Here is a 112,167-nt window from a genome sequence, read left to right on the forward strand (position 1 = left end):
CCGAGGGGCGCGACGCTCCAGTCGTCGCCTTCGCGCCGCCAGACCTCGACCCGCGCCTCGTCGGAATAGACGATCAAGAGCACGGCGAGGCTCGGCACCGTCCGGTAGAAGTCGATCTTCCGGCCACGGTCGAGACTCATCGTCGAGGGCGAGAGCACCGCGGCGACGAGGAGCGGGTCGGCCGCGTAGCCCTCCGGCAGGGGCGGCCCGCACCGCACCACCACGTCGGGGATCGGGGCGAAATCGTCCATCGCGGCGCTGAGGATCGCGAGGCCCGGCATGGCGCGGCAGCCCTTGGCATCCGCGAAGTCGCCGATTCGGCGGATCAGGTTCGCGACGATTGCCTGATGCCGCTCCCGCGGCGGCGCCATGAGCACGGGCTCGCCGTCGAGCAGCTCCCAGCGCTCGTGCGCGGGCCGGCCCTCCACCCAGAGCCTGAACTCGGACACATCCATCCGCGCGTCGCGCTTCGCGGCCAGAGCCATCGCCGATCCCCCGCTCGGCCGGATCGTAGCACCGGGCCGGCCGCCCGCAACAGTTCCGGCTCGGCAGGCCCCCCGCGCGGGCGTCGCGCGCCGGCAGCGCGCCCTGGAGCGCGCGCGTCACGGCTGATGCCGGGGCGGCCTCCGATCGCGACTCGGCGGCCCGCACATGGCGGCCACCGCGACGACTCAGTCGGCGCCGAGCCCGGCCGCCGCGACGGTGGCGCCGGCCTCCAGGAAACGCTGCGGATCCACCGGCTCGCCGTCGATGCGGGTCTCGTAGTGGAGGTGCGCCCCGGTGGAGCGCCCCGTCGAGCCGACGGCGCCGATTACGTCGCCCGCGGCCACGCGCTGCCCGGGGCGGACCGCGATGCGGGCGAGGTGGCCGAACCGGGTGGTGAGGCCGTGGCCGTGATCGATCTCGACCATGTTGCCGTAGCCGCCGACGGCCTCGGCGGCGACCACCCGGCCCGGCGCGGTGGCGCGGGCGGGCTCGCCGTACTCCGCCTTCAGGTCCAGCCCGGTATGCAGGGCGAGGCCGCGGGTGAAGGGGTCGACGCGCGTGCCGAACGGGCTCGACACGGCCGAGTGCCCTCGGATCGGGCGGGCCAGGGGCAGGGTGGCGGCGAGCCGGCGCAGCCGCTCGCCATCATCGAGGGTCCGCCGGGCCAGCGCCAGCCCCTCGGTAAAGCCGGCGCCGTCCAGGGCGCGGCCGTCCAGAGGGACCAGAGGACCGCCGAGGCCCGCGGCCGGCACCGCCGCGCCGAAGCGGTCCGGGTCGAGGCCGGTGCGGCCGATCAGGCTGCGTAACCGCCGCACTGCGTTCCCGGCCCGGACGGCCAGGCCGGCGAGGCGCTCGCCCTGGGCGGCCTGCAGGCCGTCGAGCCGGGCCTCCAGCCGGATCAGCCCGGTTTCCGCCTCGCGCGCGCCGCGGCCGGGCAGGGGATCGAGGGCAGATCGCGGCGCCGGAGCCGGGCCCTCAGTCGGGCGCAGGAAGAGATCGTCGTAATCCTCGCTGTGCCCCCCATCGGACCGCCCGGTCAGGGCGCCGGTGGTGATGGGCTCGGACAGCGCCTGCCGCTCGAGGTCGGCGAGGGCCGCGGTGCGCCGCTCCAGCTCGGCTTGGCGCTCCAGGGCGGCCGCGACGCGGTCGGCCAACCCCGCCTCGCTGCCGACCCTGTCGCGCCGATCGCCGTCGAGGCGGTCCTGAAGCGCGCCGATGCGTGCCTCGTAGGCGTCGCGCAGGGCGGCCTGCCGGGCCACGAAGCCGGCGAGCACGTCGTCGTGGAACACGATCAGGTAGGTGGCGCCGAGCGCCCAGACCAGCGCCAGGGCGAGGCCAACGGCAAGCCAAGGAGCCGGCCGGTGCAGCATGAGACGCGCGAGGAACTTCGGAGGATGCATCGGGACGGCCCCGGGAGAGCCGCCACTCAGACCTCAGTAGGGTTAAGGATCCGTCGCGCGCCGGGTCGTCCGGCCGGTCAAGGGAAGACGCGTCAAGGCAGCGCGCGAGCAGCCGCCAGCACAGCCTCGGCATGTCCCGGCACCTTCACCTTCGGCCAGATCCTGGCAATGCGCCCCTCGCGGTCGACCAGCACGGTGGTGCGCTCCACGCCCATGTATTTGCGCCCGTACATGCTCTTCTCGACCCAAACACCGTAGGCTTCGAGTACGGTCTTGTCCTCGTCGGCAGCGAGCGGGAAGGTGAGCCCGTACTTTCCGCAGAATTTGTCATGGCTCTTCACCGGGTCCGGCGAAAGGCCGATGACCTTGGCGCCCGACTCCGCGAAGGCCGGCAGCAGACCGTTGAAGTCCTGCGCCTCAAGCGTGCATCCGCTCGTGTCGTCCTTCGGGTAGAAGTAGAGCACGACTTTGTGACCTTTGAGCGCGGACAATCCGACGCGCCCTCCGCCCGAGGCGGGAAGGTCGAAATCAGGGGCGAGATCCCCCTCTGACAGCGGCATCGTGCCTTCCTTTCGGCCGATTGATGATGTGCAACCGATCTCGTGCGCGGCCTCGAGCGATTGCGCCGCGCACGTCCGAGCCAAGCCCGGAGTCGCGGTCGCTGTAAAGCGCGGGCGCGCTTCGATCCACCGGCCGCGGAGCCCGACGGCACCGTGTGCAGAGCCCCCGGAACAAAGGTCCCGATGGCGGACGAGACAACGTCGGCAGGCAGGCCTCGGGGGCGGGCGCGACGCGTGGGTGGCGTCTGCTTCGTCAGCGCCCTCGCGCTGGTGCTGCTCCTCGGCGCCGGTGTCGGTCTCGTGGCCCTGCGCCTGTCGAACGGCCCGCTGCAGATCGACGGCCTGTCGCGCCGCGTCGCGGCCGCGGTGGCCGAGCGGATCGGACCCGGCTGGAGCATCGGGCTGCGCGGTAGCAGCCTGGAACTCGACCGCGAGAACGCCCTGAGCCTCCGCTTCTCCGGCCTCGACATCCGCAATCCGCAGGGCGACCTCGTGGTGCGCGCGCCCCTGGCACTCGTCAGCCTCGACCCCTGGGGGCTCCTGCGGCTCAACCTCCAGCCGCGCTCGATCGAGTTCCGCGAGACGCAGACCACCGCGCTGCTGCACCGGGACGGCTCCATCGCCTTCGCGGCCTCGGAGGCCAACCATCCGGCCGACGTCGCGCCGCACACACCGCCGAGCGTGGAAGGGGTGCGGGGCAGCGTATCGCCCCTCTCCGCAGCGATCGCGTCGATCTTCGGGATCGTCCTCGATCCGAGCGGCGTCGTCGGCGCCCTCGACCGCGCCCGCGTCACCGATGCGCGGCTGCGGCTGATCGACGAGGACGGCCACGAGCGCGCGGTGTTCGCGCGGGTCAACGGCCTGTTCGGGCGCGATCCGGTCAACGGGACCCGGAACTTCGAATTGCGGCTCGACGGGCCGCACGGCGAGTGGCGCTTCGGCGGCACGCTGCGCGACGGCGCGGACGGGCAAGAGCGCTCGGGCGTCATCACCCTCGACGACCTGCCGGTCACCGATCTCCTGCTGCTCTCCGGCCACTCCGGTCTGCCGCTGACCACGGACCTGAAGCTCTCGGCCCGCGCCGATGTGAGCCTGACGGCCGGCCGCATCCGGACCATGAACGCCAAGCTCCACACCGGCGACGGCACGTTCCTGATCGAGGAGAAGGACTTCAATCCCGTCACGGTCGAGAGCCTCGACGCGTCCCTGGACTGGGACGAGGCCGGACGTGTGATGTCGCTCACCGGCCTGGATTATCGCGGGGCCGGCAACGCCGTGCACCTCACCGGGGCGTGGAAGGGCAGTCCTCCGGACGCGAGCACGACCTGGACCGCGAGTTTCGCGGGTCGCGACGCCACCCTGCGCGGGGCGACCCCGCAGGACGCGCCGGTGAAGATCGACGCCCTGGACGCACAGCTCTCCGGCCGCGACGGCGGCATCGCCATCGACGCGCTCACCCTGTCGGGTCCCGGCGTAAAGGGCGCGATCACCGGCACAATCGGCACCAGTGCCGACGACGGCGGCCTGACCCTCCACCTCGCCGGCCACGACGGCGAGGTCCGCACCGGGCTCCGGCTCTGGCCCGAGCACATCGCGCCGCCGGCCCGCGCCTACCTGGTGGACCAGCTCCGCCGCGGCCGGATCGATTCCGTCGACATCAAGGTGAAGATGTCGGGCTCGGTCCTGGCCGCCGCGACTCGGGGCGACCCGGCCCCGGACGACGCGGTCCATATCGACTTCCACGTCTCGGACGCGGCCATCGACGTCACCGCGGACGCCCCGCCGGTGACCAAGGGCAACGTGGTCGGCGTGATCACCGGGCGCTCGACTACGGTGCGCAACGTGACCGCCGAGGTCCACGGGCCGGACGGGCGGGGGCTCGCCATCTCGGACGGTAGCTTCGTCATCCCGCAGATCACCCCGGACCGGGTCGTGGCGCAGATCGGGATGCGGCTCTCGGGCGGCGCCGACGGCATGGCCTCGGTTCTGCAGGCCAAGCTGTTCAAGAGCGTGATGAGCGTCGACCTCGAGCCGGCCACGATCAAGGGCAGCGCCGACCTGCGCGTCGACTTCCCCCTCGACCTCAAGCACATCCCCGACCTGCCGGACCTGCCGGTGACGCTGACCGGCTCGCTGGCCGACCTCTCGGTCGACAAGGTGATGGGCCGGGACCGGCTCGAATCGGGCCGGTTCAACCTCGTCTACGACCGGGGCGCCTTCGCGCTGAAGGGCGACGGCCGGGTCGCGGGCGCGCCGATGTCGGTCGACCTGCGCCAGCCGAAGGTCGGGCAGCCCGGCGAGGCGGTGATCAACGTGTCGCTCGACGAGGCGGTCCGCGGCCGGAAGGGCCTGCCGACCGCGCCGCAGCTCACCGGCACGATCCCGGTCCGCGCGGTGGTGCAGATCGGCCGGCCGGGGTCCGGCAAGCCGCCGATCCGGGTCGAGGCGGATCTGGCGAAGGCCGGGATCGACGGGCTGATCCCGGGGCTGACGAAGCCCCCGGGCAAGCCGGGGCGGCTCACCTTCACCCTCGTCGACAGTGGCCAGAGCTTAGACCTGCGCGACTTCGCCCTCGACGCGGCCCCGGCCAGCGCGCGCGGCACCGTCACGATCACGCCCGAGGGCGGCCTGGAACGGGCGGACCTGACCAGCGTCAAGCTCTCCCCCGGCGACGACCTGCGCGTGAGCCTGGATCGGACCAACAGCGGCTACAAGGTCGTGGTCCGGGGCGCGGTGGTCGATGCCCGGCCCTTCCTGAAATCGCTGGGCGCCTCCGATCCGAAGGGGGGCAGAGAATCGAAGGACGCGAACCCGAAGGATATCGACGCGGACATCCAGGTGCCCATCGTCGCCGGCTTCAACGAGGAGGCGCTGACCGGCGCCAATCTGAAGCTCTCCCTGCACGGGAAGACCCTGCGGGCCGCCAACATCACCGGGCGCTTCCGCGCGGCACCCTTCGCCGCCACGGTCACCCGCGGCGAGCGCGGCGTGCCGACCCTGGCGGTGGAGACGGCCGATGCCGGCGCGACACTGCGGTTCGTCGATGTCTACCGGCGGATGTATGGCGGCCGGCTCTCGGCCGGGATCGGCCTCAATGACGGGCCGCAATCGGGCGTCGTGCAGATCCGCGACTTCATCCTGCGCAACGAGCCGGCGCTGTCGAGCATCATGGCGCAGGGCCCGGAGCCGACCGACGCGGAGACGGCGCGCAGCCGCCGGGTCGCCCCGGGCCGGGGGGCGGGCGACGTCACCTTCGACCGCATGCGCGCCAACTTCGTTCGGACCGGCACCCGCGTCGATTTCAGCGACGCCGCGATCTCGAACGCCGCCATGGGCTTCACCCTGTCGGGCTGGCTCGATACCGGCCGCGAGCGCACCGACATGACCGGCACCTTCGTGCCGCTCTACGGCCTGAACAACGTGGCCTCGCAGCTGCCGCTGCTCGGGCCGCTCCTCGGGGGCGGACACAACGAGGGCCTGTTCGCGGTCAATTTCCGCGTCTCCGGCAAGCTCGCCTCGCCGGACGTGAGCGTGAACCCGCTCTCGGCGATCGCCCCGGGCTTCCTGCGCAAGCTGTTCAGCGCCGGCGGCGGGCCCTTCGCGGACGGGCTGCCGGGGCTGCCGCAGTAATAGGGCGGGCAGCCCGGAAGAGCCGCCCGACCCTGTCTCACGCGTGGATGAAATCCGTGATCACGGCCGGTGCCGCCGCGTCGAAGCCGACCACGTCGAGCATGCCGGGATCCTCCGGGTCGGCGACGCTGAAGCCGTTGGAGACCAGCCCCACGACCACCAGCTTCGCCGGAATCCCGGTCTTCTCCCGGTACGCCCGCAGCGCCTGGACCGGGTGGACCGGCCCCGCCCAGGTCTCCGAGTCCGTGTAGACCACGAACGCGTCGGCCTTGACGCCCCGCTCCAGCGCCCAGCGCATCGGCAGGCCGCAGTCGGTGGCGCCGAACGGCAGGTCGGCAGTCGCCCGCACCGCCTGATCGAGCCGCGTCGACGGCCCGATCGGCAGCGGCGTCAGCGCAGCCCCCTGGCTGCAGGCCCGGCCGCCCTCGGCGGTGAAGCCGAGCACCTGCCAGTGCTCCTCGGTCGCCGCGGTGACGAGCGCCATCGCGGCGGCCGCCTCCCGGGCCGTGAGCGTCGAGCCCGCGACCGTGCTGGCGCCCATCGAGCCCGAGACGTCCAGCGCCAGCACGAGGCGCCGGCCTGTGGGCTCGACCGCGGCGAACGCCGTGTAGAACGCGGCGTTCAGCGCCTCGACGATCGCCGCCACCGGCTCCCAGGTGAGCGTGCCCCGCTGACCACGTCCGGAGACGTAGGTCTTGAGGGCCAGCAGCAGCGCCATCGGGTGGAGGCGCGCCCGGAGGACGCGCTCCCGGTCCGACAGGGCCGACCGGACGTGCTCGGTGCCCTCCGAGAAGGGCGCGAGCACCCCCGCGGCCGTCAGGCGGCCGAGCTGGCGCACGAGGGCTCCGACCGGCATCCGCTCGATCAGGGCCTCGTTCACCGCGCGGCTGCCCATCAGCCTGGTCGGCAGCGCCTCCCACGGCAGGCCGTGCGAGCGCACCAGGGCGGCGGCCACCGCCCCGTCGACGCCCTCCGCGTGCACCCGCGCGAAGGCGTGGACGATCCCGGGGGCGGCCTCGGTCACGGTGCCGCGGCAGATCCAGTCGAACAGCGCCTTCCGGGCGGGCTCCTCCGTCTCCGGGTGGGCCAGCCGCAGCAGGTCGCGGTGCGACCAGCCCTGACGGGCCCGGTACTTCACCGCCTGGAAGGCCAGGGCTTCCACGGGCTTGTCGGCGTACCAGCCGCCGACCGCCCGGCGCAGGCCCCGGCCCCAGCCCCGCATCGCCTCGACCGACTCGGCGAACCGGAACAGGTGCGTGCCGGTGCGGCAGACCCGGGGCAGGGCCGCGAGCGCCGCGCGCCGGGTCGCGAGGTCCGCCGAGGCGGCGGCCAGCGCCAGGGCGAAGATCGCCGGATCCTGCTTCGGAGCCCGGCCCGCCTCGCTCACCGCCACGATGGCGGCGACCGCGCGGGCACCGTCCTGCGCGATGCACCGCTGCACCGCCGCCGCGTTCGCGGCAGTCAGAGCGCGCGGGCTCGCGTAGTACGAGCCGCCCTCGGAGCCGAGCACCAGGAAGCGGTCGAGCCGCGCCCAGTCGCCGACCACGAAGGCGTGGCCTCCGGCGGCGTTCGGCATCGTGCCGGGGATCGGCTCCGACTGCGGCGTGGCGCGGAGCCGGAACATCTTTGCGAGCTTCGTCATGGCGGGCTCCTCTCTGTCTCTCCTCTCTCCATCGCGGCCGATCGCCGGCCGGTGGCGCGTTCCGGCGCGCGGTCGGGCGGGGACGCGGCCGCGGCGCGTCGTCCACCGCCGCTCGCGCGCGGCCGGTCTCTCGTGTGGTCGGTGGCGGGGTTTCGTCCGGGCGTGGCGGCGACGAAGGGCTTGTCCGATGCTCTGCTTGAGCGACGGGCCTGACGGCCCGGCGGGACTCGCACCCGCACCCATCGGATCCCGATAACCTTCGTCTTCCGGCCCGCGTCCGGGCGATACGGGCGTGGCGTGAGGAACGGTGTCTGGGCGCTCTATCCGGGCTGAGCTACGGGCCTCCCGGCCCGGCGGGATTCGAACCCGCGACCTCCCTGACGTGAGGATAACCGGTCCTCTCCGGCCCGCATCGTCGGCCGGGATCCGCGCAGGGTCGGCGCTCCGGTCGTCTCGCGGGCCCCGCGGTCGTGGTGTCGGGGACGGGCATGAGCTCCGGCGACCGCGCGGCCCCCGGCGGGGATCGAACCCGCAACCTCCGCGGGACAAGCCCGCGGCGCTCTACCGATGATAACCGTCCCCTGCCGGCCCGCAGGGTCCTCGAGACGCGCTCAGCCTCTCGGGCCGAGAGCCCCGCGATACGACCGTAACGGTCGCATCAACCCGGGACGGGCGAACGCCGCGACGTCGATGCCGTCGTGCTGTTTCATGCCAGGCTCCGTCCGAACGGGGCTTCGGGTGACGCGGGCGTGTCGATGAGGCTCGGGGGGATCCGTGACAGGGATAACCGAGCGTCTCCGGCCCGCGCCGGTGAACTGCGATTGTCTGCCAGTGGCGACCGACGCGAAGGGAACCGGACTCTCCCGCCGCGGCGCGCAGGCCGCGGATACCCGGAGAGTGCGGTCACTTCAGATCATCGTCCCGGCAGGCCGATGGCGCGGTGGATACGGTCGCGCTCGGCCTGCGTCAACCGGAAACTTGATAATTCTTTCAGTTCGGGCGATCTCCGGCCCATGATCACTGCCGCCCAGATCCGCGCCGGCCGCGGACTTCTCAAATGGACGCAAGGGGTTCTCGCGAGCCGCGCCGCGGTCTCGGTCGTCACCCTGAACATGATTGAGAGCGAGCAGGTCCAGCCCCGCACGCGGACCCTCGCGGCGATCCGCACGGTCCTCGAAGGGGCGGGCATCCGCTTCGTCGGCGACCCGCAGGAGGGCTACGGGGCGATCCTGCGCCCCGCCCCCGCGACCGGGTCCGCGCCGGCACAGAAAAGCCCGGCGCGGCGGACCGCACCGGGCTGAAACCGAACCGGCCTGCGCGTCTGCGCTACTTCTCGACGAAGGCCTTCTCGATGACGTAGTGGGCGGCCTCGCCGTGGTTGCCCTCCTCGTAGCCGCGCGACGTCAGGAGCTCGCGGGTGTCGCGGATCATGTCGGGGCTGCCGCAGAGCATGAAGCGGTCGTTCTCGATCGACATCGGCGGCAGGCCGATATCCTCGAACAGCTTGCCCGAGACCATCAGGTCGGTGATCCGGCCGCGGTTGCGGAATGGCTCGCGGGTGACGGTCGGGTAGTAGATCAGCTGGTTCGAGATCATCTCGCCCAGGAACTCGTGGCGCGGCAGCGTCTCGGTGATGGTCTCGCCGTAGGCGAGCTCCTGCACCTGCCGGCAGCCGTGGACCAGCACCACCTTCTCGAACCGGTCGTAGGCCTCGGGATCCTTGATGATCGACAGGAACGGCGCCAGCCCGGTGCCGGTGCCCAGCAGGTACAGGTTCCGGCCCGGCAGCAGGTTGTCGAGCACCAGTGTGCCGGTGGGCTTCTTGCCGACGATGATCGGGTCGCCGACCTTCAGGTGCTGCAGCTTCGAGGTCAGCGGGCCGTCCTGGACCTTGATCGAGAAGAACTCCAGCTCCTCCTCGTAGTTGGCCGAGACCACCGAGTAGGCGCGCAGCAGCGGCCGGCCCTCGACCTCCAGGCCGATCATGGTGAACTCGCCGTTGCGGAACCGGAACGCCGGATCCCGCGTCGTGCGGAACGAGAACAGGTTGTCGGTCCAGTGGTGGACCGACAGAACGCGCTCCTCGTAGAACTTGCTCATCGACGGATCAGTCCTCGAATCCTCTGACGCTCGGCTCACGGTCCCGACGATCCGGGGCCCGTGGTGCGGGGGATCCCCGCCGCCCCGCTCGGGCGGGGTGGATCCTCGGCAGGGAACCCGCCCGGATCCGGATACAAACACACGCGCGTTGCTTCTTTCGCAGTTGCAGCACGCCCGTCAAGGCGTGCCGGGATCACACTGGCGAAAGAAGTGAACGGCCTGGAATCGTTCGAATATTTAGCGTCGTTGCGGACGGTCCGCAGCGCCGCTCCGGACATGGGAGGGTTGCCGCAGGCCACCCCCCCGCGGCGCGATCAGCCGACGGGTCCGGGCCGGAGGGGCGTCAGCCCGGCCTCGATCTCGGCCCGGCGCGACTCCAGGAACGGCGGCAGGGCGAGGCGCTCGCCCAGACTCTCCAGGGGCTCGTCCGCGGTGAAGCCCGGCCCGTCGGTGGCGATCTCGAACAGGATGCCGTTGGGCTCGCGGAAGTAGAGGCTGCGGAAGTAGTAGCGGTCCACCGGCCCGCTGCTTGGCACCCGCGCCGCCCCGAGCCTGTCGGCCCAGGCCTCGTAATCCCCGTCCGGGATGCGGAAGGCGACGTGGTGGACCGCGCCCGCGCCCTGGCGGGCCGGCGCGGACCGGTCGGTCAGCAGCTGGAGTTCCGCGGCCGGGCCGCCGGAGCCCATCGCGTAGACCTCCACCGGGCCGTCCCCCGTCTCGAAGGCGCGGTCCCGGCGCATGCCGAGAACCTCGGTCAGCACGGCGGCGGTGCGGGCCGGGTCCGGCACCGAGAGCCGGATCGGGCCGAGGCCGCGGATCTGGTAGGCGGGCGGCACCGGGGACCCGTCCCAGGGATGCTCCGGCCCGGTCCCGCCATCGTCCACCAGGGCGAGGCGCTGGCCCTCCAGATCCTCGAAGTCGAGGGTGAGGCGCCCGTCGCGCGCGACGGGCTCGGCCTCGACGAGGCCGGCCTCGCGCAGGCGCGCGTGCCACCACGCCACCGCGCCCTCGCCCGGGACGCGCAGATGCGTGCGGGTGATGCTGCTGGAGCCCCGCCGCTCCCGGGGGGCGGGCCAGTCGAAGAAGGTGATGTCGGTGCCGGGGCTCGCCAGGCCGTCGGCGTAGAACAGGTGGTAGGCCGAGACGTCGTCCTGGTTCACCGTCTTCTTCACGAGCCGCAGGCCGAGCGTGCCCGTGTAGAAGGCGACGTTCTCCGCCGCGCGGGCGGTCACCGCGGTGAGGTGGTGGATGCCGGTGAGCTGCATGTCGGTCCCGGGGTTCGCCGCGTCGCGCCTCAGGTGGGGAGCGTCGGCGGCTTTGCGAGCGCCCCGCGGATCAGGAGGCCGGCACCAGTTCCTCTGGTGCAGCTCCGCGGTCGGCCTGCACCGGTCGTCGTCCGAGAGGCGCCACGCCCGTCCAGGCCGCGCCCCGGAACGACGGCGCGGCCGCTACGCGACGATCGACACCCGGACGCGGTGGATTCCGGTGAATGGCGTTTCCGCGCCCTGCCCCTCAGAGCCCGACGGGCCTGCCGGCGGCGACCACCAGCATCTTGCCGTCCGCGAAGGTGCGGGCGGCGGCCCGGCGGATATCCGCCTGGGTCACGGCCGAGACCATGGCGTTGCGGCGGGCGATGTAGTCCATGCCCAGCTCCTCGAAGGCGATCTGCACCAGCTGGTGGGCGATCTTGGTGGAGGTGTCGAAGCCGAGCGCGTAGGAGCCGGTCAGGTAATCCTTCGCCTTCTGCAGCTCCTCGTCGTCCGGACCGTCCGTGATCAGCCGGCCGATCTCGTCGCCGATCACCGACAGGGCCTCGCCGACGCGCTCGTTCTTGGTGGCGGTGTAGCCCCAGGTCATCGCGGCCGACCGGTGGCTGACCAGCGAGGTCCCGACCGAGTAGGCCAGCCCGCGCTTCTCGCGCACCTCCTGGAACAGGCGGGAGGTGAAGGCGCCGCCGCCGAGGATGTGGTTCAGCACGTAGGCCGGGATGAAGTCCGGGTCGCGCCAGGGCACACCCGCCATGCCGAAGCGGATGACCGACTGGGGCACGTCGAGGTCGACGACGACGCGCTTGCCGAGTTCGTGCACCTCGGTGCGCGGCACCGCCTTCAGCTCCCCGGCCTCCGGCAGGGCCCCGAAGGCGCGGTTCAGGCCCTCGGCGAGCTGCTCGGCGCCGATGGCGCCGACCGCCGCCACCTTCACCCGGCCCCGGCCGATGATGCGGGCATGCATGGCCAGCAGGTCGTCCCGGGTGATCGCCGTCACGCTCTCCACGGTGCCGGAGGACGGGCGGGCGTAGGGATGGCCGGCGAACGCCTCCTTGAAGAAGCGGCGGGAGGCGAGCACGCCCGGATCGTTCTGCTGGTAGCGCAGGCCGGCGATGATCTGTCCGCGGACGCGCTCGATCGCGTCGGGGTCGAGGCGGGGCTTGGCGAGCGCCAGGGCGAGGAGCGCGATACCCTCGTCGGCATGCTTGACCAGCATCTTCAGCGAGCCGCCGACCGCGTCGGCGCCCGCGTGGAACGACAGCTCGATCGCCCGGGCGGCGAGCCGCTCCTGGAACAGGTCGGAGGTGAGGTCGCCGGCGCCCTCGTCGAGGAGCCGCGCCAGCATCTGCGCGCAGCCGGCCTTGCCGGCCGGATCCTGGGCGGCGCCGCCCTCGAAGGTGAAGGCCAGGGCGATCATCGGCACCACCGGCGACTCGACGTGCCACGCCTCGATGCCGGGGGCGGTCGTCACCGGCAGCGCCGTGGTGGGGGAGCTGACGGTTTGGGCGGTGGTCTCGACCAGAGTCTCGGCCAAGCTCATGGGAACCTCGTGTCTCTTTCTCGGGCGACGGCGGAGCGGGCCAAGGCTCCCGTTCGGCACACGCCCCGCCCGGACCCGTCACGGGCCCGGAGGGACGCACCCGGGGTTACTCGGCGGCCATCGCAACCGGGGCGTCGGGATCCTGCGCCTTGGTCAGGTAGCCGGTGACCGAGCGGGCCGGCGTCAGCCAGCGCTCGGCGGCGCTCTTGAGGCGATCCTGCGACACCGCCTCGATGTCGGTCGGCCAGCGGCGGACCTCCTCGATCGTCTCGCCGATCGCCAGCGCCGAGCCGTAGATCCGGGCGAGGGACGACTGGCTGTCGGAGGAGTAGACGGTCTCGGCCACGAGGCGGGTCTTGGCCCGCTCGATCGCCTCGGCGTCCAGCGCCTCCGCGGGCGCGCGGCGCAGTACCTTGTCGACGGCCTCCTCCAGCTTCTCCAGCGGCACGCCCTCGGCGGGCACCGCATAGACGGAGAAGCGGGTGTCGTCGATCGCCGAGCCCATGTACCAGGCGCCGGCATTGACCGCGAGGCCAGTCTCCATGACCAACTTGCGGTAGAGGTAGGAGGTCGAGCCGCCGCCCAGCACCTCGGCCAGCAGCTCGAGGTCGTGGCAGCCGCCGTCCCGGGCGGTGATGCAGGAGGGGGTCAGGTAGAGCCGCTGCAGGGTCGGCTGCTCGACCTTCGGATCGGCGACGGCGACGCGGCGCAGCGCCTTCGGCTCCGGCTCCCGGGCCCGCACGCGCTCGGGCCGGGCGCCCTGGGGCGTCACGCGGCCATAGGTGGCCTCGGCCAGCCGCCGGACCTCGTCCGGGGTCACGTCGCCGGCCACGACCAGGATGGCGTTCTCGGGGGTGTAGAAGCGCTTGTAGTAGGCCAGCGCGTGCTCGCGGTTCAGCCCCTCGATCTCGTGCATCCAGCCGATGATCGGGATTCCGTAGGGGTGATGCACGAACAGGCCGGCGGCCATCGCCTCGGAGAGCTGGGCGGAGGGGTCGGTCTCGACCCGCATGCGGCGCTCCTCCAGCACGACGTCGCGCTCGGGCGCCACGACGGCGTCGTCGAGGACGAGGCCGCTCATGCGGTCGGCCTCGAATTCCATCATGGTGCCGAGATGGTCGCGGGCGACCCGCTGGAAATAAGCGGTGTAATCGTAGCTGGTGAAGGCGTTCTCCTGGCCGCCCAGGCCCGACACCGCCTTCGAGAAGGCCCCGACCGGGTGCTTCTCGGTGCCCTTGAACATCAGGTGCTCGAGGAAGTGGGCGATGCCAGACTGGCCGAGCGGATCATCGGCCGAACCGTTGCGGTACCAGATCATGTGGGTGGCGACGGGGGCCCGGTGATCGGGGACGACCACCACGTCGAGGCCGTTGTCGAGGGTGAAGGCCGTCACCTCCGGTCCGCCCGCCTCGGAACGCCCGAACGGCGCGGCCTCGCCCCGGCCGGCGCTGCCGCCGTAGGACGAGCCCGGACGCAGCGGGAAGAGGGGGGGCGTCGCCTTCCTGAACAGGTGCATTCCGCTTTCCTTCTGCCGGCCCCGATCCATGGAAGCGTCCCGCGTCGGGACGCTTCCATGGATCGGGGCCGTCCTGGTCGCCGGCGCGCAAGAACCGCACCGGGACGATCATCTCATGTTGCCATGCCGTGTCGTCGTTGCAACGGCGACACGGCGCCCCCGTTTACTGCTGCGCGCGCTGACGGAGATACGCGCCGGGATCCGCCTCTTCGCGTTCGCGGCTGGCGTTGTTGATCGGGTCGCTCGACGGCGGACGGACCAGCTGCTTGGGCGACTGCCGGTATCCGGTCGGCGGATCCGTGAGCGTATCGCGGCTCGGCTCGATGTCGGAGGGCTCGGCATTGGCGCTCTTGCCCTTGAGCAATTCGAAGGGGCTGAGCAGGCTGTCGTCGCGGTTGTTGTCGCCGGGCTTGCGCTCGGCGGTGGTCGTGAGGCCCGCTCCGGCGCGGCGGCCGCCCCGCATCTCGTCCACGGAGAGCGTCGCATTGTTGTCGTCGTAGCGACCCTGAGCTTGGGAGCCCTTCGGGTTGCGCCGTTCAACGGCGGCGCGCTCGCGATTCACGATCTCGGGATCCTTCGGCCAGGCGGAGCTGCTGGAGCGGGCCCGCGGCTGGGGCAGGGCCTTGCCGTCGATCTTGGGCGGCATCACCAGCGGCGGCCGCTCGTGATAGTCGATCGGATCTTGGCGCTTCTCCAGGAGGCCGATGCCCGACAGGGCGTCGCGCATGAACTCGCCGCGCTCCTGCGCGTGCGCGGGCCCGACGACGCAGAGCGGAGCCAGGGCCACCGCGGCGGAGAGGAGGGGACGAAGCCTGCGATGCCCAGTCATGCTGCCTCACGGGTTCCGGACGGAGCGTCCGGCTCTGGGACGGCCGCGGCGCGGCCTGATCCGACGGGTCCCGGCCTGAGACCGGTTTCCGGCGATCGTATGGCGCCTTGACTGCGTCGCGCCAGGAGGGGGATGCGGCTGGACCTGTGTGTTGCAGGGATCACAGGCGCGGCGCCGGATCGCCCTGCGGCGGAGAAGTCCGTGCCTTGCGGCTGTCCGGGGACAGGCTGTCGAGGATCAGGCCGATCACGCCCGCCACGATCGCCGCATCGGCGACGTTGAACACGTACCACGACCAGCCGCCGGCATGCAGGTGGACGAAGTCGAAGACGGCGCCGTAGGCGGCGCGGTCGATGGCGTTGCCCAGGGCGCCCCCGACGATGAGCCCGAGGGCGACGGAAAGGAGCCGCGAGGAGGCCCGGCGCATCCAGATGCCGAGGCCGATGGCGGCGACGAGCGACAGGGCGACGAGGAGCCAGCGGCCGAGGCCGCCCTCCTGCTGGAACAGGCCGTAGGAGACGCCCCGGTTCCAGACCACGACGAGGTCGGCGAACGGCGCCAGCCGCCAGGGCTGCGTCAGCACGAGGTCGGTGCCGAAATAGAGGCCGAGCTTGGTGGCTTGGTCGAGGACCAGGGTGAGGACGAGGGCCGTGAGGCCGGCGCGGAAGGGGGTCATGGCCGGCGACCCAGTGACCCGCGCCGCGCGGGCGTCCCTCTCCGCAGGCTACGATGGTCACGCATCTCTGTTGAGCACCGCCGCTGGCGATGGAGCGCGCCCTGCTCCCTCTCGCGTGCGGGAGAGGGAGCAGGGCGCGCTCGATCCTGAGCCGGTGTGGTCGGAGCCGATGTGTGATTCCGCGAGCCCGCTCGGGGGAGGGTGCCCTGAGCAGCGGGGGGGAGAGGGGGGCGACGGTGCAGAAAATGGCTGTGGGCTTCAAAACGGTCGCGCCGCATCCGGAAGCCGGGCTCCCCCCTTGCGGGACTACGTCCCGACCCGACCCTCGCTGGCGCGAGAGCCACGCCCCCCCGAAGAGGGGGGGGAGAGAGCACCGTCGCGACCCTCCTCACGCCGCGCTCGCCTCCGGATGCGCCCTGTCCCACTCGCGCAGGGCCTGGGCGTCGCGGGGCGTCACCTCCGGATAGTCCGGATCGCTGCCCACGCTCGGGCTGACCCGCCAGGAGCGAGCGCATTTGCGGCCCTCGGCCGGGCTCGGCACCACGGCGACGCCGCGCACCTCGTCGAGGCGGAAGGCCTCGGCCGGTCCGGCGCCCGCCACCACGGAGATGTCCGAAGTGATGCAGGTATCGGCAAAGTCGCAGCCCTCGAGCGCCGCGAGCAGCTCGGGATCCGCAATGTAGACTTGCGGCGCCGCCTCCAGACTCGCGCCGATGCGCTTGGCCGCGCGCTCGATCTCCAGGGCGCCGGTGACGACACGCCGGACCCGCCGGATCTTGTGCCAGCGCTCCGCGAGGGGGGCGTCGAGCCAGTCCGCCGGGGTCTCCGGCAGGGTCTGAAGATGCACCGAGCCGTCCTCGGACGGGTAGCGGTCGAGCCACGCCTCCTCGGCCGTGAAGGCGAGCACCGGGGCGAGCCAGACCGTCACCCGCCGGAAGGCCTCGTCGATCACCTGCAGCGCCGCCCGGCGACGCACCGACGAGATCGGGTCGCAGTACAGGGCGTCCTTGCGCACGTCGAAGTAGAACGACGACAGGTCGCCGGTCATGAAGCCGTTGAGCAGCGCCACCACCCGCTTGGTATCGAAGGTCGCGTAGGCCTCGCGGATCTCACCGTCGAGCTCGGCCAGCCGGTGCAGGATCAGCCGCTCCAGCTCCGGCATGTTTTCGTACGCCACATCGTCGCCCGGCACCCGGTGCGCCAGGGAGCCGAGCATCCAGCGCAGGGAGTTGCGCAGCTTCCGGTAGGTCTCGGCAAACGTCTTGATGATCTCCGGGCCGATGCGCAGGTCGTCGGTGTAGTCGGAGGCGGCGACCCACAGGCGCAGGATGTCAGCGCCGGAATCCTTGATGATGCTCTGCGGCGCGACGACGTTGCCCTTCGACTTCGACATCTTCAGGCCCTTGCCGTCGAGCACGAAGCCGTGGGTCAGGACGACGTCGTAGGGGGCCCGGCCGCGCGTGCCGGCCGATTCGAGAAGCGAGGACTGGAACCAGCCGCGGTGCTGGTCGGACCCCTCTAGGTACATCACCCGGTCCTGCCCGCCGTCGCGGACGCGCGTGACACCGGCCAGGCCCGGGAAGGCCTCGGGATCGTCCAGCACGAAGGCGTGGGTTGAGCCCGAATCGAACCAGACGTCGAGGACGTCGGTGACCTTCTCGTAGGCAGCGGGGTCGTGGTCCGGCGCCAGAAACCGCTTCGCGGCGTCGTCCCGGAACCACGCGTCGGCGCCCTCCGCCGCGAAGGCGTCGCGGATGCGGGCGTTGACCCGCTCATCCTTCAGGATCTCGGTCGTCTCGCGGTGGACGAACACGGTGATCGGCACGCCCCAGGCGCGCTGGCGCGAGACCACCCAGTCCGGCCGGTTGGCGACCATGCCGGTGATGCGGTTCTTGCCCTGAGTCGGCACCCATTGGGTGTCGTCGATGCCCTGGAGCGACACCTCGCGGAGCGTCCGGTTGCCGAGCGAATCCACCGGCCGGTCCATGGCGATGAACCATTGCGGGGTGTTGCGGAAGATCACCGGCTTCTTGGAGCGCCAGGAATGCGGGTACTGGTGGCGCAGCACCCCGCGGGCGATCAGCGCTCCGGCCTCCGTCAGCGCGGCGATGACCGCCTTGTTGGCGTCGCCCTTCTCGCCCTTGGCGGTGAGCACGCGGGTGCCGGTGAAGCCCGGGGCGGCCTCCGTGAGCACGCTGTCGGCATCGACCGTGTAGGGGATGGTCGCGTCGATGCCGCGCTCGCGCAGCAGCCGGCCATTGGCCATCCAGAGCTCGAAATCCTCGCGGCCGTGGCTCGGCGCCGTGTGGACGAAGCCCGTGCCGGATTCATCCGTGACGTGGTCGCCGTCGAGCATCGGCACGGCGAAGCCGTAGCCGCGCTCGGCCAGAGGATGGTCCAGGGTCAGGCCGGCGAGCGCCTCGGGGCGCACGTCGCCGACGCGCGCAAACGCGTCGACCCGGGCAGCCTTGAACACGGTCGCGGCCAGGCTGTCGGCGAGCACGTAGGTCTGGCCGGGGGTCGCCCAGTTGTCGGCCGGCGCCTCCGTGACCCGGTACAGGCCGTAGGCGATCTTCTTCGAGAACGCGACGGCGCGGTTGCCGGGGATCGTCCAGGGCGTGGTCGTCCAGATCACCACCCGGGCCGCCGCCAGGTCGCCCTCGGCGCCGGAGCGGATCGGGAAGGCCACGAACACCGTGTCGCTGACGTGCTCCTCGTACTCGACCTCTGCCTCGGCGAGCGCGGTCTTCTCGACCACCGACCACATCACCGGCTTGGAGCCGCGATAGAGCTGGCCGCTCATCGAGAACTTCATGAGCTCGTCGGCGATCACCGCCTCGGCCGGGAAGGCCATGGTGGCGTAGGGATGGTCCCAGTCGCCGGTGACGCCGAGGCGCTTGAACTCCTCGCGCTGCACGTCGAGCCATTGGGCCGCGAAGGTCCGGCATTCCTGCCGGAACTCGATCACCGGCACGTCGTCCTTGTTGCGGCCCTTGGCGCGGTACTGCTCCTCGATCTTCCACTCGATCGGCAGGCCGTGACAGTCCCAGCCCGGGACGTAGTTGGCATCGAAGCCGAGGGCGGTCTGCGAACGGACCACCACGTCCTTGAGGATCTTGTTGAGCGCCGTGCCGATGTGGATGTTGCCGTTGGCGTAGGGCGGACCGTCGTGGAGCACGAATTTTGGCCGGCCCTGACCGCGGGCGCGCAGCTTGCCGTAGAGGTCCATCTGCTTCCAGCGCTCGATGAAGAGCGGCTCGCGGACCGGCAGGCCGGCGCGCATCGGGAACTCGGTCTGCGGCAGGAACAGGGTCTTGGAATAGTCGCGGGCGGGCGCAGTCTCGGGGGTGGTCATCGGGTCTCGCATCGGCGGTCGGGCCGGCCGCAGGCCGGCGGAATCGGGTCAGGCGGCAGGAGGATCCCGGACCTCCGCGCGGCCGCGCCGAAGCGGGCCCTCAGGCGGAGGCCGGGCCGGTAATTCGGATCGGGCGGCCGGGGCCGCGCAGGGCGCGCGAAGCGTGCATGACGCGTTCTCTACCAGCCGCCCCGGCCCGAGGCCAGCGGCAGCGCGGATCACGCGCCCGTCAGATCGCATGAGACCTTTCGGCGCCTGAACCGTTGATGGTCACACCCTCCGCCCGGGCAACGGGGGCGGAGCAGACCCAGACCGACTCACAGGAGTACACCCATGAAGAAGCTTCTGATCGCGACCCTCGCCCTCGCGCCGATCGCCTTCGCGGGTGCCGCGCAGGCCCAGGGCACGGCCCGCGGCGCACAGCGCGGCGTCGAGGACGGCTCGGCCGCGGCCGGCCCGGTGGGCGGGGTCGTCGGCGGCGCGGTGGGCGCGGCCACCGGCACGGTCGGCGGCGTGCTTGGCACCGATCCGGATCCGGCCCGGCGTGCCCGCGAGAACCGCCGCGAGGAGCGGATGGAGCGCCAGGAGCGCCTCGGCCGCTAAGCTGATTTGAGCCGGCCGCCTCAGGCGGCCGGCCGCGCCTCCCGGCGAATCGTCTCCTGCGCCAGGAGGTAGAGGCCAGAGCCGACGACGATCATGGCCCCCGCCACGGTCCAGCGGCTCGGGACGTCGCCGAACAGCAGGAAGCCCAACGTCACCGACCAGAGCAGCTGCGTGTAGATGAACGGCGCCAGCACGTTCGCAGGGGCCCGGGCATGGGCCATCACCAGCAGCCAGTGGCCCAGCGTCCCGAAGAGCGCCACCCCGAACAGCAGCGCCCAGTGGGTCAGGCTCGCCGGGCTCGTCCAGATCCAGGGCAGGAGCGGGGCCATCAGCGCGAGGCCCGCGAGGCCCGTGTAGAACATGGTCGTGGCGGTCGAGTCGTAGGCGGCGAGCTTGCGCGTGATGATCGCGTAGAAGGCGTAGACCACAACGTTGGCCACGCAGAGCAAAGCGGCGGGATGCATCCCGCCGATGCCGGGCCGCACGATCACCAGCACCCCCAGAAAGCCGACACCGATCGCAGCCAGCCGCGCACGGGAGGACCATTCGCCGAGCAGCGGCCCGGCGAGCAGCGCCACGGTGAGCGGCGCAGCGAACTGGATCGAGATCGTCTCGGCGAGTTGCAGATAGCGCAGGGCCAGGAAGTTCAGCGCCGTGGAGGCAAAGAGCAACAGGGAGCGCGCGATCTGCAGCGGCAGGCGCCGGCTCTTCACGACGCCCGGCGTGCGCACCGGGTTGATGAACAGCGAGATCATGGCGACGCTCGCCGCGTAGCGCATGAAGGTGGTGACCAGCGGGTCGACGCCGGCCCGCGCCAGGGTCTTGCCGCAGGCATCGAGGCTGGCGAAGAAGGCGACAGCACCGCACATCAGGGCGATGCCGATGATCCGCCGGCGGCCGGCGAGGTCGGCCTCCGGAGCAGCGCGCGCGGAAGCGCTGTCATCGGGGACGGAGGTCGCGACCTGCGTGCTCATGCCTGACCAATCTCGGTAGAGGCCGGCTTCCTGCCACGCCCTGCGCCGCGCCGGTATCCGCCGCCGCGCAGGGGAACCATGCAGCCGGCACCGTCGCCCGGGTCGGCGCTGACCTCAGCGCCTCACCGCGGCCTTCTCGGCAGAGGGCGTCTTCTCGGCGGATGCGGTCTTGGTCGCGGTCTTGGCAAGCTTCGGCTTGGACGGCGTCGCGCCGGCGATCAGGGCGGCCAGATGCGACTGGTCGAGCCCCGCAGGCGCGCGCGCGGCCACCGGAACCGGCGCCGACACGGAGGCCGGCGCGGAAGTGGGAGCCGGCGCGGCGGCACGCTCGACGCGGCGCGGCTCGATGGAACCGGTCGCGGCCGGGTCGGCCAAGCTCGCCGTCGCGACGGGCACCGCGGATTCGCGCTGCACGCGCAAAGTCCAGTGGGCGGCGGTGGAGAGCGCGGCGATGCCGAGGATCGCCTTGATGCCGCTGGTGAGCAGGGCTCGCATGGTCGTCAGGCCCGAAAGAACGCGGTTACGCGGAACCGGATCCCCGGCCCCGACACATCATCGCGCAGGAGCGTGAACGAAGCCGCAACAGCCGCAGCAGACACTGTCCCGGAACGGGGCAGGCCGTGACCTGTTCAGGCCGGATTGCGCGCTCGACCGGGACTTGTGTGGGCCATGCGCCGGACCCGCGGTTCCTGTTCCCCGCGTTCCCGACACTCCTGCAGCAACTCGGCCCACTGAGCCTCACAGGAACGGCCCAGAGAACTGGTCCGGACCGCCCCGTCACTGCCGACCCCGCCGCCATGCAGGCCCGAGCGGGCTCGCGAAACCTTCAGGCGCATCGGCCGCTGGGGACAGCCCGTGTAGAGGGTGACAGCCGAGCCGGCAACAGAGGCGGAGCCGTTTCGGCGGCCCCCGCGGCGATCAGCGCTCCGCCGCGGCCGCGGCGAAGCGTATCAGCGCGGCGATCTCGGCCGCGCCGTCCTCCGCGGCGAGGCGACGGTAGAGCTCGGCATAGCCGGCGAAGACCTGCCGCCCGGCCGCGTCGGGCCCGAGGAACCCGGCGATCTCCTCCATCTCGGGCGCCCAGCGATAGGCCTTCGGCGCCATGTCGGGCAGGCCCTTGGCGAACCGGGCGAGGAGCGCCGGCTCGTTCTCGGCGAGTTCGGCCAGCAGCGCCGCGCCGGCGCCGGCGCGCTCGGCGGCGAGGATCATGAGCGCGGCCAGCGCCGTGAGACCCTTGTTGAGGCCGGCATAGCTCATCTTGAGGCTGGAGGCCGCGCCGACGTCGCCGGGGCAGACGCGCAGGTCGAGGCCGAGGTGGCGCAGGACCAGGGCCGGGGCCGTGTCAGGCCCCGAGACGTAGACGCGCGGTCCCTTGGCGCCGGGCTTCGGCGGCAGGCCCAGGATCGCGCCGTCGAGGAACGGCGCGCCGGTGGCCGCGACGATCCCGGCGATGCGCCCGACCGTTTCCGGGCTGACGGCGTTGGCGTCGATATAGACCGGCTTGCGCGGGGCCGCCGCGAGGGCGGGCGCGAGTCGACGGGCCAGCGCCTCCGCGTCGGCGGGCGGCACGATCGCGAGCAGGAGATCCGCGGCGGCGAGGTCCGCTTCGGCGGCGTGCACCATGCCGGCCGCCTCGGCGCGGGCCCGGCTCGCAGGCCCGCGCCCGTCGAGGGAGGTCAGCACCCGGGCCCCGTGCTCGGCGAGCCGGGCCCCGAGGGCGCTGCCCATGGCGCCCGGGGCGATCACCGCGACGGTGGGCACGGGACGCCTCCGGGCTTTCGGTTGCTACCGCAGCGAGCCGCAGAAGCGCTGGATGCGCCGGCAGGCTTCCTCCAGCACCGCGTTCGACGTCGCGTAGGAGATGCGCAGGTTCGGCCCGAGCCCGAAGGCCGAGCCGTGGACCGCGGCCACGCCCTCGGCCTGGAGCAGCTCCATGACGAAGTCCTCGTCGGTCTCGATGGTCTTGCCGGCCTCGGTCTTCTTGCCGATCAACGCCGCGCAGGACGGGTAGACGTAGAACGCGCCCTCGGGCGTCGGGCAGGTCAGGCCGTTGGTCTGATTGAGCATCGACACGACGAGATCGCGCCGCCCCTGGAAGGCCGCCCGGAACGTGGCGAGGTGATCCTGGGGACCGTCGAGGGCGGCGACCGCGGCCCATTGCGCGATCGTGCTGGCGCCGGAGGTCTGCTGGCCCTGGACGAAATCCATCGCCTTGATGAGCTTCTCCGGCCCGGCCGCGTAGCCGATGCGCCAGCCGGTCATGGCGTAGCCCTTCGAGACGCCGTTCATGGTCAGCGTCCGCTCGAGGAGCTGCGGCTCGACCTGGGCCGGGGTGACGAACGCGAAATCGCCGTAGGTTAGGTGCTCGTAGATGTCGTCGGTGAGGATGTGCACGTCCGGATAGCGGAGCAGCACGTCGGTCAGCGCCTTCATCTCGTCACGGGAATAGGCGGCGCCCGACGGGTTCGAGGGCGAGTTGAGGACGATCCACTTGGTCTTCGGGGTCAGGACCCGGTCGAGCTCCTCGGGCTGGAGCTTGAAGCCGTGCGCCATGTCGGTATCGGCGAAGACCGGCGTGCCGCCGCACAGGCCGACCATCTCCGGGTAGGACACCCAGTAGGGGCGGGGGATCACCACCTCGTCGCCGGGGTTCAGGGTGGCGAGGAACGCGTTGTACAGCACCTGCTTGCCGCCGGTGCCCACGATCGTCTGCGAGACCTTGAAGTCGAGCCCGTTCTCGCGCTTGAACTTGCGCACGATCGCCTCGCGCAGGGGCACGATGCCGGAGACCGGCGGGTAGCGGGTCTCGTTGCGGTGGATCGCGTCGATCGCCGCCTGCTTGATGTGCTCGGGCGTGTCGAAATCCGGCTCGCCCACCGACAGGCTGATGACGTCGACGCCGGAGGCCTTCAGGTCCCGGGCCTTCTGGGTCATCACGATGGTCGCGGACGGCTTCACCCGCGAGAGGACGTCGGCGAGGAGAGCCATGGCGTGCGGTGCTCCGGATTTTTGAGGTTGGGCGCCGCCTCTCCGCGGCGCGGCGGACCCTAGGCCCGGGACGCTGAGCCGGCAAGGCGGTGCGCGGCACGAAGCCGAAGCTCGCACCCGGCGCGCCGCGCAGGTCTCTCCCGCGCGGCCGCCCTCGCTTTGCGGGATCGTCGTTACCAGATCCTGCCCATGACCCCGCTCTCCGTCCTCGACCTCTCCTTCGTCAGCGCCGATTCGACCCCGGCGCAGGCGCTGCACGACACCCTGGCGCTCGCCCGCCACGTCGACGGCCTCGGCTACCGGCGCTACTGGCTTGCCGAGCACCACGCGCTCCCCAACGTGGCGAGCCCGGCGCCCGAGATCATGATCGGCCAGATCGCCGCCGCGACCCGCAATCTCCGGGTCGGCTCGGGCGGGATCATGCTGCCGAACCACGCGCCGCTGATGGTGGCCGAGCGCTTCCGGGTGCTGGAGGCCCTGTTCCCGGGCCGGATCGACCTGGGTCTCGGGCGCGCGCCGGGCACCGACGGTCTCACCGCCCGGGCTCTGCGCCGCCGCGAGGCACCGGGGGAGGGCGGGGGCGACGACTTCCTCGACCGCCTGCAGGAATTGCTGTTCTGGGACGGCGGCTTCCCGGAGGGTCACCCGTTCGCGCGGATCGAGGCGAGCCCCGCGGGGGTGCCGCTGCCGCCGATCTTCCTGCTCGGCTCCTCCGATTACAGCGCCCGGCTCGCCGGCGAGATCGGCTGCGGCTTCGGCTTCGCGCAGCACTTCTCCGGGATGCCCGCGGAGCCGCCGATGCTGGATTACCGGAACCGGTTCCGACCGACGCGGCTCGGCGCGAAGCCCCACGCGATCCTGGCGGTGGCGGCAATCTGCGCCCCCACGGACGCGGAGGCCGAGCGGCTGGCCGCCAGCGCGCGGCTGGCGACCCTGCGCCGGGAACGGGGCGAGTACCGGCCGCTGCCGAGTCTCGCCGAGGCGCTGGACTACCCGTATTCCGACGGCGAGCGGATGCAGATCGAGCGGGGCCGCGACCGCCTGCACGTGGGCGGCCCGGAGACCCTGCGGACCCGGCTCGCCGACATGGTCGCGCGCACGCAGGCCGACGAGCTGATGATCGTCTCGGCGATCCCCGACCAGGCGGCGCGGCACGAATCCTACGCGCTGCTGGCGCGGGCCTGGGGGCTCGGCGCCGCCTCACAGGCGGCCTGAGCCGTCACCCGGCGCCCGCGGCGGGTCCTGGCGCCGCCGCCGCCGGCCGTGCAGGCTCCCGTTCGGATCACGCCCGCGAACAGACGGGCCGACCGGAGGAGAGCCAAGCATGGGCAACCGACGCGAATTCCTGGCCACCACGGCCGCGGGCCTCGCCGCCGCGGCGGCGGCGCCGGCCCGGGCCGCCGAGGAGCGGAATGCGGCGCCCAAGACCACGCCGGCGGGGGCGCCGGCCGTCGGCATGCCTCGGGACATGGTCCTCCTCAACATGCGCCGCGGCGACGGCTACGCCCTGGGCGTGAAGACGGAGGACGGTGTGCTCGACGTCGCCGCCGCGGGCCGGGCCCTCGGGATGCCGGTTCCCGCCGACATGGACGACCTGCTGCAGAACGGGCGCGGCCCGGCTCTGCGGGCGCTGATCGACGCGGTCGAGGCCGCCCCTGACGGGCGCTTCGTGCTGGCGGGATCCGGCATCGCCTACGCGCCGGTGGTCACGCGGCCCGAGAAGATCATCATGATGGGCTTCAACTACCGCCACCACGCGGAGGAGACCGGCACGCCGATCCCCAAGGACCCGCCGCTGTTCAACAAGTACAACAACGCCCTGAACCACCACGGCGGCACGATCGCGCTGCCGACCCAGGCGGCGCGGGAATTCGACTATGAGACCGAACTGGTGATGGTGTTCGGCCGCGAGTGCCGGAACGTCTCCGAGGCGGATGCCCTCGATTATCTCGCCGGCTACTGCACGGGCAACGATTTCAGCGCCCGGGATCTCCAGACGCTGACCTCGCAGTTCATGATCGGGAAGACCTCCGACGGGTTCGCCCCGCTCGGCCCCTACCTCGTCACCGCCGACCGGGTGAAGGACCCGAACAACCTCAAGCTGAAGACGCTGGTCAACGGCCAGGTGCGCCAGGACTGGAACACCAGCGACATGATCTTCAACTGCCGCCAGCTCATCAGCTTCGCGTCGAAGATGATGACGATCCGGCCAGGGGACATTTTCTACACGGGCACGCCGCAGGGGGTGATCTTCGGCGAGAAGATCCCGCGCAAGGACCGGGCGTGGCTGAAGCCCGGCGACGAGATCGTGTCGGAACTGGAAGGGCTCGGCGAACTGCGCTTCAGGCTGGTCTGATCCGCCGTCCGTGCGATGCGCCTCGCACCGTCATCACGAGCGCAGCGAAGTGACCCAGGGCGGCGCGGCGGCGGGAGTCGTCGCGCCGGCTGGATTGCTTCGCTCCGCTCGCAAGGACGGCACTGTCGCAGCCATCGCCTGAGAACGGCCAGGGTGCTCAGGTCGTCCTCAGCGCCCGAACAGGCGACTGAGGCGGGCGAGGAACCCGGCCCCTTCCGCGGGCTTCGCACCGGGCGCCGTGGCCGGCGCAGCCTCCGCCGTAGGCGCCAGGACCAGCCCGAGGGCCGCCGTGTCGGTGGTCTCGCGGTCGATCAGGATCAGGCTGCCGGTCTCGCGGTTCTCCGCGTAGGCGTCGATCGCCACGGGGCGATCGAGGCGCAGGGACACGTCGGCGATGTCGTTCGCCGACAGGCGCTCCGCCGGGCCGGGCTTGCCGGTCTCAGGATCGATGCGCGAGACGATCCGCTCCACGGTCGCGGTGACCGTAGCGGTGCCGATCTTGGCGAACAGGCTGGCACCCGGGCTCAAATCGGTCTCGGCCGCCCAGAACAGGCGGGCGTCGAGGGTCTCGGCGACCCGCATCGGCGCGTCGGTGGCCACGATCACCTGGCCGCGCGAGGCGTCGATCTGATCGGCGAGCACCAGCGTCACCGACTCGTCCTCGCCGGCCTCGGGCAGGTCGCCGTCGGCGGTGTAGATCCGCGCCACCGTGGAGGTCCGGCCGGAGGGCTGGACCGTGACCGAGTCGCCCGGCCGCACCCGGCCGCTGGCGATCCGGCCGCTGTAGCCGCGGAACTCGGAATTGGGCCGGTTGACCCACTGCACCGCCATCCGGAACGGCGCGTTGAGCGCCTCCGCGTGGACCGGCACGGTCTCGAGGTAGTGGAGCAGGGTGCCGCCCGTGTACCAGGGCGCCGCGACGCCCGCGTCCACGACGTTGTCGCCGTTCTTGGCCGAGAGCGGGATCGCCTTGACCTCGGCGAAGTTCAGCCCGCGGGCGAAGTCCGAGAACCCCGACACGATGCCGTCGAAGGTGCCCTGCGCCCAGCCGGCGAGGTCCATCTTGTTCACCGCCAGCACGACCCGGCGGATCCCGAGATTGGAGACCAGCAGCGCGTGGCGCCGCGTCTGGCGGGTCAGGCCCTGGCGGGCGTCCACCAGGATCACCGCCACGTCGGCCGTCGAGGCGCCGGTGGCCATGTTGCGGGTGTACTGCTCGTGGCCGGGGGTATCGGCCACGATGAAGGAGCGCTTGTCGGTGGAGAAGAACCGGTAGGCGACGTCGATGGTGATGCCCTGCTCGCGCTCGGCCTGGAGTCCGTCCACCAGCAGCGCGAGGTCCATCTCCTGCCCCTGCGTCCCGTGCTTGCGCGAGTCGCGCTGGAGCGCCGAGATCTGGTCGTCGAAGATCTGCTTGGTGTCGTGCAGGAGCCGCCCGATCAGGGTCGACTTGCCGTCATCCACCGAGCCGCAGGCGATGAAGCGCAGCACCGCCTTGTTGCGATGGGCGGTCAGGAACGCCGCGTAGCCGGAGGCCCGGTCGGTGAAGGCCGTGGGAGCCTGGTGGAGCGTCATCAGAAATAGCCCTCCTGCTTCTTGCGCTCCATGGCGCCGGCCCCGTCCTTGTCGATCACCCTGCCCTGCCGCTCCGAGGTGCGGGCGGCGAGCGTCTCGCCGATGATCTCGGGCAGCGTCGCGGCGTCGCTCTCCACCGCGCCGGTGAGCGGGTAGCAGCCGAGCGTGCGGAAGCGGACGAGGCGCTGCTGCGGGGTCTCGCCGGGCGCGAGCGGCAGGCGCTCGTCGTCGACCATGATGAGCTGGCCGTCCCGCTCGACCACCGGCCGCTCCTTGGCGAAGTAGAGCGGCACGATTGGAATGTTTTCCTGTTCGATATAGAGCCAGATATCGAGTTCGGTCCAGTTCGACAACGGGAAGACCCGCAGGGACTCGCCGCGCTTCTTCTTGAGATTGTAGAGGTGCCAGGGCTCGGCGCGCTGGCGCTTCGGGTCCCAGCGGTGCTGCGCGGTGCGCAGGGAGATGATCCGCTCCTTGGCGCGGCTCGCCTCCTCGTCGCGGCGGGCGCCCCCGAAGGCGGCATCGAACTTGTGCTTGTCCAGCGCCTGCCGCAGGGCCTGCGTCTTCATCACGTCAGTGTGGACCTCCGAGCCGTGGCTCACCGGCCCGACGCCGCGGGCGAGCCCGTCCGGGTTGGTGTGGATCAGCAGGTCGAGGCCCAGTTCCTTCGCGCGGGCGTCGCGGAAGGCGATCATCTCGCGGAACTTCCACGTCGTGTCGACGTGCAGCAGCGGGAACGGCAGCCGCCCGGGCGCGAAGGCCTTGAGGGCGAGGTGCAGCAGCACCGAGGAATCCTTGCCGATCGAGTAGAGCATCACCGGGTTCTCGGTCTCGGCGACCGTCTCCCGGAAGATGTGGATGCTCTCGGCCTCCAGCCGCTTGAGGTGGCTGAGGCGGTCGGTGGGGGCAGGGGCGCTCGGCTGCACGGCAGCGGCGAGGGCGGCGCTCATCGGGCGAACTCCGGCTGGCGGGCTGTCTGATTCGAGGTGGTCTCGAAGGCGGCGGGCTCCTGGCCCGGCTGCACCGACGCGATCGGGCGTCCGACGTGCAGGCCGCACTCCTTCTTCTCTTCCTGCTCCCACCACCAGCGGCCGGCCCGCTCAGGCTCGCCGAGCCTCACGGCCCGGGTGCAGGGGGCGCAGCCGATCGACGGGAAGCCGCGATCGTGCAGGACGTTGTAGGGCACGAAATTGTCGCGCACGAAGCTGTCGACCTGGGCCCGCGACCAGTCTGCCAGCGGGTTCAGCTTGATCAGGCCGCGGCCGGAATCGAACTCGGCGAGCGGCGTCTCGGCTCGGTTGGCCGACTGGCCGGCCCGCAGCCCGGTGAGCCAGCCGCTTGCACCTTCAAGCGCGCGGCCTAGCGGCTCGACCTTGCGGAAGCCGCAGCAGGCCTGCCGGGCGGCCACCGAGCGCCGGAAGCCGTTGATGCCTTCGTCGCGCACGAAATCCTCCGCGGCCGCGCGGTCGGGTGCATAGGCGGTGATTCGGATGCCGTAGGCCGATTCGGTCTCGGTCCACACGTCGTAGGTCTCGGCGAAGAGGCGGCCCGTATCGAGGGTCACGATCTCGACGCGGCCCTTGGCGAGCCCCTTGGCGAGCTTAGCCATGGCCAGCGCGTGGGTCAGTGCCTGATCCTCGACCCCGAGGCTCGTCGTGAAGACGAGGCGGCCGGGGATCTCGGCGGCAATCAGGTTGAGACGGCCTGCAAGGTCGAGCCCGGACAGCCGTTCCGCCAGGGATTCGGCCGTCTGTCGGTCCGGACGGGTCATCGTGCCATGTCCCGCGATTCGCGTGGTGGAAAGGCCACGGCCCGCGCCGTGCCTGTTGTCGAACGGTCGAAATGTTCGCTATACCGAACGAAGTCAAGGCGCTTCGGCGCGCTCGCGGGGCCCAGCTCCGGGGTTCGGTGTGCGGCTGCGCACAGCGACCCGTGCCGGCAGCCTGGGCTCAAGGTAAAAGATTCTTCTCAACGGTACCGGTAGCCTCGTATATGCGCCCGCGCCTCCCGCGCGGCGGAAGTGCACGGAGACAGCTTTGGACGCGATCGATCTGAAGATTCTCGCCCTGCTGCAGACGGACGCCACGCTCTCCATCGCGGCGATCGGCGAGCGCGTGGGCCTGTCACAGACCCCGTGCTGGAAGCGCATCCAGAAGTTGGAGGCCGACGGGGTCATCGACCGCCGGGTAGCGGTGCTCGATCCGGTGAAGCTCGGCCTCGGGCTGACCGTGTTCGTCTCCATCGAGACGGCCGACCATTCCCAGGAGTGGCTGCAGCGCTTCGCCGCAACCGTCTCGGCCATGCCGGAGGTGCTCGAGTTCTACCGGATGGCCGGCGACGTGGACTACATGCTGCGCGTCGTCGTCGCCGACATGCAGGCCTATGACAGCTTCTACAAGCACCTCATCGCGGTGCTGCCGCTCAAGAACGTCACCTCCCGCTTCGCCATGGAGAAGGTGAAATCCACCACGGCCCTACCGCTGCCGGCGCCTCCCAAGAACGGACGGCACCTGCCGGGAACGGCGCCCGTCCTCGCCGTGGTCGGAGAATGATGTTCTCTTTTTTCGCAGCGCAGCGAATGCGATGTCCTAAACTCCGCCCGTTCTGCAAAACGAACGTTTCCTGATTGACACCGGCCGCGCCGGCCCCGACATGGTCCCGTAATGTCCCGCCAGAATCTCCTCCCGCGCACCGCCCCGTTCGGGGACGGCGAGCGCGCCAGCCTCGACGCGGTGCTCGGCGCCGCGAGTCCCACGCAGCGCGCGTGGCTCGCCGGCTTCCTGGCGGGCCTCGACGCCGCGGGCGGTCACCAGGCCGCGGTCCCGGCCGCCCCGCCCAAGGCCGCCGCGCCGCTGACGGTGATCTACGCCAGCGAATCGGGGAACTCGGAGGCGCTCGCCGGCAACGTCGCGAAGCTCGCGCGCAAGCAGGGCTTCAAGCCGAAGGTCGTCGATTTCGCCGACCTCGACCTCACGACCCTGCCCAAGGCCGGCAAGCTCATCGCCATCGCGGCCACCTGGGGCGAGGGCGAGCCGCCGGCCCGGGCCGTGCGGGCCTATGGCGAGCTGATGGGGGAGAGCGCCCCGCGCCTCGACGGCGTCGAGTTCGCGGTCCTGGCCCTCGGCGACACGTCCTACGCGGAGTTCTGCGCCATCGGGAAGGCGCTCGACGCGCGCTTCGAGGCGCTGGGCGGCAAGCGCGCCGCCGAGCGGGCCGACCTCGACCTCGACTTCGAGAAGCCCGCCGCCGACTGGATCAAGGGCGCGCTGAAGGCGCTCGCCCCGGCGGAGCAGCCCGACAACGTCGTGGCGGTGGACTTCGCCCGCGCCGGCGCCGGCGAGGAAGACGAATCTGAGCCGAGCCGCGAGCCCGTGGTGGCCGAGGTCGTCGAGCACGTGAACCTCAACTCCTCGCGCTCCGACAAGGAGACGATCCACCTCGCGCTCGCCTTCGAGGACGGCGCCCCGGCCTACGAGCCGGGCGATTCGCTGGAGCTCTTCCCCGAGAACGACCCGCAGCTGGTGGACGAGATCCTCAAGGCCGCGGGGCTCTCGGGCGACGAGGCGCTGCGCACGGCTTTGCTCGCCGAGCGGGACATCACCACGCTCTCGGCCGCCACGATCGAGCGCTTCGTGAAGGCCACCGGCCACGCGGACGCGCAGACGCTCATCGACAGCGGCGAGGCCAGGGCCTGGATCGAGGGCCGGCACCTGATCGACCTGCTGGAGACCTACCCGGCGAAGCTCACGGCCGAGCATCTCGGCACCATCACCCGGCCGCTGCCGCCGCGCGCCTACTCGATTGCCTCCTCGCGCAAGGAGGTGGGCGACGAGGTCCACCTCGCCATCGCGGCGGTGCGCTACGAGACCCACGGCCGCGCCCGCTCAGGCGTCGCCTCGGTCCACGTCGCGGACCGGATCCGCGACGGCGCCAAGCTGCGGGTGCGGCTGAAGCCGAACCGCCATTTCCGCCTGCCGCAGGATCCGGCCACCGACATCATCATGGTCGGCCCCGGCACCGGCGTCGCGCCGTTCCGCGCCTTCGTGCAGGAGCGCCGGGCCGTGGAAGCCCCCGGGCGGTCATGGCTGTTCTTCGGCGACCGGCACTTCATCCACGACTTCCTGTACCAGCTCGAGTGGCAGGACGCCCTGGAGGACGGGTCGCTCACCAAGATCGACGTGGCCTTCTCGCGGGACCAGCCGGAGAAGGTCTACGTGCAGGACCGGATCACCCAGCACGCGCAGGAGTTGGTCTCCTGGCTGGACGGGGGCGCCTACTTCTACGTCTGCGGCGACGCGAAGAACATGGCCAAGGACGTGCGCGCCGCCGTGGTGGGAGCGTACCAGACCGTGAAGAACCTGAGTCCGGCCGACGCGGAGGCCCAGGTCGCGGCGCTGGAGCGCGGCCATCGCTATCAGCAGGACGTTTACTAAGGACACACCGGTCCCCGCACTGCGGGGGCCTTCGACGAGATGCGGCAGAGACAGGCGGGACGCAGGTCCCCTCTCCCGGCCGGGAGAGGGGCAGGGTGAGGGATCAGGGCTTTCCGGCGAGGGCGCACCCCTCACCCCAACGCTCTCCCGCACGGGAGAGGGGGCCGGTCGCGGATCCGGTTCCAGTCCTGCACCGGCTTCGCTCCGCTCGCCACCTCCCCATCGGGGAGGAAGACGCGTTCAGACAGACGGATTCACCCCATGGACGACCACAGCCCCCGCGACGCCGCCGAGACCCCGACCTCCGCCCCGGCCAAGCGCGTCTACGAGACCCCGCCGACCACGCGCCCAATCACGGACGCCGAGGCCGCGCGCGCGGAAAAACTCGCGGCGAACGAGCACATCAAGATCGCCAGCGGCTATCTCCGCGGCACGCTGGCGGACGGCCTCCTGAAGCACGCCACCGGGGCGATCTCGGAGGATGACGGGCAGCTCGTGAAGTTCCACGGGATGTACCTGCAGGACGACCGCGACCTGCGCCCCGAGCGGACCAAAAAGAAGCTCGACAAGGCCTACAGCTTCATGATCCGCCTGCGCATCGCCGGCGGCGTCATCACCCCGAAGCAGTGGCTGATCCTCGACGACATCGCCCGGACCTACGCGGGCGGGGCGCTGCGCGCGACGACGCGCCAGACCTTCCAGTATCACGGCGTGATCAAGTCGAACCTGAAGCGCACGATGGCCGCCATCGACGGCGCGCTCCTCGACACGATCGCGGCCTGCGGCGACGTCAACCGCAACGTCATGGCGGCGACGAACCCGGCCCAGACCGGCGCCCACAAGGCCGCCTACCAGCTCGCCAAGGAGATCTCCGACTCGCTGCTGCCGAAGACCAGTGCGTGGCGCGAGATCTGGCTCGACGGCGAGCGCGTGGTCGGCGGCGAGGACGCGGCCGAGGTCGAGCCGGTCTACGGCCGGACCTACCTGCCGCGGAAGTTCAAGACCGTCGTGGCGGTGCCGCCCTCCAACGAGGTCGACATCTTCGCCCACGACCTCGGCTTCATCGCGATCCTCGACAAGAAGAACCAGGTCACCGGCTGGAACGTCACGGTGGGCGGCGGCATGGGCATGACCCACGGCGAGCCCGACACCTTCCCGCGCACCGCCGACGTGATGGGCTTCGTGAAGCCCGAGGATGCCCTGAAGGTCGCCGAGGCGGTGATGACAGTCCAGCGCGACTGGGGCAACCGCAAGAACCGCAAGAACGCCCGGCTCAAGTACACGATCGAGCGCTACGGGCTCGACGCCTTCCGGGCCGAGGTCGAGAAGCGCGTCGGCAAGACGCTCGGCGCGCCCAAGCCCTTCACCTTCACGGGCAACGGCGACCGCTACGGCTGGGTCGAGGGCGACGACGGCCGCCACCACCTGACGCTCTACGTGCCCGCGGGGCGGATCAAGGACATCGAGGGCGGCGCGCAGTTCCTCTCGGGCCTGCGCCGCATCGCCGAGGTGCATCAGGGCGATTTCCGCCTCACCGGCAACCAGAACGTCATCATCGCCAACGTCCCGGCCGAGAAGCGCGCCGAGATCGACGCGCTGGTCGACGAGTACGGCCTGACCCGCGGCGCGAGCGCGCTCCGGCGCAGCTCGCTCGCCTGCGTCGCCCTGCCGACCTGCGGCCTCGCGCTGGCCGAGAGCGAGCGCTACCTGCCGGACCTGATGACCGAGCTGGAGGAGAGCCTCGCGTCCCACGGGCTCGCCGAGGAGGAGATCACGATCCGCTCCACCGGCTGCCCGAATGGCTGCGCCCGGCCGTTCATCTCGGAGATCGGCCTCGTGGGCCGCGGCCCTGAGCGCTACCACCTCTATCTCGGCGCCGCCCATGACGGCTCGCGGCTGAGCAAGCTCTACAAGGAGGACGTGGCGGCCTCCGAGATCCGCGACACCCTCGACCCGCTGTTTGCCGACTACGCGAAGGGCCGGCAGCCCGGCGAGCATTTCGGCGACTACCTGATCCGCGCGGGCCACGTGGCCCGGACGACCAACGGCCCGGACTTCCACGACCGGACCGGCGCCCTGAGGCCGGCCCTGCAGGGCTGAGGCCGTCAGCTACGCGCGTCCCGGGGCAGGCTCCCGAATGCGCGAGGCTCCCAATGCTGCGGCGGCGATGTGCCGGGGGCGGGCTGGCCCCCGGACGGCCTGGTCCCGGTTTGTGCCATCCACCTCCTCATCCTGATGGCCAAAGCGTAGCGGAGGACGCGAAGGGAGAGCTCAAGCCGGCGGCACAATCCCTGGGGCGCTCGTTCGAGGCATGCTGCGCAGCACCTCAGGCTGAGGAGGGGGCTGGGTGGCCTGGGCAGCTCCGCCTCATCATCCGCCCAGTGCGGGTGGCTGCCGCCGACGGGCCCTGCCCCGAACCATGCAGCTCGACGACGCCGAAGCCTGTTTCACGCGCAACGGATTCCATCGCACCACCATGCAGGACCTCGCCCGCGAGGCCGCGATGAGCCCGGAAACGTCTACCGCTACGTTGAATCCAAGGAGGTCCTGGTTCCGGGGCTGGTGGAGCGCGAGCGCGCGGAACCCAGCTCGTGGCCGAGATGGAGGGCAGCGGCGACCGGCGCGGGGCGCTGATCGAGATCATCGCGCGCTACTTCGTGTCGATCACCCGTGAAGCCGCGACCTTGCGTGTTGAGATCTGGTCGGAATCCACGCGCAATCCGGACATCGCCGCCATGACGGCGCGGACGGAGGCCGAGACCCGAGACTGGTTCGTCACGACCCTCACGGCGCTCGCCACCGGGCCGGATTGCGATCCGGAAGCGCTCTACGCGCTCCTCGCGCCGCTGATGCGCGGGATCGTGGTCGGCCGCGCCGCACTGCCCGATGACGACGTCACCGCGGCCGTGGCCCAGCTCCACGCGCTTCTGGATGCGGGGCTCGACGGCCGCCTGCCGCTCCCTGGAAATTCGGATCGTGCCGCGTCCCACGGATCCTGACCTCGATGCAACGCGCGTACGTCGGTCGACAACGCCGCCATTCTCGATCGCGCGCCGAACCCGGCGCGCGGTACGCCGGCCGGTCCGCGATCCCCCTCACGCGGACCGGCCGTGACCGACAATCCCGAGCCGCTTCTTGAAGGATGGGGTGACGCGGATCGGTCGCGTCCCGGCGAAGGCCACTGGACGCAGCAGATTGAAATCTGCTCGTCCCGGCACACGCCGGAGCCGCTTGATTTGAATCGTTTCAAAGCATTGCTCCAGGATGCGTGCCTTCTGCGCCACATCCGCGGAATAGGTCTCGCACTCCACCGACCTTTTTCGCAATCGGCATTGAGACCGGACCAAATTTAGACCCAAGGAATACCGCATCCGGCCGATGCGGCGCTCTTGAGAACGATTTTAAACTATGGGCTTTGAACGGGTCGACGTCGTCGATCGTCACAGGGACTTTCGACAGGGCCGGAATTTGTGCGGCGCCGGACTTGCACTATCGCTCGTGGTCATTCCGCCAGCAGACGTTCGAGCGCAATCCGCGCCGGTGCCCGACGAGGTCATCCTCTCCGAACTCAGCGTCACCGGCACGGGCCCGGCCAGCGAGCGGGCGGATGGCCCCGTCGCCGGCTACCGAGCGACGCGCTCGGCGACAGCCACGCGCACCGACACCCCCGTGCGCGACGCGCCGCAATCGATCAACATCGTGCCCCGCGCGGTGATCACCGACCAGCAGGATTTGCGCCTGACCGATGCCGTGACCAACGTCAGCAACGTGACGCCCGGCAGCACGGTGCAGGGACGGTCTCAGAACTACCTGATCCGCGGCTTCGCCACGCAAGTCTTCGCCGTGGACGGAATCCTGGTCAATCCGGCGATCAATTTCTATCCCGTCGAGCGTGATCTCGTGAACGCCGAGCGCGTCGAGGTCATCAAGGGACCAGCCTCCGTGTTGTTCGGCCGCGGCGATCCGGGCGGCGTCATCAACATCGTGACCCGTAGGCCGACCCTGGAGCCGACGGCGGATGCCAGCGTGCAGGGTGGCAGCTTCGGCTTCCGGCGCTTCCAAGGCTCGGTCTCGAGCGCGATCCCGGCCCTCGACGGGCTCGCAGCACGCCTCAGCTTCGCCGCGCAGGAGGATCCGACCTTCCGCAACATCGGCGACAACACGAACCGGCGCGTCTTCGTCGCCCCAGCTCTCAGTTGGACGCCGAGCGCCGACACGCGGGTCTACATCAATTCGGAATTTACCAATCAACGCACGCAGTATGACGAGGGTCTTGTCGCCGTCCGCGGTAGCGTCCCGCTGGACAACATCCGGCGATACTACGGCGAGCCGTTCTCACGGTACTATGGCGAGATCAACGGGATCACCCTGCGTGCCGAGCACGACGTGAATGAGAACCTGACGCTTCGGCAGGTTATCAACGGCCAATGGGGAGCCTTCAACCTGTTCACGGCCCGCGCCACCGGCGTCAACGCCGCCGGCACGCAGGTCACGCGCCGTGACGCCTCGGTCGATTCCCGTTTCGCGGCCGTGGACACGCAGACCGAAGCGGTGCTGCGGTTCGACACGTTCGGCTTCGCCCACACGGCCCTGGCGGGCTTCGAGTACACCAACGGCTTCCGGCATCCCTATTCGCAGCAGGGCAGCCTCGCACCGGTAAGCCTGCTCAACCCGGTGTTCGGCGCCATCCCCGGGGCGCTCGGCTTCCAGGCCGACCTGAAGCAGAAGCTCGAGCTGTTCGGATTCTACGTGCAGGATCAGATCGTCCTGGCGCCCGGCCTTCAGCTGGTGCTCGGCGCCCGGTTCGATCTCGGCACCCAGTACTACTTCAACCGCGTGCCGACATCGAAGACACAGCCGCCTGAGCAGAGCCTGTTCGGCGCCTCACCCCGGGTCGGCCTGATCTACCGCCCGATCGAGGCACTCACCTTCTACGCGAGCTACGCGACCTCCTTCGCTCCGCAGAACGCGAACCTGCTGAATGTCGTTAGCCCGCCCCCAGAAACGGGCGAGCAGGTGGAGGTCGGAACCCGCATCGACATCAATCCCGACCTGACCTTGAGCGCAGCCGCATTCCGGATCACCCGGGACAACGTAGCCGCCAACGATCCGGTCAATACCGGCTACTCGATCATCACCGGGCAGCAGCGCTCGGAGGGAGTCGAGGCCGACCTGACCGGCGAGATCGCGCCGGGATGGAAGGTCATCGGCGGGGTCGGCTACCTCGACGCCCGGATCACGAAGGACAGGATCTACCCGGTCGGCAACCGCCTCGTCGGCGTGCCGGCCTTCAGCGGCAGCGTGTGGACGACCTACGATGTCCAGGCGGGACCGCTGCGCGGCCTGGGCCTCGGCATCGGCGTCACCCATGTCGGCCAGCGCACCGGGGACCTCAACAACAGCTACAGAGTCGGAGCCTACAACCGGGTCGACGCGGCCGTGTATTACGACTTCGACGCGCACTATCGCCTCTCGATCAACGTCCGAAATCTGACGAACGCGCGCTACATCGAACAGCCGTTCAATCAGTTCAACAACACGCCCGGTGCCCCGTTCTCGGTGCTGGCGACGATCACCGCCCGGCTCTGAGCCGGGCGGGCCGCATCGCGCGTGGCGGCGGGCCCGTCCCATCGCGTCGCCGCGCAGTCGCGTTGCCGCGGTCCTTGCGAGCAGAAGGAAGTCACCCGGACAGGGCGACGACGGCCGGGCGATACTCTGAGTCCCGTTGCTCCGCTCGCAATGACCGAGCGGGCTGCGGCAACCAGAGGCTCCACAGGACGCCGCCGTCAGGGATTCGCTGTGCGGACGGCCCCGGCCGGCGCCTTGGGCTCGACGGCCCTGCGGCGGGCACTGGCGCGGCGGCGCAAGACGTAGAGCGTCAGGCCGGTCGCCGCGAAACCCGGCATGGCCAAAGCCGCGAGGCAGAACAGCAGCGCGACGAGGTCGCCGAAGAAGCGGCCGCGATGCACCTCCAGGATGTTGTCCAGGAGACGCCGGCCCAGGGGCGCGTCGGCGGCGCGCTCGGAGGCCAGCAGGGCTCCCGTGGCGGGATCGTAGCGGGCCTCGTTGCGGGCGCTCGGCGCGTCGACGCCCTTCGGCAGCCAGCGGATGCGGATCGCCTTCGTGTCGGCGCCCGGCAGGGTCAGGACCGCCGTGCCGGCCTCCTCGCCGGTCCGCGCGCGGAAATCCGCCCAGGCACGGTCGACGGCCGCACCGCCGGCCGCGGCGTCGCCGGCGCTCTCGGCCCGCCGCCCGGCCGCCTTTCCGCCCCCCGGGGATGCGGGCTTCGCCGCCTCCGGCGCGCCCACGAGCAGCCGCGCGGCGCCGTCCTTGAACCACGGGTAGGACCACGTCAGGCCGCTGAGCGCGACGACCAGGTAGACCGGCAGGAGCCACGTCCCGACGACGGCGTGCAGCGACCACCAGCGCGGCCGGCCGGGGCGCGACAGGGCGGGCCTCAGCCAGATCCGCCAGCGATGGATCCGGGGCCAGCGCAGGTAGAGGCCGGTCGCCAGGAAGGCCAGCAGCGCCAGGGTGCAGGCGCCCGTGATCGTGCGGCCCCAGCCCTTGGACCCGCCGGGGAGCAGCAGCCAGCGGTGCAGGTCCCGCACCGTGGTGAAGGCCTCCTCCAGCCGCACCGGGCCGAGCAGCGTGCCGTCGTAGGGGTCGGCGTAGGCGGCGGGCGGCCGCGCGCGGGTCTCGGGATCGCGGGCGAAGCGGACATGGACGCTCGCGCGCGGGTTGTCCGACAGGGTCAGCACGTTGGCGACGCGGCCGCCCGCCTGCGCGTCGATCCGCGCCGCCAGCGCCGCGGGGGCCAGCGCCGTCCGCCCGCCGGGCGCGACCTCCAGCCGGTCGCGGTTGGCGAAGGCGGTGACCGCCTCCTCGTAGCTCATCAGCGCCCCGGTCAGGCCCATCAGGGCGAGGACGAGACCGGCGGTGAGGCCCAGCGCCCAGTGCAGGCGGAAGAGCAGGGTCCGGAGGGAGGGAATCGGCAGCGTCATGGCAGTGCCGGCTGCCTAGCAGAGTCCGGCCACGCTGACGACGCGGCGGGACGCATGCCCCGCCCGTCTGTCCGGCCGTCCGCCGGTCTCAGGTGATCGGCGCGGGGTTGAACAGCGTCAGGTCGTTGAACAGTCCCCACCGGTCCGACCAGGGGCGCTTGCGCCCGCTCGCCACGTCGAGGATCAGGTGGAACAGCTCCCAGCCGACCTCCTCGATCGTGGCCGCGCCGGTGGCGATGCGGCCGGCATCGAGGTCGATCAGGTCGGACCAGCGCTCGGCCAGCTCCGTGCGGGTGGCGACCTTGATCACGGGCGCCTGACTGAGCCCGTAGGGCGTGCCGCGGCCGGTAGAGAACACCTGCAGGGTGATGCCCGAGGCGAGCTGCAGCGTGCCGCAGACGAAGTCGCTCGCCGGCGTCGCGGCGAAGATCAGGCCCCTCTCGCGCACGCGCTCGCCCGGCGCCAGGACCCCCGAGATCGCGCTCGTGCCCGACTTGGCGACCGAGCCCAGCGCCTTCTCGACGATGTTGTTGAGACCGCCCTTCTTGTTGCCGGGCGAGGGGTTGGCGCGGCGGTCGGCCTCGCCCTTGGCGAGGTAGGCGTCGTACCACGCCATCTCGCGGACCAGCGCCGCGGCGACCTCCGGGGACTTGGCACGCGGGGTGAGCAGGTGGATCGCGTCGCGCACCTCGGTCACCTCCGAGAACATCACGGTGGCGCCGCAGCGGACCAGCAGGTCGGCCGCGAAGCCCAGCGCCGGGTTGGCGGTGACGCCCGAGAAGGCGTCGCTGCCGCCGCATTGCAGGCCGACCACCAGCTCGGAGGCCGGGCAGGTCTCGCGGGTCCGGCGGTTCAGCACCTCCAGGCGGGCCTCCGCCATCGCCAGGATGCTGTCGATCATGGCCGAGAAGCCGTGGTGGCGCTCGTCCTGCAGCCGCACCACCCCGTCGCCGGCGGCGCCGTTGTCGGGCAGGAGCCGCTCCGAGACGAGCTTCTCGCAGCCGAGTCCGACGACCATGACTTCGCCGCCGAAATTCGGGTTCTGCGCGAGGCTCTGCAGCGTCCGGATCGGCACCACCGCCTCGGGGGCGTTGATGGCGACGCCGCAGCCGTAGGCGTGGGTCAGGCCGACCACGTCGTCGACGTTGGGGTAGCGCGGCAGCAGCTCCTGCTTGATCCGCCGGATCGCCACGTCGAGGGTGCCGGCGACGCACTGCACGCTGATCGAGATCGCCAGGATGTTCTTGGTGCCCACCGACCCGTCCGGGTTGCGGTAGCCCTCGAAGGTGTAGCCCTCGAGCGGGGGCAGGGGGGCCGGCGCGCGGGTGGCCATCTCCAAGGCATCGAGGGCGGGGGCGACCGGCGTCGCGACGCGGGATTCCTCCACCCAGGCGCCCCGCGGGATCGGTTGCGTCGCGATGCCCACCACCTCGCCGTAGCGGCGGACCTCCCCGCCCTCCGGGATGTCGGCGAGGGCGACCTTGTGGCCCTGCGGCACGAACTCGACGAGTTCCAGCCCGTCCGGGAACACCGTGCCGGCCGGCAGCCCGAAGGCGTTGACCACGATCGCGACGTTGTCGCTGTCGCTCAGGCGGATCGTGCGCGGCAGATCTCCGGGCCCCGCGCCGGCCGGGTGCGGGCGGGTCGGGGCGTCGATCTCGGCCTGCATCGGATGCTCCTTCCATCTCGCGCCCGTCCGGGCTTCTGTCGGGCTCAGGCGGCGTCGCCGACCGCGTGGTTCGCCAGGGCCTCCAGAGCCTTAACCATGGCGGAGTGATCCCAGGCCGCACCGCCCTGGGCCACGCAGGCCGAGAACAGCTGCTGCGCCAGCGCCGTGGCGGGCAGGCTGAGGCCCAGCGTCCGGGCGTTGTCCAGGGCGAGGTTCAGGTCCTTCTGGTGCAGGGCGATGCGGAAGCCCGGGTCGAAGGTCCGCTCGATCATCCGCGCGCCGTGCAACTCCAGGATCCGCGAGGTGGCCAGCCCGCCGGTGATCGCCTGCCGCACCTTGGCGGGGTCGGCGCCGGCCTTCGAGGCGAAGAGCAGCCCCTCGGCCACCGCCTCGATGGTCAGGGCGACGATGATCTGGTTGGCGACCTTGGCCACCTGTCCGGACCCGACCGGGCCGACATGCGTGACCGTCTTGCCCATCGCGGCGAACAGGGGCTCGGCGCGCGCGAAGGTCTCGGCCTCGCCGCCGACCATGATCGAGAGCGCGGCGTTCTTCGCCCCGACCTCGCCGCCCGAGACCGGCGCGTCGAGATAGGCGCCACCCCGCGCGGCGACCCGGACGGCGAAATCCTTGGTGGCGAGCGGCGCGATCGAGCTCATGTCGATCAGGGTCTTGCCCGGCGACAGGCCCTCGGCGACGCCCCCGGGCCCGAACAGGACCTGCTCGACGTCCGGGGTGTCGGGCAGCATCAGGATGATCGTGTCGGACCGCTTCGCGACCTCGGCGGCGGTGGCACAGGCCGTGCCACCCGCGGCCAGCAGCGCGTCCGGGACGCTCCGCCGGCTCTTGAGGAACAGGCTGTGGCCCGCCGCGATCAGGTGACCCGCCATGGGCGCGCCCATGATGCCGAGGCCGATGAATCCGATGTTCATGGGTAGCGATCCCGGTTGCGGAACTCAGGCGCGGAAGCGGGCGGCGAGCGCCTCGGAGCTGCGGGCGAGCAGTCCCATGTCGGAGCCCACCGCGGTGAAGCGGGTGCCGGCCGCGATGTAGCGGCGGGCGAGCTCCTCGCTCGGCGTGAGGATGCCGGCCTGCTTGCCGGCCCGGACGATCCGGGCGACCGCCGCCTCGATGGTGGAGACCACCTCCGGGTGGCCCTGCTGGCCGACGTAGCCGAGGCTGGTGGACAGGTCGCCGGGCCCGATGAACACGCCGTCGACGCCCTCCACGGCGGCGATCGCGTCCAGATTGTCGAGGGCGCGCCGGGACTCGACCTGCACCGCCACGAAGATCTCGGCCTCGCAGCGGGTGTGGTAGTCCTTGATCCGGCCGAACCGGGCGGCGCGGGGCGCCTGCGAGAAGCCGCGGATGCCGCGGGGCGCGTAGCGCGTCGCCGCGACCACCCGGGCGGCCTGCGCGGCATCGTCGATGTTGGGGATCATCAGCGACTGCGCGCCGGCGTCGAGGATGCGCTTGATCGTGATCGGGTCGTCGCTCGGCACCCGCACCATCGGGTGCGTGTCGCCCTCCATCATCGCCTGGAGCTGGGCGTAGATGTCCCGGAGGTCGTTGGCCGAGTGCTCCATGTCGAGGAGCAGCCAGTCGAACCCGGCCCCGGCGACCACCTCGGTGGAGATGGGACTCGCGAGGCTGCACCACAGGCCGATCTGCTGGCGCCCCTCGGCGAGGGCCGCCTTGAAGCGGTTGGTGAGGCTGTCCATCACGATCCTCCCTGGGGGCGTCGCGGCGTCTGCGCGCCGTCCGCCCCATCACGCGCAGCCTTCCGCCGCGAGGTCAAAGCCAAACACTGGATCGATCGATGCGGATCGCGCATCGATCAGCCGCGCAGGCTCACGCGGGCGGCATCTCCGCCACGATCGAGACCAGCTGGGCGATGAGCGGGTCGTCCGCGTCGCGCCGCCATGCGAGGAGGAGTTCCACGGGGCGCGGCGCCGGCAGGACGAGGGGGCGGAACACCACGCCCTCGAAGCGCAGGCGCTCGGCGGCGGCCGGCACTAGGGCGATGCCGAGCGCCGCGCGGACGAGGGCCAGGATCGAGTGGATCTGCGTGAGCTGCTGGACCATCGGCGGCTGGATCTCGGCCTCCGCGATGAGGCCGAGGACGAGGTCGTGGAAGTAGCGCGCCTCGTTGGGCGCGTAGCCGATGAGCGGCTCGCGCCCGAGATCGACGGGGGTGAGCCCGTCGCGCAGGGCCAGGGGGTTCCCGGCCGGCAGGGCCACCACCAGGGGCTCGGCGAGCGCCCGGACGGCGATCAGGTCCGGATGCGTCACCGGCGGGCGCACCAGCGCGGCGTCGATCCGGCCGGCGAGGAGTTCCTCGATCTGGTCCTTGCTGACCATCTCGCGCAGCGCGAGCGTCACGTCCGGCAGCGCCCGCCGGAACGCGGTGACGAGGCGCGGCAGGAAGTCGTAGGCCGAGGCCGCCGTGAAGCCGAACTTGAGGACGCCCGCCCGCCCCGCCGCCACCTGCCGGGTGACGTGGGTCGCGGTTTCGGCGAGCCGCAGGATGCGCTGGGCCTCGGGCAGGAAGCTGCGGCCGGCGGCGGTCAGCCGGACGGTGCGGCTGGTACGCTCCAGGAGCTGCACGTCGAGAACGCGCTCCAGGACCTGGATCTGCCGCGACAGCGGCGGCTGCGTCATGTTCAGCCGGGCGGCCGCACGCCCGAAATGCAGCTCCTCCGCCACGGCGGCGAAGCACCGGAGCTGGCTGAAGTCGAACATGAAGGCCCCCTCTCCCGGACCGCGGCGCGGTCCGGGGAGCATAATGCCTTCAGCGGTCACGTTCAGAGGGCCGCCCTCATCCAATTAGGTGAGGCGGCGGCCTTCGGGCCCCGCCGGCCTACGGGGTTACCTCGTGCCCGGCGTAGTCGATCCGGCCGTCCGGCCCCTTGGTCCACTCGTAGATGACGTAGTCGGGCCGGGTGATGTCGCCCTTCTTGTCGTAGGCGATGGGTCCGACCACCGTGTCGACCGGCTTGCCCTGGTGCAGCCAGTCGGCCAGCTTCTTGCCATCGCTGGAGCCCGTCTCGGCCATCGCCTTCGCCAGGACCTGCACGGCCGCGTAGGCGTAGAGCGTGTAGGCCTCGGGATCGATGCCCCGGGCGTTGAACGCCGCCACCACGCCCCTGGCGTTCGGGTTCTTGCGGGCGTCCGGCGCGAAGGTCATCAGGGTCCCCGCCGCGCCCGGGCCGGCGATCTGGACAAATTCCTTGTCGGGGATGGCGTCGCCGCTCATCATGCGGGCAGTCAGGCCCTGGTCGCGCATCTGCCGGATGATCAGCCCGGCCTCGGTGTGCACGCCACCGAAATAGACGACGTCGACGTTGGCGGACTTCATCTTGGAAACGAGCGCCGCGTAGTCCTTCTCGCCCGGGTTGATGCCCTCGAACAGCACCTCCTTGCCACCCTTGGCCCTGAACGCCTTCAGGGTCTCGTCGGCCAGCCCCTTGCCGTAGGGCGTCTTGTCGTGGACGAAGGCGATCTTCTTGCCCGGGAAGTGCGCGGCCAGGTAGCTGCCCGCCACCGCGCCCTGCTGGTCGTCGCGGCTGCAGGTGCGGAACGTGTTCCACATCCCGCGCTCGGTGAACTTCACGCTCGTGGAGGCCGGCGTGACCTGGATGATGCCGGCATCGAGGTAGACGTCGGAGGCCGGGATCGTGACGCCGGAATTGTAGTCGCCGACGACCATCTTCACGCCGTCGCTGGCGAACTTGTTGGCCACCGAGACGCCCTGCTTCGGGTCGGAGGCGTCGTCGCCGACCGTGACGGTCAGCGTCATGCCCTTGAGGGTGCCGGCCTTGTTGAGGTCCTCGACCGCCTGGCTCGCGCCGTTCCGGATCTGGGCGCCGAAGGCCGCGTTCGGCCCGGTCATGGGCGCGGCGACACCGATCTTCACCGGCGCGCCGCCCTCCTGACCTTGCGCCGCGGTCATGAACAGTAGCCCGGCCAAGCCGGCCATCAGTAATTGCGTCATCTCTCCCCCAAGATGTGGCCGGTCAGATCGCCGACGAACGCTGCATTCGGACAGACAAAAGCGGATCGCCGCGCGTCGCGTCGCAGATCACGAGGCGTGATCCTGTCGCTCACCTTCACCAGGGTCAAGGTTTCCGGGGCGGCCCCGGTTGTTCACCGACGCGGGCGCGCCGCTCGGCCGGCGGCTCCGCGAGGACCCGCCAGGCCGGGATGGCGTCAATGATGCATCGGGCCGGCGCATCCGCAGCAACCCGCCGTGACCGATGGCCGCCTTCTGTCCCCGCCGCGCCCCCAGCCCCAGCCGACCGAGCCCGCGTCCGGGACGCGGCTGATGGGGCCGCGCGGGAACGAGGATCGTGACGAGGAGCGTGACGAAGTCCGGGACGCGTCGGTGGACTGGGCCGAGCGCCGCCGGATCGCCGAGCAGGGCCGGGGCGACCGGGCGTGGTCGCTCTGGGGGCCCTATCTCAGCGAGCGGCAATGGGGGACCGTGCGGGAGGATTACAGCCCCTGCGGCAACGCCTGGGCCGCCCTGACGCACGAGGACGCCCGCTCGCGCGCCTATCGCTGGGGCGAGGACGGGCTGGCGGGGATCTGCGACGAGCGCGGCGGCCTCTGCCTGGCCCTCGCCCTCTGGAACGGGCGCGACCGCATCCTCAAGGAGCGGCTGTTCGGCCTGACCAATCAGGAGGGCAACCACGGCGAGGACGTGAAGGAGGTCTACCACTACCTCGACGCGGTCCCGAGCCACGCCTACCTGAAGATGCTCTACCGCTACCCGCAGGCGGCCTTTCCCTACGCGGACCTCGTCGCCGAGAACCTGCGGCGCGGGAGGGAGCAGCCCGAGTACGAGATCGAGGAGACGGGCGTCTTCGACGGGGACCGGTTCTTCGACGTCACCGTGGAGTACGCCAAGGCCGACGCCGACGACATCCACGCGGTGATCACCGCGCTGAACCGGGGGCCCGAGCCCGCCGACCTCCACCTCGTCCCGCAGCTCTGGTTCCGCAACACGTGGTCCTGGGAGGCCGGCCAGGCCGGGCAGGCACGCCCGCGGATCGCCCGCGCGCCCGACGGGGGCGCGATCTGCACCCACGAAAGGCTCGGGCCGTACCGGCTCGCCTTCGACGGGGCGCCGGACCTCCTGTTCTGCGAGAACGACACCAACCTGCGGCTGCACGGCGGGCAGCCGGACGCCGCCGGGCCGTTCAAGGACGGCCTCCACGCGGCGATCGTCGACGGCGATCCCGCTTCGGTGCGGCGGGACGCGGGCACCAAGCTCGGCCTGCACTACGCGCTGCGGCTGGGGCCCGGGGAGACCGTCCGGATCCGCCTGCGGCTGTCGGCGGGCCTGCGCGCCCGGGCCGTCGACGACGGGTCCCTGGTGCGGCGCCGGGTGGCCGAGGCGGACGCGTTCTACGAGGAATTGCAGGACGGCATCGCGAGCCCGGATTCCCGCGCCATCTTCCGCCAGGCCGCCGCCGGCCTGATCTGGTCAAAGCAGCTCTACCGCTACGACGTGCGGCGCTGGCTGGAGGGCGACCCGCTCCAGCCAGCGCCCCCACGGGGGCGCGCGGGCGGCCGCAACGGCCAGTGGCGCCATTTCGCGGCGGCCGACGTGCTGTCGATGCCCGACACCTGGGAATATCCCTGGTTCGCCGCCTGGGACCTCGCCTTCCACTGCCTGCCGCTGGCCCTGCTGGACCCGGACTTCGCCAAGAAGCAGCTCCTGCTGCTCACCCGCGAATGGTACATGCACCCGAACGGCCAGCTCCCGGCCTACGAGTGGGAGTTCGGCGACGCCAACCCGCCGGTCCATGCCTGGGCCACCTACCGGGTGTTCGAGATCGACCGGGACCGGCGGGGCGGCCGCGGCGACCTCGCCTTCCTGGAAGGGGTGTTCCACAAGCTCCTGATCAACTTCTCCTGGTGGGTGAACCGCAAGGACGCGCAGGGGCGCAACGTCTTCCAGGGGGGCTTCCTGGGGCTCGACAATGTCGGCGTGTTCGACCGGTCGCGCCCGCCGCCGGGCTTCGGGGTGGTGCACCAGGCCGACGGCACCGCCTGGATGGCGATGTACGCGCTCAACATGATGCGCATCGCCCTGGAGCTCGCCCTCCACAACGACGTCTACGAGAGCACCGCCTCCAAGTTCTTCGAGCATTTCCTGCTCATCGCCGAGGCCATGACCGACATGGGCGGGTCAGGTGGGGACGGGCAGGGCTTCGGCCTGTGGGACGAGATCGACGCGTTCTACTACGACGAGGTCGACATCCCCGGCGGCGGGATGCTGCCGCTGCGGGTCCGCTCCATGGTCGGTCTGGTCCCGCTCTTCGCCGTCGAGGTGATCGAGCCCTCCGTGCTCCAGCGGCTGCCGGACTTCGCCCGGCGCCTGAACTGGGTGCTGGAGAACCGGCCACACCTCGCCCGGCTGGTCTCCCGCTGGACCGAGGGCGGCGTGAAGGACCGCAAGCTGCTGTCGCTGCTGCGCGGCCACCGGATGAAGGCGCTGCTGCGCCGCATGCTCGACGAGGCCGAGTTCCTCTCGCCCTACGGCGTGCGCTCCCTGTCGAAGGTGCACCGCGACGCGCCCTACGTGCTCAACGAGCTCGGCGCCTCCTTCACGGTCCGGTACGACCCGGCCGATTCCACCTCGAACATGTTCGGCGGCAACTCGAACTGGCGCGGCCCGGTGTGGATGCCGATGAACTACCTCATCGTCGAGGCGCTGCGGCGCTTCCACACCTATTACGGCGACGACTTCCGGGTGGAGTACCCGACGGGCTCGGGCGCGATGCTGACACTCAGCGCCATCGCGGACGCCCTCGAGGACCGTCTGATCGCCCTGTTCGCCAAGGACGAGACCGGCCGCCGGCCGACCTTCGGAACCCGGCCGCCGATCGCCCCGGCGCCGGGCGCCGAGGAGCCGCTGCTGTTCCACGAGTTCTTCGACGGCGATACCGGCCGGGGGCTCGGCGCCGCGCACCAGACCGGCTGGACGGCCCTCATCATCAACCTGCTGCGCGACCGGGCGCGCGCGCGATAGGCGCGCCCGGCCGGGAACCGGCCGATCCGGTCAGCAGCTCAGCCGCCGCCCCTCGCGGCGCCCGAACACTTTGTAGTGGGCGGCGCCCGATTCCATCTGGCCGTTGGCCACGGCGCGGCGGACATCCGGGTTGCAACGCAGGTACTCGCGCTCGTCGAACCCGTAATTGGCGCGCCCCCGATAGTCGTCCCGATCGCGGTAGCCGCGGTCGCGGTACTCGTAGTCGCCACGATCCCGATAGCCGCGGCCGCCGTAATCGTCGTAGTCGGGGCGCGGCTGCGCGGAGACCGGGCCGACCACGCTCAGGATCCCGAGGCTCACCGCGGCCGCTGCCAGAATCGCCTTCATTGTACCAATCCTCCCATTCGGTGCCTTGAAACGCATAGCGGGACGGATGGTTCGATCCTCCCGGACGTGGCGGCACGCGTCGCGGCGCGTGCCGAGACGCCGTCATGCCGTCGGCCCCGTCGATCGGGTGGTGATCCATCCTCTACCGGGCGTGGGGATCCGGATGCGGGCTCGCTGCCCGTCGCAGCCGACCGCCACCCAACCGGATAGCAATCTGATTCCTCTACTGTCGCAACATTATGAAATAGAACACCCTTTAATCAAACGTCTCCGCGCGATTATTGAATATATTTTGATGTATTTTGAACTTTCAAAATTCTAATGTGCGGATGACGTGTTGAGAATCATTTGTCCGAATGCTAGCCGACCGCCGGATCAAATCCCGATACGGCCGAATCGATGCTTCCAAAATCCTCTCTCCGCGCCGAACGCCGTCGCCGGATCAACGCACCCCTTTCGATCCTCCGGGCCGCGTGTGCGACCGTCTCGCTTTCGGCGCTGAGTTCCGGTGCGGCGGCGCAGACGTCCGGCGCTGGGCCGGATGCGCCGTCCCGGACCGAGCCGACGCAGCTCGGCGAATCCCAGCGCGCACGGAACGCCCCGGTTCTTGGATCCCGGACTCCCCGCGCCCGCGAACCCGGAGGTCTGTCGGCAGCGCAGGTGGTCGAATTTGAGGAACTCTCGGTGGAAGTACCGGGCGGCGCATCGAACTCGCGGCCGCCGCCCACCGGCACGATCGGCCAGCCGCCGGCTCCCTTCGCCGGCGGCCAGGTCGCGAGCGGTGGGCGGGTCGGGTTCCTGGGTAGCCGGAGCGTGTTCGACACGCCGTTCACGCAGGCCAACTACACGGCGGAGCTGATCCGCAACCAGCAGGCGCAGACGGTGGGCGATGTTCTGGCGAACAATCCCGCCATCCTCCCGGCGCAGCCTCCGTTTACGACGCAGCAGAACATCCTGGTGCGCGGCTTCTGGGTGAACGCGCGGGACTACGCATTCGACGGCCTGTACGGGATCACCTCCCCCTATCAGCCCGCGGTCGAGGGGATCGAGCGAGTCGAGGTCCTGACCGGCCCAGGGGCCTTCCTGTACGGCTTCCCGCCCTCCGGAAGCGCGGTTGGCGTGGTCAACCTTGTCCCAAAGCGGGCACCCGAGCCGCCCCTGACCCGCGTCACGACGCAGTATCTGTCCACCGGCAATGTCGGCGGCGCATTCGATATCGGCCGGCGCTACGGTGACGGCAACGCCGTTGGTGTCCGGATCAACGGTGCCTACCGGGATGGGGCGACGCCGATCGATCACCAGAGGCAGGGCTTCGGCGTCCTGGCGCTCGGCCTCGATTATCGCGGCGCGGACCTTCGGCTCAGCCTCGATGCCGGCTACCAGCACATCGATATGGACGCGGCGAGCTACGGCTTCGCGGTCCTCCCGGGCGTGCCGATCCCGAGAGCGCCGAGGCTCACGCGCAACGTGCAGCAGCCGTGGGAGCGTAGCGACATCGACCAGGGTTTCGGGGTCGTGCGCGCGGAATACGACATCACGCCGGACGCGACGCTGTTCGGCGCCGTCGGCGGCTCGCTCTCGCAGCGCGATTTCTTCGCCTCGAACCCCACGATCACGAGCCGATCCGGGGCCGTCCTGCAGACGCTGGGGACCATCTCCGCCGAGAATCGGCAATGGACGGGCGAGACCGGCCTGCGGGCCCGCCTCCAGACGGGACCGATCGACCACGCGGTTGCGGTCGTTGCCACGCATTACGAAGGCCAGGAGCCGTTCTTCAGGACCGCCAGTGCGCAGATCCGGACATGGCTCGACGCGCCGATCACCGTCCCGCGCCCGAACCGGCCGACCGCATCCCCGGAGGTGACGACCCTGTCGCGCTACGACGGCCTCGCGGTAACCGAGACCGCCTCCGTGCTCGACGGGCGGATTCAGCTCACAGCCGGAGGGCGCTTCCAGGAAATCCAGCGGGACTACATGCGGCCGGACGGCGGCTTCCAGTCGCGTTACGACAAGTCGGCGGCGACACCGCTCGCCGCGCTGATCGTCAAGCCCTGGGAGCGGCTTTCCCTCTACGCCAGCTGCGCGGAAGGCTTCGGCTTCGGGCCGACTCCGCCCATCAACGCCCGCAACGCCGGGGCGGCGCTGCCGCCGGTCAGGACCCGTCAGGTGGAGACGGGCGCCAAGCTCGATCTCGACCCGGTCGGGATCACCCTCGCAGTCTTCGAGATTCGGCAGCCCTTCGGCATCCTCGATCCCAGGACCCTGAACTTCGCCCTGAACGGCGAACAGCGCAATCGCGGCATCGATCTCGACGTCTTCGGGGCGCCCGCCGAGGGCCTACGGGTGCTGGCCGGCCTGACGCTCCTCGACGGGCGTCTGGCTCGGACGGCGGCCGGCGGGTACGACGGGCGGGTCGCGCCGGGCGCACCCGCCGCACAGATCAGCCTCGGCGGCGAGGTGGATCTGCCCGCCTGGCTTCTGAGAGATCTCACCCTGACGGGGCGTATGATCTACACGTCGGCCCAGTTCTACGATCAGGCAAACACGCAGCGGCTTCCGGACTGGGCGCGGCTCGATCTCGGGATCCGCTACCGCTTCGCGGCGCATGGAACGCCGCTCACGGCGCGGTTCAACGTCGAGAACGCGGCCGGCACGCGGTACTGGGCTTCGGCAGGGTCAGGAATCCTGAGTTCCGGCTCGCCCCGGACATTCCGCGCCTCGCTCACCGCCGATTTCTGAGGACTGGGCCGGGGTTATGGCCACATCGGCACCCGGGAGCCCGTTACGAATGGGCTCCCGATGCGGATCACCCTCACATGCGGTGCATCATCTCACGACGCATCATCCGGTGACGCATCTCACGGCGCATCATGTGCCGCTCCATCCGATGGCGCATCATCCGGCGCTCCATGCGACGCCGCATCATGTGGCGCTCCATCGGGTCCATCTGGACGGTCGAAACCATGTCGGCGGGCGCCGACACGCCGGTGCGGGGGCCGATCGGCGCGGCGGAAGCCGGCATCGCGACAGCGCCGCCGAGGACCGCCAGCAGGGCGGCGGTGATGATCGTTGAACGCACAGGAGGTTTCCTCTCTATCGCTGCCCGGGGAGAAGGGCAGGCGCTTCCCACGGGCTCGCGGCCGGATCGGGTCCACCCGAAGCCCGCCCAGGAAGGCACGGGCTGCCCGGATGGTTCCCCGGATCGCGCGTCGCGTCGTTCGCGCCGCCGGGCGAGCGATGTCGCCGGACCGGGCTTTCGGCGAACGAGGCCGGAGACAGACGCGCCGGGCGCAGATGATGCAAGACTGCATCACCGGCCATGAAATCCACGACGTTCCGGTCGGCGCACAACGGATTCCTAAAGCAATCGTCATGGCAGGATTTGTGATTCCATTGGCTCGACGAACGCCGATGCCAATCGTGCTCTTCTTCATCGGGAGATGAAATTTGATATCTGCACCCCCGATCACGGCAATGCAAAAGTAAGACGCCAAGAGTCTTGGCTTCAGAATCAGATTGTGATGCCTTATCGCCATCGATGCAACGGAATGGATCGCGCGGGATCGTCGAACAACATCAGATCATCCTCCGGTAATCGTCAAAACGATGGAGAAGATGACTGGTGATACTGATATTCCGTGCGACTGGGGGGTCTATGCATCGAATCTCGGGCTCTGGGCTAATTCTCATTCTCCTTTCGCAGACGGCGATGGCGGCGGACCTTCCGCGTAGGGCCCTTCCGGCGCCCCCGATCGTGCCGCCGGTCTTTTCCTGGACCGGCGCGCATGCCGGCCTGTTCGCGGGGTACGGCGCCCTGGATCGCGCCACGCAGTTCGTCTGCACGGGTCCGGGCGGACAGCCTGGCGCCCGGTACTGCCCGGTCATTCCCGCGAAGCGGGCCTCGGACGGCAGCTTCATCGGCGGCGGCGAGGTCGGCTACGACTGGCACTTGGATTCCGGGTTCGTCGCCGGCGCAGCCGCGGATTACCAGGTCACCCGGCTGTGGGGCTACGATCGCCAGGCGGGCACCTTTCCGGCCGCAAGCGGCGGCTTCTATCGCCGCAGCGTCGCCCATTCCGGCCAGAGGCTGGACGACCTCGCCACGATCCGCGGCAGGGTCGGCTTCGCCGTCGACCGCACCCTCGTCTACGCCACGGGCGGGCTGGCCGCGGGCAACGTCCGGACCGACAACAATCTGTCGTTGGCCGGCTTCCCGCTGTTCGACGGCCGTCGCGGCGAGGGGCGCCTCGGCTACGTGGCCGGCGCCGGCATCGAGCACGCCTTCAGCGAGCACCTCTCCGCCAAGGTCGAGGGTCTCTACTACGATCTCGGGTCCCGGGCGGTTCTCCCGGCCCCGTCCTCTCCGGTGCTGACCGGCTATCACGCCGGCACCCGGATCGCGACGGACGGCTTCCTGACCCGCGTCGGCCTCAACTATCGGTTCGGAGCCGGGCTGCCCAGCCTGCCGCCGGTGGCATCGGCCGGCCCGGCCACCTGGGATTTCGAGGGCGGCCTGCGCTACGTCTTCGGTTCCGGGCGCGCGCGCGAGAGGCTCGGCGATCCCGATGCGCCCGGGCAGCTCAATTCCCGCCTGACCTACAACAACAGCCAGGCCCATGCCGGCGAGAGCTTCGCCCGGCTCGAGCACAACCCGACCGGCCTGTTCGCCAAGGGATTCCTGGGAACGGGCGGCGTCACGGGCGGTCGCCTCGCCGACGAGGACTTCCCGCCCGCCCTGCGCCGCTATTCCAAGACGCTGTCGCCGATCAAGGACGGGGACATCAGCAACGGCGTGATCGATGTCGGCTACGACGTGCTGCGCCGGGACGGGTTCAAGCTCGGGGGCTTCCTCGGCTACCAGTACGCCTCCGAGCTGTATAACGGGTTCGGCTGCCGTCAGGTGGCGGGTGGGGCGCCCTGCGCCCGACCGTACCCGACCAGCATGAAGACGCTCGGCGAGAACATGCAGTGGAACGCGCTGCGCGTCGGCGTGATCGGCGAGGCGCGGTTCGACCGGGTCCGGCTGAGCCTGGAGGGCGCCTATCTGCCGGTCGTGAGCTTGAGCGGCGTCGACCGGCACTGGCTGCGGCCCGCCATCAATCCGGGACCGGAAGGGGGTCACGGCGACGGCTACTTCCTGGAGGGGATCATCGCGTATGATCTCACGCCATCCGTCAGCGTCGGCGTCGGCGCCCGCTACTGGCAGCTTCAGGCCGACAAGGCGCATACGACGGCCTTCCCGTTCTCGCCGCCCAGTCCGATGAAGTTCGAGACCGGCCGCTACGCCGGTTTCGCACAGCTCTCCTACCGCTTGGCCGATTTCGGCTTCGGCGAAGCGGCGAGCCCGGAGGCCCTGATCCGAAAGGATTGATCCCGCATCCGGCCCACGCCCGAGAGAGGCCGCTCCGTCGCGGCGGGCGATGGGCCGGACCGCGCCGAACCGGCGGACCGTGCCGACACGGCAGTGCCGGCACCGCGATGCGAGCCCTTCGCTACCGGCACCGCGATGCGGGCCCTTGTCCCGCCCGCCATTCGAAGCCGTCGCGCCGATGCCGCGGGCCCGTTCAGCGCAGCCGCGAGCCTCAAGGGCCGGCCGCGGCCAAGCCGTCAGCATCGAGGCTCCCAGCATCTACGACCGACCCCGCCCGGACGAGAGATCCGGCATGATGCGGCGAGCCACGGCCGGATCCGCAAGGAACAGACGCGGAGCGGCCGGAATGCAGCCCGCATTACCCCGCCGCGCGCTTCCCGCCCCGCGGCCGGGCCGGATTCCCGACGACGGTCGCGCCGGGCGGGACGTCGCGCGTCACCACGCTGCCCGCCCCGATGATCGCGTCGTCGCCGATCCTCACCCCGGGAAGGATGATGGCGCCGCTGCCGATCCAGACATTGGCGCCGATCACCACCGGACGGCCGAATTCCAGCATCTGCCGGCGCTGAGCCGGGTCGCGCGGATGGTCGGGCGTCAGGATCTGCACGGCCGTGCCGATCTGCGTCATGTCGCCGATGGTGACCGACACCACGTCGAGGATCGAGCACCCGAAGTTCAGGAACACGCCGCGTCCCAGGCTGATGTTGTAGCCGTAGTCGCAGTGGAAGGGCGGTCGGATGTTGCAGCCGTCGCCGACGCGGGCGAAGACCTCCGCCAGCAGAGCCTGCCGCTCGGGCTGGCTCCGCGTATGCGTGGCGTTATAGCGGTCCATCCATTCCGAGATGCGCCGGTTGTCGGCGGCCAGTTCCGGGTCGTCGGCGCAGTACAATTCGCCGGCCAGCATCTTCTGCTTCTGGGTCTTCATGATCTCTGTCTTCATGGCGAGGGTTCCCTCCGGCCTCGTCGGCCCGCGGCGGGACGGCGATCCCGCGCAGGCCGCCAGGACCGGCACCGCGCGAGCTCGCTATGCGTACATATGTACACATCAAGGCCGCGGGCGTCACGGCTCGGCTGCCGTGATCCCGGATTCGAGGAGATGCCCTTGCCCGCCGCCCAGCGCCGTTTCGACCCGGATCGCCGGGCGCGCATCATCCAGGCGACGCTCGACGTCATCGCCCAGCACGGCGTCGCCGGCACGACCCACCGCCGGGTCGCGGCGGCGGCCGACGTGCCGCTCGGCTCCATGACCTACCATTTCGACAGCCTGGACGCGCTGCTGACGGAGGCGTTCACCGGGCTGGCCGACACGGTCTCGGCGCGGTTCGCCGACCGCCTCGCCGCGGCCGCGACCTTCGACGAGGCCTGCGAGGCGGTGGTCGACCTCGTCGTGAGCGACGCCTGGGCGAGCCCGCGCACGATGCTGCTGAGCTACGAACTCTACGCCTTCGCGGCCCGAAACCCGCCGCTGCGCCGGGTCATGCAGGATTGGATGGCCAAGAGCCGGGCCGCCCTGGAGCGGCACTTCGCGCCGGAGACGGCCAAGGCCCTCGACGCGATGATCGAAGGCTTGACGATCCACCGCTCGGTCGACCCGCAGCCGGCGGATCGGGCGCAGGTGCGGGCGATCGTCGAACGGCTGGCGCGCTGAGGGGTCGGATCCCGGATCGGCGCCGACGGCATCGGCGAGGCCGGTGCGCGGTTCCGGCCGGGACGACCGTGCGGCTCAGCCCCTGAACCCGACCGTCGCGATGATCAGTCAGTCCCGCCGGGCGGGAAGGGCTTCGTCTCCGACAGCTGGCCGAAATCCGGCCGTCATCGCCCCGGGGCGGGATCGCCTCCGTGTGGGGGACGCGCCCCGGGGCGGGATCATCGAACCGGGATCTGAGCGGAGGACACCGCCGATCGCTGCGCCCGCTCTCCAGTTGCGCGGCCGGAGAGGCCGGTGCCGCGTGCGGGACCGGCCCAGGAACCGGATCCCGGGTTTTGCACGCCGAAATTTTCTTCTCCCGCGCCCGCGAAGGCCAGGGACAAGGATCCAGGCCGTCAGTCCCGCGCGGCGCCGGCGCGGCCGGAATCCGGGGCTGCAGGCCGTGCCCTGTCCTGGCGGATCGACGCAGCTGGATCCGCGGCTCCGCTCCGTGGCTCCGGTCCGACGAGGACAGGCGCCTCCGCTCCCGGCGTTCCAGAGAACAGGACCCGGGTTTTCGTGCCTTGGGGCGATGAAACTCCCAACGCCGCCACCCCGCCTGAATCCGGGGGCGGCGGTCTCCGACCCGGATCCCGTCACCGCCCCCGGCTGCGCGGCGGATGTCCCGGGCGTGACCCGGACGGCGCCCGGGCCGCGGGCCAAGGGGTGTCGCGCGGCGCGATCATGGCCCGAGCCCTTGCCTTGGCCGCCACGCTTGGCCGACCCTGAACCTGGCCGGCCGAGTCGCATCCGCGTCGAACCGGCCGGAGAGGGGGACATCTCATGACATCAGCCGGTCCGCACCGCCGCGCCGTCGCGCTGGCGGCCCTGGCCGCCCTGTTTCTCGGCGCGCACGGGCCCGGCACCGCCCGGGCCGCCGACAGGGCTGTGACCTTCGCCCACCAGGACATGGTGGTGCCGTTCCGGGCGCTGATGGAATCGGGCGCCGTCGAGAAGGCGACCGGCTACACGGTGCAGTGGCGCAAGTTCGGCGGCGGAGGCGACGTGATCCGCGCCATGGCCTCGGGCAGCGTCCAGATCGGCGAAGCGGGATCGAGCCCGATCGCGGCCGCCGCCTCGCAGGGGCTCGACATCCAGCTGTTCTGGATCCTCGACGAGATCGCCGATGCCGAGCAGCTCGTGGCCCGCGCCGGCAGCGGCGTGACGCGCGTGGCCGACCTGCGCGGCAAGACGATCGCGGTGCCGTTCGTGTCGACCGCGCATTACCAGCTGATCGCCGCCCTGGCGGAGGCCGGGCTGGGCCAGGCCGATGTCCGGATCCTCAACATGCGCCCGCCCGAGATCGCCGCCGCCTGGGAGCGCGGCGACATCGACGCGGCCTTCATCTGGGATCCGGTGCTCGCGCGGGTGAAGAAGTCCGGCACGGTGGTGGTCTCGGCCGGCGACCTCGCCCGCCGGGGCAAGGCGACCTTCGACGGCCTCGTGGTCGACCGGGCCTGGGCGGCGCAGAACCGGGACTTCCTGGTGACGCTCGTCCGGCTGATCGCCGCCCAGGACGCGGCCTACGCCGCCAAGCCCTGGACCACCGACGCCCCGGAGGTGGCCGCGGTGGCCCGGATCACCGGCTCGGCGCCCGCGGAGGTGCCGGCGAGTCTCGCGGCCTACCGGTTCCCGACCCTGGAAGCCCAGGCTTCCCCGGCCTGGCTCGGCGGCGGCGCCGCCAAGGCCCTGACCGAGACCGCCGCATTCCTGAAGGCGCAGGGGCGCGTGCAGGCGCTGGCGCCGGATTACGCCCGGTTCGTCACGACGGACTACGTGAACGCGGCCCGGAAATAGCCTGTCCCCGGACCGGAGGGCCCATGATCGAGATCCGCAACCTGAGCGTCCGCTACGGGGCGGGCGCCGACGCGGTCGCCGCGCTGTCGGGGATCGACCTGACCATCGGTCCCGGGGCGTTCGTGGTGGCGCTCGGCGCCTCGGGCTGCGGCAAGACCACCCTGCTCTCGGCGATCGCGGGGTTCCTGGCGCCCACCGAAGGCCGCGTCCTCCTCGACGGGGTGCCGGTCCGGGGACCGGGGGCCGAGCGGGGCGTGGTGTTCCAGCGCCACGCCCTGATGCCCTGGCTGGACGTGGCCGAGAACGTGGCCTTCGGTCCGAAGATGCGGGGCGTTCCCCGGCCGGAGCGCCGCCGCATCGCCAGCGCCATGCTCGACCTCGTCGGCCTGCCCGACTGCGCCGACCGCAAGATCTACGAACTCTCGGGCGGCATGCAGCAGCGGGTCGGCCTCGCCCGGGCGCTGGCCGGAGACCCGCGCGCCCTGCTGATGGACGAGCCGCTGGGTGCGCTGGACGCCTTCACCCGCGAGCAGATCCAGGAGCTGATCCTTCGGATCTGGCACCGGACCGGCAAGATGGCCTTCTTCATCACCCACGACGTCGAGGAGGCGGTGTTCCTCGCGACCCGGCTGGTGATCATGAGCCCGCGGCCCGGCCGCATCGTCGAGACGCTGGACCTGCCCTTCTCCCGGGCGTTCATCGAGGGCCGCGACGCGCGGGCGGTGAAGTCGGACCCCGCCTTCATCGCCGTGCGGGAGCGCGTGCTCGACCGCATCCGCCACGGCGCGCCCGCGCGGCCCGAGGCGGCCCGATGACCGGGTCGGACCGGCCGCCCCGCGCTGCGCCGTACGCGGCCTCGGACCCCGCAGCCTTTCCGCCGGCCCGCCGCGGGCGCCGCGGCGGCTTGATCCTGGTGCCGGCGATCAGCACCGCCACCGTCCTTTCGGCCCTCGGTCTGTGGGTGGTCGCCACCCGCGCCGGCTGGGTGAAGCCGCTGTTCCTGCCGCCGCCGGAGGCGGTCCTGTCGGCCTTCGCGCAGGCCTGGCGCGGGGCGGTCGACGGCGCCCCGCTCGGCATCCACATCCGCGACAGCCTCCTGCGCGTCCTCGGCGCCTTCGGGCTCGCCGCCCTCGTCGGGATCCCGATCGGGCTCGCCATGGGCACGAGCCGAATCGCCCGGGGCATCCTCGACCCGCCGATCGAGTTCTACCGGCCGCTGCCGCCGCTCGCCTACCTGCCGCTGATGATCATCTGGTTCGGGATCGGCGAGCTGTCGAAGGTGCTGCTGATCTTCCTCGCCTGCCTCGCCCCGGTGGCGCTCGCCGCGCGCGCGGGGGTGCGCTCCGCCTCGATCGACCAGATCAACGCGGCGCGGGCCCTGGGGGCGAGCCGCTGGCAGCTCCTGCGCCACGTGGTCTTCCCGGCGGCGCTGCCGGAGATCCTGATCGGCCTGCGGATCGGCATGGGCGTGGGCTGGACCACGCTGGTGGCCGCCGAGATGGTGGCGGCCCAGGCCGGGCTCGGCCAGCTCGTCCTCAACGCCTCCAACTTCCTGCGCACCGACGTGGTGCTGATGGGCATCCTGCTGATCGGCCTGTTCGCGGGCCTGTTCGAGCTCGGGATGCGGTGTCTGGAGCGCGCGCTGGTGCCCTGGAAGGGCCGGGCCTGAGCGACGGCCCGGGCTCGGAGGGGACGCAGACGCGGCAGCGGGGACGGGACACCCCGCGCGTATACTTGTAGACACAACAGTATCGTTTGCAGATCTCACCGGGAAACGGAGTATGTACGATCACCAACAGCGCGCTGCGGCGGCCGTGGTGGCGATGCGCTCGGGGATGCCTCGGATGGCCCACGCGGACGACGATGTGTCCGAGGCGGCGCGCGTCGCGGCGCTGGAAGCCTCCGGCGGCGTCGGCTTCTGGATGTGGGACGTCCTCCGGGACGAGGCGCGGGCCGATCCGGTGAGCGCCCTGCTGTTCAACATCAGCCCGGCCCGGTCGCGGGCCGGCGTCAGCCTCGCCGAGATCCTGAAGGCCGTCCATCCCGACGATCAGCCGCATATCGCGCAGGTCATCCTGGACTGCGTCCGGACCGGCGGCTCCTACACGGCGGAATACCGCGTCTGCTCGCCGGAGGGCCGGCTGCGGTGGCTGTTCACCCGCGGGCATTTCTACCTGGACCAGGACGGCCGGCCGACCACCGGCCGCGGGGTGATCGTCGAGATCTCCGACAGCAAGTCGGCCGGCACGGCCTTCGCGGAGCGCGACGGGGCGACGATCGACGACGCCCTCAGCCGGTCCGCCGATCTGTGCCTCTCGCTGCACGACACGGTCTCGCAGCTCGGCGACACCGCCCTGGTGGCGCTGAGCGAGACGCTGCTGGTCGAGATCGGCAGGCGCCTCGCGGCACGCCAGCGCAGCGAGGCCCTGCACTGACCGGGACGGGCGCTAGAGGTCGCGGATCTTCTGCTCGATGCGCGCGGCCTCCGCGTCGTCGATCTCCACCAGCTGGCCGGTATCGTTGGGCAGGCCGCCTCCCGTCTGCGCGATGGTCTCGTCGCGCGGGCGGTAGCTCGGCCCATCCGAGATCGGCGGCTCCTTCGACATCTCGCGATCCTGATCCATCTGCGCCTCCGGGCCCGTGACAGCGCCCCGGCCGGATGCCGGGCGCCCCTCACCCGACCAGAACCCCGCGAAGGCCCCCGGGGGTCCCGATCGGGAGCGGCGCTCACCCCGCGCCGCGCTGCTTCAGCCAGAGCCCGAATTCCTGCACCGACGCCTGCCCCTGCGCGGACCCGGGCCAGGGCCAAGCCTCCCGGCCGACCTCGACCGACAAGGCCCGCATCCGCGTCGAGCGCCTGCCGCATCGTCAAGCCCGCGCGACCGTGCGGCAGGTGCTCCGGGAGGAGGGCTTGCCTGAGCCGCCCCGCCGGGCCGGGCGGCTCCGCCCCCTGCGACCTTCCGACCGGAACTTGGCCGTGCGGGGCCTGAGTTTACGGGTTGAATGAGCCCCCGGGCTCGCAACCGCTACGAGGTGAACCCCATGACCATCGACGCCCGCGAGATCTACGTCACGGCCCTGAAGAACACCCATGCTGTGGAGATGCAGGCGCTGCAGATCATGGAGCGGCAGGTCGAGCGCCTGGAACGCTATCCCGAGATGGAGCAGGCCCTGCGCCGCCACATCGAGGAGACGCATGGCCAGCGCCAGCGCCTGGAGGAGGCGCTCCAGAGCCTGGGCGACAGCCCCTCGGCCCTCAAGGAGGGGTTCTTGGGCTTCGTCGGCAACATGATGGCGCTCGGCCATACGCCGGCCCAGGACGAGATCCTGAAGAACACCTACGCCAACCACGCCTTCGAGAATTTCGAGATCGCCGCCTACGAATCGCTGCTCACAATCGGCGACGCCGTCGGCCAGCAGGGCCATCGGACCGATTTCGAGCAGTCGCTGAAGGAGGAGCAGGCCATGGCGGAGGCGGTGCGCAAGCTGATCCGCCCGACCACAGAGCGGTACCTCTCCCTGACCCTGTCCGGCGCGAAGGCCGACCGCTGAGGTCTCGCCGTCCCCGCCCCCGAAGCGGGGCGGGGACGGACGCCTTCACCCCCAGGAACAACGCCGCCCCGGCCTGATTGCGCGAACATGAACACTGAAAGCGGTCGACCGACGGAGGGCCACCGGCCGGAGGCGCCGTCCCCCGGAGGAAGCCTGGGGGAGGGATGCGTCCATCTCTGCGTGGACATGCAGCGCATGTTCGCCGAGCCCACGGACTGGCAGACCCCGTGGATGAACCGGGTCCTGCCGCAGGTGTGCCGCCTCGCGGCGGCGCACCCCGAGCGGACCATCTTCACCCGCTTCATCCCGGCCGCCCGGCCGGGAGAGGGCCGCGGCACCTGGTCGAGCTACTCGCAGCGCTGGGCCACGATGACGCGGGAGCGCCTCGCCCCGGAGATGATCGACCTCGTCCCGGACCTCGCCCGGCTGGCTCCGGACGCGGAGGTCGTCGACAAGACCGTCTACTCGCCCTGGCTCGAGACCGATCTCGACGCACGCCTGCGGGCGCGGGACGTCGATACGCTGATCGTCACCGGCGCCGAGACGGATGTCTGCGTGCTGGCCGCCGTGCTCGGCGGGGTCGATCTCGGCTACCGGATCGTGCTGGCCACCGACGCCCTGTGCAGCTCCTGCGACGAGGCGCACGACGCCCTCCTGCTGATGTACCGGATGCGCTACGGCCACCAGGTCGAGACGATGACGACCGCCGAGATCCTCGATCGCTGGCACTGAACCCGCCGGCAGGCTGCCGGTCACGACCGAACATCCCGCTGTAATAGCCAAGCTCAGGCGAGAACTGCCCGGATCGTCCGCGACCCTCCCGGTTCACGAACACTCGATCCGTGCGCCCTCGCACGCGAAAAACAGTCGCGCCGCGCGAACCGGCGGCCTGCCTGACCGTTATGTTCCTGAACACGGTTCTGGAGGAAAGGTTATGGCCAAGCACGAGATCCTCGGCTACTTCGAGCACCGCCGCGACGGGGCCTGGGTCTGCGTGCGCCCTTTCACCCTGACCACGCGGGATGCGAGCGTCGATATCCGCCAGGGCATGCGCTTCGATTACGGCAAGCGGGTCGGGGGCGTCGATCTGGCCGAGTACCTCGAGCGGCTGGGCTCCCAGTTCGGATCCTGAGGCCCCGACGGCGGTGCCCTCAGGCCCGCCATCGCTGAATCTTTGAAGCGGCGCCGGGCGCGACCTCGGCGCCGCTTGTCGTCGTTCAGGCACCGCCCCACTGCATCGTCAGGCCGCCATCGACCACCAGGGTGTGGCCGGTGACGTAGGCCGCATCGTCCGACGCCAGATAGCAGATCGCCCGGGCGATCTCCTCCGGCTGGCCCGCCCGATGCCACGGGATCCGCTCCAGGGATTGGTCGAGAGCCTCCGGCTTCTCGAACCGGTCCGCGGTCATCGGCGTCTCGATCAGGCCCGGTGCGACATTGTTGACGTTGATCCGGTCCCCGGCGAGTTCCCGCGACAGGGAACGGCAGAGGGAGCCGAGCCCCGCCTTCGACATGCCGTAGGGCGCGCTCTCCGGGGTGGGCAGGTGCTGGGCGACCGAGGAGACGAACACGATCTTGCCGTTTCCGCCCTGCGCCCGGCGCATCTTGATGAAGGGGCGGGCGCAGAAAAGCGGCCCCATCAGGTTCACCCGTAGGATCCGCTCCAGCACCGCGTCGTCCATCTCCGCGACCGGCATGCCGCTCATGGCCTGTCCGGCATTGGCCACGAGGATGTCGAGGGTGCCGAACTCGCTGCCGATGCGGTCGAAGGCCGCCGTCACCGCCGCCGGATCGCCGACATCGAGCTGGAGCACCACGGCCCGGCGCCCCGCGGCCTCGATCCGCGCGGCAGTCTCGCGGATGCCGTCCGCGTCGCTGTGATAGGTGATCGCCACGTCGGCGCCTTCGCGGGCGAGCAGCTCCGCGGTCGCCTGTCCGATGCCGGAATCGGCGCCGGTGACCAGGACACGGGTGTCGGTGAAGCGCATCGCGGATCTCTCGCTGGCACCGCCATGGCGGTCGGATGCCGGGGCAATGGGTGCGGCCGAAGCCGGTTCCGGGCGCGCGCACCGGCCGCAGGGGAACCGGATCCGGGCTCGCGTCTTTGACGCGCCGCGGCCGCATGGCCTAGTGAGGAGGCATGTCCCTGGAAGAGACGACCCATCCGATCGCGGAGGAGTGCGCGCCCGACACGCGAAGCCGCATCCTGGCAACGGCGGACGCATATTTCCGGGAGATCGGCTACCAGAAGACGACCGTGGCCGACATCGCCCGGACGCTGAAGATGAGCCCGGCCAACGTGTACCGCTTCTTCGAGTCGAAGAAGGCGATCAACGAGGCGGTGCTGGAGCGGCTGATCGGCGAGAGCGAAGCGGTGATCGTCGGCATCGCCGACCGGCCGGGCCTCGACGCCACCGCGCGCCTCGTCGCGGCGATCGAGACCCTGCATCGTGACTGCACCCGGCGCTGCGAGACATTTCCCCGCCTGCACGAGATGATCGAGGCGGCCATGGCGGAGAGCTGGGACGTCTGCCGCCATCACGTGGCCCGGATCACCGCCGGGTTCGAGCGGATCATCCGCGACGGCGTGGCGCGGGGCGAGTTCGAGGCCGCCGATCCGGCCGAGGCGGCCGCCTGCATCCACGTCGCCATCGCCCGCTACACCCACCCGCTGCTGGTGGGCTGTTCCAGCCTTCAGCCGGTGCCACCGGTCGCGGCGATGTCGGCGTTCCTGCTGCGGAGCCTCGCCCCGCGGAGGTCTCTGTCGTAGCGCAACCGGTAGCAGTCCGGGGCCGTCGACGGCAGGAACGCTGTCGCCTCGGACGACCCGCGCCCCCAATCCCGCTCCGGGGCGCGGCCACGGTCGTCATTCCGGGACTGCGGAGCACGGCCCGGAATCCGGAATCACGCCGCCGGTCCCGACGGAGCCGGGTCCCGATCAAGCTCGGCGCTCCTTCGACGCGGTCTACTCGGAGGCCGGCCCCGCGTCCGGCGCCGGCTCGGAGGCGCTGGGCTGCGGGCCGTCATAGCCCTCGATGACCAGGATCTCGGCCTCGACGCCGCCGCGCTGCTTGGCTTTCGCGTCCTGGTAGAGATCGGACTTCCAGCAGGCGAGGGCGTCGGCGTAGCTCGGGAATTCGATCACCACGTTGCGGGAGCGGGCTGGACCCATCACCGCCTCGTGGGCGCCGCCGCGCACGAGGAAGCGACCGCCGAACTTGGCGAAGGCGGCGCCGTTGGCCGCCACGTAGTCCTTGTAGGCCTCCGCGTCGCGGACATCGACCCGTGCGATCCAGTAGCCCTTCGTCATGCTGCGTCTCCTGTCCTGCGGGACGATTTGCCTTGCGGAGCGCAAGTGGATCCGATCCGCGCGAAGGCAATCCCGGTCCGGATCAGGTGAGGTCCGCCACGATCGCCTGCGTCACGGCGCGCGGGTCGGCGGCGCCGGTGATCGGGCGCCCGACCACCACGTGGTCGATCCCGGCCCGGCGCGCATCGCCCGGTGACATGACCCGCTTCTGGTCACCGGCCTCGGCGCCCGCCGGGCGGATGCCCGGGGTGACGATCAGCCGGTCCGGACCGACGATGCGCCGGACCGAACCCGCCTCTGCGGCCGAGCAGACGAGGCCGTCGATGCCGATCTCGGCCGCCTGGGCGGCGCGCTTGGCGACGAGCTCCGCCACCGGCAGGCCGTAGCCGGCCTCCGCGGCGTCGGCATCGTCGTAGGAGGTCAGCACCGTCACGGCGAGGATCTTCAGACCCGCGCCGCGGCCGCGGAAAGCTGCCCGCATGGTCTGCGGGTAGGCGTGGACGGTGAGGAACGTGGCACCCGAGCCCGAGGCCGAGCGCACGCCCTCCTCGACGGTGTTGCCGATGTCGTGGAGCTTCAGGTCGAGGAAGACCTTGAGGCCGCGGGCGGCCAGCCGCTCGGCGAGCGCGAGGCCGCCCGCGTAACCCAGCTGGTAGCCGATCTTGTAGAAGGTCGCGGCGTCGCCGATCCGGTCGATCAGCGCCTCGGCCGCCGGCACGCTCGGGAGGTCGAGGGCTACGATCAGGCGGTCGCGGGGGTCGGCAATCTCGGTCATCGGGGCGTCCTTCGGGGTCGCGGCAGCGATTCCGCGGAACGCCTGCGAGGTCAATGCCGGCACGGCCACTCACCCCGCCATCACCCGCCCGACCTCAGCCCGCAGCACCGGCAGCAGCTCCGCCTCGAACCAGGGCTCGCGCTTGAGCCAGCCGTTGTTCCGCCAGGACGGATGGGGCAGGGGCAGGACAAGGGGGCGGCGCGGCTCGGACAGGATCTCGCGCCAGCGCCGCACCGTGCCGGTGAGGCCGCCCTCCATCTTTCCCAGATGCCAACCCTGCGCGTACTGGCCGATCACCAGGATCAGTTCGAGGGCGGGCAGGCCGGCGAACAGCTCCGCCCGCCAGCGCTCGGCGCATTCCCGGCGGGGCGGCCGGTCGCCGCCCTTGGCGTCGAGCCCGGGGAAGCACGACCCCATCGGCACGATGGCAACCCGGGCGGCATCGTAGAACCGCGCTTCGTCGAGGCCGAGCCAGGACCGCAGCCGCACGCCCGAGGGATCGGTGAAGGGCTGGCCCGTGCGGTGCGCGCGCGTTCCTGGCGCCTGGCTGGCGATGCACAGGCGGGCCGTGGCCGAGCCCTGCACGATCGGCCGGGGCTCCTGGGGCAGGGGCGGGCCGAAGAGCGGGCTGTCCCGGCAGAGGCGGCAGGCGCGCAGGCGCGCGGCGGTGTCGTCGAAGGCCGGCATGGCCCGGACATGCCGCATCGGCGCGCAAAAAAGAAACGGCGCGGTGTCGCGCCGCGCCGTCGTCAGTCGGGTCTCTTGCCTTGGGGGGAAGGCCCCCCTTTCCTACGCCGATCCCGACCGGCGGAACGTGCGTTTCCTCACGCGCCCTTCATGCCGGAGAGGTCGAGGGGCAGCGAGCGCAGGCGCCGGCCGGTGGCGGCGAAGACCGCGTTGGCGATCGACGGCCCGAGCACGGGCACGCCCGGCTCGCCGATCCCGGTGGGCGCCATCTGGCTCGGCACGATGTGGACCTCGACCTTCGGCATCTCGCTCATCCGGGTCGGCTCGTAGGCGTCGAAATTGTGCTCCTGCACCTGCCCGTCCTTGAGGGTGATGCGGTTCCGGAGCACCGCCGACAGGGCGAAGCCGACCGCGCCCTCGACCTGCGCGCGGATCACGTCCGGGTTGACCGGCACGCCGACATCCACCGCCGCCACGATCCGGTTCACGCGGATCGCGGCGTCGTGCGCGGTCACGTCGGCCACCATGGCGACGTAGGAGCCGAAGGATTCGTGCACCGCGACCCCGAGGCCGCGACCCGGATCCTGCGGCTTGGCGCTCCAGCCGGCCTTCTCGGCGGCGAGCTTGAGCACGCCGGACAGCCGCGGCGCCTGGGTCAGGAGGGAGAGCCGGTAGGCCACCGGGTCGACATTGGCGGCATGGGCCAGCTCGTCGATCATCACCTCCATCACGTGCGCCGTGTGGGTGTGGCCGACCGAGCGCCACCACAGGACCGGCACGCCTTCGCGCCCGTTATGGACGCCGAACCGATAGGCCGGCAGCGCGTAGGGCGTGTCGGAGGCGCCCTCCACGGTGGTGGAATCGATCCCGTTCTTGACGATCATCGCCTCGAAGGGCGAGCCGATCATGATCGACTTGCCGACCATGACGTGGTCCCAGCCGACCACCGCGCCCTTGCCGTCGATGCCGGCCCGGACCTTGTGCAGCACGGTCGGGCGATAATAGCCGCCGGCCATGTCGTCCTCGCGGGTCCAGACGAGGTGCAGGGGGGCCTTCTCGCCGGACGCCTTGAAGACGGCGGCCGCCTCCGCGAGGTAGTCGGCGGTGGGGGTCGCCCGGCGGCCGAAGGAGCCGCCGGCCCAGTTGCTGTGCAGCCGGACCCGGTCGGGCGTCACCCCGAGGATCGCCGCCATGGTCGCCTGCTCCACGGTCTGGAACTGGAAGCCCGCATAGACGTCGTAGCCGCCGTCGGCCGCCCGCTCGATCGTGGCGTTGAGCGGCTCCATCGCCGCGTGGGCGAGGTAGGGGAAGGTGAACTCGGCCTCGACGACCTTGGCGGCGCCTTTGAGCGCCGCCTGCGGGTCGCCGCGCTCGGACGCGGTGAGGCCGGGGCCCTTGGCCCGCTCCCGGTACTCGGCCAGGATCGCGTCGGACGAGCGGGTCTCGGCGGTGCTGTCGTCCCAGGCGACCGTGAGCGCCGCGCGGCCCTTCATGGCCGACCACGTGTCGCGGGCGATCACCGCCACGCCGGTCGGCACCTGCACCACGTCGAGCACGCCCGCGACCGTGCGGGCGGCGGCGGCGTCGAAGCCCTTCACGGTGGCGCCGAAGCGCGGCGCGCGGGCCACCACGGCCGTGACCTGGTTCGGGCGACGGATGTCGAGGGAGTAGACCGCCGTGCCGTTGGTCTTGGCGACCGAATCGAGGCGCGGGATCGTCTGGCCGATCAGCCGCCACTCGCTCGGATCCTTGAGCCGCGGCTCGGAGGGCACCGGCAGCGAGGCGGCCGAGGCGGCGAGCTCCCCGAACCGGGCCTGCCGGCCGGACGGGCCGTGGCGCACGATGTTGTCGGCGACCGTGATCTCGGAGACCGGCACCTTCCAGCGGAAGGCGGCCTCGGCCATCAGCATCTCGCGGGCGGCCGCGCCCGCCTTGCGCAGCTGGAACCAGGAATTGGCCACCGCGGTCGAGCCGCCGGTGCCCTGGATCGGGCCCATCAGGGTGTTGTTGTAGAGCGTCGCGTCCGCGGGGGCGAACTCGGTGCGGACCTTGGACCAGTCGGCGCCGAGTTCGTCGGCCAGGATGGTGGCCAGCCCGGTCGTGTTCCCCTGGCCCATGTCGAGGTGCTTGATCACCACCGTCACGGTGTCGTCCGCGCCGATCCGCACGAAGGCGTTGGGCTGCGCCTTGACGTCGGCGAGGTTCGGGCCGGGCGCGGCGCGGGCGGATTTCGGGTCGAGCCGGAACGCGACCACGAGGGCGCCGGCGCCCGCGAGCAGGCCGCGGCGGCTGGGCCGGGCGGGGAGGGGATTCGGTCGACGGGCGTTCAGCATGGCGGCGAGGCTCCGGTCGGGACCGCGGGGCAGGGCGGGGGAAGGTGGGCGCCGGGACGGATCAGGCGAGGCTGCGCGCGGCTTCGTGAATCGCCGCGCGGATGCGCTGGTAGGTGCCGCAGCGGCAGATATTGCCGTCCATGGCGCCGTCGATATCGGCGTCGCTGGGCTTGGCGTTGCCGGACAGCAGGCCGATCGCCGACATGATCTGGCCGGACTGGCAGTAGCCGCACTGGACCACGTCGAGCTTGCGCCACGCCGCCTGGACGGCCTCGGCCACCCGGCCCGACACGCCCTCGATCGTCGTCACCTGGGCGGCGCCGACATCGCCCAGCCGCGTCTGGCAGGCGCGGACCGGCTGCCCGTCGAGATGGACCGTGCAGGCGCCGCATTGCGCGATGCCGCAGCCGTACTTGGTGCCGGTGGCGTCGAGCCGGTCGCGCAGCACCCAGAGCAGAGGCATGTCGGGATCGGCGTCGATCGCGTGCGTGACGCCGTTGACGGTGAGATTCGGCATGGTCGGCGACCCTCTGTCGACGCGTGCATCCGGGCACCCCGGATCGCGACGTGCGGCTTCGCTCGGGCAAGCGAGCCCGCAACCCAGAATAGAGAGCGCGGGCCCGAACACGATGTGCGGCACCGCACGCCGATCCGGCGTCGGAACAGCCTCGATACAGCCCCCGATGCTTAAGATTGAAGCGATACCGGCAGCCGCTTCTTAACACATCCGCCTCATTCTCACGGAGTGCTTCCCAGCCACCGCCGCCCGTCCGCGCATTCGAGCCGAGTTTCAAGACGCGCATGTCCGATCTCACCGTCGAGATGGTCCAGCGCGGTCGCGGCCCCTCGACGGAGGAGGCGGCGCGCCGCCTCGGGGTCGCCCGGGAAATCCGCTCGGCCCGCGAGAAGCTGACCTCGCAGACCGGCCTGGAGCGGGCTTTCGACTACGAGTTGTTGCGCCACTATGCTCAGTACCGGGCCGGCGCGGGGATCCCGCTGGCGGGGTTCGCGGCGGCGCTGGCCGCGGCGGCGACTTTCTGGATCGCGCCGCCGGTGGCGGCGGCCTGGGCGCTCGGCGTCTTCCTGATGATCACGCTCAACACGACGTTGAGCCGGCGCTTCCTCCGCGCCGACCCGGCCACGATCCCGCTCGCCCGCTGGCGCCGCCGCTTCCTGATCGGCGAGGTGCTGCAGAGCCTGTCGTGGGCCGCGATGATCGGGCTCGGCACCACCGGAGGCTGGACCTTCGCGCTGTTCGGCCTCGTCATCGCCTCCGCCGTCACCACCATGCTGGCCGCGACGGTGCCGCTGGCCGCCATCGCCGCCCTGGTGCCGCTGGCCCTCGCCACCGCGTCGCTGGCCGCCTTCTCCCGCGGGATGGACCTGCTGATGCTGGTGGTGATGGCCGGCGGCGCGCAGATCTTCTTCCTCGGCCTGTCCCGCCGCCTCTACACCTCGACGGTGGGCGCCCTGCGCTCCCGCGCCGAGAAGGACGCAGTGTTCGGCGAGCTGGAGCAGGCCAAGGCCAACTCGGACGAGGCCCGCCGCCGGGCCGAGGAGGCCAACCTCGCCAAGTCGCGCTTCCTCGCCACGATGAGCCACGAGCTGCGCACGCCGCTCAACGCCATCCTGGGTTTCTCGGAGGTGATGAAGAACGAGGTGTTCGGCACCCACACGGCGCCGTCCTACCGCGAGTACTCGCACGACATCCACGACAGCGGGATGCACCTCCTCAACCTGATCAACGAGATCCTCGACCTGTCGCGGATCGAGGCGGGGCGCTACGAGCTCAACGAGGAGCCGGTGCAGCTCGCCCACGTGGTGGAGGAGTGCCGCCACATGATGGGCCTGCGGGCCAAGGCGAAGAACCAGACCTTCCACGACCTCGTCGACGGCTCGCTGCCGCGGCTCTGGGCGGACGAGCGGGCACTCCGCCAGATCGTCCTGAACCTCCTGTCGAACGCCGTGAAGTTCACGCCGCCGGGCGGCGAGATCTGGCTGAAGGTCGGCTGGACCGCTTCGGGCGGGCAGTACGTGTCGGTGAAGGACAGCGGCCCGGGCATCCCCGAGGACGAACTCGGCACGGTCCTGTCCTCGTTCGGGCGCGGCTCGCTCGCGATCAAGACCGCCGAGCAGGGCTCAGGCCTCGGCCTGCCGATCGTGAAGGGCCTGGTGGAGCTGCATGGCGGGCAGTTCCAGCTCTCCTCCAAACCCCGCGAGGGAACCGAGGTGGTGGTGACGCTGCCGGCCGCCCGGGTCATGGACACGCTGCCGCCCGTAGAGGTCGAGCCGGAATTCGTGGGCCCCGTGCGCAGCCCCCTCAACCGCGCGGCGTGAGCCGCCCGTCCGGACGGCCGCGCTCAGGCGAGACCGCCGAGCGCGCGGATCCTGGCCCATTCGGCCTCGGTCACCGGCTGTACCGACAGGCGAGAATTGTTGACCAGAACCATGTCGGCGAGCGCCGGGTCGGCCTTGATCGCCTCGAGCGTCACCGGGCGCGGCAGCGCCTGCACGGCCCTCACGTCGACCATGCCGAAGCGGCCGGTCTCGTCGGTGTGGTCGGGATAGTAGGGGCGGATCACCGCGACGATGCCGACCACCGCCTTGCCCTCGTTCGAGTGGTAGAAGAAGCCCTCCTCGCCGACCTGCATGGCCATCAGCTGCTTCTTGGCGAGGTGGTTGCGCACGCCGTTCCAGTACGTGCCGGCCTCTCCGGCCGCGACCTGCTGCGCCCACGACCAGGTCGCGGGCTCGGATTTGAACAGCCAGTACGCCATCGCTGAGATCCCCGAGGACCGCCCGGCCGGGCGGCAGGCCCCGCCATAGCCCAGCTTCGCCCTCAGGGGACAGGTCGACGCCGCGGCCAACCCGCGTCCGGGCAAGCCCTGAGGCATCGTTAAAAACCGGTACCTTCTCGTTTTTCGAGGAATGCTGTTGGCTGAATATTAAATTCTGAATGCCACTCCTCGGAGAGGAACGCCCAATAATTATCTCCGGTCGCATACATGCTGTCACTGGTCGGCTGCTTCGCCGGAGATCATAACGTTTGGCTTGTAGCCCTGGCGGCGCTTGTCTGTGCGCTGGCAAGCGCGACGGCGATGGAACTGCTCATCCATGCCGAAAGGGCGGGCGACCGCAGCCGCTACACCTGGCTCGCGGTGGCCGCCGCCGCCGGCGGGTCGGGGATCTGGGCGACGCATTTCCTGGCGATGCTCGCCTTCGAGCCGGGGCTGCCGTCGGGCTACGGCGTCGGGCTGACCATCCTCTCCTACGCCGATGCCGTGGCGATCACCGGGCTCGGCTTCGCCCTGGCCACGACCGGCCGGGCGGTCCAGGCGGCGCTCGGCGGTGCGGTGGTGGGCGGCGGCATCGCGGCGATGCACTATACCGGCATGGCCGCCTATCAGGTGCCGGGGCACCTCGTGTGGAATCCGCTCCCGGTCGTGATCTCGGTCGGCCTCGGGGCGGCATTCGGCGCCGCCGCCCTGGCGGTGGGGCTGTCGGCCACCACGGTGCGGGGCCGCTTCGGCGGCGGCGCGCTGCTGATCCTGGCGATCTGCGGCCATCACTTCACCGGCATGGCCGCCGTGACCATCCAGCCCGATCCCACCGTGGCGATCCACCCGAGCGCCATCAGCACCACGTGGATGGCGGCTTCGGTGGCGGCGGCGAGTGTCCTGATCCTGCTGCTCGCCGGGGCAGCGCTGGCGCTCGATCTGCGGGAGCGCAGGCGCGCCGAGTTCGAGCGCGAGCGGCTGCGCAGCCTCGCCAATGCGGCGGTGGAGGGCCTCGTCGTGTGCCGCGGTGGCGAGATCGTCAGCGCCAACGAGGCCTTCGCCCGGCTCGCCGGCACCGGGACGTCCGACCTCGTGGGCACGAAGCTGGCCGCGTACCTGCCCGGCGTCGCCGCCGGGGCCGGAACGGTCGACCAGCCCCTCGAGGCGGAACTCGTACCGGCGGAGGGCGGCCCCATCCCGGTGGAGGTGATCATGCGCCCCGTAGCCGAGTACGGGCGCCTGCCGCACCACGCCGTGGCGGTGCGTGACCTGCGCGCCCGTCGCCGGGCGGAGAGCGAGATCCATTACCTCGCCCACCACGATGCGCTCACGGGACTGGCCAACCGCACGAGCTTCCATGCGCGGCTCGAGCGGGAGATCCGCGCCGCAGACGCCCAGGGCAGCCGGCTTGCCGTGCTGTGCCTCGACCTCGACCGCTTCAAGGAGGTCAACGACCTGTTCGGGCACGCGGCCGGCGACGCGATGCTGCGCGACCTCGCGCTCCGGGTCGGCGGCCTCCTCGACCCCAAGCAGCTGATGGCCCGGCTCGGCGGCGACGAATTCGCGATCCTGACGCCGCAGGTGGACGGATCCGCCGAGCGGCTGGCCGAGCGGATCCTGGCCACCCTGGCCGCGGTGCCGGCCGCCTCCGGCCCGGTGATCGCCACCAGCATCGGCATCGCGGTCTATCCCGCCGACGCCGCGGACCAGCACGCGCTCCTGAGCCACGCGGACGCTGCCCTGTACCGGGCCAAGAACGAGGGGCGCGGCATCTGCCGGCGCTACGACGCCAGCATGGGCGCGCAGATCCGCGACCGGCGGCAGCTGGAGCGCGACCTGCGCCACGCGGTGGCGCGGAGCGAGCTGGAACTCGTCTACCAGCCGCAGACCCAGATCGGGACCGGCGCGGTGACGGGCTTCGAGGCGCTGCTGCGCTGGCGCCACCCCGACCGCGGCAGCATCTCCCCGGCCCTGTTCGTGCCGATCGCGGAGGAGACCGGGGCGATCCTGGAGATCGGCGCCTGGGTCCTGCGGGAGGCCTGCCGGGCGGCGGTTCGCTGGTCGAACCCGCTGGCGATCGCCGTCAACGTCTCGGCGGTGCAGCTCCACAACCCGCATTTCGTGCAGTTCGTCCACGGGACCCTGTTCGAATCCGGCCTGAAGGCCGAGCGCCTCGAGATCGAGATCACCGAGACGGCGCTGATCCGGGATCCGGCCCGGGCGCTCCTCACCCTGCGCCAGCTCAAGGCCCTGGGCGTGCGGATCGCCATGGACGATTTCGGCACCGGCTATTCCTCGCTGTCGAACCTGCGCTCCTTCCCGTTCGACCGAATCAAGATCGACGGCTCGTTCATCAGGGCGGTCCACAGCAACCCGCAGGGGGCCGCGATCGTGCGCTCCGTCCTGGGGCTGGGGCGCGGCCTCGGGCTCGCCGTGGTGGCGGAGGGCGTGGAGACGGCCGACGAGCTGGCCTTCCTGGCGGCGGAGAACTGCACCTCCGCCCAGGGCTACCTGCTGGGCCGCCCCGCGCCGATCGGGCGCTTTTCCGCCCACACCCACGGCGCCCAGCCTGAGCGGGCGGCCTCGGTGGCGTGAGGCGGTTTCCGGCCCGGGCCGCGCGACCTAGTCGGACTCCCCGCGCAGCGGTCGGGCCAGCAGCCCCGCGATCACGTCGTCGACGCTGGCCTTGCCCGCCACGATGGCGGCGACGGCCTCCGCCACCGGCATCTCGACGCCCTTGGCGGCGGCGAGGCCCGCCAGCGCCGTGGCGGTGAACGCCCCCTCGGCGAGCTTGCCGCCCGCGGCCTCGGCCGGGCTCGCGCCGGCGCCGAGGCGCTGGCCGAAGGCGAAGTTGCGCGATTGCGGCGAGGAGGCGGTCAGCACGAGGTCGCCGAGGCCGGAGAGGCCCATCAGCGTCTCGGGTCGTCCCCCGAAGGTGCGGGCGAAGCGCATCAGCTCGGCGAAGGCCCGGGCGATCAGCGCCGCCCGGGCGCTCTCGCCGAGCCCGCGCCCGGCCACGATCCCGCACGCAATCGCCAGGACGTTCTTGCCGGCACCGCCGATCTCGACGCCGCGCACGTCGTCGGTGTGATAGAGCCGGAAGCTCGGACCGGACAGCAACCCGCTCAACGACGCGGCGAGGCCGGGATCGGCCGCCGCCAGGGTCACGGCGGTGGGCAGGCCCCGGGCGACGTCGGCCGCGAAGCTCGGGCCCGACAGGACCGCCACGGGCGTGCCCGGCGGCAAGGCCTCCGCCGCGACCGCGCTCATGAAGCTGTCGCTGCCGCGCTCGATCCCCTTGGCGCAGACGATCACCGGACCGGCCGTGGCCAGGGGGCCGTGCAGATTCGCCAGCACGCCGCGCACGGTCTGGGCCGGCACGACCAGCAGGGTCGCCCGGGCGCCGGCGAGCTGTTGCGGATCGGCCGTCGCCGCGATGCCCGGATGGAGCGGCACGCCGGGCAGGTAGCGCGGGTTCTCGCGGCCCGCCTGGAGGGCGGCGGCGGCCTCCTTGTCGCGCAGCCAGAGGGTGACGGGGTGGCCGGCCCCGGCGGCGGCGTTGGCCAGCGCCGTTCCCCAGGCGCCGCCGCCGACGACGTTGATCGGGCTCTGCGCGCTCATGCCGCGTCCTCCCTGTCCGCGCAGTCCAGCCGGTAGAGCACGTGCGCGCGCAGCGGCCCCTCCGGCACGGCCGGATGCGGAAACGTTCCGGACGGCGCCATGCCGAGGCGCTCCATCACGGCCCGGGACCGGGCATTGCCGGCCGCCGTGAAGGCCACGACGGCGCGGATGCCGCAGCGCCCGGCGAGATCGGCCAGCGCCAGCCGCCCGGCGCGCGTGGCGAAGCCCCGGCCCCAGGATCCCCGCGCCAGGCGCCAAGCCAGCTCGACCGTCGTTCCGGGCCGGTCGCCGCCCGGGAAGGGCAGGGGGCGCAGGATCCGCATCGCGCCCGCGAAGCCGATGAAGCGGCCGTCGTGCTCCAGGGCCCAGGGGCCGAACCCGTCCGCCACGAAGCGCCGGTCGACAAGGCCGGCCTCGGCGGCGCTCTCCGCTTCGGTCCGGGGCCGGGGGAAGTACGCCATCACCCTCGGGTCGGCGTTGAGCGCCGCGAAGGGCGCCGTGTCGTCCGGGCGCCAGCGGCGCAGGATCAGGTCGCCGTCCCGGAGGGCGTCGGGCACCGGCGCGGGCGGGATCTTGCCGCGCCACGCCAGCGAGCGCCGGTTCAGGAGCGCGAGATCGGCCTCGCCGGCGAGCACGGCCTCGCCGAGCGCGATCGCCAGCTCCAGTTGCTCGAGGGGCATGGTGGCGTGGGCGGGCGGGCGGACATGGTCGCGCCAGGGTCCGCCGCAGGCCTGGTCCAGGAGGATGCGGGCGAAGCAATGGTCGCGCCGCACCGGCCAGCCCGGACGGGCGGCCTCGGGCAGCCGGCGCTCCACCAAGTCCCGCCAGTGCGCGCGCCGCTCCGCCGCGCTCATCCGGCCGGGACCGCCGGCCGGGCCGGAGCGGCCGCCAGCGGCCACCGGGGCCGCGCCGGGGCGGTGAGGTCGTCCACCAGCCCGAGGCGCAGGCGCTCCAGCCCGGCCCAGGCGATCATCGCGCCGTTGTCGCCGCAGAGCGGCAGGGGCGGCGCCACGAAGCTCAGGCCCGCCTCGCCGGCCAGGGAGGCCAGCGCCCGCCGGATGGCGCCGTTGGCCGCCACGCCCCCCGCCGCGACCAGGGCGGTGGGCCGTCCGGCCACGTCCGAGAAGGCCCGCAGGGCGACCCGGGCGCGGTCCACCACCACGTCGACCACCGCGGCCTGGAAGCCCGCGCAGAGATCGGCGACGTCGCGCTCGGCCAGCGGGGCGATCCGCTCGGCCTCGATCCGCAGGGCGGTCTTGAGGCCCGAGAGGGAGAAATCGGCCTCGCGACGGCCGAGCATCGGCCGGGGCAGGGCGAAGCGCTCGGGATCGCCGGCCTCGGCCATGCGCTCGACCGCGGGGCCGCCGGGATAGCCGAGTCCGAGGAGCTTGGCGGCCTTGTCGAAGGCCTCGCCGATGGCGTCGTCCACGGTGGAGCCGAGGCGGACATAATCGCCGACGCCGCGCACGGCGATGAGCTGGGTGTGGCCGCCCGAGACCAGCAGCAGCAGGTAGGGGAAGGCGATGCCGTCGGTGAGCCGGGCCGTGAGGGCGTGGGCCTCCAGATGGTTGACGGCGAGCAGGGGTTTGCGGGTCACGAGCGCCAGAGTCTTGGCGGTGACCAGTCCGACCAGCACGCCGCCGATCAGCCCCGGGCCGGCCGCAACCGCGATGCCGTCGAGATCCTGGAAGCCGGTTCCGGCCCGGTCGAGGGCGCGGGCGATCAGCCGGTCGAGCACCTCGACGTGGGCGCGGGCGGCGATCTCCGGCACGACGCCGCCATAGGCCGCGTGCTCGGCGATCTGGCTCAGCACCTCATTGGCGCGGATCAGGCCGACGCCCTCCTCGTCGACCGACACCACCGCGGCGGCGGTCTCGTCGCAGGTGGTCTCAATGCCGAGCACGGTCTTCTGCACGGGTGGAACTCCTCCGATCCGAACCGCATCCTATCCGCCGGCGGTCACGGCGCGAAGGCGGAGCCTCGTCGAGCGCAGCGGCCCCGAACGACGGCCTCGGGCCTTCGGAAAACGACGCAGCGCTCGGCCGTCTCTCCGATCCGCACCTCGGGTCGAGGGCGCGGCTGGAATGGCCATCGCCGGCCTGCCCCGCCCGGCAGGTGCGCGGCCCCGGTCGCCCTCAGTCGACCGCCACCATCACGTCGGAGGCCTTGATCACCGCATAGGCGGGACCGCCGGCGACGAGCTTGAGGGATTCGACGGCCTCGTTGGTGATCGAGGCGGTGACCACCTGGCCGGGGCTGATCTCGATCTTGACGTGGGAGGTGGTCGCCCCCTTCCCCACCGAAAGGACCGTGCCCTTGAGAACGTTGCGCGCGCTGATCTTCATGGTCTGCTGCCCAGCTCCATAAGCCGCACCGGAACAGGCCGCCTCGGGCGGCCTCGGGCGGGTCTCCTACAGCATGGCGGGGCCCGGCGCGACCACCTCAGCGCGGATCGGCATCGGGCTCGCCGGCCTCGTCCTCGGGGATCGGCGCGGCGCCCCAGGCGGCCAGCGCGGCGTTGAGGTCGTCGAGGACGAAGTGCCGGGCGCTGTCCCGGTCGTATCCGTCGGCCAGAAGGTCGTCGTAATCGGTGAAGACGTGGCGCGCATACGTGACGAGGGCGAGACGTGCCGCGGTCTCCGGGGCGGCCCGGCGCAGGCCCGGGCTCGCCAGAGCCCGGGCGAGAATGGCCTCCGCCTCGAAATCCGGCAGGCGCGGGGCGAGCCGGGCCAGCGCGGCGGCGACGGCATCCCGGCGGTTCGAAGGCGGTGGTCCGGCACTCATCGGGGGCCAGTCGACGGCATGCTTTTAACCGCGCGATCGGATAGGATCGACCCTCGATAAGGCGGGGCCGGCACAGGATCCTCCGCCGGGGAGATCAGGTCCATGGCAAGTCTTCGTCCCGCGCTGCTTCTCGGTCTCCTGCTCGGGGCCGCGCCGGCGCTGGCCCAGAGCCCGGCTCCGGGCGCGGGTCCCGGCCCCGCCGCCGGCCCGACCGGCCCCATCGTGGGCGGCCGCCGGGTGCCCCCCACGGGCCAGACCAAGCCGCCGGGCGGCGCCGCAGCCACCGGAATGCCGCAACCCGTGAACCAGGCCGAGATGATCAAGGCCCAGAAGGCCGCCGAGGCCCGCTCGAAGGCCTGGGACAGCAAGATGCGCCACACGATGGGCTCGATCTGCCACGGCTGCTGAGGCCCGGCACGTCGTGCCGGAGGCCGGAGCCCCCGTTCGGCGTGAGGCTCCGGAAACGCGAAGGGGCCGCCCGCATGGGCAGCCCCTCCATCGGTCGCCGGGGCGACAGGATCAGCGGGAGTAGAACTCGATGACGAGGTTCGGCTCCATCTGCACCGGGTAAGGAACCTCGGACAGGCTGGGGATGCGGGTGACGCGGGCGGTCATCTTGGCGTGGTCGGCCTCGATGTAGTCCGGCACGTCGCGCTCGGGGAGCTGGGTCGCCACGATGACGATCTCGAGCTGGCGGGACGATTCCTTGACCTCGATGAGGTCACCGGCCTTCACCTGGTAGCTCGGGATGTTGACGCGGACGCCGTTGACCTTGACGTGCCCGTGGTTGACGAACTGGCGCGCGGCGAACGGGGTCGCGACGAACTTCGCCCGGTAGACCACGGCGTCGAGGCGGCGCTCGAGCAGGCCGACGAGGTTCTCGCCGGAATCGCCGCGCAGGCGGATCGCCTCGGCGTAGTAGCGGCGGAACTGCTTCTCGGTGATGTTGCCGTAATAGCCCTTGAGCTTCTGCTTGGCGCGCAGCTGCGTGCCGAAGTCGCTCATCTTGCCCTTGCGGCGCTGGCCGTGCTGGCCGGGGCCGTATTCGCGGCGGTTGACGGGGCTCTTCGGGCGGCCCCAGATGTTCTGGCCCATGCGGCGGTCGAGCTTGTGCTTCGCCTGAATCCGCTTCGACATATCTTTCGCGTCCTCTCGAGACCGAGAATGAGGAACGCGCCCTCCTTTTCCCGGACGTCAGGTCCGGGACGACAGGGCGGGAGGATCCCGCCCACGGGTGCGCGTGAAAACGCGACGGGGCCCCGTGCGGAGCCCCATCGACGGGCGGGTCTTTAGGGGACGGCGCCGCCGCGGTCAACCGTGAGAGGTCAGATGGACGAGTCAGTCGCGGTCCGGCGCGGTGCGCCCGCGGACGTGGAGGTGATCCGGGCGCTGGTCGAGGCGGCCTACACCAAGTGGATCCCGGTGATCGGCCGCCTGCCGATCCCGATGCGGGCGGATTACGCGCAGGCGGTGCTGGAGAACCGCTTCGACCTGCTGCTGGCCGGCCCGGAGCTCGCCGGGCTGATCGAGACCAAGGCGGAGGCCGACCACCTGCTGGTCGTGAACGTGGCGGTGGACCCGGCTTTCCAGGGCCGGGGCTTCGGCGTCAGGCTGATGCAGCGGGCGGACGCCATCGCGGCGGAAGCCGGGCTCGCGCGGCTGCGCCTTTACACCAACAAGAAGTACGTCGCGAACCTGCGCCTCTACGGCGCGCTCGGCTACCGGGCGGAGCGGGAGGAGCCCTATGCCGGCCCGGGCCGGACGCGGGACGACGACATCACCGTGCACATGGTGAAGGATCTCGCGGCCGACATGGCTGAGCGCCGGCAGGCCTGACTCTTCGACCCGGCCCCCAGTCATCGCGAGCGCAGCGAAGCGACCCAGGGTGGCGCGCCACCGCAGAGCGTGGCGCCGCTGGATTGCTTCGCTGCGCTCGCAAAGACGGCGTGTCCCCCCGGCCCACGGTGAAAGCCCGGTCTCCCGGCTCCCCTCAGGTCACCACGCTCGGCTCGGCCCGGCCGGTGCGGGGCTCGATCTCGGCGATCGCGCGGGCCGCCGCCGCCACCGGCGCCAGCACCTCGGCCACCGGCAGGTCGAGGCGGTCCGGCGCGTTCTCGTAACGCTCCAGGTAGACCCGCAGCGTCGCCCCGGCGGTGCCGGTCCCCGAGAGGCGGAACACCGCCCGCGCATCCTCGGCGAAGCCGATCCGGATGCCCTGGCGCTCGGTCAGCGAGCCGTCCACCGGATCGCGGTAGGCGAACTCGTCGGCGGTCGACACCGTGAGATCGCCGATCCGCGTGCCCGGCAGCCCGGCGAGCTTCTCGCGCAGCGCGTCCATCAGGCCGTTGGCGCCGTCCGAATCCACTTCCTCATAGTCGTGCCGGGCGTAGTAGTCGCGGCCGTAGGTCCGCCAATGCGCCCGCACCAGCGCGTCGGCGCGCTCGCCGGTGGCGGCCAGGATGTTGAGCCAGAGCAGCACCGCCCAGAGCCCGTCCTTCTCGCGCACATGGTTCGAGCCGGTGCCGGCGCTCTCCTCGCCGCACAGGGTGATGAGGCCAGCATCCAGCAGGTTGCCAAAGAACTTCCAGCCGGTGGGCGTCTCGTAGGCCTTGATGCCCAGCGCGGCCGCGACCCGGTCGGCGGCGCGGCTCGTGGGCATGGAGCGGGCGACGCCCGACAGGCCGCCCGCGTAGCCCGGCGCCCGGTGGGCGTGGGCGGCGAGCAGCGCGAGGCTGTCGCTCGGCGTCACGAACAGGCCCGGGGCGACGATCATGTTGCGGTCGCCGTCGCCGTCGGAGGCGGCGCCGAAATCCGGCGCGTCGGGCCCCTGCATCAGGTCGAACAGGTCGTGGCAATGCACCGGGTTCGGGTCCGGGTGGTGGCCGCCGAAATCCTCCTTCGGGACCGCGTTGACGACCGTGCCGGCCGGCGCGCCGAGCATCCCTTCGAGGATCGCGGTGGCATAGGGGCCGGTCACCGCGCTCATGGCGTCGAAGCGCATGCGGAAGCCGGAGGCGAACAGGCGCGACACGGCGTCGAAATCGATGAGCGTGCGCATCAGCGCGGCGTAGTCGGCCACCGGGTCGATCACCGTGACCGTCATGGCGCCGAGGCGGGTGTCACCGAGCCGGTCGAGGTCGAGGTCCGGGGCTTCGACGAAGCGGTATTCCGTCAGCGCCTTGGCCCGCGCGAAGATCGCGTCGGTGAGGGATTCCGGCGCCGGGCCGCCGTTGGCGGCGTTGAACTTGATGCCGAAATCGCCCTCCGGCCCGCCCGGGTTGTGGCTCGCCGACAGCACGATGCCGCCGAGCGCCTGGGCCTTCCGGATCACGCAGGAGGCGGCCGGCGTCGACAGCAGGCCGCCTTGCCCGACGAGAACCCGGCCGAAGCCGTTGCCGGCCGCGAGGCGCAGCGTCTTCTGCACCACCTCGCGGTTGAGGAACCGGCCGTCGCCGCCCAGCACCAGGGTCGCGCCCGCCTTGTCGGGCAGGGTGTCGAAGATCGCCTGGACGAAGTTCTCGACGTAGTTCGGCTGCCGGAACACCGGCACCTTCTTGCGCAGGCCGGAGGTGCCCGGCTTCTGGTCGGGGAAGGGCGTGGTGGCGACGGTGGTTGGAGTCGTCATGGACGGGCGTCTCCCGGAATCTTGCGCCTCCATGCCCGTGCGGAGGCGCGGCGTCACCAGCCCGGGCGACAGGGGCGGGCTTTTTTCACGCGGTTTCGCCGGATCAGGCGACGGAATCCGCCGCCTGTCCGGCCGGCGGCGCCGCGGGGCGTTGCGCCTGCCGACAGCCCTCGGTTGAGTTACCCCAGCCGCCACGCAAGGCGGATCGGAGGAAACCATGGCGGACAGACGCGCGCAGACGGATGCGAACGGAGTGCCTCCGGGCAAGGAGCCGACCAGGGGCTTGGCCCGGCGCCAGCTGGTCGGGGCCCTCGCCGCCGGCGTGGCGGTCGCGGCAACCCCGGCCCCGGCGGCCGCCCCGTCGGGCCGGCTGACGACGGAGGAGTTCCGCCTGCCCTGGAGCGAGCCCGGCGTCGACATCTACGTCCGCAACAAGCGCCCGGCCGGGACCGACCGGTTCCCGGGCGACCGGATCCTGCTCTACGTGCACGGCTCCACCTACCCATCCTCCACGGCCTTCGACCTGCCGCTCGGCGGGATGTCGCCCATGGACTACCTCGCGGGCCTCGGCTTCGACGTCTATTGCGTGGACCTGCCGGGCTACGGCCTGTCCGGGCGCCCGGCCGCCATGGACGCGCCGCCGGCCGACAACCCGCCGCTGATGCGGACCCCCGACGCCGCCAAGGTTGTGGGGCAGGTCGTCGACTTCATCCGGAAGCGGCGCAACGTCGAGAAGATCGACCTGATGGGCTGGTCCTGGGGGACGTCCACCATGGGCCTCTACACCAGCACCCACAACGAGGCGGTCAACCGACTCGTCCTCTACGCGCCGCAATGGCTGGCGCGCACGCCCGGCCTGATCGGCGGCGGCGGGCCCGTGGGGGCCTATCGCAGCGTCAGCCGCGACAGCGCCCGGGCGCGCTGGCTGACCGGCGTGCCCGAGGACAAGAAGGCCGACCTGATCCCGGCGGGCTGGTTCGACCAATGGGCCGACGCGACCTTCGCCACCGACACAGCAGGAGCCAAGCAATCGCCGCCGGTCCTGCGCGCCCCGAACGGCACAGTGGCCGACAAGGACGCCTACTGGGCGGCCGGCAAGCCGCTCTACGACCCGGGCGAGATCCGCGTGCCGGTGCTGATCATCCACGCCGAGTGGGACGCGGACCTGCCGAGCTATCAGGCGCAGGAGTATTTCACCAAGCTCACGCACGCGCCCTACAAGCGCTTCGTCGAGCTGGGGGAGGGCACCCACACGGTGATGATGGAGAAGAACCGCATGCAGTTCCTCCACGAGGTCGGGGCCTTCCTCACGGAGGCGGACCCGCAGGCGCTGAACTGAGCGGCCGTGCCCGGGGGCCGGCCGTTCCCATACCGTTGCCTCATCCTGAGGTGCCCGCGCCAGCGGGCCCCGAAGGCGGGCTCCAGGGATCGCGCGGCCGGCTGGAGGCCTCCTGCGAGGCCTCCGCTCCGGCACCTCAGGATGACGGCACGAACAGGTGGGCTCGGGGCGGGGCGGCCAGCCCGGCCGCCCCGGCGGCCGAGCCCTATTCCGCCGCCTGCCGCGCCGCGTAGCCCAGCCGCTCGTTCAGCGCGCGGATCAGCTTGGCGGCCGCCTCGGCGATCACCGTGCCGGGCGGGAAGATCGCCGCCGCGCCGGCCGCTGTCAGCGCCGCGTAGTCGCCCGGCGGGATGACGCCGCCGATGGCGATCATCACGTCGTCGCGGCCCTGCTCGGTGAGCGCCGCCTTCAGCTCCGGCACCAGGGTCAGGTGGCCGGCCGCCAGGGACGAGACGCCGACGATGTGGACGTCGTTCTCCACCGCCTGCCGGGCGGCCTCCGCCGGGGTGGCGAAGAGCGGCCCGATATCCACGTCGAAGCCGAGATCGGCGAAGGCCGAGGCGATCACCTTCTGGCCGCGGTCGTGCCCATCCTGGCCCATCTTGGCGACCAGGATGCGTGGCCGGCGGCCGTCGTTCTCCTCGAACGCCTCGACCAGCGCCCGGACTTCCTCGACCACAGGCGACATGCCCCCCACCTCGCGCTTGTAGACGCCGGAGATCGAGCGGATCTCGGCGCGGTGCCGGCCCCAGGCCTTCTCCAGGGCCTCGGAAATCTCGCCCACCGTCGCCTTGGCGCGGGCCGCCTCGACGGCGAGTTCCAGCAGGTTGCCGGCGCCGTCGGCGGCTTTCGTGAGGGCGTCGAGCCGCGCCGTCACGGCGGCCTCGTCGCGCTCGGCGCGCAGGCGCTTGAGCTTGTCGATCTGCAGGCGGCGGACATTGCCGTTGTCGACCCGCAGCAGCTCGATCGCCATCTCGTCGTCGGCCCGGAACTTGTTCACGCCCACGATGGTCTGGCGGCCGGAATCGATCCGCGCCTGGGCGCGGGCGGCGGCCTCCTCGATCCGCAGCTTCGGGATGCCGGCCTCGATCGCCTTGGCCATGCCGCCGAGCCCGTCGACCTCGCGGATATGCTCCCAGGCGCGCGCCACCATGTCGGCGGTGAGCTTCTCGACGTAGTAGGAGCCGCCCCAGGGATCGACGATCCGGGTGGTGCCGCTCTCCTGCTGCAGGAACAGCTGGGTGTTGCGGGCGATCCGGGCCGAGAAGTCGGTGGGCAGGGCCAGCGCCTCGTCCAGCGCGTTGGTGTGGAGCGACTGCGTGCCCCCCTGCGTCGCCGCCATCGCCTCGATATTGGTGCGGGTGACGTTGTTGAACACGTCCTGGGCGGTGAGCGACCAGCCCGAGGTCTGCGAGTGCGTGCGCAGGGCCAGCGACTTCTCCGACTTCGGATCGAAACTCTTGACCAGCTTCGCCCAGATCAGGCGCGCGGCCCGCATCTTGGCGACCTCCATGAAGAAGTTGGTCGAGATCGCCCAGAAGAACGACAGGCGCGGGGCGAACTGGTCGATGGTCAGCCCGGCCGCCAGCCCCGCCTTGATGTACTCGACGCCGTCGGCGAGCGTGTAGGCGAGTTCCAGGTCGTTCGTGGCGCCGGCCTCCTGCATGTGGTAGCCGGAGATCGAGATCGAGTTGAACTTCGGCATGTTCTTCGACGTGTAGGCGAAGATGTCCGAGATGATCCGCATCGATCCCTTGGGGGGATAGATGTAGGTGTTGCGGACCATGAATTCTTTGAGAATATCGTTTTGAATGGTGCCGGCGAGCTTCTGCGGCGGCACGCCCTGCTCCTCGGCGGCGACGATGTAGAGGGCGAGGATCGGCAGCACCGCGCCGTTCATCGTCATCGACACGGTCATCTCGTCGAGGGGAATCCCCGAGAAGAGCGTGCGCATGTCGTAGATCGAGTCGATCGCGACCCCCGCCATGCCGACATCGCCCGAGACGCGGGGATGGTCGGAATCGTAGCCCCGGTGGGTGGCGAGATCGAAGGCGACCGACAGGCCCTTCTGCCCGGCCGCGAGGTTGCGGCGGTAGAAGGCGTTCGAATCCTCCGCCGTGGAGAAGCCGGCATATTGCCGGATCGTCCAGGGCTGGGTGACGTACATGGTCGGGTAGGGGCCGCGCAGGAACGGCGCGATCCCCGGATAGGTGTCGAGAAACTCGATGCCCTCCCGGTCCTCCGGCCCGTAGCGGCCCTTCACCGGGATGCCCTCCGGCGTCATCCAGGGCTCGCCGAGTGCCGGGGCCGCGATCGCGAGTGATTCGCCGGCGAGCGGGATTTCGGCGAAGTTCGGGATGCGGGAGGTCATGGCGTTGACTCGTTGTGGCGTTTGTCACGCCATTATAGACGCGCGCCTCACGCGGGCTACTCCCCCGCAGGTCTAGGACCGTGGCCGCCCCGCAGGAGGTAGACCACGGTCCCGGCCAGCATCAGCGCCATCCCGTACCACGTGATCGCGTAGACGAGGTGGTTGTTGGGGAAGGCGATCACCGTGAGGCCGCCCACCGGCAGGCCGCCGGGATTGGGCGTCGCGTCCGCGTCCACGAAGTAGGGGGCGACGTCGGTCAGGCCCCGGGCCCCCGCGATCGCCGCCACGTCGCGGGAATACCAGCGGTCGTCCTTGGGATCGTTCGAGCGCAGGAAGGCGCCCTTGGGTTCGGTCAGCCGCAGGAGACCGGTGACCGTGGTCTCGTCCGCCACCTGCCCGGCCGCGCGGGTCGCCGGATCCCGCCGATCACCGGGCACGAAGCCGCGGTTGACCAGCACGAGGGTCCCGTCCGGGCGCCGCAAGGGCGTCAGCACCCAGAACCCGCCGCCGCGCTCGGTGACGGCCTGAACCAGGGTCTCGCGACCGTGCAGGAAGGCGCCCGAGAGGGTCACGTGCCGGTAGGCGTCGTCGGGGCCGACGCGGGGCCACTCAGCGGGGCCGGGAGCCGGCACGGGCGGGGCGTGGACCCGGGCATCGACCCGGGCGATCAGGTCGAGCTTCCAGGCCCGCCGTTCCACCTGCCAGGTCCCGAGCCCCAGCAGCACCAGGAAGACGATTCCCGCGCCGATGCCGAACACGGCGCGCCGCAGCAACGAGAGCGGGGCCGGGGAGGGGGCCGAGCCCGGATCAGCCCCCCCTCCCGACCCCGCGGGCCTCATCTCCGGACGCGCGCTCAGCGGGCGTTGTTCATGACGTCGTGGGCATCCATCGGCATCATGTTGTGGTTGAGGTGGTACATCACCCACACCGAGCCGGCGAGCATGATCACCACCAGCGTGATGGTGAAGATCAGCGCCATGAAGGTCCAGCCGCCCTCCGACTTCGTGCTCATGTGCAGGAAGTAGATGACGTGCACGACCATCTGGACGCCGCCGAGCGCCAGGATGACGAGCGTGGTGACGAGGCTGTTGTCGAGAACGTTGCCCATCACCAGCCAGAACGGGATCACCGTCAGGATCACCGACAGGACGAAGCCCGTCATGTAGCTCTGGAAGGTGCCGTGCCCGCCCTCGCTGTGGGCGTGCGAATCGTGCGTGTCCTGACCGTGGCCGGTGAGGCGGTGTGCGTCGGCGCTCATTCGAGCACTCCCATCAGGTAGACGACGGTGAATACGCCGATCCAGATCAGGTCGAGGAAGTGCCAGAACATCGACAGGCACATCAGCCGGCGCTTGTTCTCGACGATCAGGCCGCGCTTGCTCACCTGCACCATCAGCACGACGAGCCACAGGATGCCCATCGAGACGTGCAGGCCGTGGGTCCCGACCAGGGTGTAGAACGACGACAGGAACGCGCTGCGCCAGGGCGGCGCGCCCTCGTGAAACAGGTGGACGAACTCCCGGATCTCCAGGGCCACGAAGGCCACGCCGAACAGCCCGGTCACCGCCAGCCAGATCTGTGTCTGCTTCACCCGGTTCCGGTCCATCTCCAGCATGGCGAAGCCGTAGGTGATGGACGAGAACAGCAGCATGGCGGTGTTCACCGCGATGCCCGGCAGGTCGAACAGCTCCTTCGGGGTGGGTCCGGCCGCGTAGCTGCGCCCGAGCACCCCGTAGGTCGCGAACAGGGTCGCGAAGATGAGGCAGTCGCTCATCAGGTAGAGCCAGAACCCGAGCATGGTCGAGCCCTCGGAATGATGGCCCTCCTCGTCGGTCTGGTAGAAGACCGGCGCCGCGGCGCCGGGGGGTGCAGTCTCCGCGTGCATCATCGGATCACGCCATCTCCAGTTCGCGCGTCCGCTGACCTTCCGTCCGACTGACGACGTCGGCGGGAATGTAGTAGTCGCGATTGTAATTAAAGGTGTGAGCGATCGCGACGACGAAGATCGCCACGAAGCTGAGCGCTGCCAGCCACCAGACGTACCACACCATGGCGATGCCGAAGGTGAAGTTCAGGGCCGCCAGGATCGCGCCGGCCGCGGTGTTCTTGGGCATGTGGATCGGCCGGTAGCCCTTGAGCGGACGGTCGAAGCCGCGGTTCTTCATGTCCCACCACGCGTCGGAATCGTGGACCACCGGCGTGAAGGCGAAGTTGTAGTCCGGCGGCGGCGAGGAGGTGGACCATTCCAGGGTCCGGCCGCCCCACGGATCGCCGCTGAGGTCGCGCAGCTTGTCGCGGTTCCGGATCGAGACCACGAACATGATGATCTGCGAGGCGATGCCGCAGGCGATGAGCGCCGCGCCGATGGCGGCGATCACGAACCAGATCTGCAGCGACGGGTCGTCGAAATGCTGCATGCGCCGGGTCACGCCCATCAGGCCGAGCACGTAGAGCGGCATGAAGGCGACGTAGAACCCGGTCACCCAGAACACGAGGGCCATCTTCCCCCAGAACTCGTCGAGCTTGAACCCGAAGGCCTTGGGGAACCAGAAGGTCACGCCGGCGAACATGCCGAACAGCACGCCGCCGATGATCACGTTGTGGAAGTGCGCGATCAGGAACAGCGAATTGTGCAGCACGAAGTCGGCCGGGGGCACCGCCAGGAGGACGCCGGTCATGCCGCCGATCACGAAGGTGACGATGAACGCCACCACCCACAGCATCGGCACCTCGAACCGGATCCGGCCGCGGTACATGGTGAACATCCAGTTGAAGATCTTCGCACCCGTCGGGATCGAGATGATCATGGTCGTGATCCCGAAGAACGAGTTCACGTCCGCGCCCGAGCCCATGGTGAAGAAGTGGTGCAGCCACACGAGGTAGGCGAGGATGGTGATGACCACCAGCGCGTAGACCATCGAGGTGTAGCCGAACAGGCGCTTGCCGCAGAAGGTCGAGGTGATCTCCGAGAACACGCCGAAGGCCGGCAGGATCAGGATGTAGACCTCCGGGTGACCCCAGATCCAGATCAGGTTGAAGTACAGCATGGCGTTGCCGCCGAGGTCGTTCGTGAAGAAATGCGTGCCGACGTAGCGGTCGAGCGACAGCATCGCGAGAACGGCCGTGAGGATCGGGAAGGCGGCCACGATCAGGATGTTGGTGCAGAGCGACGACCAGACGAAGATCGGCAGCTTCATCATGGTCATGCCGGGCGCCCGCATCTTCACGATGGTGGCGATCAGGTTGATCCCTGAGAGCAGCGTCCCGATGCCGGCGATCTGCAGGGCCCAGATGTAGTAGTCGACGCCCACGCCCGGGCTCATCGCCGCCCCGGAGAGGGGCGGGTAGGCGAGCCAGGTGGCGCGGGAGAACTCGCCGACGAACAGCGAGACCATCACCAGCATGCCGCCGGCGACAGTCATCCAGAAGCTGAAGTTGTTGAGGAACGGGAAGGCGACGTCGCGGGCACCGATCTGCAGCGGCACCGCGAAGTTCATGAGCCCCGTGACGAACGGCATCGCCACGAAGAAGATCATGATCATGCCGTGGGCGGTGAAGATCTGGTCGTAGTGGTGCGGCGGCAGGAAGCCCTGTTCCTGGCCGAACGCCACCGCCTGCTGCGAGCGCATCAGGATCGCGTCGGCGAAGCCGCGCAGCAGCATCACGCCCGCGAAGATGCAGTACATGATGCCGATCTTCTTGTGGTCGATCGACGTGATCCAGTCACGCCACATCGGCCCCCAGAAGCGGTAATAGGTGATGACGCCGAGGACGGTGAGGCCGACGACGGCCACGCCGGCGAAGGTCGCCTGCAGGATCGGCTCATGGTAGGGGATCTGCTCGATCGTAAATCGACCGAAGAGCAGCTGCTGGAGGTCCAGGTTTGCGAACATGGGATCGGCCCGTTCAGTGGGTTCGACGGCGACCGCCGGTCATGTGTGTGGAGTCCGCTGTCGTGACGCGCGGAATCATTGGTTCTGCTGCTTGATCATTGGTTCAGCTGCTTCGGGGCGATCTGGCCGCCCTCGCTCTGGCCCTCGCCGGAACCCTTGCCCTGGCTATCGGGCGCCTTCTGTTCCCGGACGTCCGGGTTGCCCATGTCGGGCCGCGGCTGCATGCCCTGAGGCTGAGTCTGGCCGTGCGGGGCGGTCTCCGAGGCCGGCGCCGTGGCGCCCGGTCCCTCGACGCCGCGCTCGGCGAGGCGGTTATCGTACTGGAGCCGCTTGTAGTTCTCGGCGGCCTCCGCGCCCGAGGCACCGCCCTGCGCGTCGATCTTCACCATCTCGCCGACGCACATCTGGTCGGGTCGGGGACACATGCCGATGATCCGGTCGTACAGGCCCTTCATGTAGGACTTGTAGAGCCGCGCCGGCTCCGCCTCGCTCGGCTCCTCCAGCTTCAGATAGGCCTCCTGGGTCAGCTCGCCGCCCTGGGCCTTGGCCTTGGCGATCCACTGGTCGAAGCTCTCGTTGGTCAGGCCGTGGAACTTGAAGACCATGTTGGAGAAGCCGGCGCCGCTGTAATGCGCCGAGCGGCCCTCGTAGGCGCCCGCGCGGTTGACCACCGCGTGGAGCTGGGTCTGCATGCCCGGCATCGCGTAGACCATGCCGGCGAGCGTGGGCACGTAGAACGTGTTCATCACGTCGGTGGCGGTGATCTTGAAGCGGATCGGCCGGTCCACCGGCGCGGCCAGTTCGTTGACCGTGGCGATCCCGTATTGCGGGTAGAGGAACAGCCACTTCCAATCCATGGCGATCGCCTCGACCTCCAGCGGCACGGTGCCGGCCGGAACGTCGCGCTTCGGGTCGATCTTGCTGAGCGGCCGGAACGGATCGAGGGTGTGGGTCCCGATCCAGGTCAGCGCGCCGAGCGCGATGATGATCATCAGCGGCGCCGTCCAGATCAGCACCTCGAGCTGCGTCGAATGGTGCCATTCGGGATCGTAGACCGCGTCCTCGTTGGTGGCGCGGTAGCGCCACGCGAAGATCAGCGTGAAGGCGATCACCGGGACGATGATCAGGAGCATCAGCCCGGTAGCCGCCAGCACGAGGTTGCGCTGCTGCTCGGCCACGTATCCGGCCGGATGCAGGACCACGAAGTTGCAGCCGCCGAGCAGGGTCAGGAGCGGCAGGGTCAGGAGCGGCAGGAGGCGCCGCCCGCGGCCGCCTCGGCGCGTCGCGGTGTCGGTCCTGTCCGGTCGATGGGTCTTAGAGGTCACAGCACGCGTCTCGTTATCCCATGCCGCTGCCGCGGCGCTTCTGCCGTGCCGCGCGAGGCGGCGTTCCTGTCAGCCAACGGGTGGCCGGCGGCCTGCGCCGCCGGCCGGACCGGCTACATCTGACGCATTTCCGAGCGGTCGGTGAACAGGGCCACCAAGCTGCAGACCGCGCCCGACAGGAGGTACACGCCGATCATCGCCAAGCCGTAGCGCTGCGAGAGGAACAGGGCCACGAGCGGTGCGAAGCCGGCGCCGAGCAGCCACGCGAAGTCGGAGGTGAGCGCGGCACCGGTGTAGCGGTAGCGGTTGCCGAGGCGGGCGCTCACCGCACCCGCGGTCTGGCCGTAGGCGAGGCCGAGCAGCATGAAGCCGATCGTGACGTAGATGGTCTGGCCGATGGCGCTCTCGCCGAACAGGAGCGGCGCGATGATGCTGCCGACGGCGAAGAAGCCGATCAGCGAAGAGCTCATGATCAGGCAGTTGCGGCGGCCGATCTGGTCGGCGATCAGCCCGGAGGCCGCGACCGCGCCGGCGCAGACGATAGCACCCGAGAATTGCACGATCAGGAACTCGCCCGGCGAGCGGGTGGTGCTGTTCAGCGCCAGCCACGCGATCGGGAAGATCGTCACGAGATGGAACAGCGCGAAGGCGGCGAGCGGCACGAAGGCGCCGCGGACCACGTCGCCCGCGTGGTGACGGAACAGCTCCAGCGCCGGGACCGGACGCAGCCGGTCGAGGTCCATCATCCGGGCGAACTCGTCGGTGGCGACGAGACGCAGCCGGGCGAACAGGGCGACCACGTTGATGGTGAAGGCGCAGTAGAATGGGAAGCGCCAGCCCCAGTCGATGAAGTCGGCCTCGTCGAGGTTGACGAGGAAGAACGCGAACAGCGCGCTCGCCACCATGAAGCCCAGCGGCGCGCCGAGCTGCGGGATCATCGCGTACCAGCCGCGGCGCTCGCGCGGGGCGTTCATGGCGAGCAGCGAGGCGAGGCCGTCCCAGGCGCCGCCCAGCGCCAGGCCCTGCAGGATCCGCAGGCCGGCCAGGATGTAGACCGCCGAGATGCCGATGCTGTCGTAGCGCGGCAGGAAGCTTACCGCCGCGGTCGAACCGCCGAGCAGGAACAGGGCCGTGGTCAGCTTGACGCTGCGGCCGTGGCGCCGGTCGATCGCCATGAACAGCACGGTGCCGACCGGCCGGGCGATGAAGGCGAGGGCGAAGATCGAGAAGGCGTAGAGCGTGCCCTTCAGCGGGTCGACGAAGGGGAAGAAGACCTTCGGGAAGACCAGCACGCAGGCGATGCCGAACACGAAGAAGTCGAAGTATTCGGAGGCGCGACCGATCACCACGCCGATGGCGATCTCGTTGGGATGGACCTTGTGGTCTCCCATCGCCTGCTGGGCGTCGCGCTCCAGGCCCGTGACCGTAGGGGTGTTCGCACTCATCTCTGATTGTCGCCCTCGCCGCGCGCCCGTCGGGACGCCTTGGCCGGAACTGCCTCTTGCGGCATGTCCAGAGGTATCGCAACCGGCTCCCGACGCAAGTTCACCCACTGACGCATGCATAGCACCGCGCGGTCGTGGCCACCGGCGGCACAACGGGGCGAGGACCGCTCACACGCGGTAATGCGCCGAATTCCGTGACAGGTTGATGTTGTAATAGGGGTCGGCGCGCAGCTCCGGGCCCCAGCGGTCGAGCATGGTCAGCACCTCGCCCTCGAAGCGCTTCTGCTTCTCCGGCGTGTCCTCGGCCCCGCGGCTCTTCGACTCGTGGTGAATCAATTTGGCGAAGGGCGTCCAGACGATCCGGTAGCCGGCCTGGCGGATCTTCAGGCAGAGATCGACGTCGTTGAAGGCGACCTTCAGGGCCTGCGCGTCGAAACCGCCGACCTGCGCGAAGACATCCGCCCGCATGGCCAGGCACGCGCCGGTGACCGCCGAGACCTCGTGGGCGATGACCATCCGGCAGAAATAGCCCGGATCGGCATCCGCGACGCCGAGATGGCTGTGGCCGGCCACGCCCCCGATCCCGAGGACGATGCCGCCGTGCTGGATCGTGTGGTCCGGATAGAGGAGCTTGGCCCCGACGGCACCGATCTCCGGGCGCACCGCGTGGCGCACCAGCTCGGCGAGCCAGCCGGGCTCGAGCACCTCGATGTCGTTGTTGAGGAACAGCAGCACCGCGCCGGTGGCCGCGGCGGCGCCGCGGTTCGACAAATCCGAGAAGTTGAACGCTCCCGGCACCGGCACGACGCGCACCCGCGGATCGTCCCGGTAGCGGGCGAACAGCGCGGCGGTCTCGGGCTCGCGGCTGTCGTTGTCGACGATGATCACCTCGATGTCGGGGTAATCGGTCGCGCCGAGAAGCCCGTCGAGGGTCACCGACAGGATCTCGGCCCGGTCCCGGGTCGGGATGATCGCGGAGACCCGCGGCGGCGGTGCCGGCAGCGGCCGGATCAGGCGGTTGAAGCCCCCGGGACCGCGCTCCGCCCGGCCGCCCCAGGGCGCCACGACCTCCTCCAGGGCCTGCAGGCGCGCGGCCTCCGCCCGGGCGAGCGACCGGTCGGAAAAGGTGCCGGAGCCCTGCGCGGCGCGCCAGTGATAGAGCACCCGCGGGATGTGGCGGATGCGGGCGGGGTCGAGCCCGTCGGTCAGCCGCAGCAGCAGGTCGTGGTCCTGGCTGCCCTCGAAACCCGGACGCAGGCCGCCGACGGCGCGCAAGGCCTCGGTGCGCACGACCGTGAGATGGTTGATGTAGTTCTGCGCGTAGAGCAGCTCGCGGTCGAAGCAGGACTTGAAGTGGGGGTCGAACCGGCGGCCGCGCCCGTCGATCTTGTCCTCGTCGCTGTAGATCAGCACGAGGTCTGGATCGCGGCGCAGCGCCCGGGCGACCTCGTACAGGGCGTCCTCGGTGAGCGCGTCATCGTGATCCATGAAGGCGCAGACCGCGCCCCGGGCCATGCCCAGCGCGTCGTTGGTCGCCCGGGCGATGTGGCCGTTCTCCGACCGGGTGAGGACGCGGATGCGCGGGTCGGCCTCGGCCGCCCGGCTCAGGATCCGCGGGATCTCGGAGCGCGTGGAGGCGTCGTCGACGGCGCACAATTCCCAGTGCGGGTAGAGCTGCGATCGCAGCGACGCCAGGGCCGCCCGCAGCACCTTCGGGTCGGGATTGTGGACCGGCATCAGCACGGAGATCAGGGGCGGATCGGCCCAGGCGGCGATCTCGGCGGCGATGCCGTCCCGCTCGGCGCGGCGCAGCGTGTGGGTGCCGAGCCAAGCCTCGTAGCCGCTCACGCGCCGGTGGCGCAGCGCCCGGCCGAGGAAGCCCCGCGCCCGCACCTTCTTGCCGAGGATCCGCCAGGTGAGCGCCTGCATCGTCAGGCCGGGCTCGCGCAGGAGGCCGCGGGCGGCCAGGACCGGCCGGGCGAGGCGGCGCACGGCGATCCGGCGCAGCCGGACCGGGACGCGCCCCGCCGGATCGGCGACGCGCAGCTCGACCACGTCCTGGGGCAGGCAGCCGATCCACGCGAAGGCGCCGCCCCCCCGGGCCTCCTGGGGCAGCAGCGTGCCCGGGCGCCCGTCGGGGCCGACGAAGCTGATGTCGGGCAGGGTGTCGCGGGCCTCGGCCGGATCGTTGGACAGGATGATCTCGACCCAGCGGCCCGCGAGATCCGGCAGCGCGACGCGCAGCCCGTCGGAGCCCGCCCGCGCCGCGAGGGGGCGCCGCTTGCCCCAGAGCCCCGTGACCTGCGCCGTCGGGAGGCGGAATTCGGGCACCGCCGGCCCGGTCGCACGCACCATCAACTCCAGCTCTTGTCGACCGAGGCCTTCACGGCATCCGACATGGCCACATCGAACACGATCATGTCCTCGACCGCCTTGACGCTCTTCAGGCGCTCGGCCAGCGCCAGCGTCTCGGCCGGCACCGGGGGCAGGGCCGGGATCGGCGTGCTGATCCCGAGGCGATCGAACAGCGTCGACGCGAAAGCGGGGAAGCGGGTCTTGTGGCCGACGATCCCGACCCGGGCGAGAATCTCGATTGCGGCGATCGAGTTGCCCGGATGGAGCCGGTCGTCCGGCATGCGGGTGCCGAGCTGGCGGGTCAGCGGGTTGTAGAGCAGCCGGTAGGCGGATTCGGGCAGCATGCGGAAGAAGCGCTTGAGGCTCTTCACGTCGGAAAAGTCGTACCCCTCCGCGAAGGCGGCGGCCTCGGTCAGGGGACCCAGGCGCCAGCTGCGCGCGGGATCGGCGGCATCCGCCGTCCGGGCCTTCAGCCAGCGCATCCGGGTCGCCATCTCGATCTGCGGGTCCTGGAGCAGGATGGCCGTGACCATCAGGTCCGGCGTCATGAAGTTCTCGTAGCGCGGGATCGTCACGGCACCCGACAGGAAGGCCGAGGGGGCGGCCGGGCCGGCCAGCACGCAGCTCAGGATCTCGTCCGGCAGCTTGTGGATGCCGAAATAGCAGTGCTGGAAATACGGGAAGAGCGCCGTCTGGAGCACCGTCTCGGGCTCGATGCCGGTGTTGATCAGCATGGTCCGCAGCCGGACCTGACCCTCGGCCGGCATGCGGCGGTAGACCAGCACGTTGGTGTCGGCGTCGTAGAGTTCGAGCCGCGGGATCTCGGACAGCCCCGGCACCTCGGCCTCCGTGACCACGAAGGTGCATTGCCCGGTGGCGTGCCAGCCGTTGCGCTTGAAGGCCTCGTCGATGACGCTGGCCGGGACCTCGGCCACGCGCCGTCCGTCGACCGCGACCACGACCCGGCTGATGGCGAGGGGATTGTCCGGCACGATCCAGCCGCGGATCGAATCGCCCTGATCGTGGTCGATGAAGTAGCGCATGTCCTGAAGCGTGAGGCGGCGGCATGCCGGCGCCCTATGTCCGCCCTGTGTGGCGGCGCGGCCGGATGCCGAGCGGCAGGGCCATAGCGCATTTTTCCGTCGGCGTGCACCAGGGCGGCTTCGGCCTGGTGCCGGATCCGCGCCGATTGATCCGACCGGCCCGGTATTTCCGTCCTTAAACCCTTGATCGAGAACAGCGGATCCGATCGGATCCCGGTGCGATCCGATCGGCACGCGCTCCCGCCGGATGCGCTCGATCCCTCCCGCCATGCAGGTTCCGCTTGCGCCGTCGCCGGGCAGCCGCTATAGGCCCCGCCCACCGGAGCTGCACGGCTCCGGCCCGGGCGCGTAGCTCAGCGGGAGAGCACTACCTTGACATGGTAGGGGTCACAGGTTCGATCCCTGTCGCGCCCACCATCTAACCTACGGAGGTTGGATGGTTTTCGGACCGGAAATGGTCATTGGCTCAGTTCTCTCAGGTTCAGCCAACCTGAATCGGGTTCGGCGGACCTCATCGGCAGGTTCGCGTGGCCACCGCCCTAACCGTCCTCGAACCCGGCACGGCTGCCGAGATCGCCGATCAGGAGATCGACGCCGCGGTCGACCCGGTGCTGGCCGCCCGCGCGGCCGAGGCGCGGAGTTCGGACAAGCCGGCGTGGAAGCGCAGCGTGGTCCGGACCGGGATCCTGCTGGCGCATCCGATGAAGGGATGACCGAGTGATCCTGCCTCCGCTCCGCCGCACAGCAGCCGACGCGCAGAAAGTCGCCGCCATCGTCCATGCAGGGCAGACGGATAAGGTGGGCAGGCCCTATCTGGAGCACTTGGCGCGGGTGGCCGCTGGCGTCCTCAGGCTATCCGAGGGGTGCCCGTTCTGGTCGGACGAGGAACTGGATGAGGCGGTGCAAGCCGCGTGGCTGCACGATGTTGTTGAGGACACGAGCTTCGGCTTTGCTGGCCTAGCCAAAGAAGGCTTTAGCGACAACGTGCTGACCTCCGTTGCCATGCTGACGAAGCCGGGCGGGACGGTCACCTACGCGGCCTGGATCAGCAATATCGCGAAGGTCGGAACCCTTCGAGGCATCCTCGTCAAACTTGCCGACCTCGAAGACAACAGTGATCCCGAGCGGCTGGCCCTCCTCCCGGAAGAGACCTGTCAGCGCCTCCTCCGCAAATACGAACCGGCCAAAGAAGTCCTACGAACAGCGGCTCGGGCAAAGGGGTGGCAGGCGGCATAGCTGGCGCGCATGCCGAACGCTCCCTCGCCTCGAGGTGCCCGGCCGCCCCGAGCCATCCGCCAGCGCGCTCGCCGCGCCGGCATTCCCGGTCGAGCGCGGTCTGCGCATACACGCGCCTGGCGACCGATCGCCCTGCGATCGGCGAACGGCACCGGACCCTGAAGCGGTGGCGCTCCGCGGCGGCACCGCTTCAGGGTCCTCACCCTTTCGGCCCGGTCCCACAACTTGACTTCGGGAGGGCACGGCAGCGTTCGATCCAACTCCGCCGCCAGGACAGCCGCCAGCGCTTCTCCAGAGCGCCCGCTCGCTCGTCGTCCGGCACAGCCGCACGACCGCTTCAATTTTCCTGGGCTTCGCGAAGCACAGCGCGGACCTGCCCAGCCGCAGCAGCAAGCACGGTTCTTTGCACGGATCCGTCCGGGCCATCCTCCGCAGAGGATCCAAGCCTGTAATTGATACGGTTCTCGACCGCGTGCAGCAATTCGCGAGCGGCGTCGTCTTCGATGCCGCGCAGCGTCTGCGCGAGATCGAGATATGCGCTTCGCATTAGGCCAAAGGCCAGGCGCGTCGCGACTTCATCCGCACTCGGCATCGTTTCAGTCATGGCGTGCTCTCTACAAAACACGCTCCCCAGAGATCGAATTCTATAAACTCTCGATATAGGATTGTAAATACAGATTTAGACACAACTCCGCAGCCGGAATGCAGGTCTCTCCGCAGGCAGAAATTTAACATAGGACAATGATCAGACGAGGCGGCAGCCACGTCCATTTCCGGGGTTCGCGGACAGGGTGATCGGCCCTTCACCCTGACGAGCGGTGAAGGGCTCGCGGCCTGCGCACGAGCCTCTCAGCGCCGGCCGGTTCCGCGAGCGAAGCCGGACCGTCCGGAACGATGCGCCTCAGCGGCGCATCGGACCCGTTCTGGCCTGGCTGCGGCATAGCCCAAGCCAGAGCTGCGATGACGGCAAGGCTGAAGCCAACGCAGAGCAGCGCCGCCCCGATAGGACGGGCGGGTGCGCGCTGACGCCATGCGCGCTCCACCAAAACGTAACCAGCGCGCCGAGTCAGGATCGCCAGCAGCGGGAAGAGGCCGAGCAGCATCGCATTCATCGCCTGCCCCACCTAGTGACCGGCGAGCTGTCGGAAGGCGAGGAGATCGAGCGCGTCGTGCGGGGGCTGCGTCAGGCCGCCCCGCTCGCAGGGCGCTTCGCCCGTCACGGCAATTCGGTGCGCGGCGGGATCTTGCCACGCCGCCACCGTGCTCACGGTCCCGAGAGATGCGAGCCAGAGGCACGTCAGCCCGCAAAATATCTTCCACCGCCGGGACCTGTGACCGCTGCATTCATGAGCCAGAACGTCGCGCGGTGCGGCCCGGTTCACGGCGGCAAAGCCACTGACCATGGTATCCTCCATCTCGCCCGGCGTATTCGGAGCACCGATGAAGGGGTAAGAGGCTCGATTTACACGACGATGTTTTGTTTGTTGCGACTGAAATCCGAATTACTGGGATGCTCTGCCGCTGCGCCTGTTCCGCCATCAGCTTTGGCTCAAGGCTGTGCGGGGACGGCATGATGCTCGCCTCTTCCGTTCAGCATGGTGAGGCGAGCGACGGCACGAAACGCGGCTGTCTCCTCGTCCGTCCGGATGGACGGACGGACCAGTACGAGCGACCAAGACCGCAATGGCCGTGCAAGTGATCGGGTATGCGGCAGACTTTAAGATTCAGCCTCGACCTCGTCATCGCCGCCGGTCGCACCGACTGCTGGCCCGGGCCGATAGGCGTCCAGCGCCGCATAGGCATCGGTATCGGTTAGCCCCAGCCGCTCCATGTCGGTCAGGAGCGCCAGAATGTCGGCGTCAACCGGCTCGCCGGCCTCTTTGCTCTCGATCAGGGTATTGACCAGTTCCAGGTCGTTGATGGACGTCGCGCTCGGTTCATTCGGATCGGGGAAGGCCATGGTCGGTCTCTCGCAGGATAGCCCTCAGACCTAGGTCACCCGCCTGTGGCCGGCTACACCCCGCACCGGTCTCATGACCTGCCCGGACCAGCAACATCGGCCACCAGCGCAGGAGGTTTGCCGGGACCAGCAGGCCTCCCCGCCACCGAGGCCGCGGAGCAGTGTAGGGCCAAGTCGATCTCAGACGCTGATGTCGACCACACGCTTCTGCGGAGCGAGGCGCGCCTGGCCATCGGCCTGCGTCGCGATGCCGGCACGCGCAGGCTCGGGCACCTCCATCGTGACGGTCTGGAGGCCCTTGCGATGTTCGAGCGCGGCATCGGCTTGCGCCGATTGGATCATCCCTGTCGCCGCCAAGGGTCCAACGGTGTTGATCGAGGTGGTGATCGTCATGGTTCGGACCTCCTCGCGGAGGATCAGACCATGGAATCGATGATCAACCCGTTTTGCCGATGCATTCAACTTGAGGGGTTCCCACGATCAAGCGGAAACGCTGCCGGCCGTCCTGTGCAAGACATCGCCCGAGCTGTCACCGGGGCGGAGCGTCATCAGCCCGATGCTGGCCGATACGACCGCGAGCACCAGCAGCAGAAACAGGGCCTCTCGCAACTCCGCCGCGTGTCCCTCGGCGTCTCGGAGGGCAAACGCCCCCACGGCGAGCAGCGCGATCAGCGCGACCGGGACGACGAGAACGATGGGCATCGGGCGCTCCTGGCGAGCACATAACGATAGCTTGAACCACAAGTTGCCAGGCGGAGCGACTTTTGATGCATCCCTGCCCCGAAGCTCCTCCTGCCACCGACCGAGGACGAGTTCCTCGCCACGACGGTGCAGCCGGGCGCGAGCGTCCCCTTCGGCGGGGCGATCCGCGAGGATAGCGCCGCTGTGCCGCCAATGGCCTCTGGGATCCAGTCGGCCGAGCGACTCCGCTCGTCCACCCTGTCGCGGCGTCGGTGGAGACCGAAGCCGCTACGGTATCGCGGCCCGGTCGAGGGCCGCGCGGCGCAGCCGACAAGCGGCATCCCGGACGCGGCCCATCCGGTCCCGCCGTCCGTCCGGCCGCAGGCGGTCACAGGTCATCGCCGCCGCGTCCAGCGCGGCCGAGGCGGCCGCCATGAGGGCCAGCGCCGTCGCCGAACCGACCGAGATCAGGAAGAAGATCGTTGCGATGACTTGCGGGGCGGTCATGGCGCACCTCCTCGGGTGCCTTGAGATGATGGTCGACACTTATGGCTGCCGCGGACGGGATTGCGTGCGGACGAGCACGGGCCGTGCTGGGTCGAGCGAGCCACGCGGGCGCCGCGACGCCCGTCATCGCGGCCGTGGCGGCGCGCGCTCCGTACAGGAGGAGAATCTCAGCTCCATCTTCCGGCCATCGCGCGCTACGACTTCGCAGGGCTGGTTCAGGAACAGGGCTATCGAGATCAGCCGGACAGCGCGCGGCGGCATCGCCTCCGGCTGAACTTCGATCCGCGCACCGGAGGTCCTGAGTTCCCAAATGAGACAATCACAGCATTCCTGCGGATCCCCAAAGAAGATCTGCCCGGTCTTGAAGGCCGGCCTCCAGGGCTCTTCCGAGCGGTTCTCGGCCATCGCGATCTCCTGAAGAACCGAGTGTTTCAACCCTTAACGACGCGCTGAATTCCAGTTCATTCCGGGCGCGATTTCCGTATCAAACAACACATCCGGCAGCGTCCCGGCCGCGTGGGCCCGGCTACGGAAGGCCCATCGATCGACCTAGCTGTGCCCGGCCCGGCGCAGGCCGCCCGCGGCGTTAATAACCCAATATCCGCCCGCAGTGGGATTAAGCTTTTGTTAACTATTATAAACAGTTTAGTCGGATCAGAATTCTATCGACAGGGAGCAGGGGATCCGTGAGCGAGCTGCAGAGGCTTCTGAACGATCCTCGGTTTCGGCCCGCAGACAGGACCAAGCGCAGCGTCGGCGCCGCGGCCGAACCCGATCTCGGCAACGTCCTGCGCGTCGTCGCGTCGATGCACCCACGGGCCGAATGTCCGAAGCCCTCGGCCGCGCCGCAGGATTGGGACGCGCTCATCCACCGGGTGCAGGCTGCCGCCCGCCAGGCGCGCGTGATTGAGGCCCAGGCCCGCGAGCGGGAGGCGCGCATCGAGCAGGTGCTGGATCAGGTCCGGGAGGAGATCCATGCCTCCAACGAGCGCGCCCGGATGGCCGAGATGCAGGCGCGCGAAGCCCAGCTGCGCGCCGAGGCGCAGATCATCGCTGCCGAAGAGCGCGCCAAGGCCGCCGAGGCGCGCGCCCGTGCCGCCGAGGACCGTGCCCGGCAGGCCGAGGAATGGCTGGACCGTGTCCAGCAGGCGATCCTGTCCGAGTTCTCGGACCTCACCGAGCAGGCTGCGGCATGAGCGGCGCTGCCCGCGCGCGGGCCGAGATGACGGAGCCCCACCCCTTGGCCCATCCCTTGGCTCATCCGGTCGGGCCGCATGAGGACCATGTCGCGCCGATCGACCGGGTCGTGGCGCTGTTCTCCGGCGCCGCTTCGGCCGCTCCCGCAGCGCCCGCGGACGAGGACGACTGGTCGGCTTCCCTGTCCGCCGTGCGCGGCGTCGCGGCGCGGGTGCGCGCCCTGCAGGCCGACGCCCGCGATTCCGTCCGGGAGGCGCAGAGTTCCGTGCGCGCGGCCGAGACGGCGCGCCGCGCCGCGGAGGAGCGGGCCCGCCACGCCGAAGCGCTCCTGCAGGCGGCGCTCGCGCGGGCCGAGCAGGCCGAGGCGCAGGCCCGCGCGGCGGCCGAGCGGGCCGAACGGGCCGAGGCCCAGAGGGTGGAAGCGCGGGCGTGGCTGCGCCGGATGCACGAATGCATGGTCAACGAGTTCGGCGCCCTGTCTCGGGCGGCGGATCAGCCCTGAGCCGGCTCGCAACGGCGCCCGAATGTCCGCCGGGCTACGCCGGGGCCGGCGGAGCCATGACGTCGACCGCGTGCTGCGCCCCGGCATAGGGCCCGGTGCGGCCGTGATACACCGCGATCTCCAGCTGCAGGATCCGGATGCAGGCCTCGGACAGGTCCGGCAGCAGATCGCGCCCGCCGCCGTCGACCGGTATGATCTCGGGGAGCGGGCGCGCCTCGCTGTCGGTCACGACGACGTCCTGCTCGGCCTGGAGATCGCGCGGGTTGATACAGTAGCGCGCGGGCATCCGGTCAGTCTCCCGCAACCGATCCACGGTGCGCCGCCCTAGGACAACCGTGTAAGACTCCGATGAAGAGCGCCGGCCGCCGCGAGCCGGGCCGGCCGCGCCCCGTGTGGTGCACGTCCTGCAGATTTTGCCACGGCTTGTGCAATTACGAGCTCTCGCCTTAATCCAACGAAAACAACTCTCAAGCCAAAGAAACCTGATCTCGTCGCCTCGACACCGTCCGCCTGGCAGGATCGCCGTGACCCTCAGCCTCGTCCTCAGCACGTCCCTTCCGCTCCTCACCGGGGCGGTGGCTCTGTTGTGGGCCGGGTTCGTCGCTCCGGAGCGGGAGGAGCATCCGGACGTGCCCAGCGCCCGCGACCTGCGCACTTGGTGAGCGCCGGGAGCCGGCCGAGCGTCCCCTCGGGACGCGTTCGGGAACGACGCGCGGGCCTTGCCAGGCCATGCTCAGGGGCGCCCTCGGCCGGACCGTCCGCCCTGTCGGCGGAGAACGGCCCGAGAGGCTCGACACCCTGTCCCGGACCGCTTTCGGGGGAGGCGCCCGGCGCGCTATGACGCAACGGACGCCCTCGCGGCGAGGGCCGGCTCACGGAGGCTTTCCATGGATCTCGGCTTGAGCGGACGGCGGGCGCTCGTCTGCGCGTCGAGCAAGGGCCTGGGCAAGGGCTGCGCCCTGGCCCTTGCCCGCGAAGGCGTCGCGGTGACCATCACGGCCCGCACCGCCGAGACGCTGGAGCGGACCGCCGCGGAGATCCGCCGTGAGACCGGCGCCGCGGTGACCCTGGTCGTGGGTGATATCGCCACCGAGGCCGGCCGGGTCGCCGCACTGGCCGCCTGCCCCGAACCCGACATCCTGGTCAACAATGCCGGCGGCCCGCCCCCCGGCGATTTCCGCGACTGGGACCGCGACGCCTGGATCCGGGCGCTCGACGCCAACATGCTGGCGCCGATCGCGCTCATCAAGGCGACCGTCGACGGGATGATCGCCCGCAAGTTCGGCCGGATCGTCAACATCACCTCCGCCGCCGTGAAGGCGCCGATCGAGCATCTCGGCCTGTCGAACGGCGCCCGCTCGGGGCTGACCGGCTTCGTGGCCGGGCTCGCCCGGAAAACCGTGCGGCACAACGTGACGATCAACAACCTGCTGCCGGGCCCCTTCGACACCGACCGGATCCGCAGCAACGCCGAAGCCGGCGCCGCCAAGGCCGGCACCTCGGTTGAGGCGTTTCTGGAGGCCCGGGCCCGCGACAACCCGGCCGGCCGCTTCGGCCAGCCCGACGAGTTCGGCGCCGCCTGCGCATTCCTGTGCAGCCGGCAGGCGGGATTCATCACCGGCCAGAACCTGCTGATGGATGGCGGCGCCTATCCCGGCACGTTCTGACGCGGACCGGCCCGCCGGGCCTTGCGCTTGCATGGGCGGCCCGGACCATGACGCGGTGAGGATCATGAGCATACGCGAGACCGTCGAGGCGCGGCTGGCCCGCATCGCCGAGGGAGACCCGGCGGTCTTCACCCGGCTCTACCCGGCCGAGGCGCGCGCGGCGGCGGACGCCGCGGATGCGCGCCGCCGGGACGGCATCTCCCTCGGCCCCCTCGACGGCGCCATCGTCTCGATCAAGGACCTGTTCGACGTGGCGGGCGAGACGACGCGCGCCGGCTCGATCCTGCTGGCGGACGCAGCGCCGGCGCGGGCCGATGCCCCGGTGGTCGCCCGCCTGCGCCGGGCCGGCGCGGTGATCCTGGCCAAGACCAACATGTCCGAATTCGCCTTCTCGGGTCTCGGCCTCAACCCGCATTACGGCACCCCCGGCAACGCCGCCGATCCGGCGCGCATCCCCGGCGGCTCATCCTCGGGAGCCGGGGTCTCGGTGGGGCAGGGGACGAGCGACGTCGCGATCGGGTCGGATACGGGCGGCTCCGTCCGGATCCCGGCCTCGCTGAACGGCGTCGTGGGCTTCAAGCCCACCGCCCGCCGCGTGCCCCTGGAGGGGGCCTTCCCGCTGTCGTTCTCTCTGGATTCACTCGGGCCCCTCGCCCGGACGGTGGCGGAATGCGCGGCCGCCGACGCCGTGATGGCCGGCGCGGAGCCCGTGCCGCTGGAGGCGTTCCCCGTCGCGGACCTGCGCATCGGCGTGCCGCGGGGCCTGCTGTTCACCGAGACGGAGCCGCTCGTGGCGGAAGCCTTCGAGCGCGCGCTGGCCTGCCTGTCCCGGGCCGGCGCCCGAATCGTCGACCACCCGATCGACGATCTCCTCACCGCGATGGACGCGGCCCTGCCGGACGGCTCCCTCGCGGCGATCGAGGCCGCGGCGATCCACGCCGACTGGCTGGACGGCGAAGCCGGCCGCTACGACCCGCGGGTCCACCGCCGCATCGTGGCCGGCCGGACCGCGACGGCGGCGCGCTACATCCGGACGTTGCGCAGCCGGGCCGAGCTGATCGCCGCCTTCGACCGGCATCTCGCCCCGATCGACGTGCTGGCACTCCCGGCGACCGCCACCACGGCGCCGCTCACCGCCCCTCTGGAGGCGGACGACGCCGCCTTCCTGGCAGCCAATCGCCTGATGCTGCGCAACACCGCCTTCGGCAACTTCCTCGACCTCACCGGCCTGTCCCTGCCGATGCCCGGCCTGTCCCGGCCGGCGGGGCTGATGCTGCTCGCCCGGCACGGGCAGGACCACCGGTTGCTGGCGATCGGGGCCGGGGTCGAGGTCGCGCTGGCCGGCTGAGACCCGGCTGGCGGTCACGCTGGGCCGATGCCATCCGGCGGCCCGATGAGCCGTGCTGCGCATGCCGCGCCCCCGTCCCGAGCCGTCGCCGACGCGCCGGCTTCGCGGCACCGCCGCGTGGAGGGCGGCGCGAGCCGGATGATCGAGGCCGGATATCGGTACAGTCCCAGATCCCACCGCGACCCGCAGGGTCAGTGCGTTCTGAATGTCCGCCCATTCTACGGCCCAGGTCCGGCCGTCTACGGACCCCGCTCCTGAGGGCGCCGGCGCTTCGATCGAACCTGCACCGACCGCTGACGCCGCGATTGCCGCTGGCACCCCGTAGCGCTACCCAGACCCGCGGCGGCGGCGCTGCTGCCGCCGCGATGCCGTATCCGGAGACCTGTGACGATGCGCGCCCTGCTGACCACCCTCGCAACCGTGATCGCCCTGACGACGGGGGCGGCGGCGCAATCCGTGCCGGAGCCGCCCATCCAGAGCCCGCAGGACGCAGCCTGCCGTGAGCAGGCGCGGGCCCAAATCTTCAGCTACCCGAACCCGAACAATCTCAGCCTCTACGACCTCGGCTCGCAGATCTGGCACCTGTGCATGGCGTCCTATCACGGCCGCGGTCCCAATCCCGGCCGCACCGAGCAACGCTTCTAGGGCGGCGCCGGACTGCGTCACCGCCGCCGGGACGGCAGATCGTGATCACCGGCGGCGTCCTGGCGGAGGAGACGCGCGCTCTCCGCGCCAACGACCCGCCGCGGGCTATGCGAGCAGGGCCCGCGATGGAGCGGGTCGAGGCCTGCCCCGGCGATGGCTCGTCCCCGGCTCCCGGCCCTGCGAGTGCCCGCCCGCGATCGGGCCACCGCATTGCCGGGCCGCGCGCCGTGGTGCACCCTGCCGGCGATTCCCGGGCTCGGACCTCGCCCCGAGCCGCCGCCCCGGAATCGCGGGACCGCCTGCGCCGGGCGGCGATCCCGGGACCCGACAGAGCCGGCCGGCAGGGAGCCGTCGCATGAGCGCAGCCACACACTCGACGGTCACGGACTGGGATGCAGGCCGCGCCGATCACGCCGCGATCCGGGCGATGCGCGTCGATCTCGCGGCCGCCTACCGTCTGATCCATCGCCTCGGCCTCGACGACAGCATCTACACCCACATCTCGGCCCGGCTGCCGGGGGGCGGGCACCGGTTCCTGATCAACCCCTACGGGATGCGCTTCGAGGAGGTGACACCGGAGAACCTCGTCACGGTCGACATCGACGGGCAGGTGCTCGAGGATCCGATGGGGCTCGGCATCAACCCGGCCGGGTTCACGATCCACAGCGCCATCCACGCGGCCCGCCACGACGCGATCTGCGTGCTGCACACCCACACGGTGGCGGGCGTGGCAGTTTCCTGCCAGGAGGAGGGGCTGCTGCCCCTGAACCAGTGGTCCATGCAGTTCACGGGGCGGGTTGCCTACCACGCCTACGAGGGCATCGCCCTCGACCTCGACGAGCGGCAGCGGCTGGTGGCCGATCTCGGTGACAAGCCCGTGATGGTTCTGCGCAATCACGGATTGCTGACCTGCGGGCGCACGGTCGGCGAGGCGTTCCGGCTGATGCACAACATGGAGCGCTCGTGCCGGGCGCAGCTGGCGATCCAGGCGGCGGGCGCGCCGGTGATCCGGCCCTCCTCCGCCATCGCCGCCAAGACCGCTGGGCAATACGCCGCCGGCTACGACCGCGTCGCGGTCCAGGGGGCGCCCGACAACGAATGGGCAGCGTTCAAGCGGATGCTGGCGCGGACGGATCCGGATTTCGCGCAGGGGTGAGGGTCCCGAAGGGGCGCGCCGCGGCAGCCTTCGAACCGACGAACGCGCGCCCGCCCTTGACCGCATCCTGAGGTGCCGGGAGAGCGTGGGCGGTCCCTGGTCGGCCTGCCCAAGCGCGTGCGATCAATCTGTTCTCGCACGAGGGCGGGGCTCGTCGCGCCTCGCATAGACCGCCGGCCCCTCACCCCTCGGCCCCGGCCCCGCTCGCGCGGTAGGTCTGCTTCAGGAACGCGATGAAGGCCCGGGTTTTGGCCGGCACGAAAGAGCGGCTCGGGTAGACTGCGAAGATGCCCGCCGAGGCCGCCGCCGTGTAGGCGGGCAGCACAATCTCCAAGAGCCCGTCGCGCAGTTCCGCATGCACGTCCCAGGTGGACCGGAGCGCGATCCCGAGGCCGCCGATCACCGCCTCGCGCACAACCTCGTTGGAATGGGTGCGCAGGGGACCCGACGCGCTCACCGTGCAGGGCCCCTCCGGTCCGATGAGCCGCCAGGGATTCTGGTTCTCGGTGGCGAGGCAGACATGGCCGCGCAGATCGTCGAGGCTCTGCGGCCGCCCCGCCGCGTCGAGGTAGCTCGGCCGCGCGCAGAGGACCCGCCGCACCGGCGCGAGGCGCACCGCCGTCAGCCCGGAACTCTCCAGCGCGCCGACCCGGATCGCGAGGTCGTAGCCGCGCTCGACGATCGACTCGAAATCGTCACTCAGCTCCAGGTTGAGTACGAGGTCGGGGTGGAGGGCGAAGAAGGCCCGCAGATGCGGGACGATGTGCAACCGCCCGAAGGAACTCGGTGCCGTCACACGGAGCGTCCCGCGCGCCCGCGTCGCGTTCTGTGACACGAGGCTCTCGGCCTCCGCAATGGCGTCGACGATCGGGGCGATCCGCTCGAAGAAGGCCGCGCCGATATCGGTCGGGGCGAGACGTCGCGTGGTGCGGTGCAGCAGGCGCACGGCGAGCCGTTCCTCCAGGCGCTTCAGCCGCTTCGAGACCACGGCCACCGATAGGCCGAGTTCTGACCCGGCCTGGGTGAGGCTGCCTGTCCGGACCACGCGGGCGAAGATCTCCAAGTCGCTCTGGTCGTGCATTCTCAACGCAGCGGAAAAAATCAAACTCCTTTTGCCGCCTTTTTCGCAGGTGCCAAGGGGTCTATCGAGGGAAATCAAAAAAATTTCACGGGCCATTCGACTTTTTCTGATGGCCCGTACCCGTCGCATCCCAGAGGATCGCCATGTCGAATCTCGTCGTCGCTGAAGACCTCCGCACCTTCCTGTCCGAGGAGGCGCTGCCCGGTACCGGCCTCTCGGCCGATCGATTCTGGTCGAGCTTCGCGGCGATCGTCCGCGATCTCGCACCGCGCAACCGGGCGCTGCTCGACCGGCGCAACGACCTGCAGGCCGACATCGATTCCTGGCACCGCGACCATCGGGGCCGGCCACACGATCCGGCCGCCTACGCGGCCTATCTCACGCAGATCGGCTACCTGCAGCCGGAGCCCGGTCCTGTCCGGGTGACCACCGAGAACGTGGATGCGGAGATCGCCGAGATTGCCGGCCCGCAGCTCGTCGTGCCGATCTCGAACGCCCGCTACGCGCTCAACGCCGCCAATGCCCGCTGGGGCAGCCTCTACGATGCCCTCTACGGCACCGACGCGATCCCGCAGGACGGAGACCGCGCGCCCGGCACCGGGTTCAACCCGGCCCGGGGCGCCGCGGTGGTGGCTAGGACCAAGGCGTTCCTCGACGCGACCGCGCCGCTCAGCGTCGGCTCCTGGGCCGATGCCGTGGGCTTCTCGGTGACCGGCGGCCGCCTGGCCGTGGACCTGGGCGCCGGACGCAGCGCCGGCCTGACCGGCGCGGCGGCGTTCGCCGGGTTCACCGGCACCTCCGAGGAGCCCACCGCCCTGTTGCTGCGCCACAACGGCCTGCATATCGAGATCGTCATCGACCGCACGAGCCCGATCGGCCGCACCGACCCGGCCGGCATCGCCGACGTGGTGCTGGAGGCTGCCCTCTCGACCATCATGGACATGGAGGACTCCGTCGCCGCCGTGGATTCGGCCGACAAGGTCGCGGTCTATCGTAGCTGGCTCGGCCTGATGCGCGGCGATCTCACCGCCAGCCTGTCCAAGGGTGGCCGCACGATCGAGCGTCGGCTCGCCGAGGATCGGACCTACACGGCCCCAGACGGCGGGCGCCTGACCCTGCCGGGCCGCTCGCTGATGTTGGTCCGGCATGTCGGTCATCACATGTACACCGACGCCGTGACTCTCGACGGCGCCGAGATCCCCGAGACGATCCTCGACGCGGCGGTGACCGCGCTGATCGCCCTGCACGATCTGAACGGCACCGGCCCCTTGCGCAACAGCCGGACCGGCTCGGTCTACATGGTCAAGCCGAAGCTGCATGGTCCCGACGAGGTCGCCTTCGCGGTGGAGTTGTTCGGGCGGGTCGAGGCGCTGGTCGGGCTGGCGCCGCGCACCCTCAAGATCGGCGTGATGGACGAGGAGCGGCGCACGACGCTGAACCTCAAGGCGGCCATCGCGGCGGCCGCGGAAAGGCTGTTCTTCATCAATACCGGCTTCCTCGACCGGACCGGCGACGAGATCCACACCTCGCTCGAGGCCGGCCCCGTGGTCCGCAAGGATGCCATGAAGGCGACTGCCTGGATCCAGGCCTACGAGGACGGCAACGTCGATGCCGGGCTGGCCTGCGGGCTGCCGGGCCACGCCCAGATCGGCAAAGGCATGTGGGCCGCCCCCGACCGGATGGAAGCGATGCTGGAGGCCAAGGGCGCCCATCCGGAGGCCGGCGCCAACACCGCCTGGGTGCCGTCCCCGACCGCCGCGACGCTCCACGCGCTCCACTATCACCAGACCGATGTCCGCGCCCGCCAGGCGGCGCTCGCCGGCCGGACGCCCGCGTCCCGCACCGCCATGCTGACCCTGCCGTTAGCCGAGGGCGCCTTCGCGGCGGAGGCGGTGCGGGAGGAACTCGACAACAATTGCCAGGGAATTCTGGGCTACGTAGTCCGCTGGATCGACCAGGGCGTCGGGTGCTCCAAGGTGCCCGACATCCACGAGGTCGGCCTGATGGAGGACCGCGCGACGCTGCGGATCTCCAGCCAGCACATCGCCAACTGGCTGCGCCACGGGATCGTGGACCGGGAACAGGTCGCCGAGTCCCTGCGGCGGATGGCGGGTGTGGTCGACCGGCAGAACGCGGGCGATCCGGCCTACAGGCCGATGGCCCCGGGCTTCGACGGGCCGGCCTTCCGGGCCGCGGAGGCCCTGGTCTTCGAGGGCGCGCAGCAGCCGAACGGCTACACCGAGTTCGTCCTGCACCGATTCCGCCGGGAGGCGAAGCGCCTGGGGGTCTGAGGCCGGACCCGATCCGGTTCCCGGAGCGCGCGATGCGCTCCGGGATATGCCCTGACGGTGTCGGCGCCCGGTCAGCCTATACCGGCAGGTCGGACCGAGCCACCGCGTCAGCGACATCGTCCTCCTCGAAGCCGGATCCCCTCAGCGCCGCTTGCGCGTCATCACGTAGACCAGCAGATTGGCCACCGCCCGGTAGAACTCCGCCGGGATCGCCTGGTCGACCTGGACATGGTCGTACATCGCCCGGGTCAGGGCCTTGTCGACGACGACCTCGATCCCGCTCTTCTCGGCGATCTCGCGGATACGCAGGGCGATGAGGTCCGCGCCCTTGGCCAGCACAACCGGGGCGTCGTTCTCGCTCTGGTCGTAGCGGAGCGCGATCGCGTAGTGCGTCGGGTTCGCCAGGACCATCGTGGCGCGGGGCACCGCGGCCATCATCTGCTTGCGCAGCCGGTCCTGCGCCAGTGAGCGCAACCTGGCCTTCACCACCGGATCGCCCTCGGTCTGCTTGAACTCGTCCTTCAGCTCCTGTCGCGACATCCGCAGATCGCGCTGCCAGCGCAGGCGTGACCAGACCAGGTCGCCCGCCACCAGCGCGATGGTCGCGACGCTGACGGCCGAGATCAGGCGAACCGACAGGGTCAGCAGGAACTCGGGCAGGCCGATCGGGTCCACAAACATGACGTTCACGATCTCGTGCCGGTCGGCGCGCAGGACCATGAAGGACATGCCGCCGACCGCCAGGAACTTGAAGATACTTTTCCCGAACTCGACGAAACCCTGCTGGCTGAAAATCCGCTTCCACCCGCTGGCGGGCGAGATGCGGGACCATTGTGGCTGGATGCGATCAAACACGATGCGGGGCGCGTTCTGAAAGATCGAGGCGGCGATCCCGGCGACGAGCAGGATCACCAGCACCGGCAGCAGAAACCGGCCCATTTCCAGGGCCAGGGCGTGGACGAGGCGCGTGGCGTCCGGGCTTGTCTCGACGCTGAAGTTCCGCGGCTGCTCGAGGAGCAGGGTGAGCCGCTGCACGAACGGAGCACCCTGATCCCGCACCACGAAGACGAGGAAGATCAGCAGGCCCATGATCGAGGCGAAGACCGGCGCCTCGCGTGAGAACGGGGTGTTGCCCTGCGCGAGCGCATCGCTGATCTTCTTCTCGCTCGCCGCCTCGGTTTTGCTCTCCTTGTCGTCCGACATCGCGCCGCGTCGTTCTCGGGTGTTCTCCGCCGAGCGGCGAACCGACGCGGCGACGGGGTGCGTGTTGCCACACGGGCGAAGGATCGGGCCGGACCGCCGCGCGACCGGTTCCGGCTCTAGCGAATGTAGGTCTCGTCCATATCGGCCGGGCTGAGTTCAATCTCGCCGCGGGCCGCCATCTCAAGGGCCTGATCGGTGATGAAGCGGCGCGCCTCGAGCACGTCCCGCTGCGTGGCCGGCTCGCCGCCCTCGAGCTCGTGCTCCACGAGGCGCCGGACGCGGGCGGTCAGGGCCGTGAGCACGACGTTGCGCAGCGGTGCGCTCGTACCCTTCAGCGCGAGAAGGACCTTCTCGTGTGGGATCTGATCGAACAGAGTCGTGCGCGCGCGGGGCGTAAGATGGATGATGTCGTCGAAAGTAAAAAGCAGGCTTTTCAGGATTTCCGCCGATTTCGGGCGCGACTGCGTGAGGTTGTCCAGCACCTCCTCCATGCTCTGGCGCTCCATCTTGTTGATGATATCGGCCATCCGCGAATGGGTGTCCGCCGCGGCGTTGCGCGCGAGGTTGATCATGAAGTCTTCGTGAATCGTCTGCTCGACCATCTTCATCGTGGTCTCGACGATCGGCTTGAATGTGAGCATCCGCCGCATCACGCCGTTGCGCAGCGGGGCTGGCAGCTGCGCCATCACCTTGGCGGCGCAGGCCGGCTTCACCTTGGACAGGATCAGCGCCACCGTCTGGGGGTGCTCCTTCAGCAGGTAGGTAGCCAGGGCGGTTTCGGATCCGTTCGAGATCCGGTCCCAGATCGAGCGCTCCCCCGCGCCGAGGACGTCGGCCATGAGTTCGGAGATCTGCTCGGGTGGCAGGACCCCCTCCAGAAGCTTCTCCATCTCCCGCGCCGTCCCGACCAGGTTGGCACCGTCGGCGAAGAGGGTGGCCACCTGCTCGATGAGCGCTTCCAGCTGGCCCCGCGGAACCGGCCCCAGTTGCGCGACGGCGCGTGTGATCTGCTTCAGCTCGGCGCCGTCGAAATACTTGATCAGCCGGCTCGCCGTAGCCTTGTTCATCGCGATCAGGACGGCCGCGACCTCCTCGGACGGGGACAGCACTCTTCGACCGGCCTTGGTCAGGGCACCTGCGGCCATGGCGATGCTCCCTGTCAGCCGTTGGCATCCGCCGCGGCGGGACCGACTATCTCGGTGAGGGACACGCCGAAGCGCGAATTGTCGTCCTCCACCACGACAACCTCCCCGCGGGCGATGACGCGGCCGTTCACGACGACGTCGACGGGCTCACCGACGCGGTGATCGAGGGGGACGATCGCGCCCCGGCCGAGCTTCATCAGACTCGACACCGGCATCGTGGCCGAGCCCAGGACAACCTGCATCAGGACCGGGATCCGGAGGATCGAGTCGAGGTTCCGGCCGCTGCCCAGCGGCTCGCCCGGCGACCGGGGGCTCTCGGCCTGGGCCTCGATCCGCGCGAACAGGCTCTCGCTGTGGCCGGTCCCGGCTCCGGAATCGACGGTCGGCTGGTCAGAAGGGGGGGACATCAAGCGCTCCTCGGGAAAGGGAAGGCCCAGGCCGCCGGGCAGCCGGCCGCAGGGATGGCCGCTGAGGCGGCCGCTGGGGCGATCGGCGTCGCACCGGGCAGGCCGGCGGCCGGCATCAGGCGCCGGTCAGGCGGCCGCCCAGCACCGGATCGGAGCCGGCGGCGGGTTGCTCGGCGGCCGTCAGCCTGAGTCGCTCCGCCTTGAGCTCGGCCAGGGCTGCCTGGGCGAACTCGATCTCGCGGCTGAGTTCTTCCAGGACGATTCGGCCGTCCTGCGCGAAGGACTGCACGGCATTGCTCGCGCCGACCAGCGCAGAGGCGCTCCAGTCCACCATGTCGCGATACTGCGCGTGATAGCGGTCGAGCCGTTTCAGCCGCATGTACATCGGGACGAGGCAGGCCGTCGTCGCGATCAGGGCCGCGAACAGCAGGGCCTCAGCGAGCGAGAACATCATCGATAAACTCCTGGTCCTGATCGATGAAGCGGTCCACGCGCAGGACGATGGCACCGTCCTCCTGACCGACGTCGCACCAGAACAACTCGCGGTCGTTTCCGACAAGTTTGATGCGGCTGCGCGGGGTCGCCCGGAGTTCCAGCACCTGCCCGACCGCCAGATCGGCGATCTCGCCGAGCGTGAGGTGTTTCTCCTCCAGGATCGCCTTCAGCGTCACCGGAGTCTTCTGAACCTCGCCGGCGATCTGCTTGGTCCACCGGGAATCCCGGGCCGAACTCTCGCCGACCAAGATCCGCGCCAGGCTCTGGCGCATCGGGTTGAGCACGGATTGCGGGATGACAATGAACATCTCGCCGCCGCGATTGAGCGCCTGCAGAAGAAATTTCGCCGCCACCGCTTGGTTGTTCTGGCGACCGATCACCGCGAAATCCATCCGCAGCTCCGTCCGCTCGAGCTTGAACGGGGTGTCCGCCACGAGCGCGAAGGCGGCTTGCAACGCCTTGCCGGTCTGCTCAAACAGGCGCTGGGCCATCCGCATCTCGATGTTCGAGAAGGAACGTTCCTCGTCGAGGGGTGGCTCGGATCCGTCGGCGCCAAGCATCACCTC

The 112,167-nt window shown here is 70.7% G+C and carries 103 protein-coding genes and 3 tRNA genes (2 of these 106 running past the window's edge); 39 read left to right on the forward strand and 67 right to left on the reverse strand.

Translation table 11 applies throughout. The annotated features are described in order from the left end of the window. The 3 genes from BLT59_RS02415 to BLT59_RS02425 form a co-directional block, all read right to left on the reverse strand. Positions 1-485, reverse strand: the 5' portion of a protein-coding gene (locus BLT59_RS02415; protein WP_091776070.1) for a Uma2 family endonuclease. Its footprint begins 79 nt before the window's first position; 485 of the gene's 564 nt are visible here — the first part of the coding sequence; the start codon lies at positions 483-485; its stop codon lies beyond the left edge, outside the window. Between the two features lie 186 nt (positions 486-671). After that, positions 672-1,886, reverse strand: coding sequence for a M23 family metallopeptidase (locus BLT59_RS02420; protein WP_091776073.1), 1,215 nt, complete (start codon positions 1,884-1,886; stop codon positions 672-674). Positions 1,887-1,978: 92 nt separating this feature from the next. Then, positions 1,979-2,446 carry a peroxiredoxin gene (locus BLT59_RS02425; RefSeq protein ID WP_091776077.1) on the reverse strand — a complete coding sequence of 156 codons (468 nt, stop codon included), beginning with the start codon at positions 2,444-2,446 and terminating at the stop codon, positions 1,979-1,981. A gap of 183 nt (positions 2,447-2,629) precedes the next feature. On the opposite strand from BLT59_RS02425, the gene BLT59_RS02430 reads away from it, so the two are divergent. Beyond that, the gene (locus BLT59_RS02430) at positions 2,630-6,076 is read left to right on the forward strand and encodes a YhdP family protein (RefSeq protein WP_091776080.1); all 3,447 of its coding nucleotides are present in this window, start codon (positions 2,630-2,632) and stop codon (positions 6,074-6,076) included. Between the two features lie 37 nt (positions 6,077-6,113). Here the strand turns inward: BLT59_RS02430 and BLT59_RS02435 are convergent, their stop codons facing one another. The 3 genes from BLT59_RS02435 to BLT59_RS31095 all read right to left on the reverse strand — a co-directional run bounded on the left by BLT59_RS02435 (position 6,114) and on the right by BLT59_RS31095 (position 8,128). Beyond that, on the reverse strand, positions 6,114-7,718 hold the full coding sequence (locus tag BLT59_RS02435; RefSeq protein WP_091776083.1) for a TROVE domain-containing protein: 1,605 nt from the start codon (positions 7,716-7,718) through the stop codon (positions 6,114-6,116). A gap of 212 nt (positions 7,719-7,930) precedes the next feature. Next, positions 7,931-8,062, reverse strand: a tRNA-OTHER gene (locus tag BLT59_RS31090). A 1-nt stretch (position 8,063) separates the two neighbouring features. Beyond that, positions 8,064-8,128 (reverse strand) — tRNA-OTHER (locus BLT59_RS31095). A gap of 603 nt (positions 8,129-8,731) precedes the next feature. Between BLT59_RS31095 and BLT59_RS02440 the strand changes: the two genes are divergently transcribed. Beyond that, positions 8,732-9,019 (forward strand): helix-turn-helix domain-containing protein, encoded by a 288-nt coding sequence (locus BLT59_RS02440; RefSeq protein WP_091776086.1) that lies wholly within the window; start codon positions 8,732-8,734, stop codon positions 9,017-9,019. A gap of 25 nt (positions 9,020-9,044) precedes the next feature. Here the strand turns inward: BLT59_RS02440 and BLT59_RS02445 are convergent, their stop codons facing one another. The 7 genes from BLT59_RS02445 to ileS form a co-directional block, all read right to left on the reverse strand. After that, positions 9,045-9,818: a ferredoxin--NADP reductase gene (locus BLT59_RS02445; protein WP_091776089.1), complete on the reverse strand. Its 774-nt coding sequence runs from the start codon at positions 9,816-9,818 to the stop codon at positions 9,045-9,047. Between the two features lie 314 nt (positions 9,819-10,132). Then, complete coding sequence (locus tag BLT59_RS02450; protein WP_091776092.1) at positions 10,133-11,083, reverse strand: ring-cleaving dioxygenase; 951 nt, start codon at positions 11,081-11,083, stop codon at positions 10,133-10,135. A gap of 247 nt (positions 11,084-11,330) precedes the next feature. Then, complete coding sequence (locus BLT59_RS02455; protein ID WP_091776094.1) at positions 11,331-12,626, reverse strand: M16 family metallopeptidase; 1,296 nt, start codon at positions 12,624-12,626, stop codon at positions 11,331-11,333. A gap of 106 nt (positions 12,627-12,732) precedes the next feature. Beyond that, positions 12,733-14,142: a M16 family metallopeptidase gene (locus BLT59_RS02460; protein ID WP_091776097.1), complete on the reverse strand. Its 1,410-nt coding sequence runs from the start codon at positions 14,140-14,142 to the stop codon at positions 12,733-12,735. Between the two features lie 163 nt (positions 14,143-14,305). Next, the gene (locus BLT59_RS02465; protein WP_091776100.1) at positions 14,306-14,971 is read right to left on the reverse strand and encodes a hypothetical protein; all 666 of its coding nucleotides are present in this window, start codon (positions 14,969-14,971) and stop codon (positions 14,306-14,308) included. 160 nt (positions 14,972-15,131) lie between these two features. Further along, positions 15,132-15,647, reverse strand: coding sequence for a signal peptidase II (gene lspA / locus BLT59_RS02470; RefSeq protein ID WP_091776103.1), 516 nt, complete (start codon positions 15,645-15,647; stop codon positions 15,132-15,134). Positions 15,648-16,035: 388 nt separating this feature from the next. Then, entirely contained in the window at positions 16,036-19,002 is a 2,967-nt protein-coding gene (gene ileS / locus BLT59_RS02475; RefSeq protein WP_091776106.1) for an isoleucine--tRNA ligase, read from the reverse strand. A gap of 333 nt (positions 19,003-19,335) precedes the next feature. On the opposite strand from ileS, the gene BLT59_RS02480 reads away from it, so the two are divergent. Continuing rightward, positions 19,336-19,605, forward strand: a complete 270-nt coding sequence (locus BLT59_RS02480; protein ID WP_091776110.1) for a hypothetical protein — start codon at positions 19,336-19,338, stop codon at positions 19,603-19,605. A gap of 20 nt (positions 19,606-19,625) precedes the next feature. On the opposite strand, the gene BLT59_RS02485 is transcribed toward BLT59_RS02480, so the two are convergent. The 4 genes from BLT59_RS02485 to BLT59_RS02500 all read right to left on the reverse strand — a co-directional run bounded on the left by BLT59_RS02485 (position 19,626) and on the right by BLT59_RS02500 (position 23,567). Next, positions 19,626-20,579: a DMT family transporter gene (locus tag BLT59_RS02485; protein WP_091776113.1), complete on the reverse strand. Its 954-nt coding sequence runs from the start codon at positions 20,577-20,579 to the stop codon at positions 19,626-19,628. Between the two features lie 114 nt (positions 20,580-20,693). After that, a complete protein-coding gene (locus BLT59_RS02490) occupies positions 20,694-21,074 on the reverse strand; it encodes a hypothetical protein (RefSeq protein ID WP_091776116.1) in 381 nt (126 codons plus the stop codon). Between the two features lie 423 nt (positions 21,075-21,497). Next, positions 21,498-22,340 (reverse strand): NAD(P)-dependent oxidoreductase, encoded by an 843-nt coding sequence (locus BLT59_RS02495; RefSeq protein WP_091776119.1) that lies wholly within the window; start codon positions 22,338-22,340, stop codon positions 21,498-21,500. Between the two features lie 24 nt (positions 22,341-22,364). Next, the gene (locus BLT59_RS02500; RefSeq protein WP_091776122.1) at positions 22,365-23,567 is read right to left on the reverse strand and encodes a pyridoxal phosphate-dependent aminotransferase; all 1,203 of its coding nucleotides are present in this window, start codon (positions 23,565-23,567) and stop codon (positions 22,365-22,367) included. Between the two features lie 189 nt (positions 23,568-23,756). Here BLT59_RS02500 and BLT59_RS02505 point away from each other — a divergent pair, with 189 nt between their 5' ends. Both BLT59_RS02505 and BLT59_RS02510 read left to right on the forward strand, forming a co-directional pair. Continuing rightward, positions 23,757-24,782, forward strand: coding sequence for an LLM class flavin-dependent oxidoreductase (locus BLT59_RS02505; RefSeq protein ID WP_091776125.1), 1,026 nt, complete (start codon positions 23,757-23,759; stop codon positions 24,780-24,782). Positions 24,783-24,891: 109 nt separating this feature from the next. Continuing rightward, positions 24,892-25,923 carry a fumarylacetoacetate hydrolase family protein gene (locus BLT59_RS02510; RefSeq protein WP_091776128.1) on the forward strand — a complete coding sequence of 344 codons (1,032 nt, stop codon included), beginning with the start codon at positions 24,892-24,894 and terminating at the stop codon, positions 25,921-25,923. A gap of 168 nt (positions 25,924-26,091) precedes the next feature. Here the strand turns inward: BLT59_RS02510 and cysN are convergent, their stop codons facing one another. From cysN to BLT59_RS02525, 3 genes are read right to left on the reverse strand one after another with little or no spacing between them, the layout of a single operon-like run. Beyond that, on the reverse strand, positions 26,092-27,498 hold the full coding sequence (gene cysN, locus BLT59_RS02515) for a sulfate adenylyltransferase subunit CysN (protein ID WP_091776130.1): 1,407 nt from the start codon (positions 27,496-27,498) through the stop codon (positions 26,092-26,094). Further along, positions 27,498-28,448 (reverse strand): sulfate adenylyltransferase subunit CysD, encoded by a 951-nt coding sequence (cysD, locus tag BLT59_RS02520; protein WP_091776133.1) that lies wholly within the window; start codon positions 28,446-28,448, stop codon positions 27,498-27,500. Before cysD ends, cysN begins: the two co-directional genes overlap by 1 nt. Beyond that, positions 28,445-29,269: a phosphoadenylyl-sulfate reductase gene (locus BLT59_RS02525; RefSeq protein WP_091776136.1), complete on the reverse strand. Its 825-nt coding sequence runs from the start codon at positions 29,267-29,269 to the stop codon at positions 28,445-28,447. Before BLT59_RS02525 ends, cysD begins: the two co-directional genes overlap by 4 nt. Before the next feature lie 265 nt (positions 29,270-29,534). Here BLT59_RS02525 and BLT59_RS02530 point away from each other — a divergent pair, with 265 nt between their 5' ends. The 5 genes from BLT59_RS02530 (at position 29,535) to BLT59_RS02545 (ending at position 34,930) form a co-directional block, all read left to right on the forward strand. Further along, entirely contained in the window at positions 29,535-30,050 is a 516-nt protein-coding gene (locus BLT59_RS02530) for an Lrp/AsnC family transcriptional regulator (RefSeq protein ID WP_010686224.1), read from the forward strand. Positions 30,051-30,161: 111 nt separating this feature from the next. After that, entirely contained in the window at positions 30,162-31,931 is a 1,770-nt protein-coding gene (locus BLT59_RS02535; RefSeq protein WP_091776138.1) for a diflavin oxidoreductase, read from the forward strand. Positions 31,932-32,192: 261 nt separating this feature from the next. Continuing rightward, entirely contained in the window at positions 32,193-34,031 is a 1,839-nt protein-coding gene (locus tag BLT59_RS02540) for an NADPH-dependent assimilatory sulfite reductase hemoprotein subunit (protein WP_091776141.1), read from the forward strand. Between the two features lie 319 nt (positions 34,032-34,350). Next, positions 34,351-34,605, forward strand: coding sequence for a TetR family transcriptional regulator (locus BLT59_RS31670; RefSeq protein WP_244513793.1), 255 nt, complete (start codon positions 34,351-34,353; stop codon positions 34,603-34,605). Then, positions 34,532-34,930, forward strand: a complete 399-nt coding sequence (locus BLT59_RS02545; protein WP_244513812.1) for a TetR family transcriptional regulator C-terminal domain-containing protein — start codon at positions 34,532-34,534, stop codon at positions 34,928-34,930. Before BLT59_RS31670 ends, BLT59_RS02545 begins: the two co-directional genes overlap by 74 nt. A 96-nt stretch (positions 34,931-35,026) precedes the next feature. Here the strand turns inward: BLT59_RS02545 and BLT59_RS02550 are convergent, their stop codons facing one another. Then, positions 35,027-35,242, reverse strand: a complete 216-nt coding sequence (locus tag BLT59_RS02550) for a hypothetical protein (protein WP_091776144.1) — start codon at positions 35,240-35,242, stop codon at positions 35,027-35,029. 97 nt (positions 35,243-35,339) lie between these two features. On the opposite strand from BLT59_RS02550, the gene BLT59_RS02555 reads away from it, so the two are divergent. Continuing rightward, positions 35,340-37,520, forward strand: a complete 2,181-nt coding sequence (locus BLT59_RS02555; protein WP_091776147.1) for a TonB-dependent siderophore receptor — start codon at positions 35,340-35,342, stop codon at positions 37,518-37,520. 197 nt (positions 37,521-37,717) lie between these two features. On the opposite strand, the gene BLT59_RS02560 is transcribed toward BLT59_RS02555, so the two are convergent. From BLT59_RS02560 to BLT59_RS02585, 6 genes are all read right to left on the reverse strand, one after another. After that, entirely contained in the window at positions 37,718-38,935 is a 1,218-nt protein-coding gene (locus tag BLT59_RS02560; protein WP_091776150.1) for a PepSY-associated TM helix domain-containing protein, read from the reverse strand. Positions 38,936-39,023: 88 nt separating this feature from the next. Then, entirely contained in the window at positions 39,024-40,604 is a 1,581-nt protein-coding gene (garD, locus tag BLT59_RS02565) for a galactarate dehydratase (protein ID WP_091776152.1), read from the reverse strand. Between the two features lie 44 nt (positions 40,605-40,648). Beyond that, entirely contained in the window at positions 40,649-41,536 is an 888-nt protein-coding gene (locus tag BLT59_RS02570; protein ID WP_091776155.1) for a 2-hydroxy-3-oxopropionate reductase, read from the reverse strand. Between the two features lie 24 nt (positions 41,537-41,560). Next, positions 41,561-42,325, reverse strand: a complete 765-nt coding sequence (locus BLT59_RS02575; protein ID WP_091776158.1) for an HpcH/HpaI aldolase family protein — start codon at positions 42,323-42,325, stop codon at positions 41,561-41,563. A gap of 130 nt (positions 42,326-42,455) precedes the next feature. Next, positions 42,456-43,346: a LysR family transcriptional regulator gene (locus BLT59_RS02580; protein ID WP_091776161.1), complete on the reverse strand. Its 891-nt coding sequence runs from the start codon at positions 43,344-43,346 to the stop codon at positions 42,456-42,458. A gap of 118 nt (positions 43,347-43,464) precedes the next feature. Beyond that, positions 43,465-44,598, reverse strand: a complete 1,134-nt coding sequence (locus BLT59_RS02585; RefSeq protein ID WP_091776164.1) for a branched-chain amino acid ABC transporter substrate-binding protein — start codon at positions 44,596-44,598, stop codon at positions 43,465-43,467. A 330-nt stretch (positions 44,599-44,928) separates the two neighbouring features. Between BLT59_RS02585 and BLT59_RS02590 the strand changes: the two genes are divergently transcribed. Continuing rightward, positions 44,929-47,643, forward strand: coding sequence for an MGH1-like glycoside hydrolase domain-containing protein (locus BLT59_RS02590; protein WP_244513794.1), 2,715 nt, complete (start codon positions 44,929-44,931; stop codon positions 47,641-47,643). Positions 47,644-47,673: 30 nt separating this feature from the next. Here BLT59_RS02590 and BLT59_RS02595 read toward each other — a convergent pair whose 3' ends face one another. Further along, positions 47,674-47,991 (reverse strand): hypothetical protein, encoded by a 318-nt coding sequence (locus BLT59_RS02595; RefSeq protein WP_091776167.1) that lies wholly within the window; start codon positions 47,989-47,991, stop codon positions 47,674-47,676. A gap of 660 nt (positions 47,992-48,651) precedes the next feature. On the opposite strand from BLT59_RS02595, the gene BLT59_RS02600 reads away from it, so the two are divergent. Beyond that, positions 48,652-50,730: a TonB-dependent receptor gene (locus BLT59_RS02600; RefSeq protein WP_244513795.1), complete on the forward strand. Its 2,079-nt coding sequence runs from the start codon at positions 48,652-48,654 to the stop codon at positions 50,728-50,730. A gap of 73 nt (positions 50,731-50,803) precedes the next feature. On the opposite strand, the gene BLT59_RS02605 is transcribed toward BLT59_RS02600, so the two are convergent. Continuing rightward, complete coding sequence (locus tag BLT59_RS02605; protein WP_175543908.1) at positions 50,804-51,070, reverse strand: hypothetical protein; 267 nt, start codon at positions 51,068-51,070, stop codon at positions 50,804-50,806. 630 nt (positions 51,071-51,700) lie between these two features. Here BLT59_RS02605 and BLT59_RS02610 point away from each other — a divergent pair. Next, the gene (locus BLT59_RS02610) at positions 51,701-53,362 is read left to right on the forward strand and encodes an outer membrane beta-barrel protein (RefSeq protein ID WP_244513796.1); all 1,662 of its coding nucleotides are present in this window, start codon (positions 51,701-51,703) and stop codon (positions 53,360-53,362) included. Between the two features lie 358 nt (positions 53,363-53,720). Here BLT59_RS02610 and BLT59_RS02615 read toward each other — a convergent pair whose 3' ends face one another. Beyond that, entirely contained in the window at positions 53,721-54,302 is a 582-nt protein-coding gene (locus BLT59_RS02615; RefSeq protein ID WP_280141023.1) for a sugar O-acetyltransferase, read from the reverse strand. Between the two features lie 156 nt (positions 54,303-54,458). Between BLT59_RS02615 and BLT59_RS02620 the strand changes: the two genes are divergently transcribed. The 5 genes from BLT59_RS02620 (at position 54,459) to BLT59_RS02640 (ending at position 59,281) form a co-directional block, all read left to right on the forward strand. Next, positions 54,459-55,010, forward strand: coding sequence for a TetR/AcrR family transcriptional regulator (locus tag BLT59_RS02620; protein ID WP_244513797.1), 552 nt, complete (start codon positions 54,459-54,461; stop codon positions 55,008-55,010). 822 nt (positions 55,011-55,832) lie between these two features. Further along, entirely contained in the window at positions 55,833-56,846 is a 1,014-nt protein-coding gene (gene tauA / locus BLT59_RS02625; RefSeq protein WP_091776176.1) for a taurine ABC transporter substrate-binding protein, read from the forward strand. Positions 56,847-56,869: 23 nt separating this feature from the next. Next, on the forward strand, positions 56,870-57,661 hold the full coding sequence (locus tag BLT59_RS02630) for a taurine ABC transporter ATP-binding protein (protein ID WP_091776178.1): 792 nt from the start codon (positions 56,870-56,872) through the stop codon (positions 57,659-57,661). Beyond that, positions 57,658-58,515, forward strand: coding sequence for an ABC transporter permease subunit (locus BLT59_RS02635; protein WP_091776180.1), 858 nt, complete (start codon positions 57,658-57,660; stop codon positions 58,513-58,515). Before BLT59_RS02630 ends, BLT59_RS02635 begins: the two co-directional genes overlap by 4 nt. Before the next feature lie 112 nt (positions 58,516-58,627). Next, a complete protein-coding gene (locus BLT59_RS02640) occupies positions 58,628-59,281 on the forward strand; it encodes a PAS domain-containing protein (RefSeq protein WP_244513798.1) in 654 nt (217 codons plus the stop codon). Positions 59,282-59,293: 12 nt separating this feature from the next. Here BLT59_RS02640 and BLT59_RS31105 read toward each other — a convergent pair whose 3' ends face one another. Further along, on the reverse strand, positions 59,294-59,470 hold the full coding sequence (locus BLT59_RS31105; RefSeq protein ID WP_175543910.1) for a hypothetical protein: 177 nt from the start codon (positions 59,468-59,470) through the stop codon (positions 59,294-59,296). 418 nt (positions 59,471-59,888) lie between these two features. Between BLT59_RS31105 and BLT59_RS02645 the strand changes: the two genes are divergently transcribed. The 3 genes from BLT59_RS02645 (at position 59,889) to BLT59_RS02655 (ending at position 61,530) form a co-directional block, all read left to right on the forward strand. Continuing rightward, entirely contained in the window at positions 59,889-60,398 is a 510-nt protein-coding gene (locus BLT59_RS02645) for a ferritin-like domain-containing protein (protein ID WP_091776550.1), read from the forward strand. 87 nt (positions 60,399-60,485) lie between these two features. After that, positions 60,486-61,130, forward strand: coding sequence for a cysteine hydrolase family protein (locus tag BLT59_RS02650; protein WP_280141024.1), 645 nt, complete (start codon positions 60,486-60,488; stop codon positions 61,128-61,130). A gap of 202 nt (positions 61,131-61,332) precedes the next feature. Next, the gene (locus BLT59_RS02655; RefSeq protein WP_012318739.1) at positions 61,333-61,530 is read left to right on the forward strand and encodes a hypothetical protein; all 198 of its coding nucleotides are present in this window, start codon (positions 61,333-61,335) and stop codon (positions 61,528-61,530) included. A gap of 85 nt (positions 61,531-61,615) precedes the next feature. Here BLT59_RS02655 and BLT59_RS02660 read toward each other — a convergent pair whose 3' ends face one another. Continuing rightward, complete coding sequence (locus tag BLT59_RS02660; protein WP_091776182.1) at positions 61,616-62,386, reverse strand: SDR family NAD(P)-dependent oxidoreductase; 771 nt, start codon at positions 62,384-62,386, stop codon at positions 61,616-61,618. Between the two features lie 152 nt (positions 62,387-62,538). Here BLT59_RS02660 and BLT59_RS02665 point away from each other — a divergent pair, with 152 nt between their 5' ends. Continuing rightward, positions 62,539-63,168: a TetR/AcrR family transcriptional regulator gene (locus BLT59_RS02665; RefSeq protein ID WP_091776184.1), complete on the forward strand. Its 630-nt coding sequence runs from the start codon at positions 62,539-62,541 to the stop codon at positions 63,166-63,168. Between the two features lie 195 nt (positions 63,169-63,363). Here BLT59_RS02665 and BLT59_RS02670 read toward each other — a convergent pair whose 3' ends face one another. The 5 genes from BLT59_RS02670 to BLT59_RS02690 all read right to left on the reverse strand — a co-directional run bounded on the left by BLT59_RS02670 (position 63,364) and on the right by BLT59_RS02690 (position 68,020). Beyond that, positions 63,364-63,708, reverse strand: coding sequence for a DUF1330 domain-containing protein (locus tag BLT59_RS02670; RefSeq protein ID WP_091776187.1), 345 nt, complete (start codon positions 63,706-63,708; stop codon positions 63,364-63,366). Positions 63,709-63,790: 82 nt separating this feature from the next. Continuing rightward, complete coding sequence (gene pyrF, locus BLT59_RS02675; protein ID WP_091776553.1) at positions 63,791-64,483, reverse strand: orotidine-5'-phosphate decarboxylase; 693 nt, start codon at positions 64,481-64,483, stop codon at positions 63,791-63,793. A gap of 69 nt (positions 64,484-64,552) precedes the next feature. Then, positions 64,553-65,170, reverse strand: a complete 618-nt coding sequence (locus BLT59_RS02680; protein ID WP_091776190.1) for a uracil-DNA glycosylase family protein — start codon at positions 65,168-65,170, stop codon at positions 64,553-64,555. A 137-nt stretch (positions 65,171-65,307) separates the two neighbouring features. Beyond that, positions 65,308-67,503, reverse strand: coding sequence for a xanthine dehydrogenase family protein molybdopterin-binding subunit (locus BLT59_RS02685; protein ID WP_091776193.1), 2,196 nt, complete (start codon positions 67,501-67,503; stop codon positions 65,308-65,310). A 61-nt stretch (positions 67,504-67,564) separates the two neighbouring features. Further along, positions 67,565-68,020 carry a (2Fe-2S)-binding protein gene (locus BLT59_RS02690; protein WP_091776196.1) on the reverse strand — a complete coding sequence of 152 codons (456 nt, stop codon included), beginning with the start codon at positions 68,018-68,020 and terminating at the stop codon, positions 67,565-67,567. 284 nt (positions 68,021-68,304) lie between these two features. Here BLT59_RS02690 and BLT59_RS02695 point away from each other — a divergent pair, with 284 nt between their 5' ends. After that, entirely contained in the window at positions 68,305-69,840 is a 1,536-nt protein-coding gene (locus tag BLT59_RS02695) for a sensor histidine kinase (protein WP_091776199.1), read from the forward strand. 23 nt (positions 69,841-69,863) lie between these two features. Here BLT59_RS02695 and BLT59_RS02700 read toward each other — a convergent pair whose 3' ends face one another. Further along, positions 69,864-70,280: an EVE domain-containing protein gene (locus tag BLT59_RS02700; protein ID WP_091776202.1), complete on the reverse strand. Its 417-nt coding sequence runs from the start codon at positions 70,278-70,280 to the stop codon at positions 69,864-69,866. A gap of 228 nt (positions 70,281-70,508) precedes the next feature. Here BLT59_RS02700 and BLT59_RS02705 point away from each other — a divergent pair, with 228 nt between their 5' ends. Next, a complete protein-coding gene (locus BLT59_RS02705; RefSeq protein WP_091776205.1) occupies positions 70,509-72,875 on the forward strand; it encodes an EAL domain-containing protein in 2,367 nt (788 codons plus the stop codon). A gap of 27 nt (positions 72,876-72,902) precedes the next feature. Here the strand turns inward: BLT59_RS02705 and BLT59_RS02710 are convergent, their stop codons facing one another. The 5 genes from BLT59_RS02710 to BLT59_RS02730 all read right to left on the reverse strand — a co-directional run bounded on the left by BLT59_RS02710 (position 72,903) and on the right by BLT59_RS02730 (position 76,685). Then, positions 72,903-73,901: an NAD(P)H-dependent glycerol-3-phosphate dehydrogenase gene (locus BLT59_RS02710; RefSeq protein WP_091776208.1), complete on the reverse strand. Its 999-nt coding sequence runs from the start codon at positions 73,899-73,901 to the stop codon at positions 72,903-72,905. Then, positions 73,898-74,755 (reverse strand): GNAT family N-acetyltransferase, encoded by an 858-nt coding sequence (locus BLT59_RS02715; RefSeq protein ID WP_091776554.1) that lies wholly within the window; start codon positions 74,753-74,755, stop codon positions 73,898-73,900. Before BLT59_RS02715 ends, BLT59_RS02710 begins: the two co-directional genes overlap by 4 nt. After that, the gene (tsaD, locus tag BLT59_RS02720) at positions 74,752-75,816 is read right to left on the reverse strand and encodes a tRNA (adenosine(37)-N6)-threonylcarbamoyltransferase complex transferase subunit TsaD (RefSeq protein WP_091776212.1); all 1,065 of its coding nucleotides are present in this window, start codon (positions 75,814-75,816) and stop codon (positions 74,752-74,754) included. Before tsaD ends, BLT59_RS02715 begins: the two co-directional genes overlap by 4 nt. 220 nt (positions 75,817-76,036) lie before the next feature. Further along, on the reverse strand, positions 76,037-76,246 hold the full coding sequence (locus BLT59_RS02725; RefSeq protein ID WP_091776215.1) for a TOBE domain-containing protein: 210 nt from the start codon (positions 76,244-76,246) through the stop codon (positions 76,037-76,039). 97 nt (positions 76,247-76,343) lie between these two features. Beyond that, positions 76,344-76,685: a DUF2293 domain-containing protein gene (locus BLT59_RS02730; RefSeq protein ID WP_091776218.1), complete on the reverse strand. Its 342-nt coding sequence runs from the start codon at positions 76,683-76,685 to the stop codon at positions 76,344-76,346. A 102-nt stretch (positions 76,686-76,787) separates the two neighbouring features. Here BLT59_RS02730 and BLT59_RS02735 point away from each other — a divergent pair, with 102 nt between their 5' ends. Then, complete coding sequence (locus BLT59_RS02735; RefSeq protein ID WP_091776222.1) at positions 76,788-77,093, forward strand: hypothetical protein; 306 nt, start codon at positions 76,788-76,790, stop codon at positions 77,091-77,093. A 111-nt stretch (positions 77,094-77,204) separates the two neighbouring features. Here BLT59_RS02735 and rpsD read toward each other — a convergent pair whose 3' ends face one another. Next, positions 77,205-77,822 carry a 30S ribosomal protein S4 gene (gene rpsD, locus BLT59_RS02740; RefSeq protein WP_007558459.1) on the reverse strand — a complete coding sequence of 206 codons (618 nt, stop codon included), beginning with the start codon at positions 77,820-77,822 and terminating at the stop codon, positions 77,205-77,207. A 192-nt stretch (positions 77,823-78,014) separates the two neighbouring features. On the opposite strand from rpsD, the gene BLT59_RS02745 reads away from it, so the two are divergent. Beyond that, positions 78,015-78,521: a GNAT family N-acetyltransferase gene (locus BLT59_RS02745; RefSeq protein ID WP_091776225.1), complete on the forward strand. Its 507-nt coding sequence runs from the start codon at positions 78,015-78,017 to the stop codon at positions 78,519-78,521. Between the two features lie 154 nt (positions 78,522-78,675). Here the strand turns inward: BLT59_RS02745 and BLT59_RS02750 are convergent, their stop codons facing one another. Then, complete coding sequence (locus BLT59_RS02750; RefSeq protein ID WP_091776228.1) at positions 78,676-80,310, reverse strand: alpha-D-glucose phosphate-specific phosphoglucomutase; 1,635 nt, start codon at positions 80,308-80,310, stop codon at positions 78,676-78,678. A gap of 217 nt (positions 80,311-80,527) precedes the next feature. On the opposite strand from BLT59_RS02750, the gene BLT59_RS02755 reads away from it, so the two are divergent. Further along, positions 80,528-81,649 (forward strand): alpha/beta hydrolase, encoded by a 1,122-nt coding sequence (locus tag BLT59_RS02755; RefSeq protein WP_091776231.1) that lies wholly within the window; start codon positions 80,528-80,530, stop codon positions 81,647-81,649. Between the two features lie 205 nt (positions 81,650-81,854). On the opposite strand, the gene scpA is transcribed toward BLT59_RS02755, so the two are convergent. From scpA to BLT59_RS02800, 9 genes are all read right to left on the reverse strand, one after another. Next, on the reverse strand, positions 81,855-84,020 hold the full coding sequence (scpA, locus tag BLT59_RS02760; protein WP_091776234.1) for a methylmalonyl-CoA mutase: 2,166 nt from the start codon (positions 84,018-84,020) through the stop codon (positions 81,855-81,857). Between the two features lie 56 nt (positions 84,021-84,076). Further along, the gene (locus BLT59_RS02765; protein ID WP_091776237.1) at positions 84,077-84,793 is read right to left on the reverse strand and encodes an SURF1 family protein; all 717 of its coding nucleotides are present in this window, start codon (positions 84,791-84,793) and stop codon (positions 84,077-84,079) included. Positions 84,794-84,873: 80 nt separating this feature from the next. Then, positions 84,874-85,278: a cytochrome o ubiquinol oxidase subunit IV gene (cyoD, locus tag BLT59_RS02770; RefSeq protein ID WP_091776240.1), complete on the reverse strand. Its 405-nt coding sequence runs from the start codon at positions 85,276-85,278 to the stop codon at positions 84,874-84,876. Beyond that, the gene (gene cyoC / locus BLT59_RS02775) at positions 85,275-85,907 is read right to left on the reverse strand and encodes a cytochrome o ubiquinol oxidase subunit III (protein ID WP_091776242.1); all 633 of its coding nucleotides are present in this window, start codon (positions 85,905-85,907) and stop codon (positions 85,275-85,277) included. The genes cyoD and cyoC overlap by 4 nt, the downstream gene beginning before the upstream one ends. Positions 85,908-85,911: 4 nt before the next feature. After that, positions 85,912-87,912 carry a cytochrome o ubiquinol oxidase subunit I gene (cyoB, locus tag BLT59_RS02780; protein ID WP_091776246.1) on the reverse strand — a complete coding sequence of 667 codons (2,001 nt, stop codon included), beginning with the start codon at positions 87,910-87,912 and terminating at the stop codon, positions 85,912-85,914. 95 nt (positions 87,913-88,007) lie between these two features. Beyond that, positions 88,008-89,237 carry a ubiquinol oxidase subunit II gene (gene cyoA / locus BLT59_RS02785; RefSeq protein ID WP_091776250.1) on the reverse strand — a complete coding sequence of 410 codons (1,230 nt, stop codon included), beginning with the start codon at positions 89,235-89,237 and terminating at the stop codon, positions 88,008-88,010. A gap of 113 nt (positions 89,238-89,350) precedes the next feature. Then, the gene (locus BLT59_RS02790; RefSeq protein WP_091776253.1) at positions 89,351-90,682 is read right to left on the reverse strand and encodes an MFS transporter; all 1,332 of its coding nucleotides are present in this window, start codon (positions 90,680-90,682) and stop codon (positions 89,351-89,353) included. A gap of 168 nt (positions 90,683-90,850) precedes the next feature. Continuing rightward, positions 90,851-93,037 (reverse strand): glycosyltransferase family 2 protein, encoded by a 2,187-nt coding sequence (locus tag BLT59_RS02795; protein ID WP_091776256.1) that lies wholly within the window; start codon positions 93,035-93,037, stop codon positions 90,851-90,853. After that, entirely contained in the window at positions 93,037-94,080 is a 1,044-nt protein-coding gene (locus tag BLT59_RS02800; RefSeq protein ID WP_091776259.1) for a hypothetical protein, read from the reverse strand. Before BLT59_RS02800 ends, BLT59_RS02795 begins: the two co-directional genes overlap by 1 nt. 342 nt (positions 94,081-94,422) lie before the next feature. Here BLT59_RS02800 and BLT59_RS02805 point away from each other — a divergent pair. From BLT59_RS02805 to BLT59_RS02815, 3 genes are all read left to right on the forward strand, one after another. After that, positions 94,423-94,497 (forward strand) — tRNA-Val (locus tag BLT59_RS02805). A gap of 110 nt (positions 94,498-94,607) precedes the next feature. Beyond that, on the forward strand, positions 94,608-94,793 hold the full coding sequence (locus tag BLT59_RS02810) for a hypothetical protein (RefSeq protein ID WP_091776262.1): 186 nt from the start codon (positions 94,608-94,610) through the stop codon (positions 94,791-94,793). 4 nt (positions 94,794-94,797) lie between these two features. Continuing rightward, positions 94,798-95,316, forward strand: coding sequence for an HD domain-containing protein (locus tag BLT59_RS02815; RefSeq protein WP_091776265.1), 519 nt, complete (start codon positions 94,798-94,800; stop codon positions 95,314-95,316). A gap of 337 nt (positions 95,317-95,653) precedes the next feature. Here the strand turns inward: BLT59_RS02815 and BLT59_RS02820 are convergent, their stop codons facing one another. The 6 genes from BLT59_RS02820 to BLT59_RS02855 form a co-directional block, all read right to left on the reverse strand. Continuing rightward, positions 95,654-95,920 carry a hypothetical protein gene (locus BLT59_RS02820; RefSeq protein ID WP_091776269.1) on the reverse strand — a complete coding sequence of 89 codons (267 nt, stop codon included), beginning with the start codon at positions 95,918-95,920 and terminating at the stop codon, positions 95,654-95,656. Between the two features lie 1,113 nt (positions 95,921-97,033). After that, complete coding sequence (locus tag BLT59_RS02835) at positions 97,034-97,276, reverse strand: hypothetical protein (protein WP_091776278.1); 243 nt, start codon at positions 97,274-97,276, stop codon at positions 97,034-97,036. A gap of 180 nt (positions 97,277-97,456) precedes the next feature. Continuing rightward, on the reverse strand, positions 97,457-97,669 hold the full coding sequence (locus BLT59_RS02840) for a hypothetical protein (protein WP_091776282.1): 213 nt from the start codon (positions 97,667-97,669) through the stop codon (positions 97,457-97,459). An 87-nt stretch (positions 97,670-97,756) separates the two neighbouring features. Further along, complete coding sequence (locus BLT59_RS02845; protein ID WP_091776285.1) at positions 97,757-97,978, reverse strand: hypothetical protein; 222 nt, start codon at positions 97,976-97,978, stop codon at positions 97,757-97,759. A gap of 267 nt (positions 97,979-98,245) precedes the next feature. Beyond that, positions 98,246-98,464, reverse strand: a complete 219-nt coding sequence (locus tag BLT59_RS02850; protein WP_091776288.1) for a hypothetical protein — start codon at positions 98,462-98,464, stop codon at positions 98,246-98,248. Positions 98,465-98,587: 123 nt separating this feature from the next. Further along, complete coding sequence (locus BLT59_RS02855) at positions 98,588-98,869, reverse strand: hypothetical protein (RefSeq protein ID WP_091776291.1); 282 nt, start codon at positions 98,867-98,869, stop codon at positions 98,588-98,590. A 281-nt stretch (positions 98,870-99,150) separates the two neighbouring features. Here BLT59_RS02855 and BLT59_RS02860 point away from each other — a divergent pair, with 281 nt between their 5' ends. Together BLT59_RS02860 and BLT59_RS02865 are read left to right on the forward strand one after the other, a co-directional pair. Further along, positions 99,151-99,660 carry a hypothetical protein gene (locus tag BLT59_RS02860; protein WP_091776293.1) on the forward strand — a complete coding sequence of 170 codons (510 nt, stop codon included), beginning with the start codon at positions 99,151-99,153 and terminating at the stop codon, positions 99,658-99,660. Further along, on the forward strand, positions 99,657-100,163 hold the full coding sequence (locus BLT59_RS02865; protein ID WP_091776296.1) for a hypothetical protein: 507 nt from the start codon (positions 99,657-99,659) through the stop codon (positions 100,161-100,163). Before BLT59_RS02860 ends, BLT59_RS02865 begins: the two co-directional genes overlap by 4 nt. Positions 100,164-100,197: 34 nt before the next feature. On the opposite strand, the gene BLT59_RS02870 is transcribed toward BLT59_RS02865, so the two are convergent. After that, entirely contained in the window at positions 100,198-100,449 is a 252-nt protein-coding gene (locus BLT59_RS02870; RefSeq protein WP_091776299.1) for a hypothetical protein, read from the reverse strand. 238 nt (positions 100,450-100,687) lie between these two features. Here BLT59_RS02870 and BLT59_RS31110 point away from each other — a divergent pair, with 238 nt between their 5' ends. From BLT59_RS31110 to BLT59_RS02890, 5 genes are all read left to right on the forward strand, one after another. Next, positions 100,688-100,825, forward strand: a complete 138-nt coding sequence (locus tag BLT59_RS31110) for a hypothetical protein (protein ID WP_175543912.1) — start codon at positions 100,688-100,690, stop codon at positions 100,823-100,825. 225 nt (positions 100,826-101,050) lie between these two features. Continuing rightward, positions 101,051-101,830, forward strand: a complete 780-nt coding sequence (locus tag BLT59_RS02875; protein WP_091776302.1) for an SDR family oxidoreductase — start codon at positions 101,051-101,053, stop codon at positions 101,828-101,830. A gap of 64 nt (positions 101,831-101,894) precedes the next feature. Continuing rightward, on the forward strand, positions 101,895-103,178 hold the full coding sequence (locus tag BLT59_RS02880) for an amidase (protein ID WP_091776556.1): 1,284 nt from the start codon (positions 101,895-101,897) through the stop codon (positions 103,176-103,178). Between the two features lie 390 nt (positions 103,179-103,568). Beyond that, positions 103,569-103,823: a hypothetical protein gene (locus BLT59_RS02885; protein WP_091776305.1), complete on the forward strand. Its 255-nt coding sequence runs from the start codon at positions 103,569-103,571 to the stop codon at positions 103,821-103,823. Positions 103,824-104,178: 355 nt separating this feature from the next. Continuing rightward, on the forward strand, positions 104,179-104,979 hold the full coding sequence (locus tag BLT59_RS02890; protein ID WP_091776307.1) for a class II aldolase/adducin family protein: 801 nt from the start codon (positions 104,179-104,181) through the stop codon (positions 104,977-104,979). Between the two features lie 181 nt (positions 104,980-105,160). On the opposite strand, the gene BLT59_RS02895 is transcribed toward BLT59_RS02890, so the two are convergent. Next, a complete protein-coding gene (locus BLT59_RS02895) occupies positions 105,161-106,060 on the reverse strand; it encodes a LysR family transcriptional regulator (RefSeq protein WP_091776309.1) in 900 nt (299 codons plus the stop codon). Between the two features lie 143 nt (positions 106,061-106,203). Here BLT59_RS02895 and BLT59_RS02900 point away from each other — a divergent pair, with 143 nt between their 5' ends. Beyond that, positions 106,204-108,351: a malate synthase G gene (locus BLT59_RS02900; protein WP_091776311.1), complete on the forward strand. Its 2,148-nt coding sequence runs from the start codon at positions 106,204-106,206 to the stop codon at positions 108,349-108,351. Between the two features lie 141 nt (positions 108,352-108,492). Here the strand turns inward: BLT59_RS02900 and flhB are convergent, their stop codons facing one another. The 5 genes from flhB to BLT59_RS02925 all read right to left on the reverse strand — a co-directional run. Beyond that, complete coding sequence (gene flhB, locus BLT59_RS02905) at positions 108,493-109,554, reverse strand: flagellar biosynthesis protein FlhB (protein WP_091776313.1); 1,062 nt, start codon at positions 109,552-109,554, stop codon at positions 108,493-108,495. A 116-nt stretch (positions 109,555-109,670) separates the two neighbouring features. Then, positions 109,671-110,699, reverse strand: coding sequence for a flagellar motor switch protein FliG (locus BLT59_RS02910; RefSeq protein WP_091776315.1), 1,029 nt, complete (start codon positions 110,697-110,699; stop codon positions 109,671-109,673). Positions 110,700-110,713: 14 nt separating this feature from the next. Next, positions 110,714-111,106 carry a flagellar motor switch protein FliN gene (fliN, locus tag BLT59_RS02915; RefSeq protein WP_244513799.1) on the reverse strand — a complete coding sequence of 131 codons (393 nt, stop codon included), beginning with the start codon at positions 111,104-111,106 and terminating at the stop codon, positions 110,714-110,716. 115 nt (positions 111,107-111,221) lie between these two features. After that, the gene (locus tag BLT59_RS02920; RefSeq protein WP_244513800.1) at positions 111,222-111,560 is read right to left on the reverse strand and encodes a hypothetical protein; all 339 of its coding nucleotides are present in this window, start codon (positions 111,558-111,560) and stop codon (positions 111,222-111,224) included. Continuing rightward, positions 111,541-112,167 carry the 3' portion of a flagellar motor switch protein FliM gene (locus tag BLT59_RS02925; RefSeq protein WP_091776317.1) on the reverse strand. The gene runs 303 nt beyond the window's last position, so only the last 627 of its 930 coding nucleotides appear in the window; its start codon lies beyond the right edge, outside the window; the stop codon is at positions 111,541-111,543. The genes BLT59_RS02920 and BLT59_RS02925 overlap by 20 nt, the downstream gene beginning before the upstream one ends.

The organism is Methylobacterium sp. UNC378MF (genome assembly GCF_900103195.1).
Classification (GTDB): Bacteria; Pseudomonadota; Alphaproteobacteria; order Rhizobiales; family Beijerinckiaceae; genus Methylobacterium.

Coding starts and splice junctions, on each gene's coding strand:
- BLT59_RS02795 (WP_091776256.1), bottom strand. CDS start 93,037: ATGGTGCGTGCGACCGGGCCGGCGGTGCCCGAATTCCGCCTCCCGACG.
- BLT59_RS02575 (WP_091776158.1), bottom strand. CDS start 42,325: ATGGACAGCCTCACCAACCGCTTCAAGGCGGCCCTCGCCGAGGGGCGC.
- BLT59_RS02535 (WP_091776138.1), top strand. CDS start 30,162: ATGTCCCGCCAGAATCTCCTCCCGCGCACCGCCCCGTTCGGGGACGGC.
- BLT59_RS02690 (WP_091776196.1), bottom strand. CDS start 68,020: ATGCCGAATCTCACCGTCAACGGCGTCACGCACGCGATCGACGCCGAT.
- BLT59_RS02510 (WP_091776128.1), top strand. CDS start 24,892: ATGGGCAACCGACGCGAATTCCTGGCCACCACGGCCGCGGGCCTCGCC.
- BLT59_RS02590 (WP_244513794.1), top strand. CDS start 44,929: ATGGGGCCGCGCGGGAACGAGGATCGTGACGAGGAGCGTGACGAAGTC.
- BLT59_RS02920 (WP_244513800.1), bottom strand. CDS start 111,560: ATGATGTTCTCGCTCGCTGAGGCCCTGCTGTTCGCGGCCCTGATCGCG.
- BLT59_RS02840 (WP_091776282.1), bottom strand. CDS start 97,669: ATGACGATCACCACCTCGATCAACACCGTTGGACCCTTGGCGGCGACA.
- cyoC (WP_091776242.1), bottom strand. CDS start 85,907: ATGATGCACGCGGAGACTGCACCCCCCGGCGCCGCGGCGCCGGTCTTC.
- lspA (WP_091776103.1), bottom strand. CDS start 15,647: ATGACCCCCTTCCGCGCCGGCCTCACGGCCCTCGTCCTCACCCTGGTC.
- BLT59_RS02700 (WP_091776202.1), bottom strand. CDS start 70,280: ATGGCGTACTGGCTGTTCAAATCCGAGCCCGCGACCTGGTCGTGGGCG.
- BLT59_RS02705 (WP_091776205.1), top strand. CDS start 70,509: ATGCTGTCACTGGTCGGCTGCTTCGCCGGAGATCATAACGTTTGGCTT.
- BLT59_RS02850 (WP_091776288.1), bottom strand. CDS start 98,464: ATGACCGCCCCGCAAGTCATCGCAACGATCTTCTTCCTGATCTCGGTC.
- BLT59_RS02645 (WP_091776550.1), top strand. CDS start 59,889: ATGACCATCGACGCCCGCGAGATCTACGTCACGGCCCTGAAGAACACC.
- BLT59_RS02450 (WP_091776092.1), bottom strand. CDS start 11,083: ATGCAGCTCACCGGCATCCACCACCTCACCGCGGTGACCGCCCGCGCG.
- BLT59_RS02755 (WP_091776231.1), top strand. CDS start 80,528: ATGGCGGACAGACGCGCGCAGACGGATGCGAACGGAGTGCCTCCGGGC.
- BLT59_RS02425 (WP_091776077.1), bottom strand. CDS start 2,446: ATGCCGCTGTCAGAGGGGGATCTCGCCCCTGATTTCGACCTTCCCGCC.
- BLT59_RS02540 (WP_091776141.1), top strand. CDS start 32,193: ATGGACGACCACAGCCCCCGCGACGCCGCCGAGACCCCGACCTCCGCC.
- BLT59_RS02430 (WP_091776080.1), top strand. CDS start 2,630: ATGGCGGACGAGACAACGTCGGCAGGCAGGCCTCGGGGGCGGGCGCGA.
- BLT59_RS02500 (WP_091776122.1), bottom strand. CDS start 23,567: ATGGCTCTCCTCGCCGACGTCCTCTCGCGGGTGAAGCCGTCCGCGACC.
- BLT59_RS02660 (WP_091776182.1), bottom strand. CDS start 62,386: ATGCGCTTCACCGACACCCGTGTCCTGGTCACCGGCGCCGATTCCGGC.
- BLT59_RS02670 (WP_091776187.1), bottom strand. CDS start 63,708: ATGACGAAGGGCTACTGGATCGCACGGGTCGATGTCCGCGACGCGGAG.
- BLT59_RS02620 (WP_244513797.1), top strand. CDS start 54,459: ATGCCCTTGCCCGCCGCCCAGCGCCGTTTCGACCCGGATCGCCGGGCG.
- BLT59_RS02435 (WP_091776083.1), bottom strand. CDS start 7,718: ATGACGAAGCTCGCAAAGATGTTCCGGCTCCGCGCCACGCCGCAGTCG.
- BLT59_RS02570 (WP_091776155.1), bottom strand. CDS start 41,536: ATGAACATCGGATTCATCGGCCTCGGCATCATGGGCGCGCCCATGGCG.
- BLT59_RS02715 (WP_091776554.1), bottom strand. CDS start 74,755: ATGAGCGCGGCGGAGCGGCGCGCGCACTGGCGGGACTTGGTGGAGCGC.
- cyoD (WP_091776240.1), bottom strand. CDS start 85,278: ATGAGCGCCGACGCACACCGCCTCACCGGCCACGGTCAGGACACGCAC.
- BLT59_RS02650 (WP_280141024.1), top strand. CDS start 60,486: ATGAACACTGAAAGCGGTCGACCGACGGAGGGCCACCGGCCGGAGGCG.
- BLT59_RS02460 (WP_091776097.1), bottom strand. CDS start 14,142: ATGCACCTGTTCAGGAAGGCGACGCCCCCCCTCTTCCCGCTGCGTCCG.
- tauA (WP_091776176.1), top strand. CDS start 55,833: ATGACATCAGCCGGTCCGCACCGCCGCGCCGTCGCGCTGGCGGCCCTG.
- pyrF (WP_091776553.1), bottom strand. CDS start 64,483: ATGACCGAGATTGCCGACCCCCGCGACCGCCTGATCGTAGCCCTCGAC.
- BLT59_RS02640 (WP_244513798.1), top strand. CDS start 58,628: ATGTACGATCACCAACAGCGCGCTGCGGCGGCCGTGGTGGCGATGCGC.
- BLT59_RS02880 (WP_091776556.1), top strand. CDS start 101,895: ATGAGCATACGCGAGACCGTCGAGGCGCGGCTGGCCCGCATCGCCGAG.
- BLT59_RS02875 (WP_091776302.1), top strand. CDS start 101,051: ATGGATCTCGGCTTGAGCGGACGGCGGGCGCTCGTCTGCGCGTCGAGC.
- BLT59_RS02855 (WP_091776291.1), bottom strand. CDS start 98,869: ATGGCCGAGAACCGCTCGGAAGAGCCCTGGAGGCCGGCCTTCAAGACC.
- BLT59_RS02895 (WP_091776309.1), bottom strand. CDS start 106,060: ATGCACGACCAGAGCGACTTGGAGATCTTCGCCCGCGTGGTCCGGACA.
- BLT59_RS02420 (WP_091776073.1), bottom strand. CDS start 1,886: ATGCATCCTCCGAAGTTCCTCGCGCGTCTCATGCTGCACCGGCCGGCT.
- BLT59_RS02440 (WP_091776086.1), top strand. CDS start 8,732: ATGATCACTGCCGCCCAGATCCGCGCCGGCCGCGGACTTCTCAAATGG.
- BLT59_RS02545 (WP_244513812.1), top strand. CDS start 34,532: ATGGAGGGCAGCGGCGACCGGCGCGGGGCGCTGATCGAGATCATCGCG.
- BLT59_RS02800 (WP_091776259.1), bottom strand. CDS start 94,080: ATGCGCTACTTCATCGACCACGATCAGGGCGATTCGATCCGCGGCTGG.
- BLT59_RS31670 (WP_244513793.1), top strand. CDS start 34,351: ATGCAGCTCGACGACGCCGAAGCCTGTTTCACGCGCAACGGATTCCAT.
- cysD (WP_091776133.1), bottom strand. CDS start 28,448: ATGAGCGCCGCCCTCGCCGCTGCCGTGCAGCCGAGCGCCCCTGCCCCC.
- BLT59_RS31105 (WP_175543910.1), bottom strand. CDS start 59,470: ATGGATCAGGATCGCGAGATGTCGAAGGAGCCGCCGATCTCGGATGGG.
- BLT59_RS02865 (WP_091776296.1), top strand. CDS start 99,657: ATGAGCGGCGCTGCCCGCGCGCGGGCCGAGATGACGGAGCCCCACCCC.
- BLT59_RS02910 (WP_091776315.1), bottom strand. CDS start 110,699: ATGGCCGCAGGTGCCCTGACCAAGGCCGGTCGAAGAGTGCTGTCCCCG.
- scpA (WP_091776234.1), bottom strand. CDS start 84,020: ATGACCTCCCGCATCCCGAACTTCGCCGAAATCCCGCTCGCCGGCGAA.
- BLT59_RS02465 (WP_091776100.1), bottom strand. CDS start 14,971: ATGACTGGGCATCGCAGGCTTCGTCCCCTCCTCTCCGCCGCGGTGGCC.
- garD (WP_091776152.1), bottom strand. CDS start 40,604: ATGCAGGCCGAGATCGACGCCCCGACCCGCCCGCACCCGGCCGGCGCG.
- BLT59_RS02630 (WP_091776178.1), top strand. CDS start 56,870: ATGATCGAGATCCGCAACCTGAGCGTCCGCTACGGGGCGGGCGCCGAC.
- BLT59_RS02730 (WP_091776218.1), bottom strand. CDS start 76,685: ATGAGTGCCGGACCACCGCCTTCGAACCGCCGGGATGCCGTCGCCGCC.
- BLT59_RS02505 (WP_091776125.1), top strand. CDS start 23,757: ATGACCCCGCTCTCCGTCCTCGACCTCTCCTTCGTCAGCGCCGATTCG.
- BLT59_RS02835 (WP_091776278.1), bottom strand. CDS start 97,276: ATGGCCTTCCCCGATCCGAATGAACCGAGCGCGACGTCCATCAACGAC.
- BLT59_RS02790 (WP_091776253.1), bottom strand. CDS start 90,682: ATGAGTGCGAACACCCCTACGGTCACGGGCCTGGAGCGCGACGCCCAG.
- BLT59_RS02745 (WP_091776225.1), top strand. CDS start 78,015: ATGGACGAGTCAGTCGCGGTCCGGCGCGGTGCGCCCGCGGACGTGGAG.
- BLT59_RS02635 (WP_091776180.1), top strand. CDS start 57,658: ATGACCGGGTCGGACCGGCCGCCCCGCGCTGCGCCGTACGCGGCCTCG.
- BLT59_RS02900 (WP_091776311.1), top strand. CDS start 106,204: ATGTCGAATCTCGTCGTCGCTGAAGACCTCCGCACCTTCCTGTCCGAG.
- BLT59_RS02845 (WP_091776285.1), bottom strand. CDS start 97,978: ATGCCCATCGTTCTCGTCGTCCCGGTCGCGCTGATCGCGCTGCTCGCC.
- BLT59_RS02710 (WP_091776208.1), bottom strand. CDS start 73,901: ATGAGCGCGCAGAGCCCGATCAACGTCGTCGGCGGCGGCGCCTGGGGA.
- BLT59_RS02560 (WP_091776150.1), bottom strand. CDS start 38,935: ATGACGCTGCCGATTCCCTCCCTCCGGACCCTGCTCTTCCGCCTGCAC.
- rpsD (WP_007558459.1), bottom strand. CDS start 77,822: ATGTCGAAGCGGATTCAGGCGAAGCACAAGCTCGACCGCCGCATGGGC.
- BLT59_RS02455 (WP_091776094.1), bottom strand. CDS start 12,626: ATGAGCTTGGCCGAGACTCTGGTCGAGACCACCGCCCAAACCGTCAGC.
- BLT59_RS02480 (WP_091776110.1), top strand. CDS start 19,336: ATGAAGAAGCTTCTGATCGCGACCCTCGCCCTCGCGCCGATCGCCTTC.
- BLT59_RS02890 (WP_091776307.1), top strand. CDS start 104,179: ATGAGCGCAGCCACACACTCGACGGTCACGGACTGGGATGCAGGCCGC.
- BLT59_RS02885 (WP_091776305.1), top strand. CDS start 103,569: ATGCGCGCCCTGCTGACCACCCTCGCAACCGTGATCGCCCTGACGACG.
- BLT59_RS02725 (WP_091776215.1), bottom strand. CDS start 76,246: ATGAAGATCAGCGCGCGCAACGTTCTCAAGGGCACGGTCCTTTCGGTG.
- BLT59_RS02490 (WP_091776116.1), bottom strand. CDS start 21,074: ATGCGAGCCCTGCTCACCAGCGGCATCAAGGCGATCCTCGGCATCGCC.
- BLT59_RS02750 (WP_091776228.1), bottom strand. CDS start 80,310: ATGACGACTCCAACCACCGTCGCCACCACGCCCTTCCCCGACCAGAAG.
- BLT59_RS02870 (WP_091776299.1), bottom strand. CDS start 100,449: ATGCCCGCGCGCTACTGTATCAACCCGCGCGATCTCCAGGCCGAGCAG.
- BLT59_RS02485 (WP_091776113.1), bottom strand. CDS start 20,579: ATGAGCACGCAGGTCGCGACCTCCGTCCCCGATGACAGCGCTTCCGCG.
- BLT59_RS02615 (WP_280141023.1), bottom strand. CDS start 54,302: ATGAAGACAGAGATCATGAAGACCCAGAAGCAGAAGATGCTGGCCGGC.
- BLT59_RS02555 (WP_091776147.1), top strand. CDS start 35,340: ATGGGCTTTGAACGGGTCGACGTCGTCGATCGTCACAGGGACTTTCGA.
- BLT59_RS02580 (WP_091776161.1), bottom strand. CDS start 43,346: ATGTTCGACTTCAGCCAGCTCCGGTGCTTCGCCGCCGTGGCGGAGGAG.
- cysN (WP_091776130.1), bottom strand. CDS start 27,498: ATGACGCTCCACCAGGCTCCCACGGCCTTCACCGACCGGGCCTCCGGC.
- BLT59_RS02525 (WP_091776136.1), bottom strand. CDS start 29,269: ATGACCCGTCCGGACCGACAGACGGCCGAATCCCTGGCGGAACGGCTG.
- BLT59_RS02655 (WP_012318739.1), top strand. CDS start 61,333: ATGGCCAAGCACGAGATCCTCGGCTACTTCGAGCACCGCCGCGACGGG.
- BLT59_RS02585 (WP_091776164.1), bottom strand. CDS start 44,598: ATGACGCAATTACTGATGGCCGGCTTGGCCGGGCTACTGTTCATGACC.
- BLT59_RS02595 (WP_091776167.1), bottom strand. CDS start 47,991: ATGAAGGCGATTCTGGCAGCGGCCGCGGTGAGCCTCGGGATCCTGAGC.
- BLT59_RS02445 (WP_091776089.1), bottom strand. CDS start 9,818: ATGAGCAAGTTCTACGAGGAGCGCGTTCTGTCGGTCCACCACTGGACC.
- BLT59_RS02685 (WP_091776193.1), bottom strand. CDS start 67,503: ATGCTGAACGCCCGTCGACCGAATCCCCTCCCCGCCCGGCCCAGCCGC.
- BLT59_RS02820 (WP_091776269.1), bottom strand. CDS start 95,920: ATGACTGAAACGATGCCGAGTGCGGATGAAGTCGCGACGCGCCTGGCC.
- flhB (WP_091776313.1), bottom strand. CDS start 109,554: ATGTCGGACGACAAGGAGAGCAAAACCGAGGCGGCGAGCGAGAAGAAG.
- BLT59_RS02735 (WP_091776222.1), top strand. CDS start 76,788: ATGGCAAGTCTTCGTCCCGCGCTGCTTCTCGGTCTCCTGCTCGGGGCC.
- BLT59_RS02695 (WP_091776199.1), top strand. CDS start 68,305: ATGTCCGATCTCACCGTCGAGATGGTCCAGCGCGGTCGCGGCCCCTCG.
- BLT59_RS02680 (WP_091776190.1), bottom strand. CDS start 65,170: ATGCCGGCCTTCGACGACACCGCCGCGCGCCTGCGCGCCTGCCGCCTC.
- cyoB (WP_091776246.1), bottom strand. CDS start 87,912: ATGTTCGCAAACCTGGACCTCCAGCAGCTGCTCTTCGGTCGATTTACG.
- BLT59_RS02610 (WP_244513796.1), top strand. CDS start 51,701: ATGGCGGCGGACCTTCCGCGTAGGGCCCTTCCGGCGCCCCCGATCGTG.
- BLT59_RS02665 (WP_091776184.1), top strand. CDS start 62,539: ATGTCCCTGGAAGAGACGACCCATCCGATCGCGGAGGAGTGCGCGCCC.
- fliN (WP_244513799.1), bottom strand. CDS start 111,106: ATGTCCCCCCCTTCTGACCAGCCGACCGTCGATTCCGGAGCCGGGACC.
- ileS (WP_091776106.1), bottom strand. CDS start 19,002: ATGACCACCCCCGAGACTGCGCCCGCCCGCGACTATTCCAAGACCCTG.